Genomic DNA, 112,291 nt, shown 5'->3' with positions numbered 1-112,291 from the left:
CGGCAGGCGCCTTCGGATCCTTCACCCATCGCGCGTGCCAGGTGTAGCCCATGCGGTACAGCACGAACGGCTTGATGCCGTCGTTGAGGATGATGCCGGGTGGCGGCGGAGGGGCAGGGGGCGGCTGCACGGGCAGTGGCGGTTGCGGCGGGGGCAGCACGGACGGGCTTGTCACCGGCGCGGGCGTGCCGATGCCCTTCAATGGCTCGCTGGTGAACAGATGCAGGCCCGCGCGGTCACGCTGGTAGACCTTCCGGAACGCCTGCGGAGTGTCACAGGTCACCAGGCACTGCTGGCCGGGCGGCACATGGATGTCCACCGGTGCAAGATCCACCACTTGGCCGGCCAGCGGATTCTGGTTGGGTGGGAAGACGCCGATCTCCAATGCGATGTTGAGGCCGGCGCCGAGCATCACCTCGATCACGATGTCCTCCACGCCGCCGTGCAGGGCGTCCTGGGCCGGGATCGGAATCCAGGGATTGATCACCACCTGCGTATCCCAGTCGGACCGGCCGAAATCGAACAGCGTCGGTGGCGGCTGGGCCGGGCGTTCAAGCAGTGCGTCCAGTGCGTTGCCGCCCTTGACGTAGAAGAACATCAGCGGCTCGTCAGGCTTCAGGCTGTAGTCGCGCCGTACCTTGCTGGACAGGCTGCGCAGCTGGTCCTTGATGTCCGACAGGGCCTTGACCACGACCGAGCGGACGTCGGGATACGCCTGCGCGTTGTTGATCTGCGCGGTGAGCTGCTTGCTGATGTGGCGCCGGGCCTCGCGCTCGGGCGTGCTCTCTTTCATGGTGGGCCTCGCTGGGCTTGCAGGGGATCACATGGGTTCGCGCTGGACGCTCAGGCGGGTGACAGCAGGGCGGCGATCTCCCGGTACCAGCCGATCTCCTGGCTACCGGGCCTGGCGCCGGCCAGGGCCTCGTCAACCTCCGGTGTTCCTGCGCCCGGAACCTCCACCCTTGCTCCCAGGATGTTGCGCAGTTCGGTCACCGGTACCCGTCCGATGCTCGCCACCTCCCAGTCGGTCACCAGGCAGGACTGGGGGCGCGCAGGGCTGCTGGCACTGGCCTGGACGTTGTTCTCGGCCTCCTGCGCCATCCGCAGAAGCTCCTCGGCCGTGGTGCGGAAGCGAACCAGGGAGAAGCTGCCTCCCCCATCCGGAAACAGCCGGGCACGCAGATCGCATGCGGCGCGTCCCTGCCCAAGCCAGATGCCAAGCTCCTCCTCGAACTCGCGGCGCGCGGCGCGCTCCTTGCGTTCGTTGTTCAGGCGGCCGCCGCCGGGCAGGGCCCATTGCCCCGCCTGGTTCACCAGCGCCGGGGGCAGGGCATCCGACCACGCTCCGACTTCCGCCACCAGGCGTTGTGCCAGTATCAACGCAGAGGCCCAGTTCGGCGCACCCCGGGTGGGTGGCGGCAACGCGATGGAGAGCTCCCGCAAGGTTGCACGCGCAGCGCTGAACGTGGGAGGGGTTCTTGCGTCCTCGCGGAACAGGCTCTGCAGAGCGGCCAGCGTCTCCATGGCGATGTCATCGGTCTGCGGATGCGTGCGTTCGGCGCTTTCAAGCGCCCGGTCCAGTGCGTCCATGGTGCGGGGCAGCGTGCGTTCGCCGCGGTAGGCGACTGACCCTGCGGCGCGCCAGGCGCCGGAAAGCAGCTTCTTCACCAGATCCCAGTCCTGCTCTGTGCCACCGCCGGACGCGTTGCGGATGGCCAGCACAGCGGCCATCGCCTCGGCAGAAAGTACGACCACGGAATTGCTGCCCCACCAGCTGTTGAGCACCCGTTTGCGGACGACCAGATAGTGGGCTCCATCCCAGACTGCGACGTAGACCTGGTTCATGGTGCACCCCTCCGTTCAACCTGCGTGGAGGGGGCTGGGCGCATTGCCGCTGTGCCAGCGATAGTCCGGGAAAGGCATGCCATGTCTCGCTCCTGTGGGCTCGAAAAGTGGGGGCGGCGGCGTTGCCATCGGGGGTGCAGGCCGTGCGTCGCCGCGGATCCACTGTAGGAGCGAGGGGCGAGGGAGGATCGGCGCCAGCCACGATGTATGCGGCGGAACCGACGGAACAGGAGCGCGGGTGCATTGATTTCCCCGCATTGGCGCAGAGCCCGTGGCCGCTCAGGGATCAGCGACTGCCGGCGCCTGCCTCCGGGGCGTGCAGCACGCGCAGCTTCTTCTTGTTGATCTTGCCGACGCTGATCACCTGGCTGTTCCTGAAGCACTACCTGCGTTGAGTGGCAGCCGCTGCAGCGTCAAGCCTGGCGGTCGAGACACCATGCTAGCCTTCTCCTTGGCAGGAGTGCCTGACAGGGGGAAGGCATGGACACACGACGCCGCGTTTCCAGCGTATTGACTGCATCCGGCATGCTCGCACTGGCACTGTCCGCCAATGCGCTCGCGCATCCGGGCGGGCTCGACAAGCAGGGGTGCCACACCAACCGGAAAACGGGTGAGTATCACTGTCATCGAGGCGCTCCAGCGGCACCTCGATACGTCGACACTCCGCGCAGCAGTTTCGCCCCCGCCCCCGCGCGCAGTTCCCGGGTGTTTGCCAACTGCGCGGAGGCCCGCGCCGCCGGGGCGGCGCCGGTACGGCGTGGTGATCCGGGCTATGGCCCGCACCTCGATCGCGACAATGATGGCGTGGGCTGCGAACCCTATCGCGGCCGCAGGTAGGGCATGGCCCGCCTGGCTTCAACTCCCGTTTCCCCACATTCGTCGGCCATCGCCGGGGATCGGTCGCACGATCTCCCCGTATGGCAGGGCCATGCCCTAGGCTGTTGGGATTGAACTGCTGGGATGCAAGCAACCATGAACCGCTGGATTTTCCTGGCATTGGCCACGCTCCCGTTCACTGCCGGTGCCGTGGTCATCCGTGATGATGTGGACGACGCCCGGTATCAGATCGATGCATCGGCCTTCCCCGCGCTGGCCGACATGCCGGGCGAGGGGCACGGCGTCCTGATCGCGCCGCGCTGGGTGCTGACCGCCGCGCATGCCGCGCCGATGGAAGGGAGGGGCGCCACCATCACCATCAATGGGAACGGCTACGGCGTCGAGCGTGTCTTCCTGCACCCCGGCTACCGGAAGATGCCCGAGGCGCTGGGCAAGGAAGCGATGGCAACCGGGAGCGCGTCGAAAATCCACGCGTTCCTGGCAGCATCGGATGACATTGCGTTGATCAGACTTGCCGCACCGGTGAGCGATGTGCCGCCGGCCGCACTCTACCGGGGCGCCGACGAGGTCACGCAGGTCGCCGCCCTGATAGGGAGAGGCGCCACCGGCAATGGTGCGACTGGCCTGATGCCCGGCGGGCCGCATCGTACAACGCTGCGGCGGGCCTGCAACGCGATCACCGGCGGCAACACGCGCTATCTCTGGTACCGGTTTGATCCGCCTCCGCAGGGCCTTCCCCTTGAAGGCGTGCTCGGCAACGGCGACAGCGGCGGCCCGCTGGTGATCGAGAAAGATGGGGCCTGGCAGCTGGTGGGCCTCGGTTCCTGGATCACCGCCGTACCCGAGCATGCGCTGGAAGCGGGTTTCTATGGGCAGGTGGTCTACAACGTGCGCGTGTCTCGCTACATCGACTGGATCGAAAGCATCATCGAGCGTGACGCGTCACTTTAGTTCTTGTTCCCGTAGCCCGGCGGTGCGGAGCAGGCGTAGCGGAAGCAAGCGCGCCTTAACGATTCATGGTCTCGAACAAGCGCACGGTGCGGATCTCAGCCGGTGCGACGGGCGCTCGTATCCTTCCCGACATGAGTCCTCCCTTCGATCTTCCAGAGTTCATGACGGTCACCCGGCCCTCCGGCTGGGTACGGAGCGGCGAGCGCTGGGACCTGTGGTGGAACGGGCGCTCGGTGGCCAACATCGTGCCGCATGCCGAACTTGGCTTCCGGGTCTACCTGGATGCACGCGGGATGTCCCAGACCAAGGTGGTGGCCGCCACGAATGTGCGGCAGGCCAGGCGCTACGCCGAGCGCTGGTGTGCTGCGCGGCTCTGCCCACAGCTGCGGCTGCGCGAGGCAGTGGCACGCCTGGTGGACGTAGCGCCGGAAACAGGCGCTGCGCCGTCGCCCGCGCTTTCGCGGGAACAACGGCAGCAGGCCCGCCGCTTGGCCGAGGCCGGGGCGGGGGAGGTGGTACGGATCAAGCAGGCACTGGCGCCGCGACAGCCCGCGATGAAGACCCGACCGGAAGTGCAGGGGCGGGGTGGAGCCTGGTCGATACCCGGCCAGGCTCCGTCAAACCGACATTCGAACAACAATTCCTCCCCAGCCAGGGTTATGCCGAGAGTTCTTCGCGAACGATCCTCGCTCCTGCGCTGAGTGCGCGCAGCTTGCCCCTGGCCACGTCGCGCGCCAGTGGCGCCATGCCACAGTTGGTGCTCGGGTAGAGCTTGTCGGCGTCCACGAACTGCAGCGCCCTGCGCAGGGTGTTGGCCACGTCCTCCGGGGTTTCCACCGTGGTGGAGGCCACGTCGATGGCACCGACCATCACCTTCTTGCCGCGCACCAGCTCGATCAGGTCGATCGGCACATGGGAGTTGTGGCATTCCAGCGAGATGATGTCGAGGCTGGAGGTCTGCAGCTTCGGGAACGACTCCTCGTACTGGCGCCATTCCGAACCCAGCGTCTGCTTCCAGTCGGTGTTGGCCTTGATGCCGTAGCCGTAGCAGATGTGCACCGCCGTCTCGCACTTCAGCCCTTCGATCGCACGCTCCAGGGCGGCCACGCCCCAGTCGTTCACCTCGTCGAAGAACACATTGAAGGCCGGCTCATCGAACTGGATGATGTCAACGCCGGCGGCCTCCAGTTCCTTCGCTTCCTCATTGAGGATCTTCGCGAACTCCCAGGCCAGCTTTTCGCGGCTCCTGTAGTGCGCGTCGTACAGCGTGTCGATCATCGTCATCGGGCCCGGCAGCGCCCACTTGATCGGCTGCGTGGTCTGGCGGCGCAGGAACTTCGCATCCTCCACGAACACCGGCTTCGGGCGGCTCACCGCGCCAACCACGGTCGGCACGCTGGCGTCGTAGCGGTTGCGGATGCGCACGGTTTCGCGCTTCTCGAAGTCGACGCCGCTGAGATGCTCGATGAAGGTGGTGACGAAATGCTGCCGGGTCTGCTCGCCGTCGCTGACGATATCAATGCCGGCGTGCTGCTGTTCCTGCAGGGACAGGCGAAGGGCGTCCTGCTTGCCTTCAAGCAGCGCTTCGTCCTGCAGCTTCCAGGGTGACCAGAGTGTTTCGGGCTCTGCCAGCCAGGAGGGTTTGGGCAGGCTGCCTGCGGTGGAGGTGGGGAGCAGCGTCTTCGTCGGCATTGTGTCGTGTGTCCTGGGGCGGTTGGTAAATCGATGGATCAGCGGGCGGCCCACTGCTCAAGCACGGCGCGGTACGGCTTGATGAAGTGCTCTTCGGTGAACCTGCCCTGCTTGACCGCCAGCTGGCTGCGCTCTTCGCGGTCGTAGACGATGCGGGTAGAGGAGTAGTCCTGGTGCTTCAGGCTGGGCTGGTAGACCTTGCCGGCCACGGAATTGGCGTTGTAGATCTCCGGGCGGTAGATCTTCTGGAAGGCTTCCATGGTGCTGATGGTGCCGATCAGTTCCAGGTTCGAGTAATCGCCCAGCAGGTCGCCCTGGAAGTAGAACGCCAGCGGCGCGACGCTGCCCGGTGGCATGAAATAGCGCACCTGCAGGCCCATCTTGTCGAAGTACTGGTCGGTGGGGGAGAACTCACCCTGGCGGTATTCCACGCCCAGGATCGGGTGATGGTTCTCGGTGCGGTGGTAGGTCCTGCTGCTGGAAACACTGATGCAGATCACCGGCCCCTTGCTGAAGTTGGCGCGGTAGGCGTCCGAGCGCAGGAAGTGCTGGAACAGCTTGCCGTGCAGGTCGCCAAAGCCCTCCGGAATGCCGAAGGTGTCCTTGCCCTCGTTGCTGGCCGGCAGCACGACGCTGAAGTCGTAGTCGCGCACGTAGGACGAGAAGTTGTTGCCAACGATGCCCTCGCTACGCACGCCGGTCTGCGTATCGACGATGGTCGGCCGCAGCACTTCGATCAACGGGAACGGATCGCTGCCGTCGGCGCCGTCGATGTGCATCTCCACGGTGATGATGTCCAGCTCGACCGCATAGCGGTCCGCATTCGGGTTGTCCCAATGTGCCAGGTCGTTGAAGCGGTTGTTGATCATGCTGATCGTGTTGCGCAGGTTCTCCCGCCGCGACGCGCCACGGGCCAGGTTGGCGAAGTTGGTGGTGATGCGCGTGCCCTCGGCCGGCTGGTAATCCTCGTTGAAGGGGATGCGCGTGATGCTGAAGGTGAAGGTATCGGTCGTCATGGCGGCGTTCCGGGTTGCGGGGTGACATCCAGATGCAGGTCGGCGGCGTCTGGCATTCAAAGCGTTGCGGTGGCCTCTGCGGTAGCGGGAGGCGCGGCGCGATGGGACAGCGCCAGCAGGGGCATCGCCCGCTGCACGGCCAGTCGCGCACGCTGGATCAGTGCGTCGTTGTTCACGCGGCCCTCGGCGAAATCGCGGTCGGTGGCGTAGACGCCCAGGGGCAGGGTGCGGGCCTGGAAGAAGCTGAAGAGCGGGCGCAGCTGGTGGTCGATCACGAGGGCATGGCGCTCGCTGCCGCCGGTGGCGGCCAGCAGGATCGGGGTGTCGACCAGCGCATCCTGGTCGATGAAGTCGAAGAAGTGCTTGAACAGGCCGGTGTAGGAGCCGCGGTAGACCGGCGTGGCCACCACCAGGACGTCGGCCTGTTCAACCGCAACCAGCTGCCGCTCCACGGCCTCGGGCAGCTGCGAGCGCCACAGCGCACCGGCCAGCTGCGGTGCCAGCTCACCGAGTTCGATCAGCTGCTGTTCGCTGTGGATGTCTTCGCCGATCAGGTCCAGTAGATGCTCGGCCAAGGCGGCGGCCCGTGAGGGGCGTTGCAGTCCGCCGGAAACGGCGACGATACGGAGGGGGCGGGTCATCTGTTCGCTATCAGCGGGGAGGGGAGCGCCTTCGGGCATCTGCAGGTGCGCAGCCCTGCAGGCCGGCTGGGTCAGCAGGCTGGCAGGCAACCGAAGGCATGACCCGATCCTAGCCATGCCCTTCCATGACGTAAAATGGTATTACTTCACCAATCCATGAATGAGATTCATCGTCATGTTGGAACGGATCCACCTCAGCATCGTGCAGCAGGTCGAACAGCAGGGCTCGCTCACCGCGGCCGCCGGGGTGCTCAACCTGACCCAGTCGGCGCTCAGCCACAGCATGAAAAAGCTGGAGCAGCAGCTGGGCACCGATGTCTGGCTGCGCGAGGGCCGCAGCCTGCGCCTGACCCAGGCCGGGCAGTACCTGCTGGCGGTCGCCAACCGGGTACTGCCGCAGCTGGACCTGGCCGAGGAGCGGTTGGGCCAGTTCGCGCAGGGCGAGCGCGGCGCGCTGCGCATCGGCATGGAATGCCATCCGTGCTACCAGTGGCTGCTGAAGATCGTCTCTCCCTACCTGGCGGCGTGGCCGGACGTGGATGTGGACGTCAAGCAGAAGTTCCAGTTCGGTGGCATCGGCGCATTGTTCGGTTACGAGATCGACCTGCTGGTCACGCCCGATCCACTGCTGAAGCCGGGCCTGAAGTTCATCCCCGTGTTCGATTACGAGCAGGTGCTGGTAGTGGCCAGCAACCACGCCCTGGCCAAGGTGGACCACGTAAAGCCGCGCCAGCTCGGCCAGGAAGTGCTGATCAGCTACCCGGTGCCGTTCGAGCGCCTGGACATCTACAACCAGTTCCTGCTGCCGGCCGGCATCACCCCGCGGCGCCACAAGGCCATCGAAACCACCGACATCATGATGCAGATGGTGGCCAGCGGCCGCGGCGTGGCTGCCATGCCGCGCTGGCTGGTGGAGGAGTACGCCACGCGCATGGACGTGGTGCCCGTACGGCTGGGCGCCAAGGGCATCCCCAAGCAGATCTACCTGGGTGCGCGCGAGGCCGATACCGGTATCGACTACCTGCAGGCCTTCATCGAACTGGCCCGCAACAGCTCGCCGCTTGCCGGCAATGCACGCGAGGCGCGCTGATGCCGGCCGGTACCTCAGCGCACGCGGAATCCTTCATCAACGCCTTTTCACTGGAAGTCAGCGCGAAGGCCATGCCTGCGCTGCGCGCAGAGGCGGATCGGATCCCGCGCGGTACGGTCATCTCCATTCCCTGGCTGGCCAGCGAGGATGACGACGCCCGCCTGGCCGCCGCACGCACGGTGCGCGCGCTCGGCTTCGAACCGATGCCGCATCTCTCTGCCCGGCGCATCGGGTCGCACGTGGCACTTGAACGCTTCCTGGAGCGCGCGGCCGGCGACGCCGGGGTCGCGCGTTGCCTGCTGATCGCGGGCGACCTGGCCACGCCCGCCGGACCGTTTGCCGATAGCGCTTCGATCATCCAGACCGGTGTTCTGGAGCACTCCGGGATCAAGGTCGTTGGTATCGGGGGGCACCCGGAAGGGCATCCGGTAATGAGCAGTGACGAACGCTGGCAGGCGCTTGAGCGTAAATGCCAGAGCATCGAAGCGCGCGGCATGGCCCCCTTGATCGTCACCCAGTTCGCCTTCGATGCCGATGCCGTGCTGGCTTGGCTGGATGCACTGCGCGCGCGTGGCATCAGCGTCCCGGTGCTGGTCGGCGTGCCGGGCCCGGCCAGCGTCTCTCGCCTGCTGCGCTACGCCGCGATGTGCGGCGTGGGCGCCAGTGCATCGATGCTGGCCCGGTATGGCATCTCGATCGGCCGGCTGCTCGGCACGGCAGGGCCGGAGGTGTTCGTCGATTGCCTGGTGAAGGGGCTGACCCGCGCCCATGGCCAGGTCAGCCCGCATTTCTTCCCGTTCGGCGGTATTGCGCCGTCGCTGGAGTGGGTGGCGCAGTACCGGCGCCACATTTCCATCAGCCAGCGCCGATGATCTGCGTCATGGCACGGATCGCGTTGTCCGGGTGCCGGGTTGATCCAGCGAAGGCGTCGGCCTGGAAAGCCTCCCATTGCAGCCACGCATGCCCAGGTCGAGGCGCTCTGCAATGCCCTGCGGGTTGATATCTCCGGCGCGATTGATCAGCACGACGAGCGTTCTTCGATCGGTGGGACGGTGCCGGAGATACCCGGTAAAGCCTGCGGTCCCGCCGCCATGGCCGACTACCTTTCCGCCATCGGAAACTTCCCAGCCGGCCCCCCAGCCCGCCTTGCTACCATTGGCGAGGAGTGTGTCGCACCACATCCGCTTCAGGGCCGACTCGGGCAACAGTCGATGCTGGTCCAGCGCCACAGCAAAGCGCGCCATGTCGTCGATGCTGGCGAGCAGGCCGCCAGCGGCCCATGCCGAGCCCGGAGCAGTGGGGGGCGGTGCGCGCCAGTGGCCATCCTGGAACAGATGCCCCTGGGCAACACGGCGCCGATCGTCGGCACGACGCGGTCCCGCATCGCGCATGCCCAGCGGCGACAGTATCTCCTCCTGCAGAACCCGCCAGTAGTCCATGCCGGTTGCATGCTCGATGGCCAGGCCGAGCAGGATGTAGTTCGTATTGGAATAGGCGTGCCGCGCACCGGGCGCAAACGCCAGCGGCCGCTCGGCCACCTCTGCGAGCAATTCACGGGGGGCTGGATTCGTCGGCATCAACCGCAGGAAGTTGTCTTCATTCAGATAGTTGGGAATGCCTGAGGTATGGCTCAGCAGCTGCAGCAGCGAAGTGGATGCCCATACGGAAGGCAACCCTTCCACGTACTCGCCGATGGGCGCGGTGACGTCGAGCAGATGCCGCTGCTGGAGCCGGAATATCAGCAGGGCCGTGAACAGCTTGGTGATCGACCCCAGTTCGAACACGGTATGGCGATCAATCGGTGCAGGCCGGGTGTCATTGAGCCGCCCGGTCGTGGACAGCGCGGCAATGCGCCCGTGATCGACCAGAACGGCCGCCATGCCAGGCTGCCGTTCGGCCTGCAGCAATGCGGTCAGCGAACCGCATCCCGCCAACGTCGCCCGGCTCGCCAGCGCCGATGGTGCTGACAGGCCGCAGCCGGTAGCCAGCAGCGCCGCACACAGGCGGCGTCGAACAGGGTCGTGGTACATGCACGTGGCTCGCAGCGGCGTCGTGGTGATGGTAGCGCGGACCGAGGGCCGGCCCGCTCAGGGTGAACCGGGTGAATCCACCCCGACAGCTGCCGGGGACGCGCAGCATGCCGGCCGGTCATCCGCGATGGCTGACAGCTGTCACTGGCTGCAACCCGGGCGGAAGCGAATAGTGAGCGCCAAGGCGAGGACACCTCGCCACCACTCAGCCACCACTCACCAGGGGGACCGCTCATGAACATGCTCCAGCAACTCGCCTCGCAGACGCCGATCTGGGTCTGGCTGCTCCTGGCCTTCCTGGTCACCCGTGGCATTGCCGCCATGAAGCCGGCCCAGACCTCGCTGCAGAAGCTGGCGATCGTGCCCGGCCTGTTTGCCGTCTGGGGTGCGTGGTCGATCAGCCATCGTTTCGGCGCGTCGCTGATCGCCTGGAGCGAGTGGCTGGCCGGCATCGCCACGGGGGCCGCGCTTGCCTGGCTGCTGTTGAGTCGATTGAAGCTGACGCTGGACCGCAGCACCGGCAAGCTCTGGCGCAGCGCGGACTTCAGCCTGCTGCCGCTGCTGCTGGTCACCTTCCTGGTGAAGTACGGCTTCGAGGTCGCATTTGCGGTGTCGCCGACGCTGACCACCAGTGCCGGCTTCAGCGCCGCCTACCTGCTGCTGACCGGCGGGTTCACTGGCGTCTTCGTGGGCAAGTACTGTCGCTACCTGGCCTCGCTGCGGATGGATGCGGCGGGGAAGGGGCTGGAAACCGCAGGTTGATTGACCTGGTAGTGCCGGTCGCTGGAGGCTCCGCAGGTCATCGGCAATCGAGTTTGGCGTTACCATCGGAGCGGCTGTACCTCCCGTGAGAGCCCGGGATGGATGGAACCATCTGAGCAGGAATCGATAGTGGAAGCGATATATCCGGTCGGCGTTGCAGGGGGAATGCGGATCATCTGGTTTGCCTGGGTATCAGGTGACCATGATCGGGTGATGTCCAGCAATGGAAGGCCTGTCTGCGATAGCAGCAAGGAAGGGCTGGAGGGTCAGGTTGCCGCGCGCGGCCGAGTCCTGGACTGGGAAGGAGAGTCCGTCATTGACCTCGACTCGCTGATCTCGTCTGTAGATTCAGGGCGGGAGGTCGACCCCGGCGAGGTCGTGGATGCATGGAATTTCATGACGGACCTCTCCAGGGTGATCGACAGCGCCCCCAATCAGCTGTTTCATGCCGAGTTGATGGAGACCTATGACATCTTCTTTTCGCAGTGCGAGGTCGCTCAATCGCTTGGTCTGAGATCGATTTCCATTGCAAGGCGCGATCTGGATCGAGCCCTTGTTGTCCTGCGCGACGGAAGGCGAATGGTGCAGGGCATCCAGTTGAACATTGAAAGTCCTATGCCGTCGCCAACCGTCGGGGGCACGCATGAGATCCATTGATCTGTGGACAATGAAACGGAACGCCAGGAAGGCTGGGTTGCGGGTGGTTGGCAACTTTCTGATTGTTTCGTACACGCGCGATGTGATCTCCGGGTTTGCCATGGACCCAGCGCCGTCCTCCATCTATGTATGGACCTTCGCACTTCCGGTCTATGACGGCCTGCCACACCTGCATATGTCTCTCGGCCAGAGGGTCGCTTGCCCGGAAGATCCAAAGGACTTTTTCCGCGGCACGCACGAGGCTCACCTCGCAATGCTCGAAGGGGTGAGAACAGCTGCGGACCTTCTGATGTATGTTGAAGAGGCCGGTTTCGAGGGCGATTACTGCCAATGGGTGAAGTACCTGTCCACCATTCGCCTGGGCGATTTCCCGGCCGCAGACGCTGCACTGAAGAATCTGCTCGCACTGCCGGTGTCCAGCGCGATCCGCGGAAGACTGGACAGGATGCTGGAGGCAATCGGGCGAGGTGGCGAATCAGGCGCGCGGCAGCTTCTGCAGGAATGGTCGATGCAGACGGCCCGATTGATGGGTGGCAGCAGCACATTCGCCTGGAGTCAGGACAGCACAAGCGCGTGAACCGTGCGGTTGCTCACGCCTCCCCACGCCACTGGCTCATCAGCATCTGAAGGAATCGCTCTGCGGTGGGCGAGAGCAGGGCACCCCGTCGGCGGACGATGCCGATCGTGCGCGACACCACCGGGTTGCCGATCGCGCGCGTCACCAGGGTGGGGTGATCCCCGTCCGGCGTGGCCATCTTCGGTAGCACCGACACGCCGATGCCGGCCTCGACCATCCCCAGTGACGTCGACAGGTGCGTCACCTCGTAGTGCCAGCTCAACTTGAGGTTCTCGCGCGCCAGCGCGCCGTCCAGCAGCGTGCGGTTACCGCTGGTGCGATGCACGGTGATCAGCTGGTGCTCGGCCAGATCAGCCCATTCCACTTTGCGCTTGCGGGCCAGCGGATGATCGCGCCGGCAGGCGAGGACGAAGGGATCCTCGGCCAGCACGTCGAAGTCGAGATTCGGATCGTTGGCGCCCATGAAGTTGATGCCGAACTCGACTTCACCACGTTCCACTGCCTGCAGACCCTCCGTGGCCGGGATATCCAGAATGCGGAAGCGCACGTTCGGGTGTGCTTCGTGGAAACGCGCCATCACGCTTGGCAGGAAGTAGAACGCCGCCGTCGGCAGGCACGCGATGGTCACGGTGGCGCCGCGGGTGTCTTCGCGGCCGCGCAGCGAGAACAGCGAGCCATCGAATTCCTCCAGCATGCGGCGCACCAGTGGCAGCAGGTTCTCGCCGACAGCGGTGGTACTGACGTTGCGCGTGGTGCGCTCCAGCAGCGGCGAACCCACGGCCTGCTCCAGCTTCTGTATCCGTCGGCTGAGCGCCGGCTGGGAGACGTGCAGGATTTCAGCGGCGCGATGGAAGCTGCGTGTCTCCGATACCAGCAGGAACGCGCGTAGATCCAGGATTTCGCAATTGATGCTCATTGGGTATCAATCATCCAAAAATCAGCAATTCACAGATCAATTAGGGTCATGCCAGTATCGAATCACAGAGGGGTCATTCATCCCCTATACGCATCAATCTAGCACACGTATGTCCAACGATCTGCTCAGCATTCCCTGCGTGCTCATGCGCGGCGGCACCTCCAAGGGCCCGTTCTTCCTGGCCAGCGACCTGCCGGCGGACACCGCCGAACGGGATCGCCTGCTGCTGGAAGTGATGGGCTCGGGCCATCCGTTGCAGATCGACGGCATCGGCGGTGGCAACGCACTGACCAGCAAGGTGGCGATCATCGACCGCTCGAGCCGGGCGGACGCCGACGTGGACTACCTGTTCGCCCAGGTCCGGGTGGAGCAGCAGGTGGTGGATACCTCGCCCAACTGCGGCAACATGCTGGCGGCCGTCGGCCCGTATGCCATCGAGCGTGGGCTGGTGCAGGCGCAGGATCCGCAGACCGAGGTGCGCATCCACAACGTCAACACCGGCAAGCTGATCATCGCCACGGTGGAAACGCCGGGCGGCACTGTGGCCTACCGCGGTGATACGCGCATTGCCGGCGCGCCGGGCTCAGCCGCGCCGGTCAGGCTCTCCTTCCTTGATGCGGCAGGCGCCCGCACCGGCAAGCTGCTGCCCAGCGGGCATGCGCAGGAAACCATCAATGGCGTGCCGGCCAGCCTGGTGGACTGCGCCATGCCGATGATGCTGGTGCGTGCCGAAGACCTGGGCGTGCGCGGTGATGCCTCGCCCGCCGAACTGAACGCGGACGCGGCGTTCATGCGCCGGCTGGAAGCGCTGCGCATCGAGGCGGGCGCCCGCATGGGCATCGCCGACGCCGGCAACAAGGTCATTCCCAAGCCGGTGCTGCTGTCGGCGCCGCAACAGGGCGGCGATCTGCAGGTGCGCTATTTCATGCCGCACCAATGCCACACCGCACTGGCCATCACCGGTGCGGTCGGCCTGGCCACCGCCGCCGTCACGCCGGGCACGCTGGCCCACACTTTGGTCGGATGCCGGTCCGTTCCCGGCAGCATTACCCTCGAACATCCGAGTGGGGCCCTGGAGGTGGGCCTCAGTCGCAGCTCGGGCGATTCGCCGGTGATTGCCAGCGTGGTCCGCACCGCACGCCGCTTGTTCGAGGGGCGCGTGTACGCGACTTCGCCCGCGCCCGCCACGGCCAGTGCCACCCAAGCCCGCCAATGGACGTCAGCGGCATGATCTGAACCCGGACGGGCCTGCGTAGACGCGCATGCCCGCCATTACAACGTAGATGCTTCACTCCTGGGAGGGATGATGTACAAGCAGTTCTTCTTGGCCGCGCTGTGCGCGGCCGGTCTGGCCGCGGCCGGATGCAGCAACAGCGGGCGCAGCGAAGGCGCATCCGCCGGCGGTGGCGACAATGCCCCGGTACGCATCAGCGTCGGCTCCTACAACCTCAACAACCTGCCGTTCTTCATCGCCGACGCCAAGGGGTACTTCAAGGACGTCGGGCTGCAAGTGAAGACCGAGAACTTCGCCCAGGGCGGCTCCAAGGTATTGCAGGCGCTGGTGGCCAATTCCACCGACGTGGCCGTCGGCTTCTACGACCACACCATCCAGATGCAGGCCAAGGGCAAGGACGTGGTGGCCTTCGTACTGCTCTCGCGCAACTCCGGCCTGGTGATGGCCGGCCGCGAGGATGCCACCTTCGATCCGGCGCGCCCGGAGACCATCAAGGGCCAGAAGGTCGGGATCACCGCGCCGGGCTCCTCGTCCGACTTCTTCGTCCGTCACTTCCTCGCCCAGCACGATATTCCGGCCGACAGCATCTCGTTGATCGGCGTCGGCTCGGGCGCCGCAGCGGTGGCCGCGCTGGAGCAGGGCAAGATCGACCTGCTGGTCAACTATGATCCTGCCGCCACCCTGATCACCGAGCGCAAGGTCGGCAGGATCATCCTCGACGCGCGCAGCGACGACGGCGCCCGCCAGGTCTATGGCGGCCTGTACCCGACCTCGGTGATGTACGCCAACCAGAGCTTCCTGGACACGCGACCCGAAGCGGCCGAGAAGATCGCCCGCGCCGAGCAGATGGCCTTGAAGTTCATCGCCGACAACAGTGCTGAAGACATCGTGGCCGCGCTGCCGGACAGCTACGTCTCCGGTGACCGCGCCACCTATGCCCGCGCGGTGGAGAACGCGCGCGCGATCTTCACCCGGGACGGTCACTTCACGCCTGCCGATCTGGAAACACCGCTGAAGGTGCTGCGTGAGTTCAACACGGATGTCGCCAAGGCCGATATCGATCTGTCCCGGACCTATACCAATGCCTTCGTCGAGCGTGCCAACGCTGCGGCGCCGGCTGCCCAACCGTAAGCGGAGGTAAACCATGGCCCTCAATGCCACCGTGCGCCAGTTCAATGGCGCGCCGCAGCTGGAGCCTGCACAGACCATGGTCGCCATCAACAAGGTGACCATGTCCTTCGGCGAATTCACCGCCGTACGCGATGTCGACATCCAGGTGGGTGACGGCGAGTTCCTTGCCATCGTCGGACCCACCGGCTGCGGCAAGAGCACCATCCTCAATTCCGTGGCGGGCCTGCTGAAGCCGTCGTCGGGCCAGGTCAGCATCGATGGCCGTGCCGTCAGCGGCGTGCAGGAGTCGGTCGGCTACCTGTTCCAGCAGGACGCGCTGCTGCCGTGGAAGACCGCGTACCAGAATGTTGAACTCGGCCTGCGCTTCCGTGGTGTGCCCGAGGCCGAACGCAAGGCCAAGGCCAACGCGTGGCTGGCCAAGGTCGGCCTGGCCGGCTTCGAGCATCGCTACCCGCACCAGCTGTCCGGTGGCCAGCGCAAGCGCGTGCAGATGGCCCAGGCGTTGATCGTCGAGCCGAAGGTGATCCTGATGGATGAGCCGTTCTCGGCGCTGGACATCCATACCCGCCACCTCATGCAGAACGAGCTGCTGAGGTTGTGGCAGGAAGACCGGCGCTCGGTGATCCTGATCACCCACGATCTGGAAGAAGCGATCGCCCTGGGCGACCGCGTGGTGGTGCTGTCCTCCGGCCCGGCCAGCCGCGTGGTGCGCAGTTTCGATGTGGATCTGGAACGGCCGAGGAACGTGGCCGAAATCAAGCTGGATGACCGTTTCACCGACCTGTACCGCGACATCTGGGCCTGCCTGCGCGGCGAAGTGGAGAAGAGCTATGCACGCCAAGACTGACAAGTTCATCCAGCTCGCGCTGGTGGTCGCCGTGTTCGGTGGCTGGGAAGGCGGCATCGCGCTGGGCGTGATCGATCCGTTCTTCTTCCCATCGCCAACCGCCATCGTGCAGCAGGCCTGGACCTGGCTGTCCGATACGTCGTTCTATCAGCATGTCTACATCACGCTGACCGAAACCGCGCTGGGCTACATCATCGGCACCGGCCTGGGTGTGGCCGGCGGCGTCTGGCTCGGCCTGAGCCGCCGCTCGGCACGCATCCTCGATCCCTTCATCAAGGGCTTCAACGCGATTCCGCGCGTGGTGCTGGCGCCGATTTTCGTGCTGTGGCTGGGCCTGGGGCTGTGGTCGAAGGTGGCGCTGGCGGTCACGCTGGTGTTCTTCACCACGTTCTTCAATGCCATGCAGGGCGTGCGCGAGGTGAATCCGGTGGTGCTGGCCAATGCCCGCATCCTGGGGGCGAGCCGCAGTGACCTGCTGCGCCATGTCTACTTCCCCGCAGCGGCGAGCTGGATCCTGTCTTCGCTGCGTACTTCGGTCGGCTTTGCCGTGGTCGGTGCGATCATCGGCGAATACCTCGGCGCCTCGGCGGGCCTGGGCTACCTGATCGCGCAGGCAGAAGGCAACTTCAACGCTGTGGGCGTGTTCGCCGGCATCATCATTCTGGCCGCCTTCGTGCTGGTCATCGACGCGCTGCTGGACGTGGTCGAGAACAAGCTGATCACCTGGCGTCCCAACGCCCAGGCACAGGCCACCAGCTGACCCGGACGGGCTGAGCCCGCCTGCCGCGCCGCCGGGCCGATCCGGCGGCGCGCGCTTCCTTCCCCGATCTTCCCCCGCACCACCGCAACGGGCCAGCGCCAGGCCAGGGGGCCGGCTGGCCGGAGAGAGCCCATGAACCATTCCAACGTGCTGCCGCTGGCAGCGCTGTCGGTCGCGCTCGGCCTGCTGTTGGCCAGTGGCCATGCCGACGCACAGTCCACGTCGTCGCTGCCCGCGCCGCTGAGCCAGGCCGAGCTGTCACGCCTGGTGCAGCAGCAGGCACTGCAGACCCAGCAACTGGAAGCACGCCTCCGCGCCGTCGAGGGCGGGCAGGGCAGTGCGAGGGCACCGTCAACGCCGCCCGCGCCTGCGCTGGAAACGCGGGTGGCCGCACTGGAAACCAGCCAGTCCAGGCTGCCGAAGGTCTCCTGGGCCAAGGGTGCACCGGAGTTCAGCAGTGCCGACGGCACGACGGTGTTCCGCCCCCGTGGCCGCCTGTTCGTCGATGCCTCGAGCACCGACGGTTCGGCGGTCGCCGACCGCAACGTTTCGGGTACCGAGATCCGTTCGGTGCGCCTGGGGGCCGAGGGGCGCTACGGCACCCTGGGCTGGGTCGTGGAGGGCGACTTCGCCGACAACGCGGTGGCGTGGAAGTCGGTCTACGCCACGCTGGACCACACGCTGTTCGGCCTGCCGGCCGATCTCACGATCGGCAACCGCTTGAACGATCGCGGTATCGATGGCTCAAGCAGCACCTCCAACACGCCGTTCCAGGAACGCAACGTGGTCGGCACGCTGCTGCTGCCGCAGCGCGGCCTGTTTGGTGTCGGGCTCACCGAGCGGGTGTATGGAAGGGGCTGGCATGCCAGCCTGTCGGTGGCCGGCAACGACCTCAACAACGCCGGCACCGACAACGACAGCCAGACCTGGGCCACCCGCGTCCACTGGAATCCGCTGGACACCGCCGACGCCACGGTGCATCTGGGCGCATGGGCCTTCCACGAGAAGATTCCCGCCGGGGCCAGCGGCGTGGTGCGCAGTTCGGCCATCGCGGGGCATTTCAACGATCTGGTCAGGATCACACCGGGCACGCTGGTGGGCGCCGAGCGCAGCACCGCCTACGGCGCGGAACTGGCCGGCTTCTTCGGCCCGGCGTGGGCAACCGGCGAGTGGGGTACGCGAAGCCTGCGCGGGGCCGATGCCAGCGGGCGCTATGATCGCGACCACGAAGCGTGGGCGATCTCGGCCGGCTGGTTCCTGGCGGGCGCGCTGCCGTCCTACTCGGGCAAGGCCGGCACGTGGGGCAAGGTGAAGGTGGCCGATCCGGTGACGCGCGGCGGCAGCGGTGCCTGGGAGCTGAAGGGCCGCTATGAGGACGTGGACTATGCCGAACTGCCCAGTGGTGGTACCGGTCACGCGTGGACACTGGGCGCGAACTGGTACCTCAACGATTTCAGCCGGGTGATGTTCGAAGCCGTGCGTTGGCAGACCCGCCACCGCAGCGGCAGTGCTGCGGGCAGGGATGAAGGCACCACCTTCAATACCCGTCTGCAGCTGGCCTTCTAGGGCCGGGCCGCCGCCTGCATTCTAGTCACAGCAGCAACAACGCAGCGATGAGTGCAGGCGGCATCACCAGCGCGCCGACGCGCAGGAAGTCGAGCGCGCTGACATGCTCGCCCTCGCGGCGCAGCGCCACCAGCCACAGCATCGTGGCCAGTGAGCCGGTCACCGACAGGTTCGGGCCCAGGTCCACGCCGATCAGCAGTGCGGCACGGGTCTGTGCGGGCAGTTCAGCCATCTGGCCCAGCGAACCGGCGGCCAGGCCGACCGGCAGATTGTTGGCTACGTTGCTCAGCAGTGCAGCGGCGCCACCGGCCAGCCAGCTGGCCTGGTGGGGAGAAGCCTGCGCCATGGCCTGCAGCGCGCTTGCCGCAGTCTGGATGACGCCGGTCTGCGCCACCGCCTCCACCAGCACGAACAGACCGGCCACCAGCGGCAGCACGCCCCAGGCGACATGCCGCAGCAGCGGCAGCGGGCTATGGCGCTGGCGTATCACCACGACCGCCACGCTCAGCGCGCCGGCGCAGAACGTGGCCAGGCCCAGCGGTCCGTTCAGCGCGGACGTCACCAGCAGTACGCTGCCGGTGAACAGCACGCCCAATGCACTCAGTCGGCCACCCTCGGTCAGCGGGCGATGTTCCGGTGCGGCGACCAGCGGCTGCGCGATTTCGCGCCGGTGTACCCAGCGCAGCACCAGGTAGGTGGCACCGATCGCCGCCGCCGACGGCAGCGCGAACTGCGCCAGCCACTGCAGCAGTGGCGGCATGTGCTGGCCGTACACCACCAGGTTGGCCGGGTTGGAGATGGGCAGCACGAAGCTGGCCGCATTGGCAATGAAGGCGCAGACGAACAGGTAGGGCAGGGGATTGGCGCGCGCCGCCTTGCAGGCCGCGTAGACCGCCGGTGTCAGCACCACGGCCGTTGCATCGTTGGACAGGAACACCGTCACCAGCGTGCCGACCAGGAACACCAGGTCGAACAGGCGTCGCCCCGATCCGCCCGCATGCCGCACCGCGTACAACGCCAGCCAATCGAACAGGCCTTCGCGCCGCGCCAGTTCGGCCAGCACCATCATGCCGACCAGGAACAGGTAGACGTCGCGGCCTTCGGCTACCGCGCCCCATGCGGTCTGCAGCGATACCGCGCCCAGCAGCGGCAACAGGGCGGCAGCACCCAGCGCCCACACATACTCGGGGATGCGGAAGGGACGGAACAGCAGGCCGATGGTGGCAACGGCGACCGCTGCCCAGATCACGAGGGGGGAATGGGGGGCAAGCATGGAGTGGGGGCTTCAGCGGCACCGGCAGCGACCCCGGCGCAGGTGCTCCTGGCGCACGCGATCAGCGGATGGGCGGCCGCTGCAATCATCGCAGGTTCCGGGATCGCCGCATCATACCGTGCGCACTGGCATGGCGACTGCTGGGGGGCCGGGCGCGTTGGTGACGAACCCGGCGTCCAGTGCGGATGGGCAATCAAGCGCGGTATGACTTCAGGCACTGCAGTTTGACTACATGTGTAGTCAAACTGCGGGCACACTCACTGGAAGAGAACGCAATGCCAACGTCCTGCTGGTTGTCCTGCGCCCTGGCCCTCGTGATCGGCATCGCGGGGCCCACCCATGCGACGCCGCGTGCCGACGCCCTCGCCACGATCGAGCGCAACGCGCGTGCTTCGCATACCGATGCGGTGCTCGTGATGCACGACCGGGACACGCTGCTTGAGCTGAAGCCCGCCCCAGCGCAGGAATCCGTGCACCTGATGTCGGCAACCAAGTCCGTCGTCGCGCTGGGCATTGCGTTGCTGCTGGACGAAGGAAAGCTGGCTTCGATCGACGTACCGGTCAGCCAGATCTATCCGGAATGGAAACAGGGCAGGAAGAGCCGCATCACCGTGCGCATGCTGCTGGACCACACCTCCGGCCTGCAGAACGTGGCCAACGCGGGCGCCGAACTGGAAGGGGCCCCGGACCTGGTCAAACTGGCACTGGCAGCCGAGCTGAGTGACGACCCGGGCGCCGTGTTTTCCTACAACAACAAGGCCACCAACCTGCTGCCCGGCATTGTCGAGCGCCTGGCGGGCGAGCCGCTGGATGCCTACCTGGATGCCTACCTGGATGCGCGCCTGTTCAAGCCGCTGGGCATTGCCCACCACACCTGGATGAAGGATGAGGCAGGCACTCCGCTGGGAATGGCGGGCCTGTCCCTGCGTGCCGCCGATCTTGCCGCCATCGGGCAACTGTTGCTGGATGGAGGCGTGGCGCCGGATGGCAAACGACTGTTGAGTGAACGGTCAGTGGCATTGATCACTGCTGAAAGTGCCCGTTCGCCTGACGTGGGCCTGTTGTGGTGGCGGATACCAGCTTGGGAACGCTATCAGCTCAAACCCCGGCTGGATGACCTGCTGGCCGGGCACGGCGTTGACGATGACGTGCGCCGCGCCGTGCAGGCCAGCGCGGGGCGCACGTTCGACAGCCGGGGGCAGTTGATCGCATTCCTCACCGAACGGTTGGGTGCGGACGGGCCGCAGCGTTACGCCAGCCAGATCGCCGCGCGCGGCCTGAAGCTCGCCGATCTCTACGACATCACACGGGGACCGGTCGTCGGCTTTGCCGCCAACGGCTACCTGGGCCAATACCTGATGATCGTTCCGGAACAACGCGTCGTCGCAGTGCGCCTGATCCATCGGCGCGAGAGCCACCACGCCCCACAGGACGACTACGCGTCCTTCTTCGCCGATGTCCTGCAATTGGCGCGGGCACTGCAGTAGGTGCTGCCATCATCATGTCCACGCGCTCTGAACAACTTCCTGGAGCCTTCTTCACTGTCGTGCCGCCTAAGGTGGGATGACCCCTTGGCCGCCGGGATACTGAAGCATGTTTGATTACCAGGACTGGACCTTCCACGCCAATGGGCGCACGGTGGTGGCGCGCGTGGCGCTGGACGGCGACGGGGGCGGCACCATCAACCGATACCAGCTGATGCCCGGGCCGGCGCAGTCGGGGCTGTGCATCAAGGTCGCCTCCCAGGACGAGGCCGCGCAGAAACTGGAGGTCGAAGTGATGAAGCTGCTGGGACCGGAGTGGTAGCCCCTGCGTAGCGCCACGGTGAGCGGCTCATCTGCTCCGTCCACGATCACGGCGTTGGCCGCGAAAACGGCGGAGCCGGACGGAACGAGTACGGCGAGCCGACTGCGGCGGCGATGCGCTGGAGAGCGTTCACGGTGCGTTCCTTTCTGGATGACCCGCAGGCGCGGGCATCTTTCCTGCGGCGGGTGAGCGGTGACCGGATGCAGCGGCAGCCCGGTCATCAGTAGCGGGGTGATTCCAGCGCCGCTACGCGCGCTGCCGATTTGCTGCGCTGCATGGTGACAAGCGCGAACCCGGGTGATTACTCTCCGCTGCAACGCGATGGTAGCGCTACCAGTCGGACGGGGATCCAGGGTCCAGGGGCTGCCTTCTTTGCCGCGTGTTTGTCCTGGCAGGCTTGAAAAGCAAGTGTAAGTCGCGGCGTGCTCCAGCAGCCGTGCTGTTCGGTTTGGAATGCGGGCCACGCCCGTGCGTGCCCCTGGGAGGGGGCGGTACATCCATTCGATCGTATGTCAGAGGGGACTTTCATGAGCACTTGCAGTTTCCGTGGCACCCCGGGCCCGAGGTCCGGTTCATGAGCCGCGCGTTGGCGAAGTTCCGGTCCCGGGCCATGTTCACCTTCGTGGGTGGCGCCCTGGTCATCAATCCTGCGTTTGCGCAGGACGCAGCACCGGCGACCGGGCAGCCGCAGAGCCAGCAGCCCACCCAGCTCGATGCAGTGCAGGTCACGGGCATACGCAACAGCCTGAGCCAGGCCATGGACATCAAGCGCGACTCGGCGGGCGTGGTCGACGCGATCAGCGCCGAGGACATCGGCAAGTTCCCCGATACCAATCTTGCCGAGTCGTTGCAGCGCATCACCGGCATCTCCATCGAGCGCCGTGACGGCGAGGGCGCGCAGGTGACCGCGCGTGGCTTTGGTCCGCAGTTCAACATGGTCACGCTCAATGGTCGCCAGATGCCCGGCGCCGATGCATTCGGTGCCTCCGGGCAGGTGGCCATCGGCGGTGTCGACGGCGGCACTCGCGCCTTCAATTTCGCGCAGCTGGCCGCCGAGGCCATCAATGGCATCGAGGTCTACAAGACCAGCCAGGCGCAGGTGCCCAGCGGTGGCATCGGCGCGACGATCAACATCCTGACCTCGCGCCCGCTCGACCACGCCGGCATCGTGGCCAATGCCGGGGCAAAGCTGGTCTCCGACCAGAGCCAGCCGTTCGACAACGACCTGACGCCGGAGCTGTCGGGCATCTTCAGTTACAGCAATCCGGAAAAGACCTTTGGCGTCAGCCTCAGCGCGAGCCAGCAGAAGCGCAAGGGCGGCTCGGTGCAGGCCACGGAGAACTACTGGAACGTGCAGCCCTGGACGGGGTCGATGCCGGGCAACCCGACCGTGGTGAACGCCCCGGCCGTCGGCCAGCTCTATGCGCGGCCCAACGACCTGCGCTACGCGTTCTCCGAATTCGAGCGCGAGCGAGTCAATGGCCAGGCCGTGCTGCAGTTCGCACCGACGGACAGCCTGACCCTGACGATGGATTACACCTACTCGACCAACGAGATCACCGAGAATCGTGGCGAGCAGGGCATGTGGCTGCAGAACAGCAACTACACCAATGTCCAGTTCGACACCTCCGGTGCGGTCGCCACCCCGGTCTACATCCGCGAGATCGCCGGCACCAAGGACTTCGGGCTGGAACAGCAGCGCAGCATGCAGGAGTACAAGCTGGGCTCGCTGGGCTTCAACGCGGTCTGGAATGTCAGCGACCGTTTCAAGCTCAGCTTCGATGCGCACAATTCGAAGAATGAAAGCCGCCCCAATGACCCACTGACCGGCGGCGGCTCCATCTTCATGAGCATTGCCGGCACCAACAACTGCACCCGTGGCCCGCATTGCGGTGGCTCCTGGGTACAGGAGTTGAACTTCAACAATGGCCTGCCGGTCGGCACCCAGGTCTGGTATCCCAGTACTGCCGATGCGATCGCCGGGACCAATGGCGTGGTCAACCCGGGCTTCCAGGAAGGCGAGATCGGCACCCAGGTGCTGCGCGTCAACGCGCAGACCCAGATCAGCAAGATCAAGCAGGCGCGTGTCGACGGCGAATGGAACTTCGACCACGGCCGCTTCCAGTTCGGCGTGGATACGAACAAGTCCACCACCCACCGCATCCAGGCCGCCGAGGCCTATTCGACACTGGGCGACTGGGGCGTGGCCAACGTGGACCGGGATACTGCCGCCGGCCTGATGGACCTGCTGCAGCCGGTCAGCATCGTCGGCCTGTTCGATGACTACAGTGCCAACAGTTGGCCGGCCTGGCGCGGCAATGCCGGGCAGCTCGCGCAATGGGCGTCGCGCGAGTACGGCGTCGGCCTGGGCGTGGATCCGCAACGCGCGGCCGACAACTTCGTGGAAGAGAAGACCAAGGCGGCGTACTTCCAGGTGGAGCTGGACGGGGAGCTGGGCGGCATGCGCACCAATACCCGCCTGGGCGTGCGCTATGAAACCACCGACGTGGTGTCGACCTCGGTCATTGCCGTTCCCGAGTCCATCGAGTGGCAGGCCAACAACGATTTCCGCATCGTGCTGTCCGATGAGCAGCAGCCCTTCACCGAGAAGGCCAGGTACAGCTACATCCTGCCCAACCTTGATTTCAGCATTGACCTCACCGAGGAACTGAAGGGCCGCGTTTCGTTCGGCAAGAGCATCGCCCGCGCGCCGTACGGCAACCTGTATGCAGGGCCCGGTGCCCAGCAGCCGTTCGGCTCGGTGCTGATCGATCCGTCGTCGCGCGCCAGCGGCAATTCGCAGAACCCGAGCCTGAAGCCGCTGGAATCGGACAACCTCGACCTGGGGCTGGAGTGGTACTTCGCCGATGCCAGCTATGTGTCATTGACCTACTGGAACAAGTCGGTCAGCAACTTCATCGGCAACACGGTCGTCCAGGAAAGCCTGTACGGGCTCACCGACCCGACCTCCGGGCCGGATGCGCGGGCGGCGTTGGACTTCCTGACCAGCGGCGCCTGCGTGGCCCAGGTCGGGCCGGCCAATGCCGCCGCCTGCTCGGCCAACGACACCTCGCTGTTCACCGCACTGGCGCTGCTGCGCAACAATCCTGCTGGCCTGGGCGCCTACAACGGCACCGATGCGCAGGTGCTGGCCACCGAAGCGGCCTACGATCTGTATGGGCAGGCCAACGACCCGCTGTACCAGTTCAACGTCAATCGCCCGATCAACCAGAACAAGTCCAAGCTGCATGGCTGGGAACTGGGCGGCCAGTACTTCTTCGGTGACACCGGCTTCGGCGTGCTGGCCAACTACACCGTGGTCAAAGGTGATGTCGGCTACAACAATGGCGGCGATCCGGGTATCGACCAGTTCTCGCTCACCGGCCTGAGCGACACTGCCAACGCCATGCTGATGTACGAGAAGTACGGGTGGTCGGTGCGCCTGGCATGGAACTGGCGCGACCAGTACCTGATCCTGGCCAACCAGGGCTCCAGCCGCAATCCGTACTATGTGGAGCCGTACGAGCAGTGGGATCTCAGCGTCAACTACGCGCTGGATGACCACTGGTCCTTCAGCCTGGAGGCGATCAACCTGACCGGCGAGGATGTGCGGTGGCGCTCGCGCACCTCGCAGATGATCGTCAAGCTGGCCGACCAGAGCCCGCGCTACATGCTGGGCGTCCGTTACAAGTTCTGAGCCTGGTTGCCGATGCGTCCGGCACGGCACCGCTGCCCGCCAGCGGTGCCGTGCCGGGACGGTGTCGCCGCACCTGTCGCGCGCCTGCGCTACCCTGCTGACCAGCCACCCCGCACTGGACTGGATACCCTGATGGCCCGCTATGAAATGCTCAACAACATCGCGCATCGGGACCTGAAGGTCGCCACCGGATTCGGGCCGCAGTTCGGCGATGCGGTGGGCATGGTGCCGGCCTATCCCAGCGAGTTCGCCGAGCTGCAGCGCGAGTATCCGATCTTCCTGCGCCGGGAGGCCGGGACCGGGGCGTGGCAGTCCGTGGCCCTGCTGGGTTTCGAGCAGCACGAGAACCTGTACCTGCAGGACGGACGCTGGAATGCCTCCTACCTGCCCGGCGCGGCCGCAAAAGGGCCGTTCCTGATCGGCTTCCAGGAGCACTACGTGGACGGCCTGCTCACCCAGGACGCGGTGATGCACGTCGACCTGGACCATCCGCGTGTCACCTCCGGCGCCGGTGAGCCGGTGTTCCTGCCGCAGGGTGGAAACACGCCTTACCTGGACCACATCGCCGGCGTGCTGCGCGGCATCCACGAGGGCAGTGCCTTCGCGGCCAGTATGTTCACGATGCTCGACGACTGTGGCCTCATCCAGCCGGTCACGCTTGATGTGCAGCTCGCGCCGCATCACCGCGTGGGCGTGAGCGGATTGCACGGCATCGACCGCGAGCGCCTGGCGGCGCTGGACAGTTCACGCCTGGCGGCGTTGAACCGCGCCGGTTACCTGGAAGGTGCGTACCTGATGCTTGCCTCGCTGCATAACATGCGCCGCCTGATCGCCGAGAAGCAGCGCCGTCTCCGCATCCAGGACGGCAACGCGCAGGCGGTCAGGAACTGACCGGTGCAAGCCTGCCTGCCGATACGGAGCCTGGAAGGCATCGATCCTGCTGCCTTGCCATTGGCCGCCCTGGTGGAGGCCGGTGAGCCGGTCGTACTGCGCGGCATCGCCAGCGGTTGGCCACTGGTCCAGGCCGGACTGGGCGGCGTGCGTGACGCGATGGCGTACCTGTGCAGCGTCGATGCGGGTGCGCCCATCCAGTACTCGTTCGGCGGCGCCGAGATCGCGGGCCGCCCGTTCTACAGCGCGGACTTCACCCGGCTGAACTTCGAAGTGCGGCGCGGTGTACTCGCCCAGGTGCTGGAAGAGATCGCCGCGGCGCTGCATGCGCCGCGGCCGCCAACCTATTACGTGGCCTCGCTGCCGATCACGCGGGCACTGCTGCCGGCATTCGCGCAGGCCAACGATGCCGGGCTGGCGAAGCAGGGCATCGACGCCACCGCCAGCATCTGGATCGGCAACCGGGTGACGGCCTCGTGCCATTTCGACACACCCGACAACCTCGCCTGCTGTGCGGTGGGGCAGCGCGAGTTCACGCTGTTCCCGCCCGCCCAGGTCGACAACCTGTATCCGGGCCCGCTCGATCCCACGCCGGGCGGACAGGTGGTCAGCGTGGTGGACTTCGAGCGCCCCGACTTCGATCGGCATCCACGTTTCCGCGAGGCGCTGGCGCATGCACGCAGCGCGGTACTTGGGCCCGGCGATGCGATCTTCATTCCCAGCATGTGGTGGCACCATGTACGCAGCCTGGAACCGTTCAACGTGCTGGTGAACTACTGGTGGCGAAGCTCGCCGGCCTGGCTGGGGTCGCCGCTGGCGGCGCTGCAGCACGCGATGTGGTCCGTGCGCGACCTGCCAGCGCGTGAGAAGCAGGCCTGGGAAGGGCTCTTCCGTTACTACGTATTCGGCCCCGGCGAGCGCGCCGGTCAGCACCTGCCTGAGACGGCGCGCGGGGATCTGGCACCGTTCGACGAGCAGCGCGCCCGCCGCATGCGCGCGATGCTGCTGGGCAGGCTCAACCGTTGAGAGAGGGCACCGTGTTGGATACCCAGAGCACGCCTGCAGGGCGCATCCGCAAGGTGGTCATTGCCGGTGGCGGTACGGCGGGATGGCTGGCCGGCTGCGCGCTGGCGCATCAGTTCCGTGACCAGCTGCAGATCACGCTGGTCGAGTCCGAGCAGATCGGCACGGTCGGCGTCGGTGAGTCCACCGTGCCGCCGATCCGCACCTTCCATCGCTTCCTGCAGATCGACGAGCAGGAGTTCCTGCGCGCGGTGGCCGGCACCTTCAAGCTGTCGATCTCGTTCGAGAACTGGCGCCTGCCGGGGGATCGCTTCTTCCATCCGTTCGGCACCATCGGCCACGGCACCTGGGCGGCACCCTTCCATCACTTCTGGCTGGACAGCCTGCGCCGCGGCATGCCCTCGGAGCTGGGCGACTTCAGCCTGGAGAGCATCGCATCGCATGGCGACCGCTTCTCGCTGCACACCCAGCCGCAGGCCAGCTATGCGTATCATTTCGATGCCAGCCTGTATGCGCGGTTCCTGCGCCGCAGGGCTGAGGCCCACGGCCTGCGCCGGATCGAAGGCAGGATCGCCCAGGTCAGGCAGCACGTGCACGACGGTTCGGTGCAGGCGCTGGTACTGGACGACGGCCAGGTGATCGAGGGCGATCTGTTCATCGACTGCACCGGCTTCCGTGGCCTGCTGATCGAGCAGACGCTGGGCACCGGCTACGAGGACTGGCACGAATGGCTGCCGTGCGACCGTGCCGTGGCGGTGCAGACCGAAGCGGTGGCGCCGCCGGTGCCCTATACCCGTGCGATCGCCCACGAAGCGGGGTGGCGCTGGCACATCGCGCTGCAGCACCGCGTTGGCTGCGGGCTGGTGTATGACAGCCGCCACCTGTCCGATGACGAGGCCGCAGCGAAGCTGCTGTGCGATGCCGGGGCTCCACCCTTGCGCGATCCATGGAAGGTGCCGTTCCGCAGCGGGCGTCGGCTGAAGGCCTGGAACAGGAACGTGGTGTCGCTCGGGCTGGCCAGCGGCTTCATCGAACCGCTGGAGTCGACCAGCATCCATCTGACGATCAGCGCGGTAGTGCGCCTGATCCAGCTGTTCCCGTTCGACGGCATCAGTGCGTCGCTGGTGAAGCTGTACAACGATGTCAGCCGCCAGGAAATGGAGCACGTGCGCGACTTCATCATCCTGCACTACCACGCAACGCAGCGCACCGAACCGATGTGGAAGGCGTGTCGCGAAATGCGCGTGCCCGAATCGCTGCAGCAGCGGCTGAGCGCGTGGCGCGAGCGTGCACATGCGTGGCAGGACCCCGGCGAGGTTTTCCGCGTGGAATCCTGGACCAGCGTGCTGCTCGGGCAGGGCATCGCGCCGGGTCCCGCCCACCCGCTGGCGCGGGCCGTGAGCGACGCCGATCTGCGCACCCTGTTGAAGGGCATCCAGCAGCCCGTGCAGCAGGCTGCCGCGCAGATGCCGGCGCAGGCGGAGTTCATCGCGCAGTACTGCAGGTCCGGCGTGGACGTGTGGCGTTCGACGGCAGCAAGCGCGTAACAGGGTTTTGCGTTGCAGCACGCTTTTTCCGCTGCAGCTGGTTACAGTGCGGCAACACCGCTGGCGATGACGCGCGCGGTGGCAACGAGGGGGCCGGACACCACGCCCCCTTTTTGAGTCCACGGAATGTTAGCGCTACCTTTTTTTGATCGGAGGCGGTTTCGATGGGTCTGGTTGCAGGGATCGATGCAGGGACGCAGAGCCTGAAGGTGCTGGTCTACGACCCGCGGACGCAGGTGGTGGTGGCCTCGGCCAGCGTGCCGCTCGCGCTGGACAGCGGTGCCGACGGCAGCCGTGAACAGGCGCCTGCCGACTGGGTGTCGGCCCTGCGCGACTGCTTTGCCAGGATCGACCCCTCGCTGCGCGCTCGCATCGTCGCACTGGCGGTATCGGGGCAGCAGCATGGGTTCGTGCCGGTTGATGATGCTGGCGAGGTACTGGCGCCGGCCAAGCTGTGGTGCGACACCAGCACCTCGGCCGAATGCATCCAGATCATGGACGCCGTGGGCGGGTTCCAACGGACCATCGCGCTGGCGGGCAACCCGATCCTGGCCGGCTACACAGCGTCCAAGCTGCCCTGGACCCGGATCCACCGTGCCGACGCCTATGCGCGGCTGGCGACCATCCTGCTGCCACACGACTACCTGAATTTCGTGTTGACCGGGCAGCGGTTCTGCGAGCTTGGCGATGCGTCCGGAACCGGCTGGCTGGACGTGCGCACACGCACCTGGTCGCAGGAACTGCTGCGCGCCACCGATCCTGATCGTGATCTTGCCGCCTGCCTGCCGCCGATCGCAGCACCCGATGCCCTGTTCGATATCGCGCCGAAGGCCGCGGCCGAGTTGGGGCTGCCGGCGGCCGTGAAGATTGCCGTTGGTGGCGGCGACAACATGATGGCGGCAATCGGCACCGGCTGCGTCACGGAAGGGCGGCTGGCGATGAGCCTGGGAACCTCCGGAACGCTGTTTGCGTATTCCGGCTCGCCAATGATCGATCCGGACGGCGCGTGGGCGGCGTTCTGCTCGTCCACCGGTGGCTGGCTGCCGCTGATCTGCACCATGAACTGCACCGTAGCCACCGAACGCGTGGCCAGCGCCTTCGGTTTCAGCACCCGCGACGGCGATGCGCACCTCCACGCGACGCCGCCGGGCGCAGGGGGGCTGGTGATGCTGCCGTTCCTCAATGGCGAACGTACCCCAGACCTGCCGCTCGGCAAGGGCGTGCTGGCTGGCCTGGACATTGCCAATTTCACCCCGGCGCACCTCTACCGCGCCGCCATGGAGGGCGCGACCTACAGCCTGAAGTACGGCTACGACGCCTTCGTCCGCGCGGGCATGCAGTTCGATCGCATCGTGCTCACCGGCGGTGGCAGCAACAGCGCGGCCTGGCGTCAGCTGGTGGCTGATGTGTTCGGCCTGCCGGTGGACGTCCCGGTGCAGGCCGAAGGCGCGGCGTTTGGTGCGGCACTGCAGGCGCTGTGGGCGCTCGCCCGGGCGCAGGGAGACGCCACCTCGATCAGCGACATCACCGCGCGCCACGTCACCGTCGATCCCGCGCTGTCCGCACGGCCGTATCCGGCCCGCAGCGATGCCTATGCACGGGCCTACGCACGCTTCCTCAGCCATCTTGATGCCATCACGCCGCTGCAGCGCGGCTGATGGCTCCTCCACGACACCCCGTACAACGACAGGAGCACGCACCATGAGCACGCAGCCCTTCATCGGCGCCAAGGAGTACTTCCCCGGCGTCGGCCGCATTCCGTTCGAGGGCAAGGGCTCGGACAATCCGCTTGCCTTCAAGGTCTACGATGCAAACCGGGTCATCGGTGGCAAGACCATGCAGGAGCATCTGCGCTTCGCCGTGTGCTACTGGCACACCTTCTGCAATGCCGGGCACGATCCGTTCGGCCCGGGTACCCGGCAGTTCCCGTGGGAGGCAGCCTCGCCACTGGCCACGGCCGAAGCGAAGGTGGACGCGGCGTTCGAGTTCTTCACCAAGCTGGGCGTGCCGTACTGGTGCTTCCACGATATCGACCTGGCGCCGGATGCCGACGACATCGGCCAGTACCAGAAGAACCTCTCGCACATGGTGGCCCTGGCCAAGGCGCGCCAGGAGGCCACCGGCGTCAAGCTGCTGTGGGGCACGGCCAACCTGTTCTCGCACCCGCGTTACATGAACGGCGCATCGACCAACCCCGACTTCGCGGTGGTCGCGCGCGCAGCGGTGCAGGTCAAGGCCGCGCTGGAGGCCACGGTCGAACTCGGCGGCGAGCACTACGTTTTCTGGGGCGGACGCGAAGGTTATGCGTCGTTGGCCAATACCCAGATGAAGCGCGAGATCGAACATTTCGCACGCTTCCTCACCATGGCCCGCGACTACGGCCGCAGCATCGGCCTGAAGGGCAACTTCCTGATCGAGCCCAAGCCGATGGAGCCGATGAAGCACCAGTACGACTTCGACAGTGCCACGGTGGTGGGCTTCCTGAAGGAGCATGGGCTGGACAAGGACTTCAAGCTCAACATCGAAGCCAACCACGCCACGTTGTCCGGGCACACCTTCGAGCACGACCTGCAGGTTGCGTCCGACCATGGCCTGCTCGGCAGCATCGATGCCAACCGCGGCAACGCGCAGAACGGCTGGGACACCGATCAGTTCCCCAGCGATCTGTACGACACGGTGGGTGCGATGCTGGTCGTGCTGCGCCAGGGCGGGCTGGAGGGCGGGTTGAACTTCGATGCCAAAGTGCGCCGTGAGTCGACCGACCTTGAGGATCTGTTCATTGCCCATATCGGCGGCATGGATGCGTTCGCACGCGGGCTGGAGGTTGCCCATGCACTGCTGACCGAGTCGCCCTGGGAGCAATGGCGCAAGGAGCGCTACGCGAGTTTCGACAGCGGCGCCGGCCAGGAGTTCGAGCGTGGCGCGCTCAGCCTGCCGGACCTGGCGGGCCTGGCCGCCCGCCTCGGCGAACCGCACCAGGCCAGCGGCAAGCAGGAGCGTTACGAAAACCTGCTCAACCAGTACCTGCTGCGCTGAGCGCGGCAACGGTGCACTCAAGGGGACGGGAATGAACCAGGCAGCAGGCAGCGGTGAGAACACCCGGCTGATCGTACTGATCAGCGTGGTAGCGACGATTGGCGGTTTTCTGTTCGGCTTCGACAGCGGCGTGATCAACGGCACCCAGGACGGCCTGCACCAGGCGTTCCGGTCCGGTGAATGGATGCAGGGGTTCGAGATCGCGTCGATGCTGCTGGGCTGTGCGGTGGGCGCGTTCAGTGCCGGCCGCCTGGCCGACCGCCTCGGCCGTCGCAACGTGCTGATCCTGTCGGCGGTGATGTTCCTGCTGTCGGCACTCGGTGCCGGGGCGGCGGCCTCGTCGGGCTGGTTCATTGCGGCGCGGGTGGTGGGTGGGTTCGCGGTAGGCGCGGCGAGCGTGATCTCGCCGGCCTACATTGCCGAGGTCGCTCCGGCCCGCTATCGCGGCCGCCTGGCCACGGTGCAGCAGATCGCGATCATCACCGGGCTCACCGCTGCCTTCCTGTCCAACTACCTGCTGGCGGCCGCAGCGGGCGCGTCGACCGAGCCGCTGTGGGCCGGGCAGGCTGCCTGGCGCTGGATGTTCTGGATGCAGGCCGCGCCATCGCTGGTGTTCCTGCTGCTGTTGCTGACCATTCCTGAGAGCCCGCGCTACCTGGTGGTCAAGCGGCGCAAGGACGACGCGCTGCGCGTGCTCACCCGGCTGCTCGGCAACGACAAGGCCCGCGCCACGCTCGAAGAGATCGATGCCTCGCTGTCCAACGACCACCATCGCCCGCGCCTGTCCGATCTGAAGAGCCGGGCGACCGGGCGGATCCGCCCGATTGTGTGGGTCGGCGTCGGGCTGGCCTGCTTCCAGCAGCTGGTCGGCATCAACGTGGTGTTCTATTACGGCGCCGTGCTGTGGCAGGCGGTCGGCTTTTCCGAAAACGACGCGCTGCTGATCAACGTGCTGTCCGGCGCGCTGAGCATCGGTGCCTGCGTGGTCACGGTGCTGCTGATCGACCGGATCGGCCGCAAGCCCCTGCTTTGGTTCGGCTCGGCCGGGATGTCGCTGTCGCTTGCACTGGTGGTGGTCGCGTTTGCAAGTGGTTCACTGGCCGACGGGCATCTGCAGCTACCCGGGCGCATGGGCACGCTGGCGCTGGTGGCGGCCAATGCCTATGTCGTGTTCTTCAACCTGTCGTGGGGGCCGGTGATGTGGGTGATGCTGGGCGAGATGTTCCCGAACCAGATCCGCGGTTCGGCACTGGCGGTCGCCGGCGCAGCGCAATGGACCTCCAACTTCGTGGTGACGGTGACGTTCCCGATGCTGCTGGCCGCGGCCGGGCTGGCGGCCACCTACGGCATCTACCTGGTGGCGGCGATCATCTCGGTGATTTTCGTGGTCCGGCATGTGCACGAGACCAAGGGCAAGGAACTGGAGCAGATGGAAGGATGAGCGCCATGACATCGCAGACCTCCGTATCCCGCAGCGGCATGCTGCTCGCAGTAGTGATGCTGGGATTGCTCGGTTGCCACGGCCAGGACCGGCCCGCCGCCACTGCGGGAACCGCCAGCGCCCCGTGGCCGCAGGTCACCTGGCCACTGGCCGCGGATCCTGCTCTGGAGAAGCGGATCACCGACCTGATGGCCGGCATGACGGTGGAGGAAAAGGTCGGCCAGCTCGTGCAGGGCGACATTGCCAGCCTCACCCCCGATGACGTGCGGCGCTACCGCCTTGGTTCGATCCTGGCCGGTGGCAATTCCGACCCCGGTGGCCGCTACGATGCGTCGCCAGCCGAGTGGCTGGCGCTGGCAGACGCCTTTTACGACGCGTCCATGGACACGTCGAAAGGCGGCAAGGCCATCCCGCTGCTGTTCGGCATCGATGCCGTGCACGGGCAGAGCAACATCATTGGCGCCACGTTGTTCCCGCACAACATCGGGCTGGGCGCCACGCGCAATCCGGAGCTGCTGCGGAAGATCGGTGGCATCACCGCGCTGGAAACCCGCGTCACCGGCATGGAGTGGACGTTCGCGCCGACCGTTGCGGTACCCCAGGATGATCGCTGGGGCCGCAGCTACGAGGGCTACTCGGAATCGCCCGAGGTGGTGGCCAGCTATGCCGGCGCCATGGTGGAGGGATTGCAGGGCAGGGTGGGAACACCGGAGTTCCTCGATGGCCGCCATGTGATCGCCTCGGTGAAGCACTTTCTCGGTGATGGCGGCACCACCGACGGCAAGGACCAGGGCGACACCCGCATCAGTGAGCCGGACCTGGTACGCATCCACGCCGCCGGATACCCGCCGGCCATCGCCGCCGGCGCGCAGACCGCGATGGCATCGTTCAACAGCGTCAACGGTGAAAAGATGCACGGGCACCGGCACTACCTCACCGATGTGCTCAAGGGACGCATGAACTTCGGTGGCTTCGTGGTGGGCGACTGGAATGGTCATGGCCAGGTCAAGGGCTGCACCACCACGGACTGCCCGGCCACGATCAACGCGGGCCTGGACATGGCGATGGCCTCGGACAGCTGGAAAGGCTTCTACGAGACGACGCTGGCTGCGGTGAAGGACGGCCGGATAACGCCGCAGCGCCTGGACGATGCGGTGCGCCGGATCCTGCGGGTCAAGTTCCGCCTGGGGCTGTTCGAGGCCGGCAGGCCGTCCACGCGGGCCGTTGGCGGGCAGTTCGCACTGATCGGCGCGCCGGCACATCGCGCGGTGGCCCGGCAGGCCGTGCGCGAATCGCTGGTCCTGCTGAAGAACCAGAACGGCGTCCTGCCGCTGTCGCCGAAGCAGCGGATCCTCGTGGCCGGCGACGGTGCCAACGATGTCGGCAAGCAGGCCGGGGGCTGGACGCTCAACTGGCAGGGCACCGGCACCACCCGCAAGGACTTCCCCAATGCGGACTCCATCTATGAGGGCATCGCGCACCAGGCCAGGGCGGCCGGTGGTGAAGCCGTGCTTGCCGTTGACGGTCGCTATGCAGTGAAACCCGACGTGGCGGTGGTGGTGTTTGGCGAAGACCCCTATGCCGAGTTCCAGGGAGACCGGCCGACGCTGGCCTACAAGCCCGGCAACGAAACGGATCTGGCGCTGCTCAAGCGGCTCAAGGCCGATGGCATACCGGTCGTCGCGGTCTTCCTGAGCGGGCGGCCGCTCTGGGTGAACCGGGAAATCAATGCCGCCGATGCCTTCGTGGCCGCGTGGCTGCCGGGCTCGGAAGGCGCCGGCATTGCCGATGTACTGCTGCGCGGGAGCGATGGCCGGGTGCAGCACGATTTCAAGAGCAAGCTCAGTTTCAGCTGGCCGCGCACCGCCACCCAGTACGCCAACAACGTCGGCCAGAAGGACTACGATCCGTTGTTTGCGTTCGGCTTCGGCCTGACCTACGCCGACAACGGCGACCTGGCCGCGCTGCCGGAGGCATCGGGTGTGACCGGCAACGAGGGTGCGACCGGCGTGTTCTTCGCGCGCGGTGATGCAGGCCCCGGCATGGCGCTGCGCCTTGAGCAGGGCGCAGGCCAGGGCCTGACCGTGACCCGCGTGCCGGACGCATTGCCCGATGATCGGCTGAAGATCACCGGCGTGGATCATCTGGCGCAGGAGGATGGGCGACGCCTGGCCTGGTCGGGCAAGGGCGAGGCCGTTGCTGCACTGCACTCGCACACGGCGCTGGACCTGCAGCGCGAATCCAACGGTGACCTGATGCTGCTGACCACGCTGCGCGTGGACGCTGCGCCGGAGGGTGAGGCATGGCTGTCGGTCGGTTGCGGCGTGGGCTGCTCGGCACGCATCGCCATCGGGCCGTCGCTGGCGGCGCTTCCACAAGGCCAGTGGAAGCGCGTTGGCGTGCCGCTGAAGTGCCTGGCCAAGGCGGGTGCAAAGCTGGACGCGATCGACCGACCGTGGTCGGTGGTGACGGCCGATGCGATGACGATCTCCGTGTCACGCGTCGCGCTGGGCGCACTGAACGAAGCCGAGGTCGCCCTTGGATGCGGCGCATGATTGCTGCCGGCCTGACCGGCACCCTGCCGCCTACTGCGCAGGCGCAGGCATGAGGGCGGGGCCTTCGCTACCGGCGCGTGGGCGGTGCGGCTACCGAACCGCGTGCGATCAGCCGATACGGCATCACATGTTCGCGCAGCACCGTTGCGTCCCCCGCAGGACGGCGGATGGTGCGCAGCAGGATGTCGATGGCCGCGTTGGCCATCGAGGCGATGGGCTGGTGGATTGTGGTCAGTTCCGGCCACACGGTGGTGGCGGCCGAGGTGTCATCGAAACCCACCACCGACAGGTCGCGTGGCACTTCCAGCCCGCGCCGATGCGCCACGGAGATGGCGGCGGCGCCCATGTCGTCGTTGCTGGCGAAAATCGCGGTCGGTGGCCGGCGCTGGGACAGCAGCTTCTCGGCCGCAGCCAGGCCGGACCGGTAGGTGTAGTCACCGTGCTGGACCAGGCCGGGCTCCACCGCCAGCCCGGCCTCGCGCAGGGCGGTGACGAAGCCGTCGTAGCGGAGCGCACTTGCGCTCAGGTCATCGCGCCCACGGATGAAACCGATGCGGGTGTGTCCCTGCCGGAGCAGGTGATCGGTCATTTCCCTGCCCGCACTGAAATCGTCGATGCGGACGCAGGACAGGGCCTCGCTCAGGCGACCCGATGCGATGGCCACCACCGGAATGCCAGCCTTGACCAGTTCGCTTACGGCGGCCTGCGATTCGCACAGCGGCGGCGGCAGGATCACCCCGTCGACGCGTCCGGCGAGCGCACGCGCCGCCCTGCGTTCGGATTCGGCATCCAGGTTGTCCCAGTAGTCGATGACCAGCTGGATGGCGGAACTGGAGGCGACGCGCAGCAGGCCCACCAGCAGTTCGCGCAGGTAGGCGCCGCTGGGGTTGGTGTAGATCAGCGCAATGCGCGTGTGCTGTGCAGCGGCCAGCGAACTGGCGGCAAGATTGGGCGTATAGCCCAGCTCACGCACGGCGCGCAGCACGCGCTCGCGGGTGACGTCGCGCACCTTGCCCTGGTTGATTACCCGCGACACGGTCATCGGCGAAACGCCGGCAAGGGCCGCAACCTCGTCGATCGTCACGCCTGCGGTTCTGCGGCGAACCGATTTCTTCGGCTTGTCCAATGCACGATCCCTTTGTTCTTGGTGGCGCTGCCGCGCGGGTGCGAAGGACGATGATGCGCTGCCCCGGGCCCGGACGTAGTCTACAAAGGCGCATGTTAACGCCGTTGTTGCGCGCTGTCGGCACGCACCTGTGGGCCCTGCTCGTGCTGCTGGCCTGTGTTGGCGGGGCACGGGCGGAGGATGGCTATGCGCTGTGGATGCGCTACCAGCCGGTTGCCGCAACGGTCGCTGCCGATTACCGGCGGCAACTGGCCGAAGTGGTGGCCCCGGATCGCACGCCAATGCAGCGCGCCACCCGCGACGAGCTTGCGCGCAGCCTCCCTGGATTGCTGGGAGCGTCGCCGCCAATGCGAACGGCAATCAGTACCGAGCGTGCCCTGGTGCTGGGCACGCCGCAATCCTCGACACTCGTCGCCGCGTACGGCAACGAGATCGCCACGTTGGGCGACGAGGGCTTCCTGATCCGCCGGGTCCGGATCGAGGCGCGCGATGTGCTGCTTGTGGCGGCACGCCAGGATGTCGGCGTGCTGTATGGCATGTTCCATCTGCTGCGGCTGATGCAGCGTGGCACCCCACTGCAGGCGCTGGATGTGCATGAGTCGCCGCAGGTCGCACTGCGTGTGCTCAACCATTGGGACAACCTGGATCGTTACGTCGAGCGTGGCTATGCAGGCAGCTCGCTGTGGGACTGGCAGACGTTGCCGCAGTGGCGTGACCCGCGCTACACCGACTACGCCCGTGCCAACGCCTCGCTCGGCATCAACGGCACCGTCCTCAACAACGTCAATGCCAGTGCGCTGAGCCTGTCGCCGGCCTATCTGGCCAAGGCCGCCGCGCTGGCCGACCTGTTCCGGCCCTATGGCATCCGGGTCTACCTGAGCGCGCGCTTCAGTGCGCCGATCGAGCTTGGCGGCCTGGCAACGGCTGATCCGCTGGATCCGGCTGTGCGGCGCTGGTGGCGCGACAAGGTCGATGAGATCCATGCGCGCATTCCGGATTTTGGCGGTTTCCTGGTCAAGGCGAACTCGGAGGGGCAACCCGGCCCGCAGGATTACGGTCGTTCCCATGCCGACGGCGCCAACCTGCTGGCCGAGGCACTGGCGCCCTACAACGGCGTAGTGATGTGGCGCGCCTTCGTGTACTCGCACCAGGTTCCCGAAGATCGCGCCAAGCAGGCGTACAGCGAGTTTGTCGGGCTGGACGGTGCCTTCCGCCCCAACGTGATCGTGCAGGTGAAGAACGGTCCCATCGACTTCCAGCCGCGCGAGCCGTTCCATCCGCTGTTCGGCGCCATGCCACGCACGCCGCTGATGATGGAACTGCAGATCACCAAGGAGTACCTGGGTTTTGCGACGCACCTGGTGTACCTGGGAACGCTTTACGAAGAAGTGCTGCAGGCCGACACCCATGCACGTGGCGAGGGCTCCACGGTCGCCCGCGTGATCGACGGCTCGTTGGAAGGTCATGCACTGACCGGCATCGCCGGCGTTGCGAACATTGGCGTAGACCGCACCTGGAGCGGCTCGCATTTCGACCAGGCCAACTGGTACGCGTTCGGGCGACTGGCATGGAATCCGCAGCAGTCCGCGCGCGGCATTGCCGAGGACTGGGCCGCGCTGACCTTCTCGCCCGACCCGCAGGTGACCGGCCCGATCGTGCGGATGATGATGGACTCGCGCGAGGCGGCAGTGGACTACATGACGCCGCTTGGGTTGCATCACCTCATGGCACGCGGCCATCACTACGGTCCCGGCCCCTGGGTGGACGGCGGCCCGCGTGCGGACTGGACGTCGGTCTACTACCACCGTGCAGACCGCAACGGCATCGGTTTTGACCGCAGCGCAAGCGGAAGCAACGCCGTGGGGCAGTACTTCCCGCCGGTTGCCGGGGTTTATGGCGATCCGGCGCGGGTGCCCGAGTCGCTGCTGCTGTGGTTCCATCACGTGCCGTGGGACCGCCGCATGCGCTCGGGCAGGACGCTGTGGGACGAACTGGTCGGGCGCTATTCGCGGGGTGTGCGCCAGGTGCAGTCGATGCAGGCGACCTGGGCGGGCCTGCGCGATCGGATCGATCCGCAGCGGCACCAGCAGGTGGCGGCGTTCCTGCGGATCCAGCGCGAGGAAGCGCAGTGGTGGCGCGATGCCAGTGTGGCGTACTTCCAGTCAGTCAGCGGCCGACCGCTGCCGGCGGGAGAACGGCCACCGCCACAGCCGTTGTCGTACTACCAGGCGTTGCAGTTTCCTTTCGCACCCGGAGATGGGCGATGAACCGGTTCGGATGGTCCGCGCGCGCGGCGGCGTTGATGGTCCTGGCGTGGCTTGCCGCACCGGTGGCGGCCGGCGAAACGACGGGTTTGCTGCACCCGCTGTTCCAGGACCATGCGGTCCTGCAGCGCGACCGGCCGATCACCGTCTGGGGCCAGGCAAGCCCTGGGCAGGCGGTATCGGCCACCTTCGCGGGCCAGGCGGTGGCCACACAGGCCGATAGGGCAGGCCGCTGGCAGGCCATGTTCCCCGCCATCGCCGCAGGCGGCCCGTACACCCTCGAGGCAACCGCCGGGACCCGGCGTGAGACGGCGCGGGATCTTCTGGTCGGCGACGTCTGGTTGTGCGCGGGGCAGTCGAACATGGAGCTGCCGGTCTGGCGCTCGCTCAACGCAGCCAGCGAGATCGCCTCGGCCACGCTGCCACGGATCCGGCTGTTCAGCGTGCCGAAGGACGCGGCCGTGCAGGCGCAGGAGAGCTTCAAGGGTGACCCTGGATGGACGCGGGCAACGCCCGATTCGGTGCGCGGTTTCTCTGCAGCCTGCTTCTATTTCGCCCGCGAACTGCAGCGCACGGTTACCGTACCGATGGGGCTGATCCAGGCAGCGTGGGGCGGCTCGCGGATCGAGGCCTGGACCAGTACCGATGCACTGCGCGGGCAAGGTGGCATGGACGACGCCCTCGATATTCTCGCGCGCTCTGCCCGTGATCCGCTGGAGGCACGCGCAGCCTGGGGCCGCCACTGGCAGCACTGGTGGGAGACGCGCGAAGGGGCGCTGCCGGGCGACGCACCTTGGCGCGCGGATACCGATGACCGCGCATGGTCGCACGCACCGGCCACACTGGGCGCATGGGAGCGGTGGAACGAGCCCGCGCTTGCCGATTACAACGGCATGGTCTGGTATCGCACGCAGGTGGTGCTGAGCGCTGAACAGGCTGCACGCGGCGCGACCCTGGAGCTGGCATCGGCCGACGAGGTGGACGTGACCTGGGTGAACGGGGTCGCCGTCGGCAGCCAGTACGGCGCCGGCCAGAGGCGCTATCCGTTGCCGAGTGGCCTGTTGAAGGCGGGATCCAACAGCATTGCGGTCAACGTGCTGGACACCTACGGCGAAGGCGGCCTGGCCGGCCCCTCAACGGCATACGGCCTGCAGTTCGACAACGGCGAGCGCGTGGCACTGCAGGGCCTCTGGAAATACCGGGTGGCGGCGGGCCAGCAGGCGCCGCCTTTCGCGCCATGGCAGGCCGCCACCGGGCTGTCGACGCTGTACAACGGGATGATCGCACCGCTCGGGGGCTTCGGGCTGCGCGGCATGCTCTGGTATCAAGGTGAATCGAACACCAGCGATGGTGCGGCGTATGCGATGCGGTTGCGTGCGCTGCGCGAGGACTGGCGGCGGCAGTTCGGTGCGCGCACGCCACTGCTGCTGGTGCAGCTGGCCGGCTACGGCCAGCCGCCGGTTGTGCCCGCCGCCAGCGGTTGGGCGCAGGTGCGTGAGGCGCAGCGGCGCGTCGCCGCCGAGGATGCGCGGAGCGGGCTCGCCATTGCCATCGACATCGGCGACGCCTACGACATCCATCCGCCGAACAAGCAGGAGCTCGGGCGCCGCCTGGCGCGCGTGGCGCGCCACGTGGTGTACGGCAAGCAGGACGTGGCGCCGTCGGGTCCGCGAGCGGTAACGGCCGTGCGGACGCCCGCTGGCGTGGCCATTGCGTTCGAGGATGTCGAAGGCGTGCTCACCGCGACCGGCGCGCTGCGTCCGATTGGTTTTGAACTGTGCGGGACCAGGGGTGATACCCGCCACTGCGACTACGGCGACGCCGAACTGGATGGGCGCCGGATCCTGCTGCGCGGCCCGCTGTCGACGCACGCAACGCATGTCCGCTATTGCTGGGCCGATGGCCCGGTGTGCACGCTACGCGACCGCAGCGGGGCACCGGCAGGCCCGTTCGAACTTCCCATTGCCGAAGCCGAGACGCGACGATGATGACGTTGTCCAAGCAGTCCCCTCCGGTCCGCGACAGGGCCGGCCTGAGGTCGATGGCGCGCCACCTGCTGGCGGCGGCACTCCTGCTGTCGGCCGCAACCAGCCCGGCCAGCGCGCCGCCGGACGCACCGCCGGTGTACTTCGACTGGTTCGAATACCGCGGCCACGACGCGGCCTTCGACACGCCGCTGCCGGTCGGCCACTACCGCAATCCGGTGCTGGCCGGCTTCCATGCCGATCCCAGCATCGTGAGCGCGAACGGCCGGTTCTACCTGGTCAATTCCAGCTTCACCTATTTCCCGGGCATTCCGGTGTTCGAGAGTGCCGACCTGGTTCACTGGAAGCAGATCGGCAACGTGATCGACCGCGCCACGCAGCTGGATTTCGACGGGCTGAGCGTCTCGCGCGGCATCTTCGCGCCCACCATCGAATACCACGATGGGGTCTTCTACGTGGTGACCACGGCCACCGACAGTGGTGGCAACTTCATTGCCACCGCGCGCGACCCGGCCGGTCCGTGGTCCGATCCGCACTGGCTGCCCGGCATCGATGGCATCGATCCATCACTGTTCTTCGATGACGACGGCAAGGTGTACCTGGTCAACAACGATGCACCGCCCGGCCCGCCGCGCTACGACGGGCACCGCGCCATCTGGATGCAGCAGATCGATCTGGCTGCCTTCAAGCCGGTCGGGCCGCGCCGGGTGCTGGTCGACGCGGGCGTGGAGCCGGCGAAGAACCCGATCTGGATCGAAGGACCCCACATCTACAAGCGCCAGGGCTGGTATTACCTGTCCGATGCCGAAGGCGGCACCGGGCCGCAGCACTCCCAGGTGGTGCTGCGCAGCCGCACCGTGTGGGGCCCGTATGACCCCTACGCGGGCAATCCGATCCTGACCCAGCGCGAGCTGCCCGACGACCGACCGCTACCGATCACCAATGCCGGCCATGCCGACCTGGTCGAAGGCCCGGACGGTTCGTGGTGGGCGGTGTTCCTGGCCAGCCGCAACTATCAGACGCGGCACTACAACACCGGGCGCGAGACCTATCTGCTGCCGGTGCGCTGGCAGGACGGCTGGCCACGGATCCTGCCGGCCGACCAGCCCATCCCCTACGTGGTCAAGGCGCCGTCGTGGATGCAGGGCGAGGCATCCCAGGCCCCCTCGACCGGCAACTTCGTCGAGCGCGACAACTTCGATGGACCGAGGCTCGATCGCCAGTGGCTGCGCGTGCGGGTGCCCAAGCACGCCTGGGCCGACCTGGCCACGCGCCCGGGAATGCTGGCCGTGCACCCGCTTGCCGAGGATCTGGACACGCTGCGCAATCCCGCGTTCCTTGGCCGACGCCAGCAGCACCTGCGCTTCGAGGCGAGCGCCGCGATGAGCCGGCCGGGGCCTGGCGTGGCGGCCGGCCTGGCGGCGTTCCAGAGCGAGGCGTACTGGTACTTCCTTGGCGTTCGCAGCCTTCCGGACGAGCGACTTTCGCTCTTCCTGGAAGTTCGTGATGGCGGTGGCAGTACGCGCATCGTGGCGACCCGCGAGGTGCGGGCACCGGATGCGTTGCGCCTGAAGATCGCCGGCAACGAGGGCGACTACGCGTTCTCGTTCGATACCGGCGACGGGCAGGGCTGGCAACTGCTTGCAGGCAAGGTGGATGGCACCGTTCTGAGCACGGACCGGGCAGGCGGCTTCGTAGGCGCACTGCTGGGTCCCTTCGCGCGCGATGAGCGCACCGGGAGAAGCAAATGAGGCTGTCGCTGTCGTCCAACGCCCGTCGCCGCACATTGCGCCGCGGGCTCACTGTGTTCGTTCTGACCTGCATCGCGGCGGCCGCATCCGCAGCCGCGCCGCGGCCCTGGCTGGACGTTTCGGCCAGCTTCGAGCAACGGGCTGCCTCACTCGTCGCGCAGATGACGCTGGATGAGAAAGCCGCGCAGATGCAGAACGCCGCGCCGGCAATCGAACGCCTGGGTGTGCCCGCCTACGACTGGTGGAATGAGGGACTGCATGGCGTGGCACGGGCAGGGCAGGCCACGGTCTTTCCGCAGGCGATCGGCCTGGCCGCGACCTTCGATGTGCCGTTGATGGGGCAGGTGGCCACGACGATCAGCGATGAGGCCCGCGCAAAGCACCACCAGTTCCTCCGCCAAGGCGCGCACGGCCGTTACCAGGGGCTGACCTTCTGGTCGCCGAACGTCAACATCTTCCGCGACCCGCGCTGGGGCCGCGGACAGGAAACCTATGGCGAGGACCCGTACCTCACCGCGCGCATGGGCGTGGCCTTCGTACGTGGCCTGCAGGGCGACGACCCCGTCTACCGCAAGCTGGACGCCACCGCCAAGCATCTGGCCGTGCACAGCGGGCCGGAGGCCGACCGCCATCACTTCGATGCACGGCCCAGCCGGCGCGACCTGTATGACACCTACCTGCCGGCATTCGAGGCGCTGGTCAAGGAGGGCGACGTCGATGCTGTGATGGGCGCCTACAACCGCGTGTACGGCGAGTCCGCCAGTGCCAGCCGTTTCCTGCTGCGCGATGTGCTGCGACGCGACTGGGGCTTCAAGGGCTACGTGGTCTCGGACTGCTGGGCCATCGTCGACATCTGGAAGCACCACCATATCGTGACCACGCGCGAAGCCGCTGCGGCGCTGGCGGTCAGGAATGGCACCGAGCTGGAATGCGGCCAGGAGTACGCCACGCTTCCGTCAGCCGTGCGTCAGGGTTTGATCAGCGAAGCGGAGATCGACGATGCGGTGACCCGTCTGTTCACCGCACGGATGCGCCTGGGCATGTTCGACCCGCCGGAGCGGGTGCGCTGGGCGCGCATTCCGGCCTCGGTGAACCAAGCCCCGGCCCATGATGCGCTGGCGCTCAAGGCCGCGCAGGCGTCGCTGGTGCTGCTGAAGAACGACGGCATCCTGCCGCTGTCACGCGACATCAAGCGCATTGCCGTGGTCGGACCCACTGCCGACGACACCATGGCGCTGCTCGGCAACTACTTCGGCACACCGGCCGCGCCGGTCACGATCCTGCAGGGCATACGCGAGGCGGCCAAGGGCGTCGAGGTTCGCTATGCCCGCGGCGTGGACCTGGTGGAGGGCCGCGACGATCCCGGTGCCACGCCGTTGATCGAGCCGACCTTCCTGCGGCCTTCGGCGGACTCGCCCGAGCGTGGCCTGCGTGGCGAGTACTTCCGCACGCCCGACCTGTCCGGTACGCCGTCCCTGGTGCGTACCGACGCGCAGATCGGCTTCCGCTGGGACCGCGGCTCGCCGACCGACAACCTGCTGGCACGCGGCGAAGCGGCACCGGGGCAGGGGATCCCGAACGACCGCTTCAGCATCCGCTGGAGCGGCCAACTGCTGCCACCCGTGTCCGGCCGCTACCGGCTGGAGGTGGCCGGCGATGATGGCTACCGCCTGTACCTGGACGGCAAGCGCGTGATCGATCACTGGGTGAACACAGATCGCCTGCATGCCGAGGGCATCGAACTGGAGCTGCAGGCCGGGCGTGCCTACGCGCTGACGCTGGAGTACTACGACGACGAGCGCGATGCCGGCGTGCGCCTGGGCTGGCGCATGCCCGGCGCCAAGGCGCCGTTCGATGAAGCGCTCGATGCCGCACGCGAAGCCGATGTGGTGGTGTTCGTCGGTGGCCTTACCGGCGATGTCGAAGGCGAGGAAATGACGGTCAACTATCCAGGCTTTGCCGGTGGCGACCGTACCGACCTGCGGTTGCCCGCGCCGCAGCGCACCCTGCTGGAGGCCCTGCACGCTACCGGCAAGCCGGTGGTGATGGTGCTCACCGGCGGCTCGGCGATCGCCGTGGACTGGGCGCAGTCGCATCTGCCGGCGATCCTGATGAGCTGGTACCCCGGGCAGCGCGGCGGCACCGCCGTCGGCCAGGCGCTGTTCGGCGACGTCAATCCCGCCGGCCGGTTGCCAGTGACGTTCTACAAGGCCGGTGAAGCGTTGCCGGCATTCGACGACTACGCCATGGAGGGCCGCACCTATCGCTACTTCCGCGGCACGCCGCTTTATCCGTTCGGTCACGGCTTGTCGTATACGCGGTTCGACTATGGAACGCTCCGCCTCGATGCAGCCAGGCTCCGGGCCGATGGCCGCCTGGGCGTTGCGGTCGATGTGGCCAACGCAGGCACGCGCAGCGGTGACGAAGTGGTGCAGCTGTACGTGCGGCGCGAGCACGCTGGCAGCGGCGATGCCGTGCAGGAGCTGCGTGGCTTCCAGCGGATCCATCTGGCCCCGGGCGAACACCGCACGGTGACGTTCACCCTGGAGGCAGCGCAGGCCCTGCGCCACTATGACGAAGCGCGCGCCGCGTATGAGGTGCGGCCCGGTGCCTACGAGGTCAGGGTGGGGGCGTCCAGTGCCGATGCACGCGCGCAGGGCAGGTTCACGGTGGTGTCCGCGCATGACTGATCGCTCTCGCCGGCATCGATTTGCCTCCGCCCAGATCCCTTTTCCAGGACGTCCGCTGCATGGCAAGCACTGAACACGCGCTATCGGTACGCGAGAAGCTCGGCTACAGCCTGGGCGATCTCGCCGCCAACCTGATCTTCCAGACCCTGATCACCTACCTGGCGTTCTTCTACACCGACGTCTACCGCCTGCCAGCTGCGACCGCGGCCACGATCATCTTCGTGGTGGGCCTGCTGGGTGCGTTCGTGTTCACGCCGTTGATCGGCATCGCGGCTGACCGGACGTCCACCCGTTGGGGCCGCTTCCGGCCGTGGATCCTGTGGACGGCCATTCCTTTTGGCGTACTGTCCCTGCTGGCGTTCAGCACGCCGGACCTGGGCGAGCGCGGAAAGGTGATCTATGCACTGGCCACCTACGCGCTGCTGGTGTGCGTGTACGCAGCGAACAACCTGCCGTACTCGGCGCTGAGCGGCGTGCTGACCGGCAGCATGGCCCAGCGCAACAGCCTTTCGGCCTACCGCTTCGTGGCGGTGATGATCGCGCAGTTCATCATCCAGGTGCTGCTGATGCCGCTGGTGCTGATCCTGGGTGACGGCGACCGGGTGCGCGGCTTCGAGCAGGTCATGACCGCATTCGCCATCATCGGCACGGCGTTCTTCCTGATCACGTTCGCCACCACCCGCGAACGCATCGTGCCGACGCGTGAACAGACCGGCGGCATAGTGCAGGACCTGTCGGACCTGCTGCACAACCGCCCGTGGCAGGTGATGCTGGCCCTGACCGTGCTGGTGTTCATCAACCTGGCATTGAAAGGCGGTACCTACATCTACTACTTCCAGTACTACATGAGTGAAGCGGCGCTGGCCGGCTTCCTTGAAAACTCGGGGTTCAACGGCCTGGTCAGCGCGTTGAATGCTGCGCTGGCCAGCGCCGGCTTCGCGGCGTTCACCTGGCCGAAGGACGCGGCCACCTCGGCGTTCAGCCTGTTCAACGCGTGCGGCATCCTCTGCATGATCCTGGGTATCGGCGCATCGCGACGGTTGGCGGACCGCTTCGGCAAGCGCGACGTCTTCGGTGGCGCCCTGTTTGTCTCGACCCTGTTCCTGCTTGCCTTCTACCTGTTTCCACCCACGGCGGTGGCGGTGGCGTTCGGCGCCTTCATGCTGCATGGCTTCTGCTACGGCATCACCATCCCGTTGCTGTGGGCGATGATCGCCGACGTCGCGGACTACTCGGAGTGGAAGAACCATCGGCGGGCAACCGCGATCATCTTCTCGGCGATGCTGTGCGGGCTGAAGATCGGCCTCAGCGTGGGCGGCGCGCTGGTCGCCGCGATCCTCGCCCACTACGGCTACCAGGCCGGCCTGGCGCAGCAGCCTGAGGCCGTGGTGCAGGGCATCCGCCTGACCGTAAGCGTCTACTGCTCCCTTCCTTTCCTGCTCGCCGTGGCGCTGCTGGTCTTCTACAGGATCGACAAGCGCACCGAAACCCGCATCGAGCAGGACCTCCACCTGCGTCGCCGTTCCGCCGACGCCTCCGTGTAACTCCAAGATGACGACCATGATCGACCTCTCTGCCGGCGAAGACGGCCAGGCCAGCGAAGCCCGTCTTGCGCAGCTCACCGCGCACGCCATTTCGCAACCGCTGGTGACCCACATCTATACCGCCGACCCTTCGGCGCATGTGTTCGAGGGGCGCCTGTACATCTATCCGTCGCACGACATCGACGGCGGCCAGCCATTCGACGACGAAGGTGGCCACTTCGACATGCAGGATTATCATGTGCTGAAGATGGATACGCCCGACGGCACGGCCGTCGATTGCGGCATGGCGTTGCATGTGCGCGATGTGCCCTGGGCCCGGAAACAGATGTGGGCCCCCGATGCCGCCTGCCGTGATGGCCGCTACTACCTCTACTTCCCGGCCAAGGATGCCGAGGGCCGGTTCCGCATCGGCGTGGCGATCGGTACGCGGCCGGAGGGCCCGTTCGTGCCCCAGCCGGAGCCGATCAAGGGTGCGTACTCGATCGACCCGGCCGTGTTCGAAGACGAGGATGGCAGCCACTACCTGTACTTCGGCGGCATATGGGGCGGGCAGCTGCAGAAGTATCGTGACAACCAGTACAGCGAGGCCCACGAGGAGCCCGAGGGCAGCGCACCGGCGCTGGGCCCGCGCGTGGGCCGCCTGGATGCCGGCATGACCGAGCTGGCCGAACCCACCCGCGAAGTGCAGATCCTGGATGAGCATGGCCAGCCGCTGCGCGCGGACGACCATGCGCGCCGCTTCTTCGAAGGTCCGTGGCTGCACAGGTACCAGGGTCGCTACTACCTGTCGTACTCCACTGGCAACACCCACCAGCTGTGCTACGCCATCGGCGACAGCCCGTATGGACCGTTCACCTACGCTGGCGTGATCCTCACCCCCGTGGTCGGTTGGACCACCCACCACTCCATCTGCCAGTTCGAAGGACAGTGGTACCTGTTCTATCACGATGCACTGATGTCCGGCGGCATCACCCACCTGCGCTCGGCCAAGTGCACGCCGCTGCACATGGAGCCGGACGGAAGCATCCGCACGATCAACCCGTATGGGGCCTGAGCGGATGCTGCCGGTGGATGATGCGCTGGCTCCGCTGCCAGCCGGCGAGCTGCACTGGCTGAGGTGCGGCGAACTGGAGGTTGCGTTCGCCGCAGGGGCGGGCGGGCGCGTGGCGCACCTGCGCTACCAGGGCGTGGAATGGCTGGTGGATGCGCAGCAGGCAGGCCCGGCGGCGATCGCGTGGGGCTGCTACCCGATGGTGCCGTGGGCCGGGCGCATCCGCCGTGGACAGTTCCATTTTGACGGCAGGCCGCATCGGCTGCCGCTCAACTTCGACGGGCATGCCATCCATGGGGTGGGTTTCTCGCGACCCTGGCGGATCGACCGCTTGGACGCGGCGGCAGCCCGGTTGTCGCTGGAGCTGCCGAGCGACGGCTACTGGCCTTTCGGTGGCGCTGCCGTGCTGGACCTGCAGTTGCAGGCTCACAGCCTGCAGATGGACCTCTCGGTCCAGGCCGGCGGCCAGGCGATGCCGGCGGTGCTGGGCTGGCACCCCTGGTTCCGGAAGCCGGAACGACTGCTGTTCAGTCCTCGCTCGATGTATCCGCGGGACAGGGAAGGTATTGCCACGCTGCCCCGCGTGGAGCCCACCACCGGCCCTTGGGATGACTGCTTCATCGCCGACGGTGACGTCACGCTGATACGCGAAGGCCAGCACCTGCGGCTGAGGTCGGACCACGACCACTGGGTGGTCTACGATGGTACGCCGCACGCCACCTGTGTCGAACCGCAGAGCGGCCCGCCAGATGGCTACACCCTGGCACCGCACCGGCTGGAGCCCGGCCAGCGCCTCGCGTTGACATTCGAACTGGCGTGGGCGGCGGACAGCACCTGAAACCCCGGCCAGGGCAGGCGATCACCCGGGTGCCGGGCGGTCGGTACGCCGCCTGGACCGGCCGTGGACCCGGTGCCTGACACGGGCCGCGCCCCAGGACCACCTGACATTTCCTACAGGTTCCAGTCGATCCGCATGCCCGCGATCAGCGCATCCGGCAGGTCGTGCTGGCGTGCGGGCTCATTGAACTGGTCGGGGTGCACGATGTAGTGCAGGTTCGGTGCAACACGAAGCTGCGGGGTGAGCTGGATGCCATAGCTCAGCTCCATCATCACCTGGCTCCCGTGCGGGGTGCCGCTGCCACCGGCGGCGGCGCGGGCGAGGTGCAGGTCTTCCAGCGCGATGCTGCTGTACTTCTGCTGGGTCACGACGAAAGCGATGCTGTCCTGCGGCCGCCGGGCGAACGTGCCTTTCTGCACCAGCCCGGCCTGCAGGAAATGATCCTCGATCAACTGGCCGGAGGTGCCCTTGAGCGCCGCACCGAAAAGGGTCAGGCCGCGGCCGGCACCATCACTGGTGAGTTGCTGCTCGAAGCGGGCGAACGCACCGGAGCGACCGTGACGCGTCGCGTACTCCTGGCCACTGAGCAGCGCGGGAATGCCGTTGGCATCGCGCAGCGGATCGCGATAGGTCGAGTTGTCCTGCCAACCACCGAGTTCGTAGCGGGCTTTCAGTCGTGCCGAAGCAGGGCTGCGCCAGCCGATCGTGTAGGGCACGATCCAGCCGGTGGCCTGGTTCGTATTCCACTTCAGGCCATGCTGGCCATCCTCGGCCTGGCTGGGATCAACCTGGTAGGCGCCGACGCGGACATAGACATCGGGCGTCACCCAGGCCGTGGCATCGGCCATCCAGCTCGATACCGGCCACCAGGTGAAACTGCTGGTGCGGAATACGTAGGTCGGGTTGCCACAGGCCGAGTTGCCCTGGAAGTACTGGCACAGGTCCGAACCCAGGTGGTGGATGTTGGCGACGCTGCGCCCTGCTTCCAGCACCAACCGGTCGTTGAACAACTTCTGTTCGAGGGTCAGGTTGGCCAGGCGCGTGCCCTGGCCGCCGTAGATTTCCTGCACCGAGGTGCTGTTGCCTGTACTGCTGTTGGCGAGATTGGTGCCATGGCGGTTGATGCCGTAGGCCTTGACCGTCGCACCTCGCCAGCCAAACGCCGCGTCCAGGTCCACGTCGGCACCGAACATCAGCTGGCCGGCATAGGCCGTGCCGCTGCGCTTGCCACCGTCGAGCGTGGCGGCCGCTTCGCCGGTGTAGGCGAGCTTCCGAGCGAAGACGTCGCTCGCGTCGGCGGCTGCGGCCAGTGATGGCAGGGCCAGCAGGATCACTGTCGGCAGCAGGCGGCGGGAAGGGGAGGTCATGGGCGGGTTCCTTTTACAGGGTGGGAGCCGTGACCGGCTTCTTGAGCACGCGCAGCGCGACCGCAGTGACGGCCACGCCGGCCACGAGTGCCAGCAGGTAGATGCCAAGGTGGGTGACTGCGTTCGGGATCGGCAGCACGAACACGCCGCCATGCGGCACCTTCAGTTCGACGCCTGCGGCCATCGAAATCGCACCGGCCACGGCAGAACCAAGGATCAGCGCCGGAATGGTGCGCAGCGGATCACGCGCGGCATAGGGGATCGCGCCTTCGGTCACGAAACTGAGGCCAAGCACGCCAGCGGCACCGGCCGTGCCACGCTCCTCAGCAGTGAAGCGGCTACTGAACAGCCATGTCGCCAGTGCGATACCCAGCGGCGGCGTCATGCCGCCGATCATCGTCGCCGCCATCGGCGTGTAGACCTGGCTGGAAATCAATGCGGTAGAGAAGGCGTAGGACGCCTTGTTGACGGGTCCGCCCATGTCCACCGCCATCATGCCGCCCAGCAGCAGGCCAAGCAGGATCGCGCTGCTGCCTTGCATGCCGCGCAGCCAGTCGGTCAGCCAGGCCAGCAGCCCAGCCACCGGCGTACCGATTACATACATCATCAACAGGCCGACCAGCAGCGTGCCCAGCACCGGCAGGATCAGCACCGGCTTGAGGCCTTCCAGGCTGCGCGGCAGGCGCAGCGCACGGTTGATCCAATGCACGCCGTAGCCGGCGATGAAACCGGCCAGGATGCCGCCGATGAAGCCCGCATCCATGTTGACTGCCACCAATCCCCCGATCATGCCCGGGGCGATGCCCGGGCGATCGGCGATGGAGTAGGCGATGTAGCCGGCCAGTGCCGGCACCATCAGCATGAAGCCGGACTTGGCGCCGATCTGGAACAGCGACCAGGCCAGCGTGCCCTTGTGTGCATCGTCGAAGGCATAGATGCCGCCGAGCGCGAACGCCAGTGCGATCAGCAGGCCGCCGGCAGTGACGAACGGCAGCATGAACGACACGCCGGTCATCAGGTGCTTGTAGGGGCCGGTGACCCTGGCCTTCTCGGTGGTGCGACCTGAAGCCACCGTGCCGGTCTGCACGCCAGCCTCGGCCAGCGCCTTGCGGATCAGGTTCTGGCCGTCATTGATCGCCGGCTTGGTGCCGCTCTTGAACAGGCGTTTGCCAGCAAAGCGCGACAGATCGACTTCGCGGTCGGCGGCGATCAGCACCAGGTCGGCGGCAGCGATTTCGCCGTCGCTCAACGCATCCTGCGCGCCGACCGAGCCCTGGGTTTCCACCCGGATCGCGTGGCCCAGTGCCTTGGCCGCCTGCTGCAGGCCTTCGGCCGCCATGAACGTGTGGGCGATGCCGGTCGGGCAGGAGGTGACGGCGACGATGCGCTTGCCCGCGTCATCCCTGGAAGGGAGTGCCGATGCTGCGGCGAGCTGCGCCAGCACGGCGAGCGGGTCGTCCAGCACTTCACCGAGGCCGGCGCGCACGATCTGGGCATTGCCGAAGCGGGCGCTGTCCGCCTCGCCGTCACCCACCAGCAGCAGCTGCGTTGCGGCGGCAGCCTGCGCGTCGGACAGTGCCCCGGTCACGCCCTGATTGCTGCGGATTTCGATCGCCAATTCGACCCTTTGCTGGCGTGCGGCGCGGCGCAGCGCTTCGGCGGCAAGAACGGCCTCGATGCTGCGTTCGCCAGCGGCGATGACTACGGTGGAAGCTTGCATGGCAACTCCTGGAATTCTTCGGGTTCGTCCTTGCAGCAGGGGCCATCGGTGGCCCAAGGCCAGCCGCAGCCCCCTCTGCAGGGGTTTCAATCCAACCGCTCGATCAGTACATCGCCGGTCCACGCGCGCACCTGCGCCGGGTCCAGCCGTCGCGCGTCGCCACTCTCCAGCCGGCTCATCGAGAACGCCGTGGCCAGTCGCGCACAACCGGCCAGGTCGGGGGAGGGCTCCAACAAGGCGGCGGCGATGCCGGCGACCATGGCGTCGCCGGCACCGACCGTACTGCCCTGCGCCAGTCGCGCCGGTCGTGCGACCAGGGCGCCGCCGCGATCAATGAACAGCGCGCCGTCGGCGCCCATCGAGATCGCTACGAGTGCAACTCCGCGTTCGACCAGGGCCCGGCCCGCGGCGCGCAGGGCGCTGCGATCCAGCAGCGGCGTGCCGGCCCAGGCCTCCAGTTCATGGCGGTTGGGCTTGACCGCGTAGGGCAGTGCACCCTGTGCACCACTCAACGCCGCGGCAAGCGCGTCGCCACTGGTATCCAGCAGTACGCGCGCGCCGGCGGCGCGCACCTGCGCCTGCAGTCGGGCCCATGCATCGGCTTGCAGCCCGGACGGAAGGCTGCCGGACAGCACCACCGGCAGCTGCGGCTGGAGCAGTGCGTCGAGTCGGCGCGATACCGCGTCCAGATCGGCGTCGCACAGTGACAGGCCGGGCAGGTTGATGTCGGTGGTCTCGCCGTTGGCATCTTCCACCAGCTTGATGTTGGTGCGGGTACGGCCCGGAATGCGCAGACACGCGTCTGCGATGCCCCGATCGGAAAACAGTGCGCTGAACACGCCGTCGTTGCCATCGCCGAGCACACCCAGCGCAGTGGTCGGCACGCCCCAGTCTGCCAGGCAGGCGGCCACGTTGATGCCTTTGCCGCCGGCGTCGTCGCGGGAACTGCGGGCGCGATGCACGTGACCCGGTTGCAGGTTCGCCAGCCGCACGGTCTGGTCGATTGCCGGGTTCAGGGTAATGGTGACGGCGCGGGAACTCATGCGCGCGCTCCATCGAGGGCACGCACCTGCTCGGCGGTCTCGCAGTCCAGCGCCGTCGCAGCCAGCGTTCGCAGATCGGCCAGCGCGCTGCCACGCAGGCGTGCTTTCACGGCCGGGATGTCGTTCGGGGTCATCGACAGTTCGTCCACGCCCAGGCCGGCCAACAGCAGTGCGCCGAACGGATCGCCGGCCAGCCCGCCACAGACGCCCACCCAGCGCCCATGCAGTCGTGCGCCTTCCACCGTGGCGCGGATCGCGCGCAGCACGGCCGGATGCAGGCTGTCGGCCTCGGCGGCCAGTTCCGGATTCTGGCGGTCGATCGCCAGCACGTACTGGGTCAGGTCGTTGGTACCGATCGAGAAGAAGTCGGCGTGGCGGGCCAGCACATCGCTCTGCGCCGCAGCGGCCGGCACTTCGATCATGATGCCGATCGGTACCCCGGGCGCCTGCAGTGCTGCGCGCTGGCGCTCGCAGATGGCGCGCAGTGCGACCAGCTCGCTCACCGAGGTGATCATCGGGAACATGATGGACAGGCGCGCGCCGTCTTTCGCCGCGCGGTACAGCGCACGCAGCTGCGGTTCCAGCAGGTCCGGCCGGCGCAGCAGCAGGCGCGCGCCGCGCACGCCCAGGAACGGGTTTTCTTCATGCGGCAGCTCCAGGTGCGCCACCTGCTTGTCGCCACCGATATCGAGCGCACGCACGATCAGTGGGCGGCCGCCGAGTGCCTTGGCCATCGCCACATACGTGGTGTACTGCTCATCCTCGCTGGGCGTACTGCCACGTTCAAGGAACAGGAATTCGGTGCGCATCAGGCCGACGCCTTCCGCGCCTTGCTCCAGTGCCAGCGGCACCTGCTCGGGCAGGTTGACGTTGGCGCCGATGTCGATGCGGTGGCCGTCCGGCGTCTGTGCCGGCTGCGCACGTTGCGCCGCTTCACGCTCGCGGATCTGCTGCTGTTCGGCGATCCACGCGCGCGCCGAGGCGAGGTCGGCCTCGGACGGAGACAGGTAGAGCCGCCCGCTGCTGCCGTCGATGATCGCCTCGCGACCGGCGCTGATCGCGAGCAGCTCGCCCCCCCCGGCGACCAGCGCCGGCAGGCCGAGGGTGCGCGAGAGGATGGCGGTGTGCGAGGTCGGCCCGCCCTGCGCGGTGGCCAGGCCAATCACGCGGGTAGTGTCGAGGTTGGCCGTGTCGGACGGCGACAGGTCCGCCGCGATCAGGATGCACGGGTGCGCGGGCAGGTCGGCCAGGCCGCCACCGGCGGCCGACGGATCAAGCTGCGCCAGCACTCGGCGGCCAACGTCACGCAGGTCGGCGGCGCGCCCTGCCAGCACCGGGTTGCCCAGCGCGGCCAGGCCCGAGGCGATGTGTTCGATGGCCTGGTGCCAGGACCATGCGACGCCATGGCCTTCGACCATCAGCTGGCAGGTACGGGTAATCAGGTCGGTGTCGTCCAACAGCGCGGCATGGGCCTTGAAGATGGCGGCGTCCGAGGCGCCAAGCCGGCGCTGGGTGTCATCCTGCAGCGCGGCCAACTGCTGGCGGGTACGTGCGAGCGCGTCCTGCAGACGCGCCCCGCCTTCGCCGAGCGGGGCCGGGCGATCGGCGACCTCGGCCTGCGTGCTGGCCAATACATGCACCGGGCCGATTGCCAGCCCAGGGCTGGCACCGATGCCGACGATGGCAGCCTGTGCCTCGGGCGGATTCCAGCCTGCCACCGGCGTGGCCTTGCGTTGTGCTGCGCGTTCGGCGTCGGCCTTTTCCTGTGCCACCAGGTCCTCCATGACCCTGCGCAGCGCGGTCAGCAGGGCAGGGGCATCCGCCCCCTCGGCAGATACGCTGACGGCATCGCCATGACGCAGGCCAAGTTGCAGCAGCGCGACCAGACTCTTGGCGTCCGCTGCCTGGTCGCCGGCACGCACCTGGGCGCGGGCCGCAAAGCGGCGCGCCGTCTCTGCCCAGCGCGTGGCCGGGCGCGCGTGCAGGCCGCTGGGGTAGGCAATGGTCCAGTCAAAGCGCTCGGCCAGATCGGTGGCCGGTACCTGGGTGGTCGTGATCGCAATGTCGCCGGTCAGCGCGTTGACGATCTCACCCGCATCGGTGGTCGCAAACAGGCGCTGCAGCGTTGCCTCATCCTGGATCAGCCGGGTCAGGCGGCGCAGCAGGGTAATGTGGGTATCGGACTGGGCAGCGATGCCAACCACCAGACGGGTGACCTGCCCCGGATTCCATTCCACGCCTTCCGGCAACTGCAGCACGGCAATGCCATCGCGGCGCACCAGATGGCGGTCCTCGCCAAGCCCGTGCGGGATTGCCACGCCATGGCCGAGGAAGGTGTTGGCCAGCGCTTCGCGCCGTCCCATGCTGGCCTCGTACCCTGGCGCCACGCAGCCGGCCGCGACCAGCATCTGCGCGACCTGGGCGATCGCATCGGTCTTGTCCTGCGCCCGCGCGTCCAGGCGGATCAGTTCCCGGCTGACGGGGGAGGGGAAGGTCTGGGGCGACAAAGGGCGGCTCCGGCAAAAGGATGGCTGGGCATATTGGGAACGTTCCCACCACCTATTTCAATGTGCACTGCACAAAATGCCAATAGCTATTTGGCGTTAGCATTGTCCTGAACAGCCGCCGGGCCATGGCAGGCGCACTTTTCCGGGAACGTTTCCAATGAGTATCAGCATCAATGACGTCGCGCGTGTAGCGGGGGTATCCAAGTCCACCGTGTCGCGGGTGCTCGGGGGCGGCCCGGTCAGCGAAGAGGTTCGCGGCCGGGTCGAGGTGGCGATCCGCCAGACCGGCTATCGGCCGAACCTGCAGGCAAGGCGGCTGCGCTCCCGGCACACCGGCATCATCGGGTTGATCGTTGCGGATATCCGCAACCCGTTCTTCACTGCGCTTATCCGTGCGGTGGAGGAGGTCGCCTATCGCGAAGGCCTGCGCGTCACGCTCTGCAACACCGACGAAGACCCCGAGCGCGAGGCGCTGTACCTGCAGTTGATGCACGAGGAGCGCATCAGTGGACTGATCTTTGCGCCCACACGGACCACGGTGGGGCGGCTGGAACGGCTCACGCTGGACTTCCCGACGGTACTGGTGGACCGCGCCGCGGCCAGCGGGTCGATCGACAGCGTGGTGCTGGACAATCCCGCGGCGATGGGCGCCCTGGTCGAGCATCTCGTCGAGCGTGGCTATCGCCGCATCGGCGGCCTGTTCGGCAGCACCAGCACCACGGCGGCCGAGCGCCGCGACGGCTATCTTGCTGCGATGCGCACGCACGGATTGGAGCCGGATTACCGTGAAGTCGAGCCAACGGCCGAGGCCGCCATCGCAACGGTCGACCAATGGCTGGCCGGCCCTTCGCGTCCCGACGCGCTGGTCACCAGCAACAGCCTGCTGCTCATGGGTGCATTGAAGGCGGCACGCAGCGCCGGTCTCGCCATTCCAAGAGAGCTGGCGCTGGCAGGGTTCGACAACGAGCGCTGGACCGAGCTGGTCGAACCTGGCATTACCGTGGTCGAGCAGCCGGTTGAAGACATGGGGCGCGCTGCGATGTCGCTGTTGCTGGAACGCCTGCGCATGCCGGAGCTGCCCGTGCGCAGGCTGGTGATGACGGGAAGGTGCGTGGTGAGAGGGTCGACGGCTGGGCGATAGTCCGGCACCGGCCTGCGGCAGCCGCCAGATGTTGGCGGGTCATGCGTTGTCTGCTACAAGCCAACTGTACGCAGACACAGTGGAGGATCGCCTTGTCAGAGCCCTATTCAGCACTGCTCCGCCTGAAGATTTCCCACCACGATCTTTCCAGATGGCTGGCAGCGCCCGTGCCTTCATCATCCCGTTGGTCCGACTGGCGAGGCATCTCCGGGCAGTGGCGCATGGAAAACGGTCAATACCTTGCCTCGTGCAGCGACGAGGCGTTGGACCACCTGCTCGCGGATTGCCAGGCGCTGTTGGCCCGCTACCCCGACAATCGCGCCGCATTGAAGGCTTTCCTTGCCTCTGCACAGGCCGGGAATATCCAGATTGCCGCCTATGACCGCACTGCTACGCACTTTGTCGCGGGATCGCTGACGTATTCGGAGAGCCTTTACGATCTCATCGCGTTTCTTGCCGTGGCACGAGGCGCCGCCGACTTCCTGAAGGGGGGCGACGAAGGCGTGGCACTGATCCACGACTATCTCTGGGCCGAGGAAGGTGAGCAGGAGACGGTTGCTGCGATTGGGCTGGCCGGCCCCGGGGAATCCGGATTCCTGTCATCCGCAGACCTGGATGCCGCCACCGAGCCCTTCGAAACATTGGTGGAGGCCATGCTGGAAGCCGAGGACGACCCTGAGTTTCGTCCGCGCAACCAGCTTGATCGGCTTTGACCTCTGCCGCGTTGCGTCCATGAAAGCAACAGCCAGGGCCTCAACATGAAGAGACATCACCAACCCCAGGCGCGCCGCGTCATGCGTCGGCTCCTCGCACTTGGCCTCTGCGCGCTGGCTGGGTCCGCTTTGGCCGGAACAATGCAGCCGGTACGGACCTGGCTTGTCAGCGGCACGGAACTCATTACCCTCCTGCAGGGGAAAGGCGATGACGGGTTCTGCGACGGCGAACAGTGCCGGAGCCTGTCCAGCGCTCGCGCCAGCGGCTATATCCTGGGCGTCGCCGATGCCAGCCGCGGACAGTGGTGCGGGCAGCGCCAGATCCTTCCGCATGAACTGGTCGACCATGTGTCTTCCCATCTCCGGCAACTGCCCCGCGAGCGATTGCAGCAGGATGCGTCGCCACTGGTTGTCGAAGGGCTGCGCACGGTGTTTCCCTGTGGTCGCGGCACACCACGTGGCAACAGTGCCGAGCCCGGCAATGACCAATGAAGCACGCCGCGCCCGCTTGGCGACGATGCGGACGTCCTACACCCTCGCGACACGGTGCATTCACGGCCACCGACATTCGCGCTCGCCACACTGCATGTTCCTTCCACAGCACGAGGTGCCCCATGGCTACCTGTGATGTCTGCGGCAACAACTACGACAAGAGCTTTACCCTGCAGCAGGGCGGGCGCAGCGGCACGTTCGATTCGTTCGAGTGCGCGATCCACGCATTCGCACCCCGCTGCGCACACTGCAAATGCGCCGTCATTGGGCATGGCGTTGAAGGAAATGGCCAGATCTTCTGCTGTGCACATTGCGCCGGTCATGCCGGCGTACAGGGTATATCCGACCGGGCCTGAGCTGCCTTCAGCGCCCTCCTGCTTCCTGCCCAGAGACAAGCGAAGAAAGCCGCGCGATCCGGGCTGCACCCGAATCAGCCAGCAGCGCCAGTGCGCGCCGCTTCTGGGATGGCAGCCCCGCCACGACCTCCGGTGCCAGCACGACGTCGAACTCTCTGGCGTTGGCATCCAGCGCGGTGGCCAGAACGCACGAATCGGCCGTCATGCCACTCAGGCACAGGCGGCGCACGCCCAATTTGGCCAGCAGAATCGGCAAGGGACTGGCCAGGAACGCCGAGTGCTTGGGCTTGAGCACGAAGTAATGACCGGGCAAGGGCGAGAGAAGGCTGGCAATTCGTCCCGCCGGACCGCCGTCGCGCCGGCACTGTTCCACCTGCTGGCGGAAATCGCGCTTCCAATCCGAGAAATTGTCATTGGCGTAGATGACCGGCCACCCGCGTTCGTCGAAGTGATCCCTCAGGCGCCGGATCTGCCGGGCCGCCCGCTCTGCCGCGGGCGCCAGCTCCTGCGCGCCCGGGAAATCGAAACGGCTGAACATGTCGATGATCAGCAAGGCCGTCGACGGATCATCTGCCATGGTTCAATCTCCTGTCTGGGTATGCGGCGCCTGGACCGGCTTGGACTGCGGCGAATCTTTCTGGCGCAGGAAGATCGTCAGCACCACCAGAGACAGCACGGCCAGGAACTCGCTTTGCCAGTTCTGCATGGATTCGAACCAGAATGTGCTGCTGGCGAGGTGCTCCACAAAGCCTGGCGGCGGCAATCCCTTCAACTGCTGTTCGGCCTCCTCGGCGCGCCAGCTTCCCAATGCATGCAGCGTAAAGCTGAACAGGAACAACAGCCCGAACGCAATCGCCAGCGAATGACCGTAAAGAACCTTCCACAGGCCACCGCGCCTGACCGGCCAGGGCGTGCGGCCGGGTTCGATGCGATTCTGTTCCTGCGCGGGGTCCAGCGGCCGCGATTCGGCCGAACCGCGCTGGCGCAGGCTGACCGTCAGCAGAACGTACATCCCCATCTGCAGGAATTCGCTCTCCCAGTTCTCGAACGTAGCGCTGACGAAGTGCCCGGTAGCCAGGTAGTGCGAGAAATCGATCGGCATGCGTCCGTGCTCGACCAGTTCCTGGTTGTGCACGTGATGCCCCGCAACTGCCTGCCCCACAATGAACACCAACGTGAGCGCAAGCAGCACCAGCGAGAGACCGTTGCGTTTCCACATGCAAGACCTCGTTGAGGCTGCTCCAAAGACCGTCCATGAAGCTTGCGCCGACAAAGAGCCATGCCTCGTGATTGCTGCGCATCCGGAATGTGAGGCGGACTCAACGCTTCCCCGTCGGATCGGGATCAGGGCGCTCGTAGTCCTCCGGTACCGCCTTGGGGCCATCGCCGTCGTCGGGCATGTCGTGCTCCTTCCATCTGGCTCGATCATTGCGCCGTTTGTCCGGCGTGTGCGCCTTTGACTGATCGTCCACATCCGTCGTTGGATTGAAGGGCAGTTTGTCGTTCATGGGCAGCTCCTGCGGCGAGAGAGTGAAGCCTGCGCCGCGCCGGGTTAACGCCACGACGCTGCAGAATGAACGCCGCGCACACCGGGATGTCACTGCAGCCGGATGGCGGCCTTGCGATGCTGAAGGCCCGAGCTCCTGGAGCAGCACGATGCAGGCATTGACCTATCACGGCCGCAGGGATGTGCGCGTCGAGACTGTGCCCGACCCGGTACTGGCGGCGGATGACGATCTGATACTGCGGGTGACCGCCACCGCCATCTGCGGTTCAGACCTGCACCTCTACCGCGGCAAGATTCCTGATCTGCACGATGGCGATGTACTGGGCCACGAATTCATGGGCGTGGTGGAAGAGGTCGGCAGCGGCGTGACCCAGGTGAAGCCGGGCGATCGCGTGGTGATTCCCTTCGTGATCGCCTGTGGCGAGTGTTTCCACTGCAGGCTGGCCGAATATGCCGCATGCGAGACCACCAATCCTGGCAAGGGCGCGGCGCTGAACCAGAAAGGGCTGCTGCCTCCAGCTGCTTTGTTCGGATACAGCCATCTGTATGGCGGCGTAGCCGGTGGCCAAGCCGAATTCGTACGCGTGCCGAAGGCCAACGTGGGCCCGTTGCGCATTCCGGAAGGCGTGGCCGATGAGCAGGTGCTGTTCCTGTCTGACATTCTCCCGACCGGCTATCAGGCCGCGCTGAACGCGGGTGTGAAGCCCGGCTCGACGGTGGCCATCTTCGGCGCCGGTCCGGTTGGGCTGATGAGCGCGGCCTGTTGCCGACTGCTGGGAGCAGAGACCATCTTCATGGTCGACCACCTCCGTTACCGTCTGGACTATGCACGCCGTGCTTACGGCGTGACCCCCATCGACTTCAAGGAGATAGAAGACCCGGCCGATTACATCCTTGCCCAGACCAGTGGGCGGGGCGTAGACGCCTGCATCGAGGCCGTAGGCTTCGAGGCCGAGGGCAGTGCGCTGGAGTCAGCGTTGACCGCTGTAAAGCTGGAAGGCAGCAGTGGCGTGGCGATACGGCAATGCATCGCGGCAACGCGCCGTGGCGGCGTGGTCAGCATTCCAGGCGTCTATGCCGGCTTCATCCATGGTTTTCTGCTGGGTGATGCGTTCGACAAAGGTCTGACATTCAAGATGGGCCAGACCCATGTGCAGGGACTGATGCCGGAACTGCTCGACGCAATCATGGAAGGAAAGCTGGATCCGGGTGACATCATCTCGCACCGGATGCGCCTGGCCGACGCTGCGCAGGGCTACGCGATATTCGATGCCAAGGATGACGACTGCCGCAAGATCGTGTTGACACCCTGAGCATGTTGCCATGAGCGCGATTGCCGCCGGTGTCTACGCACTGTGGCTGGCTGCCGGCTGGCTGGACTTCCATTTTCACCGGCGGACCGACCTTCCACACACCTCTGCGATGCGCGAAAGCCTGTTGCATGGGGTGCAGTTGCTGCTGATCGGAAGCGGGGTGCTCGCATGGCTCCTGCTGGAAAACACGCTGTCGCTCGTCACGTTTCTGGCACTTCTGGTCCTCGCGCACGCAATCGCCGGCTACTTCGACACCGTCAGCGCGGACGGCAGACGACGCATCAGCCCGGCAGAGCAGCATGTGCACAGCGTGCTCGATGCCGCGCCGTGGGTCCTGCTGGGCTGGGTGGGCTGGCAGGTCCACCCCCGGTGGTCGCTCGAAGTGAAGCCTGCAGCACCGGGCGTCTGGTGGCTGGTCCTGCTGCCGGCGCTGGGCGTGGTCGTGCTGCCATGGTTGTGGGAGCTGCTGCAGTGCCTGCGCGCACGACGGCAGCGCGGGCAAGCGAGCGCGTGAGGATCATCGCGCAGAGAATTCATGCGCCGGCTACGCCTCCCAGACAGTGATGTGACCGCTTGCCGCCTACGTTCGACATGTCTCTCCATTTCAGGCTCCTTCATGCAGCATGTGACGTCGCCATCCCCGCTGGAGGGCCGCGCTCGCGAGGTAGTGGTCCAGCGGCCCGACCTGCCATTCCCCGGAAGCGGCCGCACGCTGCGGCGGTGGCAGGCGCTGGCGGCATGGGGGGCGGAAGACCTGTGCCTGGCCAAAGTGCTTGAGGCGCACTACGACGCCCAGGCGATCATCGCCGAACTGAACGCGCCCGCCCTGGCTGAAGGCCAGCTACTGGCGGTCTGGGCCGCGGAAGGTCCAGCCAACACACTCCGCTTCGATGCCCACGGCCAGCTCCATGGTGACAAGCCCTGGTGTTCCGGCAGCGCGTGGGTGGATGCGGCATTGGTAACCGTCCGCAACGCGCAGGGCGTGTGGCTGTGCCAGGTCGCGGCGAAACACTGGCGCACGCTTGCAGATGAGCCCTGGCCGGCCGTTGGCATGGCCGGCGTTCCGTCCACCACGGTGCGGTTCGACGGCGCACCGATGGCGCTTCTGGGAACGCGCGATGAGTACCTGCAGCGACCGGGTTTCTGGCACGGCGGTGCGGGCATCGCGGCAGTCTGGTTCGGCGCGGCGGCCGCCTTGGCCGAGCGCATGCGGCCAGCCTGCACCGAGGGAAATCGCGCGCGATTACTGGGTGAAGTGGACCTCGCCTTGGGCCCGGCGGCGGCGCTGCTTCGCGAAGTGGCGGCACGCATCGACGCCGCGCCGGAATCGGCGCACCGCGAAGAGGTCGTGCGCCTGCGCTGCGTGGTCGAGCGCGCGGCGACGCGTGTCCTGGATCTGGCGGGGCGCGCACTGGGCCCGGCGCCGATGTGCCTGGAAGATGCCCACGCCCGTCGCTGCGCGGACCTGACCGTGTTCCTTCGGCAGAACCACGCAGATCGCGATTGGGAATGGCTGGGCGGCCAGCGGGCGAGCCAGGAGGCGACATGGGCGCTGTAGCCAGGACACCCCTGCAGGGGGAAGGAACGCAGGAGCAGGCATGGCTGCGCTGCGATTGGCTGTGGCAGCGGCCGGCAACATCGGCCAATACCCTCTGCGCCGGCCATGATCGCGTCGTGGTGGTCGCACCCCATCCAGACGACGAGATCCTCGGCTGTGGTGGACTGCTCCGTCACGCTGCGGAGCAGGGCATGGAGGTACGCGTCGTCGCCGTGACCGATGGCGAAGCGTGCTATCCGGACGAGCACTGGTGGACGCCAGAACGCCTGCGCTCGGCGCGACGCGCCGAGCTTGCCGCAGCGCTGGGCGAACTCGGTATCCGCCCTGGATCCGCGTTTCATCTCGGCATCGCCGACGGCGCGGTCAGTGCGCACGAACAGGGCCTGGAAGACTGGCTGCAGCAGCACCTCCAGCCGAGCGACCTGGTCCTGGCACCCTGGCGCTTTGATGGGCATCCCGATCATGAAGCCGCAGGGCGTGCTGCCTGCAGGGCGGTGCGGGCAGTGGGCTGCCGACGCCTGGAGTACCCGGTGTGGGGCTGGCACTGGCTTGACCCCGCCTGCGCACATATGGCGTGGGAGGTTCCCAGGCTGATCGACATTTCAGCAGTGGCCGCCGCAAAACGAAACGCCATCGCGCACTTCCGGACCCAGACCGGCGAGGTGCCGGAACTGAACAGCCCGCCGGTGCTGCCCGCACATGTACTGACCCGATTCTTCCGGAACTACGAGGTATTCCTGGCATGAGCGCGCAACCGTACTTCGATGAACTGCATGAGCAGGAGGATCCCTTCGGCTATCGCAGCCGGTGGTATGAAGAACGCAAGCGTGCGCTGCTGCTGGCCAGCCTGAGCCAGCGCCAGTTCACTCGGGGCTGGGAGCTGGGATGCTCCAACGGCGTGCTGACCGAGGCCTTGGCCGCCCGCTGCGAGCGCCTGCTGGCCACCGACATCAGCCCACGCGCAGCGTTCCGGGCCCGCCGCAATCTGGCCCACCTGCCGCATGTGCAGGTCCATTGCGCCAGCCATCCCGAGCAATGGCCGCCGGGCCGCTTCGACCTGATCGTCTGCGGGGAAATGGGCTACTACCTGGGTGCAGCAGCGCTGCACGAGCTGCGCGCCGGCATCGATTCGGCCCTTCGCGACGACGGACTGCTGGTCGCCTGCCATTGGTTGCCTTCGTTCCAGGGGCGCGCAAGTCGCACCGACGTCGTGCATCGGTGCCTTGGCCAAGGCCTGCACGAAGCCTTCCACTATCGTGATGCGGACTTCGTGCTGCAGGGCTGGACGCGAAGCGCACTATCGCTGGCCCGCAACGAGGGCCTGCGATGATCGGCATCCTGGTTCCGGCCCATGACGAGGCAGCCAGCGTGGAGCGCTGCCTGCAATCGATCCGAAGGGCAGCCCTGCATCCCGAGCTGCACGGCGAAGCAGTGCAGGTGGTGGTTGCACTGGACAGCTGCTCGGATGCCACCGCGTCCATCTGCCAGCAGCAGCGGGTCGATACGGTGCGCCTGGAAGCACGCTGCGTCGGCGTTGCCAGGGCAGCGGCCGCCGCTGAGCTGCTCGGACGCGGTGCGAGATGGCTGGCGAGCACCGATGCCGACAGCGAGGTACCTCCCGAATGGCTGGTTGCCCAGCTTGAGGGCCGGTGCGACGCCTTCTGCGGACTGGTGGACATAGCAACCACCTCCAGGACGGAGAAGCGCCTGCGACGCGCGTTCCAGAAACGGCAGCAGTGGGGCGACGATCATGGGCGCATCCACGGTGCCAATTTCGGCGTCTCCGCCCAGGCCTATCTGGCGGCAGGGGGATTTGCTCCCCTGCGCTGTGGAGAGGATGTTGCACTGGTGAGGAGGCTGCAATGCCTCGGCGCTGACGTAAGGTGGGCCGGCGCTCCCATCGTCATGACCAGTGCCCGCCTGGTGGGACGCGCGACCGGAGGGTTCTCGGCCTACCTGGCCGGAATGGAGGGTGCGCGCCCCGCCACGGCGGCAGATCGGCGGATGGCGGTACCTGGAAGCGCCTCGGAAACCACGCTGAATTGGGCATGATGTGATGTTTTCCCGGCTGGCGTTTACGGTTTCGCCACGATGCCCGTCCTAGAGTGAAGCGCTGGAAGAGCAGGAGTGGCACCATGCCGAATCGAGCCATCGCCTACGTCAGCGAGGCCGTCAGTGGATTCTCGCCGGAACGTCTGAAAGCGCTGATGGACGATGCCGCGCGCTTCAATCGGGGCGCAGGGGTGACCGGGGTGCTGCTGTTCGACGGCGAACGCTTCCTGCAGTACATGGAGGGCCCTGCCGATGGACTGGATGTGGCCTTCTCCCGTGTCACCGGCGCCAGCAGTCACATCCACCTGATCGAACTTGCGCGGGGGCGTGTCGGCCAGCGGCGGCTGCCGTTCTGGCCCATGCGTTGCCTGTCCGTCACTGCAGATGAGCTGCGCGAGATCGCCTGTGCCGACTGGACCAGCTTCATCCAGCGGGCAGCGACCGGACAGGCCGATGCCACGGCGATGGACAAGCTGCTGCTGATTGTCGAGCCCTACGCAAAGGCCGCCTGAGCCGGAAACCTGTTACTGCAGTGTGCCGCAGGGGAGAGGATGGAGCGAGGCAGGTTGTGAACCGCCTCATTTGGCTCTACGGCAAGGGCAGCATCATGGAAGGGCAGGACACTTCCTGCGTCAGAAGGAATCAACGTGCCCCTCCGCGCAATCGCTTACGCAAGTGAGGCGATACCGGGGCTTTCCATGGACCCTGTGGACGACCTCGCCAGGGCCGCTGCCCGCTTCAACTTCGAAGCAGGCGTGACGGGTGTGCTTCTTTACGATGGGCACCGCTTTCTCCAGTACATCGAGGGACCGGAAGACAGCATCAACGTGGTGTACAGCCGTATCCGCGGTGCCCGCAGCCATTGCGAACTGCTTGAGCTGGGCCGGGGCAGGGTGTCCGGCCGGTTCTTTCCCTATTGGTCGATGCGGCTGCTCTGGACCGACCCTGCCGACATCCGCAGCGTCGCTCGTGGCAACTGGAGCGGGCTCTCCCGCGGTGGTGCGCTGCGCCAGCTGGGGCAGGTGGTAGCCCCACACCTGGCGTAATCCCGGCGTCTGCCGCTCAATGCGTGGCAGGGGGCGCGCAGGCGTCTCCCACGACCTGCTGGACGGCTTCCTGCAACTGGTCGATGTGGAACGGCTTGGCCACGAAGGTTGCGCGGCGGTGGCGCAGCGGCACCAGCTGGTCATAGACCGCAGAGACGAACAGGTAGGGAATGCCGAGTTCCGCCAGTCGATCGGCCACCGGGAACACCACGCCATCGCGGAGCTCCACATCCAGAACCGCGCCATCGAAACGTTGCGTATCCAGCAGCCCCAGCGCATCGAACACGCTGTAGGCGTGGGTCACCCGGCCGCCGCCGTCTTCCAGCGCCTGTTCCATCAGTGCAGCCAGGTCGAGCTGGTCTTCAACCAGCAGCAGGTTGCACCTGCGCTGGTCCATTTCCGATTGCATGCGCGCATGCCTGTGTTGCCTTGGGAACTGCAGTGTGTGCTGTATTGCATCAACGGCGCGCGTGGGCCGTGTCAGCCCAGCGCGAAGCCGCCCCGCGCAGGTGCTCCATGCCGTCGATGCGGCGTGGAAGGCGGTGCGCCTTTTTTGACGGCGCGTTGGCGGCGGCCATGGATACTGCCGCCGTCCCCCAGCACTGGAGCCATGACCATGCCTCGATCCGCCACCGACCCCACCGCCCCCTGCGCATTGCGCGTGGAGTGCATGTCCCTGGATTGCGGCGGCGCTGCGATCGTCGTGGAGCTGGATCGCACCCCCGAACGGGCATGGATGAAGTCGCTCAAGCGCGCCCTGCAGGAGGATGACGTGCTGGAGGGTGCCCAGGCCAAGTTCGATGGCCGCTTTGTCTACGTCGTGGGCGTGGAAGGGGGCGCGCACCGTGCGCAGCACCGGGTGATCCAGGCGTTGAAGGCGTCCGCAGGCGCGCGCGCACCCGCAGCAAGCCCCCGTCGCGACGCCGGCAGCGCTGTAGTGTCCGGCGCGATGCCCGCCTGAGTTCGCGGCAGGCGTTGCCACGCAACAGCGGATGTTATGACCGCATCAGCGCCAGGTGCAGCGCGCACGCCCGCCGGCTCACGCCGGCCGACGGGGCAGTGATTGCTGCCTCGCCACCATGGTCTCCGGAGGCATGTCGCCCCACTACCGGAGACCATGATGGCAGACCAGAACACCGTCCGCAGCGAGCGCCTGCTGAAATGGCTGCAGGATGCCTACGCCATGGAGCAGGAGGCGGAGACCATGATGAAGGCCATGGCTTCGCGCATCCAGAACTATCCCCATCTTGCCGCACGCATCGGCCAGCACGTACTGGAGACGCAGCAGCAGGCCGCCTCCCTGCGCGAGTGCATTGAAGCGCTCGGCGGAAGCGTGCCCACCGCCAAGGGGCTGTTCGCGAGCATGACCGCAGCGATCCACGCTGCCGGCAACACCCTGATGGAGGACGAGGTCGTCAAGAGCATCGGCATCTCCTTTGGCTTCGAGAACACCGAGATCGCCACCTACCGGGCGCTGGTGATCGCGGCCGAGCGGGCCGCTGCGCCGGATATCGCGGCCGTGTGCGGCCAGATCCTGCAGGAAGAGATCGCCATGGCGCGCTGGCTGGAAGAGCACCAGGACAGCCTGGTCGGCGCCTTCCTCAATCGTGACGAAACGCCTGGCGCCCAAGCCAAGCGTTGATCCCGGTCCCGCCTGCCATACACAGGAGACAGTCCCATGTTCTTCCACCACAGGAAGCTGATGTACACCGTGCGCGTGCGCGAATCCAACCCGCAGCTTGCCAGCCTCATGCTGGAACAGTTTGGCGGCCCCCAAGGCGAACTGGCGGCTGCAATGCGTTACTTCACCCAGGGACTCGGTGAATGCGATCCGGGCCGCAAGGACCTGCTGATGGACATTGCCACCGAAGAGATCAGCCACCTGGAGATCATCGGCACCATCATCGCCATGCTCAACCGCGGCCCGAAGGCCATCCAGTCCGAGGGTCTTGCCGAAGCCGAGGACATGCGGCTGCTGGGCCAGAACAGCACCAGCCATACCGAACAGATCCTGTATGGGGGCGGCCCGGCGCTGGTCAATTCCAGCGGGGTGCCGTGGACGGCGGCCTACGTCGATTCGATCGGGGAGCCCACCGCCGACCTGCGCTCGAACATCGCCGCCGAAGCCCGCGCCAAGCTGGTCTACGAACGACTGATCACGGTGACCGATGATCCAGGCATCAAGGACGCACTGCGCTTCCTGATGACGCGCGAAATCGCCCACCAGAAGTCCTTCGAAAAGGCATTGCACAGCATCCAGCCCAACTTCCCACCGGGCAAGCAGCCGGGTGACCCCGCCTTTACCGACCTGTACATGGACATGTCGCAGGGCGACGGCGCCGATGACCTGCTGGGCAGCTGGAACAGCGGCGAGCTGTGGGAGCGGGTCAGCGACCGCGAGGCTCAGGCCGCTGTGGACGGCGGTGACGGCAGCGCCACGGTGGGCCTGGACCCACGCGAGCAGGCGGCGGTGCAGGCCATGACCCTGCGAACGCTTTCCGATCCCGAAGCACGGCCGACAACCGGTGCCGAACTGGGCGCCGGGCCGGGCGCCGGTGCGCTCGACCTGCCGCCACGGGAGCCTTGACGCGGGACAGGCCGGGGCGGGCCTCCGCCCCACGTTTCGCGTGAAAAAAAGTGGGCGGACACGCTGTCCGCCCACATGGGGTGCAACCGGTCAGTCTCGATCAACGCTGCTGGCCACCGCGGTTGTTGTTGCCGCCACGTTCCTGCTGTTGCTGCCGAGCGCCCTGGTTGCCACCCTGGTTGCCGCCGCCATGGCTGTTCTGGCCGCCTTCGCGGCCGATGTCGGCCATGTGCTGGCGATCCTGGCTCACCGCTTCGCCGCCCTTGCGACCGGCTTCGCGCGCTTCTTCAGAGCTGAATTCATGGGCGTTGCCCGACTCATGCGCGGCGCGGCCGCCCTTGGCGCCGATCTCGCGCTGCTTGTCTTCGTCCATCGAAGCGAAGCCGCGGTTGCTGCTGCCCTGGTTCTGGTTCTGGTTGGCCATGGAAAGTCTCCTTGGAGTGAGCCGCCCGATTGGCGGCAGCGACCATCTTCCAGATCCGCCGCTAGACGGCGGTGGCACCACCGCCAACGTGATGTCATGCGCAGGCACGCGCTTCCTCATGCATTCTCCACGAAAGCAAATCCATCGGCGGAAGACACGGCATGCCGGTCGTGGTGCTCGAGCCGGGTGTCAACGCAGCGCGGCGTTGGCACGTACAGGTTCAACGCCGCCTCCACGCCGGTGTCACCGCGCGTTTGATCCGCACCGCTAAGGTAGAGCCATCTGCAACAACCCGGTGCTGTCATGCCTCTTCGTGCCATTGCATATGTAAGTGAAGCCACCCGAAACCTGACTGCAGAACGGCTGCAGCAGCTTGTCGCGGACGCGATGCTGTTCAACGAGTCGGTTGATGTGACCGGCGTCCTCCTGTTCGACGGCACGCGCTTCCTGCAATACCTCGAAGGCCCGGAGTCCGGTGTCAGCGCGGCGTACACCCGCATCCTGGCGGCCGGCAGCCACAACGGTCTGGTCGAACTCAACCGGGGCAGGGTGGGGCGGCGGCAGTTCCCGCACTGGCGCATGCACAGCGTGCGCGTGGATGAGCTGGCGCTGGGAAAGATCGCGATCTCCGACTGGACCGGCTTCGTGCGCAGCGCCTCCGCGCTCGCTCCTGGCACCAGTGCGCTTGATCGACTGCAATCGGTGGCGCAGGCGCCGCCAGGCGCCGGCGATGGCCGGTTGCTGGAGCCGGACGGACCGGTAGCACGATGAGCGCAGCCGACGCCCCGGGCACGCCAGGACATGTACGGATCGGCTGCGCAGGCTGGTCGCTGTCGCGCGCGGCGCAGGCGGCGTTCGGCGCAGGCGACAGCGTACTGCAGCGCTATGCCACCCGCCTGCCGATGGTCGAGATCAATTCCTCGTTCTACCGCCCCCACCAGGCGGCGACCTACGCCCGGTGGGCGGCGAGCGTGCCCGCGGGTTTCCGCTTCGCGGTGAAACTGCCGCGCGTGATCAGCCATGAACGCCGGCTGCGCGACGCGATGCAGCCGCTGGCGCTGTTCCTTGATGGCGTGATCGCGCTGGGGGACAGGCTGGGGCCGCTGCTGCTCCAGCTGCCGCCCAGCCTGGCGTATGAGCCGGCAACCGTAAAGGCATTCCTGCACGGACTGCGCGCACGCACCTCGGTTGATGTCGCCTGCGAACCGCGCCACCCCAGTTGGTTCACTGCGGACGTCGATACGCTGCTGAGCGACCATGGCATCGCACGGGTCGCGGCTGACCCGGCCCGGGTACCGGCAGCAGCTGTCCCGGGCGGTGACCGCACGTGGAGCTACTGGCGCTGGCACGGGCAGCCGCAGATCTATCGCAGCCCCTACAGCGAACAGGCGCTGGCAGGGCTGGCCCAGCACCTGCAGCGTGAAGCCGCTGCGCAGCGCCGCGCCTGGTGCGTACTGGACAACACCGCGCTGGGCCACGCGACCGGCAACGCCCTGCACCTGCAGGCACTGCTGCAGGAGAACGCGCATGCCTGAGGGCCCGTCCATTGTCCTGCTGCGCGAAGCCGCCAGCCGCTTCAAAGGTCACGTCGTGCGCGGCGTCTCCGGCAACAGCCGCATCGATCTGTCACCGCTGCAGGGACGCAGGGTCAAGGCGGTTCGCAGCTGGGGCAAGCACTTCCTGCTGGAGTTCAGCCACCACACGCTGCGCATCCATCTGATGATGTTCGGCAGCTGGCGCATCGACGAACGGAAGCCAGCTCCTGCACGGGTGTCGCTGGCGTTCGACAACGGGGAACTGAATTTCTACGCGTGTTCCGTCCGGCTGATCGACCAGCCGTTGGACGACGTCTACGACTGGCGGGCGGACGTGATGAACGACGCCTGGGATCCAAAACTGGCCCGGCGCAAGGTGAAGGCACTGCCGGACACCCTGGTCTGTGATGCGCTTCTGGACCAGACGATCTTCGCGGGCGTCGGCAATATCATCAAGAATGAGGTGCTGTTCCGCATCCGCGTGCATCCGGCCACGCGACTGGGCGATCTGCCACCGCGCAAGCTCACCGCCCTGATCAACCAGGCCCGTGCCTACAGCTTCGACTTCCTGGAATGGAAACGGCGCTTCGAATTGAAGAAGCACTGGCAGGTGCATACGCGAAAGGTGTGCCCGCTCTGCGGTGGCCCCATCAGCAAGCTGTACATGGGTACGACGCGGCGACGCACGTTCTTCTGCCCAAACGATCAGGTGCTCTACCCACCCTGAGGCCGCCTTCCATGGCGGCCGAGGGGCATGCGATTCGACTCAGGCGGCCTGCGTGGCCTTGGCATTGCCGCCGCCCTTGGCCAGCAGGGTCAGCTTCTCATCGGTCGCCTTTTCTTCCTCCAGCGTCTCCAGCAGCAACGGCAGGGCATCCTTGTAGCCCAGCTGCTTGGCCAGCGCGGCGATGGTGCCGTAGGAGGCAATTTCGTAATGCTCGACCTTCTGCGCGCCACCGATCAGGGCAGCGTCGCGCACCGGCCCCTTGTCGATGCTGTCGATCACCTCCTTGCCTTCCTCGACCAGGCCTTCCATCGCCGCGCACTTGATGCGCTTCAGGCGGATGCCGAGCACCTCGACCACCTGGTCGATGCGTTCGATCTGCCCCTGGGTTTCTTCCAGGTGCGTTTCGAACGCTGCGGCCAGATCCGGATTCTCGGCCGCACGGGCCAGGCGCGGAAGCGCCTTGGTCAGCTGCTTCTCGGCGCTGTAGATGTCCGAGAGCTCGTGGATGAACAGATCTTCCGCCGTCTTGATAGCCATGCTGGGCTCCGCTGTGAATGGAGTGCCCAGAGTAGGTCCCGTCCGGTTGCGATCAGGCGGGGAAGGAGTGAAGGCGGCATGTGAATTCCCACGCGGACCCTGCGCGCTGCCTTCACGAAGCAGCGTCTTTCGCGCATCGGCAGGACGCCGTGCCGGCGGCCTTCGCCATGGCTTCACAGTGGCATCGCTCCGTGCCCATGGAATGGCCGGTACGGTCAGTTCACCCCCGATCACGCTGGAGACTCCCATGAGCGATGACAAGAACAACGCCGGCAGCCCGGACCGGGACCGCATCAACGTCAATGAGGATTACGAACTGCGGTACTGGACCACGACGCTGGGCGTGTCCGCCGACGAACTTCGCGCGGCCGTCGCGGCAGTCGGGCCCACGGCGGTTGCTGTCCGGAAGCACCTGGGCAAATAGCGCGGAGCTGGCCATGTCCCTGGTCGAGTATCGCCGCAAGCGTCGTTTTGACCAGACCAAGGAGCCCGAGCCGGGCAAGGCGCTGCCGAAAGGCCAGCGCGCCATTTTCGTGGTGCAGCTGCATCATGCCAGCCGCAGGCACTATGACTTCCGCCTGCAGGTTGGCGATGCGCTGAAGAGCTGGGCCGTGCCCAAAGGCCCCAGTTACGACCCGAAGGTCAAGCGCATGGCGGTGGAAGTGGAAGACCACCCGGTGGACTACGCGGCGTTCGAGGGTGATATTCCCAAGGGCCAGTACGGCGGCGGCCATGTCGCCCAGTTTGACCACGGTGTATGGGCCACGCAGGGCGATCCGGAAGCCCAGCTCGCCAAGGGCCATCTGCGCTTCGAGCTGTTCGGTACCAAGTTGAAAGGCGGCTGGCATCTGGTCCGGTCGGGAAAGCCCGCGCGCCAGCCACAGTGGCTGCTGTTCAAGGACGACGACGAATTTGCCAGCGATATCGAGGCAGACGATCTGCTGGGGGACGTCGCTGAAGCGCCACCGGAGGATCTGAAGCGTGCCGGCGCTGGCAAGGCCGCGAAGAAGCGGCTGACGGCGGTACCTGCCAGACGCGCCCGGCGAAAGAACTGGGCGAAGAAGGCCCTGGCGCTCAGCAAGGCGAAAAGGGCGGCAGCGCCGTCCGGGCCGTTTGAGCCGCAGTTGGCCAAGCTGGGCGAAGCGCCGCCCCAGGGCGGGCAGTGGGTGCATGAGATCAAATGGGACGGGTACCGCATCCTTGCTACGGTGGCTGAGGGCAACGTGCAGCTGTGGTCACGGAACGCGCTGGAATGGACCGCCAAACTTCCCGAGATACGTGATGCGATCGCGGCCCTGGGCCTGACTTCGGCGGCACTGGACGGCGAGCTGATCGCCGGCGCCGGCACCAAGGAGGACTTCAACCTGCTGCAGGCCACGCTTTCCGGCGAGAAGCAAGGCGTCCTGACGTATGCGCTGTTCGATCTGCTGCATCTTGATGGCGTGGATGTCGCCGATGCGCCCCTGCTTGAGCGCAAGACCCTGCTGCAATCGGTGCTGGAGGGGCAGGGCAGCCCATTGGCATTCAGTTCGCATGTACAGGGGGATGCCGACCAGGCCTATCGTCTGGCCGGTGAGCAGCACTTCGAGGGCATCATCTCCAAGCGCGCCGATCGTAGCTACCACAGCGGCCGCAGCGAGGACTGGCGCAAGACCAAGCAGCTGGCCAGCGACGAGTTCGCGGTGGTGGGCTACACCGCACCCAAAGGCAGCCGCACCGGCTTTGGTTCGCTGCTGCTGGCCCGGCCAGACGCAACGCATGGCTGGCTCTACGCAGGCCGCGTCGGGTCCGGGTTCTCGGATGAACTGATTGGCGACATCAGCAAGCGCATCAAGGGCGGCGGCGGCCGCAAGCCGACCGCGTACGTGCCCACGCAGGACACCGATCTGCGCGCCGCGACCTGGTTCGAACCGCGTTTCGTGGTGGAGGTTTTCTACCGCGGAATCGGTGGGCAGCAACTGCTGCGCCAGGCGTCGCTGAAGGCGGTGCGGGCGGACAAGGATATCGCCGACCTCGCCGATTCCGATCGCGCCGGAGCAGCCCCGGCCTCGGCGCGGTCGCAAGCGCCCGCGCGGCGTGGGCGCCGGGTGGAAAGGGCGCCGGCAACGGATCGTGCGCCCCCCGTGCTGTCGTCCCCGGGCAAGATCCTGTTTCCCGGCGACGGCTACACCAAGCAGGACGTGTGGGATTACTACACAGCAGTGATGGAGCACCTCCTGCCCGAGGTGGTGGATCGTCCGCTGTCGATCATCCGCTGCCCCAGTGGCACCGCAAAACCCTGCTTCTTCCAGAAACACCATACGGCCGGGCTGGCGCTGGTCGATTCGGTAAGGCTGAAGGAGGAAAGCGGCATCAACGCCCATTACCTGGTGGTGCGGGACGCAGCCAGCCTGCTTGAACTGGTGCAGTTCAACGCGTTGGAGTTCCACCCTTGGGGCAGCCACGCCGAGGCGCCCGACAGGGCCGACCGGGTGGTGTTCGATCTGGATCCCGGACCGGATGTGCCCTTTGCCGAAGTCAAGAAAGCGGCAACCGATATCCGGAAACTGCTGGCGCAGCTGGAGCTGGAATCGTTCCTGCGAGTCTCCGGCGGCAAGGGCCTGCACGTGGTCGTGCCGCTCAACCCAGGGTGCGATTGGGACCTGACCAAGCGTTTTGCGAAGGGTTTCGCCGATGCATTGGCACAGTCCGAACCGCAGCGGTTCCTGGCAACCGCCACCAAGAGCCTGCGCAACAAGCGGATCTTCGTCGACTATCTGCGCAATGGGCGCGGTGCAACGGCGGTCGCGTCCTATTCGTTGCGCGCCCGGCCGGGCGCGCCGGTGGCACTGCCGATCGCCTGGGGTGATCTGGCGAAACTCAAGCGCGCCGACGCCTTCACGATCAAGGACGTGCCCGCAAAGCTCAGACGTCGCCGCAAGGACCCTTGGGCCGGCATCGCGAAAGTGAAGCAGAATCTCGCCCGATGGGCCCAGGCAGACCCGTAGGCCAGGCCCGTGCTGCGTACCGTCTGTCAGCCCGAACCCAACTGATTCGCAGAATACACAGGGCCGGAACATATCGTCGGCGCGGTTGGCCTATGCTTGCGGTACGGAATCTGGGGGGATTCGCTACAGGAGCAGCCAATGCCGATCAGGGCAGTCGCATACATAAGTGAGGCGGGCCCGGCCGTTGCCGGTGACCCGTTGGGCCTGCGCAGCGGGAAGCTGGACGACCTGGTCGATGATGCCGCCCGCTTCAACCGGAATGCCGGCGTTACCGGCGTACTGCTGTTCGATGGCGCCCGGTTCCTGCAGTACATGGAGGGGCCCGAAGATGGCTTGAACGTGGCGTACTCGCGGGTACTCGGTGCTGCAAGCCACACGGGACTGATCGAGCTGCAGCGCGGCAGGGTAGGCAACCGGCGTCTCCCGTTCTGGCCGATGCGCTGGCTGCCGACGCAACCCGAGCAGTTGAAGAGTCTTGCCCGCGCGGACTGGTCAGGGTTCGCCCAGCGGACCGGTGACGATGTGCCAACCGAGACGGCCATGGATGTCCTGGCCAGGTTGGTGGAACCCTATGCCGTCGCGGCGTGATCGATCGGCCTAGCGGCCCCCATAGCGCGCCGCCCAGGGGATCTCGCCGCTGCACGAATCGAGGTGCCCGGTGCGCATCACGCAGTACAGGCGGGCATCCGGGTCCGCACTGGCAGCAATGTAGTCCAGCGCCTCGGCGAGCATGCGGATGAACTGCGGCTCGGGATAGAACGCCGCCCAGGTCGGCAGCATTTCCTCCAGTTGCGCGATCATCAGGTCGATTTCCAGATGCGTGCTCACTGCCTGGCCCTCCATGCAGCCACGTTAGCAACCACGCTGCAAGCAGAGGGTCGCGGTTTGCACAGGCGACGCAGGCATCGTGTCCATGCGGCACTCACCCCGTCTTGATCCTCACCGCGGCACTGCCACGCACGTGAGCATTTCCTGCACGGGCACGCCACCGTCGTTTCACCCGGCAGGGCGTATCAGGGAAGGCTCTCCGATGAACCTGCAAGGATCCTTTTCATGGCCGACCCGTCCCCGCGCGCCAGCTTATGGTCAGCTGATTCCGATCCGCACGGCTTCCGCCCTCTCGCCGGGGCCACGCGCGCGGACGTGCTCGTGGTCGGTGCAGGCATGACCGGCCTGTTGACCGCCGCCCGCTTGGCCGACAGCGGCCTGGATGTGGTGGTGGTGGATGCCGGCCCCATCGGCGGACGCAATACGGTGATGTCAACCGGCAATCTTTACGCTCCCGTGTCCCGGCTGGCAGACCTGATCGCGCGTTGGGGCGGTGACACGGCACGTCGTGTCGTGCAGTGGCGGCAACACGCGCTGCGTTCCATCGAAACACTGGTCCACCGCTACGATCTGCACTGTGGCTTCGAGCGCGTGGCCATGCAGTACGGCGTGCAGGAGCGTTCGCGCGAGGCCACGGCGCAGTTCGAACGCGAGCTCCAGGCCTACCAACGCGTTGGCCTGCAATGCGAGCACCGCCAATCCGGGCTGCCGTTCGCCTTGGGCCACGCTTTCCGCGTTCCCGACCAGGCGCAGCTGCATCCGGCGGCGTTCTGCAGGGAACTGGCCCGTCATCTGGTGGGCCGCGTGCGCATCCACGACTGGACCCGGATCACCCGCATCGAGGCTTCAGCCGGAGTGGCGACGGCCCCTGGTGCCCGCATCCATGCCAGGCGCTTTGTGCTGGCCACCCACTCGCCAGCAGGATTCAACCTGGTGCAGGCCGAGATGGAGGTGTACCGCGAATACGGCGTAGCGGTACCGGTGGCCAATCCGCCAGCGGCAGGCATTCACTGGATCGCCGACCGGCACCGCTCGCTGCGCGGGGTGCATGGCGCTGATGGCCGCGACTGGCTGGTGCTGGTCGGGGAGACACATCGCACTGGCGAAACCCCGGCGATGGATCCGGCCCAGCATCTGGTCGCCGACGCGCGTCGCAACTTCAGCGTGCAGGGCGAGCCGCTGTGCTGGTCCGCGCAGCAGTTCCGGGCCGCGGATCAGCTGCCCTACATCGGCAGCAGCGCGCACGACAATGTATGGGTCGCTACCGGCTATGGGCCGGACGGATTGACCTGGGCGGGCGTGGCCGCGCGCGCGATCACGGAGGGAATCACGGGAACGACCAGCGAGATCGAGCAGCTGCTCAGCCCCATGCGCTTTACTCCGCTGCGCTCGGCTGCAGGCTGGGCCCGCACCAACGCCACGGTTGCGCGGCACATGGTGGGCGATCGCCTTGGAACCGCGTCGTCGCGCGCTCCCAGCGAGCTGGGCCGCGGGTGCGGTGCGCTGCTGGACGTGGGCGGAGAGCGCACCGCGATCTACCGCGATGATGATGGCCAGCTGCACGCAATGTCGGCGCTGTGCCCGCACCTCAAGTGCGTCGTCCAATGGAATTTCCATGAACGCACATGGGACTGCCCGTGCCACGGCAGCCGCTTTTCCGCCACCGGGGCCCTGCTGGAGGGCCCCGCCAGGCAGGGCCTCACACCGGCATCGCTGTAGGCCGCCGCCGCAAAGGTGACCTCAGGCTTAGGCGGTTGCATCCGCTTCGCAGGGCATGCAGCGCTCCTTCTTGGACTTGATGTCCGCCGCGGTCTTCGCCAGTGCCTCGTAGCGCTGGCGTATCTCTTCAAGATGGGCCGGCTCCATCGATTCCAGGTTCAGCAGCTCCTGGTTGGCGTCCTTGCTGACCCGGATCAGCTCGTCCAGCTTGATGTGCAGCGCAGCGGTGTCAGCGTTCTGGGTATGCTGGATCAGGAATACCATCAGGAACGTCACGATGGTGGTGCCGGTGTTCACCACCAGCTGCCAGGTGTCATTGAAGTGGAAGGCCGGGCCGCTGGCGGCCCAGGCGATGATCACCCCCAGTGCCGCGACGAATGCCCCAAGACTGCCGGACAACCGCGCCGTGGCCGCCGCGACGCGTGCAAAGCCGCGCCGGATCACTGCTCACCTCCGCCGGCCTCCTCATCCGTCCGGCGGTCTGGCAGTTTGACCCGCTCACCCAGGCGCGCGGCCTGCTCGTCGGGCGTCGGGGCTGCGACGAAGGGCGAGATCGGGTCACTGGCCGGGAACGTCTCCTGCAACGCCTCTTCATGATTGCGATGGTTATGCAGCTTGGCCTGAAGCGGGCTGACCGGATCGGTGCGCTGTGCTTCCGGGTCCGGGTGGGGCAGGTCTTTCTGATCGCGTTGCATGGTGAATCTCCAGGTTGGGTCCCACTGCCGTAGTGGCGGGCCCAGCATAGGAGCCGCACTGTGAGCGGCTGCATCAAGGGTGCGGCAACGTGGCGTCAAGCCTTCAGCCAATGCAGGTTAACAATCAGGCGCGTGGCGCGGTTGGCGTCGGTCACCTGTGTTCCGACGCTGCACACAATCACACATCCCCTCACTCCATTCACCCTGCAGCAGCGACAATAGCCGCCCGTGTGCGCATGCATGTATTCCACTCATTGGCAGCAGGATCGCGAAGATGTCCACCCCCCCCTTTGGCGAGTCGTCATGCGCTGCCGCGGCCAGCGGCTGCATCGAGGTCCGCGGCGCACGCGAGCACAACCTGAAGAACGTCGACGTCTCCATTCCACGCAATGCGCTGGTGGTGTTCTCCGGGGTATCGGGTTCGGGCAAATCCTCGCTGGCGTTCGGCACGGTCTTCGCCGAGGCCCAGCGGCGCTACTTCGAATCCGTCGCACCGTATGCGCGCCGCCTGATCGACCAGGCGGGCGTGCCCGACGTGGATGCCATCGACGGCCTGCCGCCGGCGGTGGCCCTGCAGCAGCAGCGCGGTGCCAGCAACGCACGTTCATCGGTGGGCAGCGTGACCACGCTGTCCAGCCTGGTACGCATGATGTATTCGCGTGCAGGCGCGTACCCGGCCCACCAGCCCATGCTGTACGCCGAGGACTTCTCGCCCAATACGCCGCAGGGGGCCTGCAGCACCTGCCATGGGCTGGGCCACGTCTACGAAGTGACCGAAGCGCTGATGGTGCCGGACCCGTCGCTGAGCATCCGCGAGCGCGCCATCGCCTCCTGGCCGCCGGCCTGGCATGGCCAGAACCTGCGCGACATCCTGGTCACCCTGGGCTACGACATCGACGTGCCGTGGAAGAAGCTGCCGAAGAAGGACCGGGAGTGGATCCTGTTCACCGAGGACACGCCGACCGTGCCCGTCTATGCCGGCTTCACGCCTGCCGAGACGCGTGCCGCACTCAAGCGCAAGCTGGAGCCCAGTTACATGGGCACCTACACCGGCGCCCGCCGCTACGTGCTGCACACCTTCGCCAACACTCAGAGCGCGCTGATGCGCAAGCGTGTCTCGCGCTACATGGAAGGCAAGCTGTGCCCCGCCTGCCAGGGCAAGCGACTGAAGCCCGAAGCGCTTTCGGTCACCTTTGCCGGTGTGGACATCGGTGAATTCATGCGGCTGCCGCTGGATCAACTGGCCGGGCTGCTCGAGCCCATCGCGCAGGGTGACTTCAGTGCACACAGCCACGGCGCACGCACCCGCAGGAGTGCGACGCCCCGCGATCGCGCCAAGCGGGCAGCCACTGGCCGTGCGACCCACGAAGGCGCGCCCGATGTGCGGCTGACCTCGGCCCTGTCGGAGGAAAAACGCCTGGCCGCGCAGCGACTGGCGGGTGGGGTCATGGCGCGGGTACGGCAGCTGCGCGAGCTGGGCCTGGGGTATCTCTCGCTGGATCGCGCCACGCCCACGCTGTCGGCCGGCGAACTGCAGCGCCTGCGGCTGGCCACACAGCTCAGCTCGTTGCTGTTTGGTGTGCTGTACGTGCTCGATGAGCCCTCGGCCGGCCTGCATCCGGCCGACAGCCAGGCGCTGTACGACGCGCTGGACCGGCTGCGCGATGGCGGCAACTCGGTGTTCGTCGTTGAACACGATCTGGAGCTGATGCGACGTGCACAGTGGCTGGTGGACGTGGGACCGCAAGCGGGCGAGCACGGCGGGCGCGTTCTCTACAGTGGCGAGCCCGACGGCCTGCGCCGCATCGAGGACTCGCGCACCGCGCGGTACCTGTTCGACCAGGTGCCTGCGCCTGCCAGCCGGCAACGCAGCGCCGACCGCTGGCTGGAGCTGAAGGGCATCCACCGCCACAACCTGCAGGGCGTGGACGCGCAGCTGCCGCTGGGAGTGCTGACCGCAGTGACCGGCATTTCCGGATCGGGCAAGTCCAGCCTGATGGCGCAGGCGCTGCCCGAGCTGATGCTGCTGCACCTGGGGCACGAGCCCGTGGACGACAGCGCCGACAGTACGCCCGAGGACGGGCCAACCGTGATCGAAGCGACGCGGGGCCAGCTTGCCGGAGCCGTGGATGCCATCCAGCGCGTGGTGCAGGTGGACCAGAAACCGATCGGCCGCACGCCACGCTCCAACCTGGCCACCTATACCGGCCTGTTCGATCACGTCCGCAAGCTGTTCGCCGCGACCCCCGACGCGCGACGCCGCCGCTTCGATGCAGGTCGCTTCTCGTTCAACGTGGCCAAGGGCCGGTGCGAGACCTGCGAAGGCGAGGGTTTCGTCAGCGTCGAACTGCTGTTCATGCCCAGTGTCTATGCGCCATGCCCCGCCTGCCATGGCGCCCGCTACAACGAGGCCACGCTGAAGGTGTTGTGGAACGGCCGCAACATTGCCGAGGTCCTGCAGATGACGGTCGACCAGGCACAGGCATTTTTCGCCGGTGAAGAAGCCATCGCGCGGCCGCTGCAGCTGCTGCAGGAGATCGGCCTGGGCTATCTCAGGCTCGGCCAGCCGGCCACGGAGCTTTCAGGGGGCGAGGCGCAGCGCATCAAGCTGGCGACCGAGCTGCAGCGCAGCCAACGCGGCCGCACGCTCTATGTACTGGACGAACCCACCACCGGCCTGCATGCGTTGGACGCAGACAGGCTGCTGGTGCAGTTGCAGCGGCTGGTGGACGCGGGAAACACCGTGGTGATGATCGAGCACGACATGCGTTCTGTCGCACAGGCCGACTGGGTGATTGACGTCGGCCCGGGCGCAGGCGGCGCAGGTGGAACCATCGTGGCGAAGGGTACGCCACGCCAGGTGGCCCGCGCCAAGGACAGCAGGACGGCGCCGTTCCTTGCCAGGGAACTGGCGCTGTAGCGACGTCATCCCCGGCTATCGCACTCCACCACGCCGGGCAGCTGCACGCCGTTCGCCGATCAGGCGCCGCTCACATAGCGTGGCGCCGGCTGCGCGAGCGAAAGGCCCGGTGCCATCGCCTTGCGTGCGTGCTCGAAGGCGTCCCACTCAGCGATGTCCGGAAGCGCGGGAATGGTCACAAGTTCACCCTGCGCCAGCCCGGCCAGGGACGCGTCCACCATGTCTTCGGCGCTCATCACGATGCCCTGTGGCAGGTGCTCCACCGGCAGGCCGGAAAGGTGCCAGAAGTCGGTTGCGGTGGCGCCCGGCAGGACGACCTGGACACGCACGCCCTTGTCGGCCAGCTCATGGTGGAGCGACTGCGAGAACGCCAGCACGAACGCCTTGCTTCCCGCGTAGACCCCGTTGAGCAGCTCCGGTGCCAGCGCGACGATGGAGGCGATGTTGATGATCGTGCCCCGGCCACGTGCCACAAACACCGGCGCTGCAGCATAGGCCAGGCGCATCGCGGCGTTCACGTTGAGCGTGATCATGCGCTCCATCTCGCCGATGTCCGACTGCAGCAGGGGCGCCGTAGCGCCGATGCCGGCATTGTTGACCAGCACCTGGATATCCGCTCGGCCTTGAATGACCTTTTCAACTTCGGCACGCCCGTCGGGGATGGTCAGGTCCGCGGCGATGATGTCCACCGTGCGGCCGGTGCTGCGGGCCAGCGCCTCGGCCAGTTGGCGCAGGCGGTCGGCGCGTCGCGCGACCAGGATCAGGTCATGGCCGGCGTGGGCCAGGCGATCGGCATAGATCGCCCCGATGCCGGACGATGCGCCAGTGATGAGTGCGGTGCCGTGATGGGTAGGGTCGTTCACAGAGGTCAGTCCGAACCGGCGAACGTCGCCGGGGTCAGGGGAAATCTAGGTCGGCTTGTACGTGTCGTAAATGTCGTATATACCTCGTTTACGGCCACCCCTGAAAAACCGTCATGCCCAGTGTTGGATTTGTCCTGCCCGCCGGATTCCAGACCATGGCGATCGCCGCGGCGTCCGCCTTCGAACTGGCCAATGCCACCGAAGGCGCGCGCCTTTACGATCTGCACATGCTGTCCGAACAGGGCGGGCTGGTGCCCAGCTCGCTTGGCATGGCCATGCAGACAGCGCCGCTTGCGCAGCAGCCGCTGGATACCATGATCGTGGCCGGCCTGCTGGAGCCAGCCCCGTCCAGCGGCGCGCTGATCGATCCGATCCGTCACGCGGCCGCACGCACGCGCAGGACCGCGTCGGTGTGCACCGGCGCGTTCCTTCTCGGCGAAGCGGGGTTGCTGGACGGGCGCCGCGCCACTACGCACTGGTTCCACGCACGTGCGCTCAGGCAGCGCTTTCCCGCCGCGCAGGTGGAGGAAGACCGCATCTTCATCACCGATGGCCCGATCTGGACCTCCGCCGGCATGAGCGCGGGGCTGGACCTGGCGCTTGGCATGATCGAGCAGGACTTCGGTGCGGATCTGTGCAGGGCGGTGGCCCGGAAGCTGGTGATCTACCATCGGCGCGGAGGCGGGCAGTCCCAGCATTCGGTGCTGCTCGAGCTGGATGCCCGGTCTGATCGCATCCAGAACGCGCTGACCTTTGCACGCCGCAATCTGCGCGCCACCTTGTCGGTTGAAGAACTGGCGCAGGCCGCGCATCTGAGCACCCGCCAGTTCAGTCGCGCGTTCCGCGAGGAAACCGGGCAATCCCCCGCCAAGGCAGTGGAGGGCCTGCGGGTGGAGGCCGCTCGCGTGTTGATCGAGCAGAGCCGCTACACGATGGATGAAGTGGCGACTGAAACGGGCTTCGGTGATACCGAACGCATGCGACGTGCCTTCCTGCGCGCCTTCGGCCAGCCCCCGCAATCGCTGCGGCGCAACGCACGGGGCGGGGCGGACTGAGTGTTCGTGGCTGGATTCATGGGATGATGCACCACTGCGCCCGACTGCCACTACATGCACACACTGACCGATCCCCACCTGCTGAATGACATCGCTGAGATCGGCCGTATTGAAGCAGTGCCGCGCATCCTTGAAACCGTCGCCCATATCACAGGCTCAAGATTCACCGCGATTGCCCGGGTGACAGAAACCACGTGGACCGCCTGCGCCACCCTGGACACCCTGGGGTTCGGGCTCGTTCCGGGCGGGCAGCTGGTCCTCGAAACCACCCTCTGTGACGAGATCAGGCAGTCATCGACCTCCGTGGTGTTCGCGCACGCCAGTGCACATCCGCTGTATTCCAAACACCATACGCCCAGGATCTATGGGCTGGAGAGTTACGCCTCCGTGCCGATCCATCGGCCGGATGGCAGTTTCTTCGGCACCCTGTGTGCCATTGATTCGTCGCCGGGCAACTTCGATGAGGCGCATGTCCAACGATCCATGGAGCTGCTTGCCGACCTCGTTGGCAACTACCTCGACAAAGAGGATCAGCTGCTGGAGGCAGAGACAGCCCTTTCAACGGCACAGCGTGTTTCCGATCTGCGCGATCAGTTCATCGCGGTGCTGGGCCATGACCTCCGCAGCCCGCTGCAGGCCATCAGCGTGGCCGCCGATTCACTGGAACGTGAGGCAACTTCCGAGCGCCAGCAGCGGATGCTCGCGCACATCGCCGCCGGCGTCACCCGGATGGATGGCCTCATCGGTGATGTGCTTGATTTCGCCAGGGGGCGGCTGGGAGGAGGCATTCCGGTCTCGCTCCAGGAAAGCCACACCTTGCAGGCGGCGCTTGAACAGGTTGCAGAAGAAGTGGCGATCGCTACCGGTCGGCAGGACATCAACGTCCAGATGCGGATCGAAGGTGGCGTGGTCTGCGACACCGGCAGGCTGTCGCAGCTGCTGGCCAACCTGCTGACCAACGCAGCCCAGCACGGCGAGCGCTCCGCCCCAGTCACGCTGAGGGTTCAGGCCGCATCCCATCGCCTCACGCTGGATGTGCATAACGCCGGCTGCATTGCGCCTGAGCGGCTGGGGACGATTTTCAGCCCGTTTTCGCGTGAGCAGGGCGAGCTGCCCAGGCCAGGGCTCGGCCTGGGCATCTACATTGCATCGGAAATTGCCAAGTCCCACGGCGGCACACTGGACGTGCAGTCGAGTGAGAGCGACGGCACCGTGTTCACATTCCAGATGCCGACCGCGGCGCGTCCATGAAGGTGGGCGCCAGGCAACAGAAGGGCTCCGGCACCGCGCCGGAGCCCTGGCCACTCACTTTTCCTGCAGGAACGTCAGCAGATCCTGATTGACCTTGTCCTTGTGGGTGTCGGTCAGGCCATGCGGCGCACCCGGGTAGACAATCAGCCTGGCGCCCTTGATCAGTTTCGCTGACTGGCGGCCAGAGATATCGATCGGCACGATCTGGTCGTCGTCACCGTGGATCACCAGGGTGGGGACATCGAACTTCTTCAGGTCGGCGCGGAAATCGGTGGCCGAGAACGCGGCGATCGAATCGTAGGTGTTCTTGTGGCCGCCCTGCATGCCCTGCGCCCACCACGCATCGATCAGCCCCTGCGACACCTTCGCACCGGGGCGATTGAAGCCATAGAACGGGCCCGACGGAATGTCCCGGTACAGCTGCGCGCGGTTATCCATCTGTGCCTTGCGGATGCCATCGAACACTTCGATCGGCAGGCCGTTGGGGTTGTCGGCGGTCTTCAGCATGAACGGCGGCACCGAGCTGATCAGCACGGCCTTCTTGACCCGGCCGGTGCCATGCCGGCCGATGTAGCGCGCCACTTCGCCACCACCGGTGGAGAAGCCCACCAGGGTCACATCGTGCAGGTCCAGTGTGTTGATCACCGTGGCCAGGTCATCGGCGTAGTGATCCATGTCGTTGCCGTCCCACGGCTGGCTGGAGCGCCCGTGGCCGCGACGGTCATGCGCGATGACGCGGTAGCCATGGTTGGCCAGGAAGATCATCTGCGACTCCCAGCTGTCCGAATTCAACGGCCAGCCATGGCTGAAGGTCACGACCGGGCCGTCCTTCGGGCCCCAGTCCTTGTAGTACAGCTGCACGCCGTCGGCGGTGGTGATGTAGCTGGCAGTGCGCGCGATGGCGGTGACCGGAGCCGGCTTGGCCGGTTCGGCGGCCTGCGCGGACAGGCCGGCCTGGACCGAGAGGGCGAGGGCGGCAACGGCCAGGGTACGGGCGAAGGTGTTCATGCGGAAACTCTCATGGGTGGGTGGTGAGACGTACTTTGCGCCTGCAATCAGGCGTCCGGGTGATGAAGTGTCCGGATTTCTTGATAGATCGTCTTGCATGGATGTGCGCACACCAATCGCTCGCGATCGCCTGTTGACAGAGTAGAACGCTCGTTCTACCTTGCAGCCATGAGCAAGCTCACCACCGACCAGAAGATCCTGGCCACGGCCGAGGCCCTGATCTACCAGAACGGGATCCACGCCACCGGCATGGACCTGCTGGTGAAGACCTCGGGCGTGGCGCGGAAGAGCATCTACCGCCACTTCGAGAACAAGGACGACGTGGCCGCCGCTGCATTGAAGGCGCGCGACGTGCGCTGGCTCGCCTGGTTCCGGGATGAGTGCGAGAAGGCGGACAGCCCGGAAGCACGCATCCTCGGCATGTTCACCGTGCTCAAGAACTGGTTCCAGTCCGAGGGCTATCGCGGTTGCGCCTTCATCAATACCGCAGGGGAGGTCGGCGACCCTGCCAATCCGATCCGGGAAATCGCGCGGAATCACAAGCAGAAGCTGCTCGATTACACGCGGGAACTTACCGAACAACTGGATGTGGAGCAGCCGGCGGACCTGGCCCGTCAGCTGCTGATCCTGATGGAAGGCGCCATCACCCTGTCGCGTGTGATGGGTGATTACAGCGCCGCAGACACCGCGAAGGATGTCGCGAAGCTGTTGTTGGAACAGGCCAAGCGTTAGCGCCTGGGTACGCCAGATCCTTTGAAGCAACCCGTATATCCATTTCGATTGGAGGTCTCCCCGTGTCCGCAGAACAGCCCCGTCCGCCACTTCCTCCGTTCACCCTTGAATCGGCCATGCAGAAGGTGCGTCTTGCCGAGGATGGCTGGAATTCCCGCGATGCCGACAAGGTGTCGCTTGCCTATTCGCTCGACACCCAGTGGCGTAACCGTGCCGAATTCACCAACGGCCGGGAGGAAGCCCGGCAGTTCCTGGCACGCAAATGGAACAAGGAACTCGAGTACCGCCTGATCAAGGAGCTCTGGGCCTTTACCGAAAACCGCATTGCGGTCCGCTATGCCTACGAATGGCACGACGACTCCGGCAACTGGTTCCGTTCCTATGGCAACGAAAACTGGGAATTCGGCGAGGATGGCCTGATGCAGCGCCGCTTCTCGTGCATCAACGACCTGCCGATCAAGGAAAGCGACCGCAGGTTCCATTGGCCGTTGGGGCGTCGCCCGGACGATCATCCGGGGTTGTCGGAACTGGGTATGTGATTCCCGCTGAGGCGCCTTCCGAAGCGCGCTCAGGCACGATGGGGCGGCCGGCATCTGCGCCGGCCGGGGCAGGGGCGCAATGGACATGCAGGCAAGGGGCGGAGTCGATCCGCCGGCAACGACCGATTCGCAGGAACTGACATTCCACTGGCTCTATCAGCGGGTGCAGGGTTTGGTTGAGCACAGCATCTATCCGAAGGCGGGCAGGGTGGAGACGTGGGCGTTTCGCATCGGCATGGGTGCGGCGATCGTCGGCATTCTCACTGGCCAGCTTCCGGATCGATGGCTGCCTGTCGGCGCAGTGCTGCAGGTGGTTGTTGCCTGCCTGGCAATCGAAATTGGAGGGTTCATTGCCGGGGGCGTCCTGGCCGCCCGCAGGGGCATTCGCCAGTTCAGCCAGCCTCGGCTCTCGCACGCGCGGGAGATGGATGGCGATTTCGCGCACTGGCAAGCGGTGGTGACCGAGCTTCGCGGATTTCCGCGCGTCCAGCGCGAGCGGCGCCTCAAGTACGTCAGTCACCTGCGCACAAACATGATTGAGCGCATGGGCATGATGTATGGCGGGCTGCAGCGGCTTGGACCATTCCCGCTGTTGATTGCCCTCTACCTGCAGTTCCGCGGATGGAAATGGGGCGACTGGGCGGGCGCTTTCGATGTTGGATTGCTAGGCGCACTGCTTATCTTCGCCATGGTGCTGCTGCACCTGCTGGGCTGGATGCTGATCGGCCTTCGCACCAGGCTGGATACCTACGTGGCATTGTTAGAGGGCTCTATCCACGAGCCCGAACCCTCGAAGCCAGCGCCGTGAGGGATAAACAGAACTGTGAGCCATCCAGTGAAGCATACGCATGGCTCAAGAGTGCCGCGCTGAAGAGTAAAAGTCGCGGTTGCCTGCATTGGTCGGATCGTACATGTCGCCGACTTCACAGGCCTGTACCCCGCAGATGGGCATAGTGCCTCTTGGGTAGTGTGAGCGCGTCCATCCAGCCACGGGATTTTCCCGAACGCCAGGAGGTCACTGTGCCAAGTTGTGATGAAGGAATGAAGTTGACGCGTCGCCAGGTGATCGCCGGCGGCGTCACGACCGTGGCAATGTCCGCCGCACCGGGGGCGTCATCGCTCGCCGCCGAACTGGCGACGCCCCCGCCGCCCAGGCCGCCGGTCATCAGCACGGTGGCGTTGACCGTCAACGGCAAGCGGCGGGAGCTTGAGCTCGACACGCGGACTACGCTGCTCGATGCCCTGCGCGAACATCTGAAGCTGACCGGGACCAAGAAGGGCTGCGACCACGGTCAATGCGGTGCCTGTACCGTGCTGGTCAACGGTGAGCGCATCAATGCCTGCCTCAGCCTGGCGGTGCAGCACCAGGGCGATGCCATCACCACCATCGAAGGGCTCGGAACCCCCGATGACCTGCATCCGATGCAGGCCGCCTTCATCAAGCATGACGGCTACCAGTGCGGGTACTGCACGCCGGGGCAGATCTGCTCGGCGGTGGCGGTACTGGACGAGATCAAGCGGGGTCTCCCCAGCCATGTGCAGGCAGACGTCAGCGCACGGCCCCGGGCCACCAACATGGAGATGCGCGAACGCATGAGCGGCAACCTCTGCCGCTGCGGAGCCTATTCCAATATTGCCGAGGCGATGGAAGAGGTTGCAGGCTTGACCCCTGGGAGGCGCGCATGAGGGCCTTCAGTTACGAACGCGCCAAATCCCCGGCCGAGGCCGCCAAGGCCGTCGCCGGTATCGAGGGCGCGAAGTTCCTGGCCGGAGGGACCAACCTGCTCGACCTGATGAAGCTGGAGGTCGAGACGCCAGCGCACCTGGTCGATGTGCAGGACATCGGCCTGGACAGGATCGAACCCACCGACGAGGGCGGCCTGCGCATCGGCACGCTGGTCACCAATACCGCGCTGGCCTCGCATGAGCGCGTGCGCCGCGACTACGCGGTGCTGACCCGCGCGATCGTGGCAGGCGCCTCCGGGCAGCTGCGCAACAAAGCCACCACCGGCGGCAACCTGCTGCAGCGCACGCGCTGCCCGTATTTCTACGACCCCCATCTGCCCTGCAACAAGCGCCTGCCCGGGTCGGGCTGCGGCGCACTCGAGGGGTTCTCCCGGCAGATGGGCGTGATCGGCACCTCGGACAGCTGCATCGCGACCTATCCGGGCGACATGGCGGTGGCGCTGCGGGTGCTGGACGCCTCGATCCAGACCGTCAGCGGTGACGGCAGTACGCGCAGCATCCCGATTGCCGATTTCCATCGTTCCCCCGGCGACAGGCCGCAGCAGGACAACGTGCTGCAGCGCGGTGAGCTGATCACCCACGTCACGCTGCCGGAGCCGCTGGGCGGTCGGCACGTGTACCACAAGGTACGTGACCGCGCGTCCTATGCGTTCGCACTGGTGTCGGTCGCTGCGGTCGTGCAGCGAGACGGTTCGGCGCGGTTCGCCTTCGGTGGAGTTGCGCCGAAGCCGTGGCGCGTCGAGGCAGCCGAACCGCTGCTGCGCGACGGCGTAAAGGCCGCGACCCGGCAGGTGTTCGCCGGCGCCCGTCCGACGCCGGAGAACGCGTTCAAGATCGCGCTCGCCGAGCGCACCCTCGCGGCCGTGCTGGTGGAAGGAGAGCGCTGATGCCCCTTGAATTCAACGCCCCCGCCGGCGACAACCTGTTCGACAAGGCCAAGGTCGTCGGCAAGTCGACGCCGCGCATCGACGGTCCACGCAAGACCACCGGGACCGCCCCCTATGCCTACGAGCGCCACGACGTGGCGCCGAACCAGGCCTACGGCTACATCGTCGGTGCGGGCATCGGCAAGGGGCGCATCATTTCGATGGATGCCTCCCGCGCACGTGCCGCGCCCGGCGTACTGGCGGTCATCACCGCACCGGAAACCAAGCCGGTCGGCAAATCGAACTGGAACAACGCGCCGCTGTTCGGCGGACCCGAAGTGGCCCACTACCACCAGGCCATCGCCTGCGTGGTGGCAGAGACCTTCGAGCAAGCCCGCGCCGCCGCCGCGCTGATCCGCACCCGCTACGAGCGCAGCAAGGGCCGCTTCGATTTCCCGGCCCTGGCACCGACCGCGCCGCTGGCAAAGGGGCGTGACGGCAAGCCCGACCGGCAGGCGCTGGGCGATTTCGACACCGCCTACGCGAGCGCCGCGGTCAAGCTCGACGAGACTTATCACACCTCCGACGAAAGTCATTCGATGATGGAGCCGCACGCCACCATCGCCGCCTGGGAGGGTGACACGCTCACGCTGTGGACGGCGAACCAGATGATCGACTGGGCCAGGCAGGGCATGGCGGCGATCCTCGGCATCGATCCTGCCAAGGTGCGCGTGGACTCGCCCTATATCGGCGGCGGCTTCGGCGGCAAGCTGTTCATCCGCGCCGACGCGGTGCTGGCCGCGTTGGCGGCCAAGCAGGTCGGGCGACCGGTGAAGATCGCGCTGCAACGCCCGTTGATGCCCAACAACACCACGCACCGGCACGCCACCCTCCAGCGCGTGCGGATCGGCTGCGGAAAGGATGGCCGGATCTCCGCCATCGCCCATGAGAACTGGTCGGGCAACATCAACGGCGAGGATGGCGAAAACGGCACCCTGCAGACGCCCAAGCTCTATGCAGGCGCCAACCGCCTGGTGGCCAACTACATCGCCACGCTCGACATGCCCGAAGGCAATGCGATGCGCGCACCGGGTGAAGCACCGGGCCACATGGCGCTGGAAGTGGCGATGGACGAAATGGCCGAGAAGCTGGGCCTCGATCCGATCGCGTTCCGCATCCTCAACGAGCCCGAGGTCGTGCCCGGCGATCCGTCCAAGAAATTCTCCGACCGCAACCTGGTGCGCTGCCTGCGCGAAGGCGCGGAGCGCTTCAACTGGAACAAGCGCAACGCTCGGCCGGCGCAGGTCAGGGAAGGGCATTGGCTGGTCGGCATGGGCGTGTCCGCGGGCTATCGCGGCGCACCGACGATGAAGTCGGCGGCGCGGGTCCGGCTTGACGGCCAGGGCGGGGTGGTTGTCGAGACCGACATGACCGACATCGGCACCGGCTCCTACACGATCATCGCGCAGACGGCAGCCGAGACCATGGGCGTGCCGCTGGACCAGGTCCAGGTCACCCTCGGTGACTCCCGTCATCCCGCCTCCGCCGGTTCCGGCGGCCAGTGGGGCGCGGCAAGCTCCACCGCGGGCGTGTACGCGGCGTGCGTCAGCCTGCGCCGCAAGGTGGGCGAGAAACTCGGCTTCGACGGCGACACCGCAGACTTCGCCAATGGCCGCATCCAGGCGGATGGGCGGACCATCACGCTGGCGGAGGCGGGAACCCTGTCGGCGGAGGACGGCATTGCCTTCGGCGACTTCAAGCAAGGCTACGACGTCGGCACCTATGCAGGACATTTCTGCGAGGTCGCCGTGCATGCCTACACTGGAGAGACGCGCATTCGCCGCATGCTCGCCGTATGCGATGGCGGCCGCATCCTCAATCCGCTGTCAGCACGCAGCCAGGTCATCGGCGGGATGGTGATGGGTGCGGGCGCGACCCTGATGGAGGAGCTGGTGGTCGACAAACGGCTTGGTTTGTTCATCAACCACGACCTGGCCGGCTACGAGGTTCCCGTGCACGCCGACATTCCGTACCAGGAGGTGGTCTTCCTCGACACGCTGGATCCGGTGATCTCGCCGATGAAGGCCAAGGGTGTGGGTGAACTGGGCATCTGCGGGGTTGGCGCCGCGATCGCCAATGCGATCTACAACGCAACCGGCGTGCGCGTGCGCAGCTATCCCATCACCCTGGACAAGCTGTTGCCCGGCTTGCCCGACGTAGGCTGACGGTGCGCATGGACCGACCCGTAGCCTCGCCCACTCTGGAGGTCTCCGCCGCAGGCGGAGGGGAACCCGGCGATCTTGCCGAGGACCTGTCCGCAGCGCCGGGCTTCCTCGCCGAAGGCAGCCCGCGCGGCGTACTCGAGACGGCCTTGACGCGCGTGCGCGCGGGGGAGCATGCCGTGCTCGTGCTGGTGCTGGAAACCGATGGCTCCACCTACGCCGGTGCCGGCGACATGGTGCTGTTCTGCAACGGCAGCCAGGTCGGCTGGCTGAGCGGCGGATGCCTGGAGCCCGAGCTCGCGCGACGCGCGGAGCAGGTGAGCGCGGCAGGGCGGGTCGACTGGATCGAGATCGACACCCGCAGTGACGACGACCTGTTGAGCGGGTCCGCGCTCGGCTGCCGCGGCCGGCTTCGGATTGCGCTGCTGCCGTTGCGTGCCATGTCCGGCATCGACAACGTCATCGAGGTCTGGCTCCGCGAGGGCGTGTCACTCCAGCGCGACCTTCGCACGTCGGGGCAGGTCGTTTTCCGTGCCGGCCATCGCGAGCAGGCGTGGCAGCTGCATCCGATGGAGGGTACACAGCCCTTTGGCGAGGGCGCGTGGCGTTTGCCGTTGCCCCGGCTTCCGCGGGCCCTGGTGTTGGGGGGCGGTCCCGAAACGCCCTTCCTGGTTCCGCTGCTGCGCGGCCTGGGGTGGCGGGTCAGCGTGGCCGAACGGCGAGCGCGCTGGGCCCTAGCCGGGCAGTGCGCGGATACGCATCTTCAGACCAGCCCGGCCGAGGCCCTTCATGGCGACCGGTGCGACGCGGCACTGGTGATGCATCACGATTTCGAACTGGACCGGGAGACGCTGGTGGCCCTGGCTGATACCAACGTCGCGTTCATTGGACTGCTGGGTCCGCGGCGAAGGCGCGAGGACCTGTTCAAGCTGCTGACACCGGATCAGCGCCACCGGCTTTCCCCGAGACTTCGATCACCGGTCGGCCTGAACATCGGCGGCCGAGGGCCGGAGGCGATTTCGCTCAGCATCGCCGCGCAGCTGCAGCAATGGCGAAGCGCGCACGGCAGGTGACTGACGCGCATGCGGTCATCGTGCTTGCTGCCGGCGGGAGCACCCGACTTGGCCAGCCCAAGCAGCTTCTCACCCGGCAGGGCGAGACCCTGGTACATCGCATGGTGCGGTTGGCGCGGGAGCTCGCGCCAGCACAAGTACTGGTCGTGGTGGGCGCGAACGCACAGGCCGTGACATCCAGCATTGCCGGGCTGGATGCCACTCCGGTAGCCAACCACCACTGGGAGCGTGGCCTGGCGAGCAGTCTGCAGGTTGCCGGCGCACACCTGCTGCCCACGGTGACCGCGGTGATGGTCCTGGCATGCGACCAGCCCGCAATCGAGCGCTCGCATCTGCAGGCGCTGCTTTCGGGTGCCCGCGCCGCAGCGTCAACGTGCGCGGGCACCCGCCACGGAAATGCGCTTGGCGTTCCCGCAGTCGTGCCGCGCGCTTGGTTCACCGCTGTCGGTGCAGCCGGTGACCGCGGCTTCGGAGCGCGCCTGCGGCAACTTCCTGTCGATACGGTGCATGTCCTGCAGGCGCCGGAACTGGCCCTGGATATCGATACTCCAGAAGATCTTGCGCGTGCGCGCGATGCGGGCTGGATCGATGCCGGGAGGTGACCCGCATGGTCACTGGGCCAATGCCTGTCGCGCAGGTGACTAGTGCGGGCCACATCGCGCGCCCTCAGGCACCTCGCCCCCGAACATCTGCAGCACCCGATCCGACAGAACAGGTTCCGGCACGTCAGCCAGCACCTGCTCCAGATAGCCCACCGGCTCCAACTGCCATTGAAGCAACGTACCAAGCTGCACAATGGCGGGCGCCCGCTGCTCCGCGTCCAGTGAGACCCGCAACAGCAGATGGTGCGAGCGCCCCTCCAGCCACAACACGGGTATGCCTCGGCAAAGAACCTGGAACTCGGCATCTCGGTGCCGCTCGACGAACTGGAAGCCCTGTCGTGGCCGAGAGTCCACGAACTGCATCGCCTGGCGGCGCAGTTGTGAGAATCGATCGTCGTTGATGTTTTGGAACGCGACAGGCGAGGGCGCCGGCGTCGCCGGCCACTGCGCCTGTGCCGCAACCACCACCACAAGACAGAGCGCGTTGGCCGCCCAGCGGCACCACGCCACTCACCCCTCCGGATGCAGGCGCGTACTGGCGTGTGCGGTAAGGCCGATGCCAGCCATGATCAGGCCCTCCATGACGCGAGGGCCGACGTACTGCTCCAGCTCACCGTTCTCGCGGGCACGCTGCGCGGCCAGCAGGATCTCCAGCACCACCCGAAGACCCGCCAGCGAGCAGTCGGTATCCGCCAAGGCGATGCGCCGGCCCGGCATCTGATGGCGCTCAGGCCAGGGCTGGCCATCGGAGGCGGCGCCGGCGCCGATGCTGTGCAGCAGGGCGATGAGGGTGTTCGGGTCCAACGCGGGGCCGTTGGCGGGCGCATCGTGGATCGGGTGCGGGGCAGGGGAGTGGGGCTGGGTCATGGCGGGGCTCCTTGCGTGCATGCAGAAGCCGCCACCGATAAAGGTGGCGGACGATGCGTGGTTCGAAACCCGGTGTTCGCTAAACCGGCAGGCACAAGGCCTCCACGCACCGCCCGCCATAGCCGGCCGACGGATTGCCAGCCGGCACCACACAGGGTGATGCCGGCTGGCAAGCGTTTACTTCAGCGAACTACCGGGGTTTCGAATCCCGGCCACCCGTTTCCGGTGGCACGCAAAGGAATACGCCCGGTTGTGCGCGATGCCAATGCAGTAAGGCCGATGCCGTCACCACTTTCAACATTTTCAGAATCCTTGCATATGGCGCAACGGGCCTGGAGCCTTGCGCCGCAAGGCTGTTGTCGATGTCGGCGGTGCACGCCTGACGAGTGTCGGCATCCGTCCGGCGAGGCCGTGAACGAGGCGGATGCGACAGGGTTGCCAAAGGCCGCCAGGCGTCAGTAGCCCTTCAACGCGACCTTGGTCCGCTCCAGCCATGCGGCATTGTGGCTGCGTGCGTGACGCGACCAGTGCTGGGCATCATCGATGATGCTGGCGAACAGGCTGCGGGCCTGCTCGCGATCGTCGGGTTGCGGCTGCGCCATCAGCCATTCGGCGTACAGGCAGCGGGCGGCGGCATCGTTTCCGCATTCCACGGCTCGCTCGAACGCGGCACGGGTGCCGGGCGCTTGGGCAGCCGCCAGTGCCTGCGCGTAAAGCAGGGTCTGTTCCGACTTGCGGCGCACATCCGGATGGCGGGCAAATAAGCCGTCCAGCGTCTCCGCCGCACGCGCGGGCTGCCCGGAATCGAGGCGGGCACGCGCCAGGCCGGTCAGAATGTAGGGATCGTCGCCCAGCGGCGAGCTGGCTGCCTGCTCAAGCAGGGTTCTGGCTTCCTCCGCCTGGCCAGCATCCAGCAGTGCCATGCCCAGGCGAACCCGATTCTGCACGGTGGGCGTACGCGCCAGTTCGGCACGCGCGTTGCGCAGGTCCTGGCCCGGGTCCATGAGCTGCTTGGCGGAGCGGATTGCCTGCCGCGCGCCGCGCGAGTTGCGGACTTCCGGGAAGTAGATCGCCAGGAAGTAGACGACGCTGCCGAGCAAAGGGAACGAGAAGAGCAGGATGAGCCAGTAGAGGCTCTGGCCCGAGCGGATGGCGTGCACCGCGAAGTAGATGGCCGCCAGTACGTGGAGTCCGATTCCGACATAGGGCATGTGTGCCGCCTCGTCCTTGTGAGGGGTGGAACTATAGTGGGGGAGGGGTGGGGCGCCAATGGGCGGGGTGATCGAGCGTGACGCGTCACGTTAATGGGGTGGGTTCTGCAGGACGGAGCGCTGCATGCCACTATGTGGCGGGGCTGCATTGATGGAAGGGGATACATGGAACGTACGCAGAAGACGCTAACGATGGCTGATGTTGCTGGATGGGGTTCGGCGCTCGTCACCTTTGGATTGATTCAAGGCGCCTTCTACCTGAAGGCGTATTGGGGCCACTTCGGCCTGGATCCCTTTCAGTTTGTTGCGGTGAGTGAGCTTGCGCTGGCAGGGCTTGCGGGGATCGGCATGGTGTTGTTCTTCATACTGATTGCGCTGCTGCTTGGAGGGTGGGTCGAGGGGAAGGTGACAACGACGCCGTCCCAAGCCAATCTGCTGATGTGGCTGATCCTGACTCTTTGTCTTGTTGGAATGGGTGCCTTGTTTTGGTGGTCCAATGCCTGGCCCGTTTTGATAGGTGTGGCGCTGACGGGCATATGTGCAATGGCAGTACGCCTGTCCCCAGTGTTGCCGGCCGCCGTGAAGAACTCGCCGTGGCTGGTCTATGCGCTCGTGGTGATTGTCTATGTCCCGATCTCGTCAAACTGGCTTGGCTTCGAACGCGCCAAGGCGATTACTTCTGGCAGCAGCAAGCACACGGTCAATGTGACCATTGATGAGAGGGTGCAAGGTCGCCTGGGTTTGGTGGGGCGCTTGGGGGACAGCTATGTGTTTTGGCAGCCGGAGCAGAAGGCTGCAGTTCTTGTGCCAGTGGACAACGTGAGTAGGCTGGAGATTGCGCAAAGACCCGTTTTGCCTGCCAAGCCAGTCCAGTCGCGATAAGGGTTGTTTATCATGGCTAGGAGGCAAGGTGAAGCCAAGAGCCGACTACCCATCTCAGCCTGATGGTGGGTTAAATGATTGCCCGGCCAGCTTTGGCGGATACCGTCATAACGATCGCAGTTAACGGCGACTATCAGTCCCATGCTGCAGAAGAAGTCGACGTAGCGAACAATGGTGTAGTCTGAGGCTAAGGGCTCCCGACTATGGAAGGTCCGCTACCAGTCCAGTGCTCCTCCGGAATTCACGGAGTCAGGGGCTTGCGGCTCTGCAACACCGTGCTTACCGTGCGGTACCCAAGCCATCCCGAACACGAACAGGATTTACCCAGGACTCTGAAAGGGGAAAGTAATGCGATACTCTGACGACTACTTGAGGGAATCTATTCCTCGAGAAGATCCGCCGGGAGCACTTGTTCCAGCGGTGGTTCGTGAGGAAATCGCCGGCTGGATTGAACGCGACGAGATAACGGATCGCAGGCTTGTTTCACGCAGCACGAAATGGACCTATGCCCTTATCAACGAACTGCGGCTGTTTCAGTTCCGCATCCTCAATCCGTACGGCCCGATCTTGCAGCTGTTCCATCCGAACTTGCCACCGCCGAGGTTTATGATTGGCCTGTTCGACGGAGTAGTCGAACGAAACGGGTTCGGGTTCATCGCCCACGTACCAGCGGGCAGCGACTGGCACCTTCATGGCGAGATCGCCTCCTGGCTTGAGTTCCCGAGGCTGAATGCACGTTTTCCGCTGATCATTAGGGAAGTCAGATACGATGAGCATGGCCCCGATCATCCATGCAATGCGACTGCTGCATCATGGGCGAGGTGCAATAGGACCAATCGCTGGGGGATTATTACTGCCGGCCACGCTGCCCCAAGCGCTCGACTCGGATGCCGCGTTTCACTGGAAAGCGGGAGCTACGGCGTTCTCGTCCGGTCCTACCACCCACCAATCGACGCCGCCTTCATTCAGACATCGCCACCCAAAGAGCATGTATCCAAGCTTCCCATTCGTCGATTCCCCGCGTCGGGGCAGCCGGTAATAGCTGAACTCAAAACAGGCCAGCAGTCACGCATTGTCGTGCATGTCGACTCATTCATGCAGGTAGTAAATACTCGGCAATACCCGGTGCAGCTGTTCTTGGATCAGCCATTCCAGCATGGCGACTCGGGGGCACTCATCCGAACGTCCATGCATGAGGCTGTCGGTCTCTACCTCGGAAGCGTGACATCTCCCGCGGTACCGACCGCCAGCGCCGGGCGCGTACTGAACTTCGAGCAGGCAGCTCTTGCTCTGAAAGTGACTCCATACTTGTGAGAGAAAAATGACGAAAAAAGACAAAGAAAGCCTGGATATAGCGATCTTCGTCCCCGGCGATACTGCTGATACTACGCAGCAAGAAAAGGATCCGGCCGCAATAAATCATGGCTTTGAGTGGTTTAGTACGAGCCGCGTGGAGCGGGTCAATGCAACAATCATGAGTCAGTGGGAAGGGACGATCAATCGGCTGATGGAGATGAGCGCCCTGATCGGCTCCAAAGCGAAGGATTGGACGGTCGATGAGATCGAGGTCGGTTTCACATTGAGCGCGAAGGGAGAGTTATTGTTTATCGCCGAGGCGGGTGCCGAAGCAAGTATTACCGTAACGTTGAAGCGTAAGGCACCCAATGGCTAGACGGCTTTTTTGACGAGCAGCGAACGAAGACCTGTTAGGCCCTCCCGCCCACATTCCGGACATGTCGAATCCCGCCGGCACCTGATGCGCAAATGCAAGCCGGACCCAAAGCAGGGCATCGTCGGTACGCAGGTTCAACAGCAGGACTCGGTGCGGGAATTGCCACTGTGGAGATTGCGCGTCCATGACGGCTTCGCTCAGAGCGCAGAGGCACCCCGGGCCTGTACCCACCCGGTGCCGTTCGAGGTGGGCAGCGACAACCAGAGAGCAACGATCATGGAGATAGCCACCTCCGCGGACTGAGGAGAACGCCTGGCGAGAGGTGCGATTAGGAAGATTTATCGGGGGTAGCGCGGAGCCGCAGCCGACCCAAAGCCGTCATTCGGGCAGGAGCATTTTGGGCGCTATGAGTGCCGATGATGGAGCGACGTGCTAGTGACTTGGCGCTTGTCCAAGTCCAGAGTAATGGTCAATTCTTCTGACAGGTCCATCCACGGGCGCATTCCCACCTACCATCTTTTGCTTGGTCAGTGCATCAACGAGGAGACGCCTGCCGGCGTCTCCTTCAAAACGTTCGATCATTCGCATACAGTTCCCCATCCTTAATTTCGTCATCTCGCGCTGCTGGCAGCGGAACAGAGGTTGAAACGAAGGCATCAGGCAGTTACAACCAGCCCCGCTTGAGCCCGGCCATTACTTTGCGATCTGGAGTGAAGATCGCACGCCGAGCTTCTCGATGGTCTTCTTGATCTGCGTAACAGCGGGCCCCAGAGCCGACGAAAGCGGTTGGTCCTCGGTGTTGTCATCGTATGAGATCGGCGTAATGCCCTTGAAGTCCGTGGGGACCTTGATGTCATTGCCCCGTGGAACCAAAAGCAGCGTCCGATGCCGACCAATGCTCGACATGAAGAAGCCAAGTTCGAAGATGACATTATCTCGGGGTGCGGCCTGCTGGCGATGTCGAGCCCTGACGATATCGTCTGCGCTCGCGATAGCGATGCAAAAGTCCGAGGAGCTTACCTGCTCCTCGAGCGCTTCGATCGGATAGGCGCCGACGGGAAATATTTCATCGTCGCTCCATCGAATAACGACGCAGTTTGCATACTGCAAAGCCAACTGGATCTCATCTGCAATCGTCAGTGCCTCGACAGAGCTGACGATGAAGACTCTAGGTCGCGCATTGGCTCTATTTACGTAGCGATTTCGCTGTTCAATGCGCCTGGCGAGATCGGATGCGATGAGTCGCCATGAAATTGGATGCTCGTCCAGCGCAGCGACGAAGGAGGCTTCATCCACCTTGAGCGCTACGCAGGATTCCTCGGCACAGAGCGTGGCGGAACGAGAAATGGTAGGGTTGAGCGCCGACATCTCCCCCACCGTATCGCCCGCCTCGCGTGTGTGATGACGGACGCCATTTACAATGATTCGGAGCTTTCCGGTCAGGACAAAGTAGACGTCGCGATCGGTCTGACCTTGTTCGATAAGGTTCTTACCCGGCGGACACTCCACTAGCGTTCCGGCCTCAACAATTTTGGACGCAAGCTCACGATTCCCCTGAATGATGCGCTGAGCCAGCAGCGCGTCAACCAGCGTGCCTGTCTTTTCAAACCGTTCCTTCATGACTGTGCTCTGCCGTTGGTTATGGATCTACTCTGAGGGTCGAGACGGGCAAGGACCATGGCAGTCGGCGACTGGCGCGCGGCCGTACTTCATTAAAGCCCTTATTATTGGTACTTCCATCACCCGCGAGCAAGGCGACTGGGGAAGGAAGCCTATCTGGGCGAAATTCTGTCGCCGACAAGTCGAGGCCACGAAAGAGCCGCCTACGCGCGATCAAGAGCACCGCGAACGGCGTGTTAACCGCTGGGTCCATGACGATCTCCTGCATAGACAGTACGTCCTTTACGCTCGGGACTGCGTCGACGTTTGGATGTGAGTGCCATTCACCAAGATAGTTGAATCTCGCGTAGTCATGGTCCGTTCGATGGAAGAAGTCCGCCAGAAAGGCCTGATGCTCCGCCGGGTCACGTTCGAAAAAGACACTGGAGCCACCGCTGTGCTGCACAGAAAGGCCAGCAATCAGAAATTCGTCTCCACCCAAGCGTTCTGCAACAAGCACACCGCCAATTTCTCGTCCACGGGCCGTCTTCAGCTCCCGCTCTAGCTTCTCTATGACAAAAGCAGGAATACGGATCCTCATGTGAACTCGGTGGGCCCGGCCAGGACCCGCTGCAAGAAGGAAATCTCCTCGCCAAGTTCCTTCTCGGTCAGCACAGTCTCAGCGACGGCTGGAGGTGGCTCGGGCAAAGCGATGGGATGGGTCTCAAAGGGCTGGGCGAACAGGGCGCAGGGCGATAGGCCCATGACGTAGATCGACCACGGGAAATATGATGGATCTCTCCCCAAAAGCGCATCGATGGCCATGCGCGCCGTATTGGCTGCAATCGTCGTCACGTCGGCGTCGTCCGCCACCATGGGCGCCTCATCGCCTGTTTCATAGTTTTCGACCTGAAGTTCCGAGGCGACGCCTCTGTCCGCAAACCAATTCTCAATCGCACGACGCATCAGGGGCATCGGAGGCTCAATGCCCGGGCGATGCCGTGCGACTAGACCGCCCACGCCGCCCCCAAAAACCTCTGCCCATACTAACGGGATATTGGTGGCCTGAGTGAACCCTGAAAGGATGTTGCCCGCAGCTGGATTCGCCGTCGCGTCCATGATGAGATCGCACTCTGCCAGTCGCGACAGAATGGTCTCGGAGGAACGGCTGGACTCCTGGCCCGCCAATTGTTGGGTGCGCACACGCACTTCGGCGCCGGGCCGTACGCGGCGAATGCGATTGGCAAGAGCCATTACTTTGTGTTGGCCGACCTCACGCCAGTCCAGATCGTGGCGCACCAGGTTATCTGCGCCAAGGATGTCGTCATCCACGAGATCGAACTTCTTGACGCCGGCGCGAGCAAGCATGGTCGCAATCTTGCTGCCCATCGAGCCGCATCCAAGAACGGCGACGCGCTTGTCCGCCAGAAGGCGATGCTCGTCGCTAAGGCGCGCCGCAACGGGCGCAGCGCGTATGACGGAGACCGGGGCGGCATGGTCGTCGAACGCGTGATACGCATGAATGGCGTCGTCCTTCAGGACAATCAGAAGCTGGTCGGCCGCCTGCCATCCCAGGGGCTCGGAACCCGCAGTAAAATCGGCGTAAGAGGCTGTGGATGGAAGGGATTCATGAGCCATCAGACGCCTCACATAAACACGCGCTTTCCATGTTTCAGATCCCAGCATCGACGGCACATCGGGATCCATCCAGGGGTCTTCGCCAGGAAGACCGAGTCCGGTAATGAAGCGAACTACGTTGTCCTCAGTCAGATAGAGGACTGACGAGCCTCGAACACCCGCGCCAGGAAGCAACTGACTCAGGCGTTCCTCAAGGGCACGCGTAAGCGGAAGGCGACTGAATGCGGCGCGAAGGCGCTGGCCTTCCGTGGTCCGATGTGCTGACGCTACGCGCGCATGCTCGTTCGGAGCGGGGTTCTCGCCCTGCAGCAGGCGATAGGCGCTCTCCACCATCTGCCACCCCATGAGCTCCGGTGACCAGTTGTCGGGGCGATACTCCAGGCACAGATCGCCGCCATCCCCGAATTGATGGATCGACCACCGCCCTTGTCCGTCACGCGGCCGTATTGAGGGAGGGGAGTGGGGGAAGGTTTCTGGAAACCGAAGAACGGCCTGATAGACCTGGTGTCCAATGTCTATGTCGCAGTCCACCACCATGCATCCCGCATCAAATCGACAGGGACCCAGGTTCAGCCAATCGGTCCGGTTGGCCAATTCGACCAGCGCTTCACGCTCACGACGGAAGCGCGCCTGATCAGCCAGAAACCAGAGACTAAGCGAAGCCATTGGGTTTGGCCGGTCCGCTCGGCGAATTACGGAAGGCATACGGATCGGCTGCAGACGTCGCCGGCTGCAGCAGAGCGCCGGCAGCCGCGGCTGCCTTGGCCACACGCGCGGTCTTGTCATCCTTCGCGGCCAGTTCGTCGACCGCCGTCGCGTAGTCAAGGCCTTTGCGTTTGCGCGTCGATCCGAAGATCGTCTGCACCGCTTTCGAGCCCTTGTCGTGGGCGACCTGGCCAATCGCAGTCTCAGCGCCGCTGCAGCGACCTTGCTCCGCTTCGGCGACCAGCGTGCCGCGGCTGACCGAGCAGCGAATGAGATCCCCCTTCATGCCCAGACGGGTTGCGGTCATCGGGCCATATTCGAAGCCCACCTGCAGGCCGAGGCTCGAGGCATCCGTGCCCGCTTCATTCAACTTGGCCAGCGCCAAGTCGAAACTGCTGCGCATGCCGCCTGCGCACAGGACCATCGTGCTGATCGTGCGCTCGACGTCGGTTGTCTGTGCCGTGCCTTCGACCAAGAGACCGTGAATGCAGTCGCCAATGAAGCGGACTTTGCGACCCTTGAAGTCCTCGTGCAGCACGGCATCCAACTCGCTACGGAGAACGCGCAGCGCACGGACGACGTGCTTGGCTTTCTCGTCATCGGCGATGTTGGTACCTACGTACTTGGTGAATCCATCGATGTCGCCATAGACGGTAGCGGCGTCCTGTCGGCGGGAGTTCTTGACCGAGAGCGTTTCCAGGTCAAGATCGGCAAACGGAGGGGTGTGTCCACTGAACTCGAACTTGCCAATCGGATTGGCATCAAGGTCGGCCTTCCAGTCCTTGACCACACCGTCGACGGTGCTTGAGAGCTGGGCGATCGCTTGGCTGTTGGCGATCTCCTCAGTCGTGAGGGCCGTTGCGTCCTCATTGGCGGCGGCAGCCAAGCCGATGGCATTGCGCGCCTTGTTGGTCAAATAGATGCCCGTGGCCGACCCACCACCTGAACGCTTTGCCGCGTGATTGGCGGGCTCACCCAGGAACAAGGGCTCACGGTGGCCGCGGCGCCCGTTGTTGACGGCAAGCGCCTGGCCCGTGTCGATACCGACGCGTACCGCTGCCGCAGGATGGTCGGCATCCTCGCCGGTCTTGGCGAGCACGTCGATCATCAACTGGCCGATGGCGATGGCGCGATGGATGCGTTTGGCCTCGTCGTCGTAGGGCTTCGTCACGACTGAGTGCAGGCGCTGGTTGTGGAAGTCGATCAGCAGAGCCCCCTCGTTGTTGAGGATGCGCTCGACCGCACGATAGTGGAGATTCAAAAAGCGCAGGACGCGGCGATGGCAGGTTTCGCCTTCCACCTGCGTGACGTGCAGCATGTCCTTCAAATTGAGGATGTCCGCATACAGGTGTACGCCGTCGACCCGGTAGGCCACATTCTTGGCTAGGCGGTGTAAGTCGGTGTCGCGCACATAATTCTTGATCTGGAAGTCCTTCAACGCGACTTCGTCGATCTTTTGTTGAATGCGCTTGGCGGCGCGATCCTTGTTCCACGTCCGGGTACTCATGGCCGCACCTCCGACGTGGCCAAATGGTGGGCTTGCAGTGATTCCGGACCGACGTGCCTACACATAGATGGAGCTCCTTGGCTCAAGTTTGTTGGCAACGGTGTTCCCTGTCCGTCGCAAGACACGCGACGGGCGTTTTACGTGCGGTTTGCCCCCCGGGGGGCGCCCACATGACCGTCCACGTTCATGTTTATGATTTGTGACGGATGCGCGCATTTCAAGCCCCCCCCCATCGACGGACTTGGACAGACGTCTGCTCTCGTAGGAACTGCAAGAATCGGTAGGGTCCGGCTTTTGTCCGTTATCGCTGCACCTGGGGTCACCGCAGCGACAGAATCCAGCGCCTCCACAGGACGAAGACGTCGATCGCTGACCTCTTATTCCCCTGAATGCGTGCGTCCAAAATGCTCAAACACGGCGAGCTCGACCGCCGTCCCTTGAGCACCAAACCAGCCCAGCAGTTTCTTCAGTTCGGCGCGGCCGTCGGGGGCGAGCACCAGCTGATTGATCATCGCGCGCACGCCGAGCCGGTTGCGGTATTTGCGCCATATCGCAGCCGGGTCCCAGGATAGGCTGAAACCGTCAAAGCCCACGCTCATCGACGATTGATCGAGCCCCGCGCTGGCCAGGGAGTCGTCGACCCCGCGCGCGATCCCCACCAGCGTGCGCTCGTAAGTGGAGATCGGGGCGCCACTAGGGTTGTTGACGTGCTGCTGGTACAGTCCGAGCCAGTCACGCACTGGCCGGAAGCGGTCGCGGAGCGCCACGGCACCGGCAATCAAGGCCGCGGGGCTGTCCACCTCACGGATCACCTGTAACGGGATCGGGTCGAGCATCAACCGAAGGGACATCAGCGATTCATTGCGCGTCTCACGCCGCTGCAGCTTGGTCCGGCTGGTACGCACCATGTCGAGGGTGCGATCGGCGGCGCTGGCGTCAGGTAGTGCGACGCCGGCGATCTGGTAAAAGCGGCGCCGTGCCGGGTGCGGCGTGTAGGGCACGTCGAACTTGACCGCGCGCGCCAGCATGCCAGCGCCGCCCCACAAGATCTGCGACTCCAGTGGGTGCGAGCTGAACCCGTGCTCACGGTAGACGGTCGTGTACTGCGCGTGGAGCTCGCGAAGCGGCGCCGTAAACGCCAGACGCTCGACAAACGCATCGCGCACCGCCCCTAGTTCTGGATCCCGCGACTGGAAGTCGTAGCCGCGCAGGGCCCCCTGGCGGGTGGCGGGAGCAAATACATGGCCGGCGCGCTGCCACGTGTCCATGTGAGCGGCCTCGACCAGGATCTGGTCGCGCAGGACCAAGTCAGTGAGCAGGTCGAACAGGCACTCCAGTGCGATGGCCGCCGCGGGCGCCGACGTCAGTCGCGGAGCGCCGTCAGACCTGACCTGCAGCAGCTGACACTGATCGCGGTCGAGTCCGTCGGTGAGCAGCTCCGCCACAATCTGCAGCGACCAGTTGTCGGCGATAACCGCTTGTCCCATGCGTCAATACCGGGCTGAGGTGTTTCGGTATCGTAACCAGAATCAGCCCGGTATCTGCTGCCCAGGCTTTCGATCATTCCACGACGCTCGAACGAAGGTCCACGGCGATCACTGATGCGGCTTTAGCCATCTTCCAATAGGCGAGCGGCAGGATTCGCGGATGCGCTGCCGGTCTGGAAGTATCCAACCACACTGGACACCGACCGGTGCTCGGTCAGTTGCATGATCGCCGGCAGCGCCACGCCTTGGCGGCTGGCCTCGGTCACGAATCCCGACCGCAGACTATGCCCGCCGAAATCCCCCTCCAGCCCGGCCAATCGCGCCCGCCGCTGCACGATCTCGCCGACCGCGGCCGGGGACAGGGCAGGGCCGACGCGCTGCTTCCAGAGCCGTCGGAAGATCGCCCCTTCGGTGATCCCGGCTGCGTCCAGCCAGTCCTGCAGGGCGAGGGCGGCCCGATCAAGCACCGGCTTGTCCGGGGTCGAGGTGGCCGTAACCCCGGCCTGCTGGGTCTTGCTGTGCTCCAGCCGGTAGATATAGCCCGCCTCGCCAATCCGGCGCAGGTCACACAGGTCGGCAGCGGCGATCTCGCTGCGCCGGCGGCCGCCACTAGCGAACCCGAAGCAGAGTAGGGCGCGATCCCGAATTCCTTCCAGGCTGTCGTCGCAGGTGGCCAACATGGCCTCCAGCTCGGCCAGGGTGATCGCAGTCTTCTTGCGTGGGCGCTCGCCGCGTTTAACCGCGGCCCGCGCCGCGCGGCTGAGCACGGTGCGAATTGCCGGCTGCTCGCAGGGATTGGCCACGTGCTTGAGCCGGTGCGCAGTGGACAGCACGGCAACGCGATGGCGCACGGTCGCCAAGGTCCACGGGCCGACCTTGGCTTTGAGGCCAGCTGCCACCAAGCCCTGGTCGACGGCTGGTGGAAGTTCCTAGGCCAATTCGCCGTCGGTCGAGCGGCGCTGTACGTGATCGACTACGAACTGGAGCACGATGGCTTCGGGTACCGGCAAGGCCAACTCAATGCCATAGCGCGCCGCGTGCCAGCCGGCCCAGTAGCGCAGGGAGCTGGTGTAGCTGCGGGTCGTGTTCTCGGCTGCGGCTTCGGCCAGCAACTCGCGGACCGCATCGGCAGCCTGTTGGGCCAGCTGTTCGGGCAATGCTAGTTAGGTGACCGTCGCTGCAAGTGCGGGAATTGCTGAAATATCTTTCATACTATGTAATGTACGCTACGTTTAGCCTATTATACCCACGATAATCATCACTTATCGCGAGTACGTTATCAGCAGAGTAGGGTGCCAGTACAGGAGACTTCGCATGGCCCGCGGCATCACCGAAACTGACGTCCATACCGCCGCCGATGAGTTGGTCGCCAAGGGCGAACGCCCAACCGTAGAGCGGATCCGGGCTCACCTGGGGACAGGCTCGCCGAACACGGTGACCCGCTGGCTGGAAACATGGTGGAACCGACTTGGCACGCGTCTGCAGCCAGCGCGCCCGGACCTGGAAGATGCGCCAGCGGTGTTGGTAGAACTCGCCGGGCAATGGTGGGAGTTGGCGCTGAAGCATGCCCAGGAGGCCGCCCGTCGAGAGCTTGCATCGTCCGAGCGGGCCCTAGCTTCCGAGCGTGATGTGCTGGAGGCCAGTTCCCGACTTGCGGCTGAAGAGCTGGCGCAAATGCGTGCAGAGCGTGACGTTGCAATCACCGGGGAGAGAATTGCAACGACCCAAGCTTCAGAGCTACAGCACCTGGTCGACCAGCTTCAGCTACAGATCTCTGAACTTGCAGAGCAGCGCGACCTCGAGCGTCGAAGAGCCGACCGAACCGAGACAGCGAGACAGCAACTCGACGTCCGGCTTCACGAGGCCCTAGAGACGGCGAAATCTGAGCGGGAGGACTGGACCGAGTACGTCAGATCTGTCGAGAATCGAGCGCTCAGCGATGTGGATCGAGCCCGCCAGGAGGTGAAGGAACTCCAGGTGCAGCAAAGCAAGGCATCCGAACAACACAGGGCCCTTGAGAAGCAGCTGCGCCAAGACATCCAGGCCGCCCAATCAGCGGCCGCCACGGCCAGTCAGTCTGCCGATATCCAGCGCGGCAAATGTGACGCGCTTGAGGGGCAACTTTCAGAGCTTCGAAATTTGCCAGCGCAGCTGGAAGTGGCGCTCAAGCGATCCAAAGAAGTTCGTCCGCCCGGGGCTCGCAGACGCCCAAAACAATAGCGCTGTGCCGCCTTCCAGGGCACACGAAAGAACGGGCCGGCTTCATTTGCGCCGGAGGCCAGTCCGCTGACTCCGCGCAAGTCGCGTTCTGCGAGCTAGCCAGGCAGCCCAACAGACGAATGAGACCGCAAATCCGACGATTACCATGGCAACCAGCATGATCTCTCGATCAGTGTCGTTCATTGAGGGAGTCTCGGAAGTTGAGCCTTAGCGTCTATGCCATGGTACCTGACGCTTCGGAGTGCAAGTGCGGGCGCGATGGCTGCATCTGAAGTTCTTTCGAAAGAATCCTTAGCTTGAACCCGCCCAAGCGCGGGCAGCATGGCTGCATCTTGGCTTGAAGCAGTCGGCATGCCAAGCCGGAATAGGATCGTAGGATGATGAGCAAAGGCTCATGTTCTAAAGGCGCTGTGTTCGAACACGTAACACTTTTACCTGGCGCTTGGTAACAGATTTACCTGCTTCGTCAGCAGGCAAGAGCCGAGCCAGAGGCCCAGCCATTGCCACGCGGAGGAGACGAACGCCGCAACAGCCCGATACAGCATTTCGCATAATGTATATTATGTTCTAGCCAGACTGGCCCGGGCGACCGCCGCCCGGGCCCAACCCGCGCTGCAGGCTCCCCCTTCAAATGGCCGCCCCAACACCGGCAGAACCGCGCCCCACAGGCCGAGCCTTTCTCACCCCGTATCCAAACGCCCTCGTGTAGGCTCGGCGCACCACTTAAGGACGGGTTTGGCGATGCGCCTGGCTGATTTTATCGAACAGAATGCGCGGGAAATCCTCGACGACGCGGTGGCATTCGCCGAAACGCAGGCACCCGATACCGTCGAGTTCAGCGCAAAGCAACTTCGGAATCATCTTCCCCAGATTCTTCAGGCGGTCATAGACGATCTCAGATCGCCGCAGACAGACTCCCAGCAGCTCGCAAAGTCCCACGGGCTTGCACCGTTGAAACCCGGTCCCGAGTCCGCCGCGTCCTATCATGGCCGAACCCGCGCCATCGCCGGCTTTGGCCTCAACCAGATGGTGGCTGAGTATCGAGCGCTTCGGGCTTCGGTACTTCGGCGATGGGCATCCGACCAGCGGCTGGTCACTTCATCGATCGATGACATCCTTCGTTTCAATGAGGCCATCGACCAGGCGGTGGCCGAATCCCTTGCTCAGTTCTCTGCCGAGGTCGAATCCTGGCGGCAGATCTTCCTCGCGGCGCTCGGGCATGATCTCCGAGGCCCCTTGGCAGCGATCATCTTCTCGGCAGACACCCTGGCCAGTGGGCTGCAGGACCCAGCTTTGGCCAAGCAGGCCGAGCGGATCATCAACGGCAGCATGCGCATGAAAAAGCTGCTGGACGACCTGCTGGCTTACAGCCGCAGCAAGCTGGGCGATGGGATGGCCATTCATCCGGTGGACTGCGATCTTGCCCAATCGCTTGGCGAGGAAGTCGAATTGCTCCGCGCTGCCCTGCCCCACGTCCCTATCACGTATGAGGTTGAAGGCGATGCCCGCGGTTGCTTCGATGCCTCTTCGTTGCGCGAGGCGGTTCACAACCTCACGACCAACGCCGCAAAGTACGGCGAACACGGCACCGATGTGCGGATCAGCCTTGAGGGCCTCGCCGACCAGATCCTGATCACGGTGAGCAACACGGGGGCCGAACTGTCGGACGAAGTGTTCAACAGCCTGTTTGATCCCTTGCGCCGAGGCTCGCTCAACGCGTCACAGGGAGAACACGCGAGCCTTGGCCTCGGCCTGTTCCTGGTGCGGGAAATCTGCCACGCGCACCGCGGCACTGTCCATGGAAGATGGCGTGATGGCCGCACCTCATTCGTCATCACGCTCCCGAAGAATGCTGATTGAGGCGACCGCCCTTGCGACGGCACTACAGGAACCTGTGCATCACGAAAACATCGACCAACCCGCGCTGGCCATGCCGGAAGGCCTCTGGCAGCGTCCCAACCACCGCAAACCCCAGCTTCCGGTACAGCGCCACCGCCGGGCCGTTGGTGCTGACCACGTAATTGAACTGCATGGCCAGGAACCCTTCCGCCCTCGCCCGCTCCAGGCTGTGTTCCACCAGGGCTCGGCCCACGCCCCGCCCCTGTGTCGCGGCGTCGACCACATACGTGGCGCTGGCCACATGCGCCCCAAGGTCAGGGAAATTCGGGCCCATCTTGTACATGCCCACAACCCGGCCCTCCAGCACAGCTACATGAGGTGCCTGGGCCTGGAACCAATGCGCGCGAAACGTCTCGACAGCGAAAGAGCCAGCAAAGGGCAGCGCATCCTGCGTCGCAATAGCTTGCTCGAACATGCCCCACATCACGTCGAAATCGCCTGCACGGGCGGGCCGGATATCCATGCGACTCCTGCAGATCTGTGGTGGTGACCAGGCCGGACACTACCAGAATCCAACGCCTGCTCCGTAGCTGCTTCACGCGCCACCGCCATCGGCTCGGCAATAGTTCCAGATATTCCGGCCTTCAGAGCAGTAGATGCCCCCTGTTTCCGCGCACATCCCGCACCGGCTTCGACGGTGGCGTGTTCCTGCCTGCGTCCTGCTGGGCATCTACCTGCTGTACCTGCTGGCCGGCAACATCTTCCTCAACACACCGCTGTTTGACCAGGTCACCAACCGCAAGCCGCACAAGTTCGTGATGACCACTGGGCCGGCCATTACCGTGCTGCCAGGCCATGTCATCGCCTGGAACGTGCACATGCGCGGCCATGTGAACCACACGGTCTACGTGCTGCACGCCGACCGCGCCAGCGCTCGTCTGGCGGTACTGCCCCTGTTCCAGCGCGAGGTGCGGGTGCCCCGGCTGCAGGCCACCGGGGTTTCGGCCGAGATCAGCCGCGTGGAAGAGGCCATCCCGCCACCGCCGCGCAGCGACCGCGGCTGGACCCTGCGCTTCGATGCCATCCACAGCGACAGTATCCGCAGCGCACGTTTCGGCAAGCTGCTGATCATCGGCCAGGGCCAGGGCACGGTGGGCTTCCTCAAGCAGCTGCGCGGCGGGCCGTCGGAACTGTTCGAATCCGAGGTTGCATTCAGCGATGCGGACACCAGTTTTGACGGCGTGCAGCTGTTGGGCGACATGGATCTCACCGCGCGCTTCAGCTATCCGCGCCATTATCGGGACCAGGCGCCCGGCCTGGCCAAGTTGAAGCTGCTGCATGCCCAGCTCGAGGTCGATGCCCGCAGCCAGGGCCTGCGCATGGACACCAATGCCACAACGCCGAAGATCTCCAGCGCACCAGTGCCCGGACGGCTGCAGGCCGCACTCCACCTGATCGATGGCCAACTGCAGCCCGGCGACCACGCGCTGTGGCAGGTGCCGCTCTACCTGGGCGACGGCGCCCCCGATCGCGGCATGCTGGCGCTGCAACTCAATGTGGCCAAGGACCTGCGCCTGCAGGCCCGCTTGCCGCAAAAGTCCGGTTCAGGCAGCGAGGTGGATGCCGATCTGCATATCAGTGGCCGGGACATTCCCTTCCAACAGCCCGCACTGCTGCTGGAACGCAGCTCTGGCACAGTGCGCGGCGAATGGACGTTCACCTCGCTCAACTGGATCCCTGCCCTGTTCGTGCGCAAGCCGTGGCTGCAGCTGGATGGCGGCGGCACGCTGAAGGCGGACCTGCGCCTTCGCAACGGCGAGCTGACCGAAGGCAGCACCGTGGACATTCCTGCAGCCGAAGCCGTGGCCGAGGTGGCGGGTGTGCGCTTGGCGGGCACGGCCAGCGCCCACGGCGAACTGAAGGCCGGCACGCCCAGCCAGGCGCGGCTGGCCGTCCGGTTGCCCCGCTTCACCGCGCGGCCAAGCGATGCCAAGCACGTGCGCCTGTTCGACGGCCGGGATCTGGCCCTGGACCTGACCGGCGATGGCCGCCTGCAGGAACTGCGCAAAGGCGTCCGCGCGCAGCTGCGCTTCAGTGAAGCCACCATCCCTGATCTGACCGCCTACAACCGTTACCTGGGCTCGCCCCAGGTGCGACTGCTCCGTGGCACCGGCACCGTGAGTGGTGATGCGACCCTCGATACCGACGGGCGCGTCGGCCATGGCACGGCCCGGCTGTTGGGGCGCAACGCCAGTGCAAAGGTGGCAGGGCTGGACATGGGCGGCGATATCGACGTGAACGCAACACTGCGCCGGGGAGACTTCAACCAGCGTCATTTCGATCTGTCCGGCACCACGGTCGAGCTGCGCAACGTGCAGGTGGCGGGCACGCAGGGCTCGACGGCATGGAAAGGCCGCGTGGACTTCAGGCGTGGGCGCATCGATGCGCAGTCGCCGTTCCAGGTGGATGCCACCACGGACCTCGATCTCAGCGATGCGCGACCGTTGCTGGCGCTGTTCGCAGAGCGCACCGACTACCCGCGCTGGACCTTGTCCCTGCTGGATTCCGGACAGGTACAGGCGCAGGCGACGCTGCGCTGGCGCCCTGGCCATCTGGTCATCGATGGCCTGCAGGCCGAGAACGACCGCCTGTCGGTGCGCGCGCGGCTGGATCTGCTGGAACAGCGCAAGCGCGGTGATCTCTATCTACGGTGGGGGCTGCTGGGTGCGGGCATCGAGCTGGACGGCGACCAGCGCCAATGGCATCTGGCCAAGGCACGCGAGTGGTTTGACCAGCAGCCTTCGCTGCTGCCAGCGGGCCAGGGCACGGGTGCTGCAGGCTCGTCGCCCTGAAGGCAACCGTCTGCATCCATTTGCGGCCCCGGTGCGTATACACCGACGCCCCAATTGACGAGTTGCACGCAATGAACAAGCGCACACAGGCCTATGGCCTTCTGGGATGGGTGGCGATCACCTTCGCCGCCGCCGCACTGGGCGCGTGGGCCTCGACGTCCGCCGCCAGCTTCTATGCCACCCTCGTCCTGCCTGCATGGGCGCCGCCTGCCGGTGTGTTTGGCCCGGCATGGACCCTGCTGTACGCCATGATGGCGATTGCGGCGTGGCTGGTCTGGCGGGAGCGCGGCTGGCGCGGCGCGCGGCCTGCGCTGTGGCTCTATCTGGTGCAGCTGGCCATCAATGCACTGTGGAGCTGGCTGTTCTTCGGCTGGAAGCTGGGCGCCCTCGCCTTCGCCGACATCCTGGTGCTGGTGGCGCTGGTGTGCGCGACGATGCTCGCGTTCGTGCGCGTCCGCAAGATGGCAGCCGTACTGCTGCTGCCCTATCTGGCCTGGATTTGCTTCGCCTCGGCGCTCAACTTCGCAGTCTGGCGAGCCAACCCCGGGCTACTGTGACAGCGCGCCGCATCACTTACGCCTGGGCCACGACCTGTGGGCGCCAGTTCCTCAACAGCGCCGGCTTGAACGCCTGCTGCCCGCAGCCGGTGGGGCAACGCACCACACGCGCCGACGAATGGCTGACCAGGCCTTGTCCTTCTTCGGCCTTGAACACCGTCTCGCAGGACAGGCAACGGGCCACCAGCGAATACAGGTGCAGCAACCGGCCACTGGCGGGGTCCTGCAGGGCATCCACATCCAGCAGTTCGAACTGGCAACTGTCAGCCAGCATGCGGTACGGCGTAGAAGGCAGGGTCTGCAGGTTCACGGGCGTGGTATCCGACGGAAGTCGAGCCACCCTAGGGCAGCCGCTGTCGAGCCGGCGTGCAGCGCAGATGCACTGGCCGCGAAGCCGGCAGAGACGCCTGCCGCATGCGCATCGCTGCTTGTATGAAGAATTCAGTTTCAGATG

At 65.8% G+C, this 112,291-nt stretch carries 104 protein-coding genes and 1 pseudogene (1 of these 105 only partly in view); 70 read left to right on the top strand and 35 right to left on the bottom strand.

The window, feature by feature from the left end; genetic code table 11:
• A protein-coding gene (locus QP609_RS11060) for a hypothetical protein (protein WP_197621693.1) crosses the window boundary here: on the bottom strand, positions 1-793 show its 5' portion. 1,055 nt of this gene lie to the left of the window's left edge; only the first 793 of its 1,848 coding nucleotides appear in the window; the start codon lies at positions 791-793; its stop codon lies beyond the left edge, outside the window.
• Between the two features lie 50 nt (positions 794-843).
• Complete coding sequence (locus QP609_RS11055; protein WP_289213768.1) at positions 844-1,845, bottom strand: NUDIX hydrolase; 1,002 nt, start codon at positions 1,843-1,845, stop codon at positions 844-846.
• A gap of 480 nt (positions 1,846-2,325) precedes the next feature.
• Between QP609_RS11055 and QP609_RS11050 the strand changes: the two genes are divergently transcribed.
• The 3 genes from QP609_RS11050 (at position 2,326) to QP609_RS11040 (ending at position 4,334) form a co-directional block, all read left to right on the top strand.
• A complete protein-coding gene (locus tag QP609_RS11050) occupies positions 2,326-2,682 on the top strand; it encodes an excalibur calcium-binding domain-containing protein (RefSeq protein WP_111206845.1) in 357 nt (118 codons plus the stop codon).
• Between the two features lie 135 nt (positions 2,683-2,817).
• The gene (locus QP609_RS11045) at positions 2,818-3,633 is read left to right on the top strand and encodes a trypsin-like serine protease (protein ID WP_197621694.1); all 816 of its coding nucleotides are present in this window, start codon (positions 2,818-2,820) and stop codon (positions 3,631-3,633) included.
• Positions 3,634-3,698: 65 nt separating this feature from the next.
• Positions 3,699-4,334 carry a hypothetical protein gene (locus QP609_RS11040; protein ID WP_197621695.1) on the top strand — a complete coding sequence of 212 codons (636 nt, stop codon included), beginning with the start codon at positions 3,699-3,701 and terminating at the stop codon, positions 4,332-4,334.
• Here the strand turns inward: QP609_RS11040 and QP609_RS11035 are convergent.
• The 3 genes from QP609_RS11035 to msuE are packed head-to-tail and all read right to left on the bottom strand — an operon-like array spanning position 4,291 to position 6,982.
• Positions 4,291-5,325, bottom strand: coding sequence for a methionine synthase (locus QP609_RS11035; RefSeq protein WP_014647229.1), 1,035 nt, complete (start codon positions 5,323-5,325; stop codon positions 4,291-4,293). The two genes, QP609_RS11040 and QP609_RS11035, sit on opposite strands and share 44 nt — an antisense overlap.
• 38 nt (positions 5,326-5,363) lie before the next feature.
• Positions 5,364-6,341 carry a DUF1852 domain-containing protein gene (locus tag QP609_RS11030; RefSeq protein WP_126412268.1) on the bottom strand — a complete coding sequence of 326 codons (978 nt, stop codon included), beginning with the start codon at positions 6,339-6,341 and terminating at the stop codon, positions 5,364-5,366.
• A gap of 56 nt (positions 6,342-6,397) precedes the next feature.
• Positions 6,398-6,982, bottom strand: a complete 585-nt coding sequence (gene msuE, locus QP609_RS11025) for an FMN reductase (protein ID WP_049439650.1) — start codon at positions 6,980-6,982, stop codon at positions 6,398-6,400.
• A 175-nt stretch (positions 6,983-7,157) separates the two neighbouring features.
• On the opposite strand from msuE, the gene QP609_RS11020 reads away from it, so the two are divergent.
• On the top strand, positions 7,158-8,072 hold the full coding sequence (locus tag QP609_RS11020; RefSeq protein ID WP_014647226.1) for a LysR family transcriptional regulator: 915 nt from the start codon (positions 7,158-7,160) through the stop codon (positions 8,070-8,072).
• Positions 8,072-8,944 carry a methylenetetrahydrofolate reductase gene (locus QP609_RS11015; RefSeq protein ID WP_197621696.1) on the top strand — a complete coding sequence of 291 codons (873 nt, stop codon included), beginning with the start codon at positions 8,072-8,074 and terminating at the stop codon, positions 8,942-8,944. The genes QP609_RS11020 and QP609_RS11015 overlap by 1 nt, the downstream gene beginning before the upstream one ends.
• 6 nt (positions 8,945-8,950) lie before the next feature.
• On the opposite strand, the gene QP609_RS11010 is transcribed toward QP609_RS11015, so the two are convergent.
• Positions 8,951-10,102: a serine hydrolase domain-containing protein gene (locus tag QP609_RS11010; RefSeq protein WP_197621697.1), complete on the bottom strand. Its 1,152-nt coding sequence runs from the start codon at positions 10,100-10,102 to the stop codon at positions 8,951-8,953.
• Positions 10,103-10,336: 234 nt separating this feature from the next.
• On the opposite strand from QP609_RS11010, the gene QP609_RS11005 reads away from it, so the two are divergent.
• From QP609_RS11005 to QP609_RS10995, 3 genes are all read left to right on the top strand, one after another.
• The gene (locus QP609_RS11005) at positions 10,337-10,864 is read left to right on the top strand and encodes a DUF6622 family protein (protein WP_014647223.1); all 528 of its coding nucleotides are present in this window, start codon (positions 10,337-10,339) and stop codon (positions 10,862-10,864) included.
• A gap of 165 nt (positions 10,865-11,029) precedes the next feature.
• Entirely contained in the window at positions 11,030-11,521 is a 492-nt protein-coding gene (locus tag QP609_RS11000) for a hypothetical protein (protein ID WP_289213767.1), read from the top strand.
• A 10-nt stretch (positions 11,522-11,531) separates the two neighbouring features.
• Entirely contained in the window at positions 11,532-12,098 is a 567-nt protein-coding gene (locus tag QP609_RS10995; protein ID WP_032958916.1) for a hypothetical protein, read from the top strand.
• Positions 12,099-12,111: 13 nt separating this feature from the next.
• Here QP609_RS10995 and QP609_RS10990 read toward each other — a convergent pair whose 3' ends face one another.
• The gene (locus tag QP609_RS10990; RefSeq protein WP_197621699.1) at positions 12,112-13,014 is read right to left on the bottom strand and encodes a LysR family transcriptional regulator; all 903 of its coding nucleotides are present in this window, start codon (positions 13,012-13,014) and stop codon (positions 12,112-12,114) included.
• 109 nt (positions 13,015-13,123) lie between these two features.
• Between QP609_RS10990 and QP609_RS10985 the strand changes: the two genes are divergently transcribed.
• The 5 genes from QP609_RS10985 to QP609_RS10965 all read left to right on the top strand — a co-directional run bounded on the left by QP609_RS10985 (position 13,124) and on the right by QP609_RS10965 (position 18,552).
• Complete coding sequence (locus QP609_RS10985) at positions 13,124-14,245, top strand: 4-oxalomesaconate tautomerase (RefSeq protein WP_014647220.1); 1,122 nt, start codon at positions 13,124-13,126, stop codon at positions 14,243-14,245.
• Positions 14,246-14,320: 75 nt separating this feature from the next.
• Positions 14,321-15,379, top strand: coding sequence for an ABC transporter substrate-binding protein (locus tag QP609_RS10980; protein WP_041864185.1), 1,059 nt, complete (start codon positions 14,321-14,323; stop codon positions 15,377-15,379).
• A 13-nt stretch (positions 15,380-15,392) separates the two neighbouring features.
• Positions 15,393-16,226, top strand: coding sequence for an ABC transporter ATP-binding protein (locus tag QP609_RS10975; RefSeq protein ID WP_014647218.1), 834 nt, complete (start codon positions 15,393-15,395; stop codon positions 16,224-16,226).
• Positions 16,210-16,986, top strand: coding sequence for an ABC transporter permease (locus QP609_RS10970; protein WP_005409726.1), 777 nt, complete (start codon positions 16,210-16,212; stop codon positions 16,984-16,986). Before QP609_RS10975 ends, QP609_RS10970 begins: the two co-directional genes overlap by 17 nt.
• Positions 16,987-17,118: 132 nt before the next feature.
• On the top strand, positions 17,119-18,552 hold the full coding sequence (locus tag QP609_RS10965) for a porin (protein WP_289213766.1): 1,434 nt from the start codon (positions 17,119-17,121) through the stop codon (positions 18,550-18,552).
• 25 nt (positions 18,553-18,577) lie between these two features.
• On the opposite strand, the gene QP609_RS10960 is transcribed toward QP609_RS10965, so the two are convergent.
• The gene (locus QP609_RS10960) at positions 18,578-19,825 is read right to left on the bottom strand and encodes an arsenic transporter (protein WP_041863460.1); all 1,248 of its coding nucleotides are present in this window, start codon (positions 19,823-19,825) and stop codon (positions 18,578-18,580) included.
• Positions 19,826-20,118: 293 nt separating this feature from the next.
• Between QP609_RS10960 and QP609_RS10955 the strand changes: the two genes are divergently transcribed.
• From QP609_RS10955 to QP609_RS10910, 10 genes are all read left to right on the top strand, one after another.
• A complete protein-coding gene (locus QP609_RS10955; protein WP_289214016.1) occupies positions 20,119-21,312 on the top strand; it encodes a serine hydrolase domain-containing protein in 1,194 nt (397 codons plus the stop codon).
• A gap of 106 nt (positions 21,313-21,418) precedes the next feature.
• Entirely contained in the window at positions 21,419-21,631 is a 213-nt protein-coding gene (locus tag QP609_RS10950; RefSeq protein WP_032957243.1) for a hypothetical protein, read from the top strand.
• Positions 21,632-22,205: 574 nt separating this feature from the next.
• Entirely contained in the window at positions 22,206-25,328 is a 3,123-nt protein-coding gene (locus QP609_RS10945) for a TonB-dependent receptor (protein WP_197621829.1), read from the top strand.
• A 132-nt stretch (positions 25,329-25,460) separates the two neighbouring features.
• Positions 25,461-26,219, top strand: a complete 759-nt coding sequence (locus tag QP609_RS10940) for a SapC family protein (RefSeq protein WP_197620833.1) — start codon at positions 25,461-25,463, stop codon at positions 26,217-26,219.
• A 3-nt stretch (positions 26,220-26,222) separates the two neighbouring features.
• Complete coding sequence (locus tag QP609_RS10935; protein ID WP_197620834.1) at positions 26,223-27,245, top strand: cupin-like domain-containing protein; 1,023 nt, start codon at positions 26,223-26,225, stop codon at positions 27,243-27,245.
• A gap of 11 nt (positions 27,246-27,256) precedes the next feature.
• Positions 27,257-28,789 carry a tryptophan halogenase family protein gene (locus tag QP609_RS10930; RefSeq protein ID WP_197620835.1) on the top strand — a complete coding sequence of 511 codons (1,533 nt, stop codon included), beginning with the start codon at positions 27,257-27,259 and terminating at the stop codon, positions 28,787-28,789.
• A gap of 164 nt (positions 28,790-28,953) precedes the next feature.
• Entirely contained in the window at positions 28,954-30,447 is a 1,494-nt protein-coding gene (xylB, locus tag QP609_RS10925; protein WP_197620836.1) for a xylulokinase, read from the top strand.
• A 43-nt stretch (positions 30,448-30,490) separates the two neighbouring features.
• Positions 30,491-31,825 carry a xylose isomerase gene (xylA, locus tag QP609_RS10920; protein ID WP_111205716.1) on the top strand — a complete coding sequence of 445 codons (1,335 nt, stop codon included), beginning with the start codon at positions 30,491-30,493 and terminating at the stop codon, positions 31,823-31,825.
• A 31-nt stretch (positions 31,826-31,856) separates the two neighbouring features.
• Positions 31,857-33,266 carry a sugar porter family MFS transporter gene (locus tag QP609_RS10915; protein WP_046430740.1) on the top strand — a complete coding sequence of 470 codons (1,410 nt, stop codon included), beginning with the start codon at positions 31,857-31,859 and terminating at the stop codon, positions 33,264-33,266.
• Positions 33,263-35,821 (top strand): exo 1,3/1,4-beta-D-glucan glucohydrolase, encoded by a 2,559-nt coding sequence (locus QP609_RS10910; protein ID WP_289213765.1) that lies wholly within the window; start codon positions 33,263-33,265, stop codon positions 35,819-35,821. The genes QP609_RS10915 and QP609_RS10910 overlap by 4 nt, the downstream gene beginning before the upstream one ends.
• 67 nt (positions 35,822-35,888) lie before the next feature.
• On the opposite strand, the gene QP609_RS10905 is transcribed toward QP609_RS10910, so the two are convergent.
• On the bottom strand, positions 35,889-36,947 hold the full coding sequence (locus QP609_RS10905) for a LacI family DNA-binding transcriptional regulator (RefSeq protein ID WP_172601392.1): 1,059 nt from the start codon (positions 36,945-36,947) through the stop codon (positions 35,889-35,891).
• A gap of 107 nt (positions 36,948-37,054) precedes the next feature.
• Here QP609_RS10905 and QP609_RS10900 point away from each other — a divergent pair, with 107 nt between their 5' ends.
• The 7 genes from QP609_RS10900 to QP609_RS10870 are packed head-to-tail and all read left to right on the top strand — an operon-like array spanning position 37,055 to position 49,070.
• A complete protein-coding gene (locus QP609_RS10900) occupies positions 37,055-39,214 on the top strand; it encodes an alpha-glucuronidase family glycosyl hydrolase (protein WP_289214015.1) in 2,160 nt (719 codons plus the stop codon).
• Entirely contained in the window at positions 39,211-41,199 is a 1,989-nt protein-coding gene (locus QP609_RS10895; RefSeq protein WP_197620839.1) for a sialate O-acetylesterase, read from the top strand. Before QP609_RS10900 ends, QP609_RS10895 begins: the two co-directional genes overlap by 4 nt.
• Positions 41,200-41,252: 53 nt before the next feature.
• On the top strand, positions 41,253-42,947 hold the full coding sequence (locus tag QP609_RS10890; RefSeq protein WP_014647202.1) for a glycoside hydrolase family 43 protein: 1,695 nt from the start codon (positions 41,253-41,255) through the stop codon (positions 42,945-42,947).
• Positions 42,944-45,637 carry a glycoside hydrolase family 3 protein gene (locus QP609_RS10885; protein ID WP_289213764.1) on the top strand — a complete coding sequence of 898 codons (2,694 nt, stop codon included), beginning with the start codon at positions 42,944-42,946 and terminating at the stop codon, positions 45,635-45,637. Before QP609_RS10890 ends, QP609_RS10885 begins: the two co-directional genes overlap by 4 nt.
• 59 nt (positions 45,638-45,696) lie before the next feature.
• A complete protein-coding gene (locus tag QP609_RS10880) occupies positions 45,697-47,181 on the top strand; it encodes an MFS transporter (RefSeq protein WP_014647200.1) in 1,485 nt (494 codons plus the stop codon).
• Between the two features lie 16 nt (positions 47,182-47,197).
• Positions 47,198-48,235 (top strand): glycoside hydrolase family 43 protein, encoded by a 1,038-nt coding sequence (locus tag QP609_RS10875; protein ID WP_197620840.1) that lies wholly within the window; start codon positions 47,198-47,200, stop codon positions 48,233-48,235.
• A gap of 4 nt (positions 48,236-48,239) precedes the next feature.
• Positions 48,240-49,070, top strand: coding sequence for an aldose 1-epimerase (locus QP609_RS10870; protein ID WP_014647198.1), 831 nt, complete (start codon positions 48,240-48,242; stop codon positions 49,068-49,070).
• Between the two features lie 113 nt (positions 49,071-49,183).
• Here QP609_RS10870 and QP609_RS10865 read toward each other — a convergent pair whose 3' ends face one another.
• The 4 genes from QP609_RS10865 to ptsP form a co-directional block, all read right to left on the bottom strand.
• A complete protein-coding gene (locus QP609_RS10865) occupies positions 49,184-50,437 on the bottom strand; it encodes a carbohydrate porin (protein ID WP_197620841.1) in 1,254 nt (417 codons plus the stop codon).
• Between the two features lie 13 nt (positions 50,438-50,450).
• Positions 50,451-52,157 carry a fructose-specific PTS transporter subunit EIIC gene (locus tag QP609_RS10860; RefSeq protein ID WP_169411928.1) on the bottom strand — a complete coding sequence of 569 codons (1,707 nt, stop codon included), beginning with the start codon at positions 52,155-52,157 and terminating at the stop codon, positions 50,451-50,453.
• Positions 52,158-52,243: 86 nt separating this feature from the next.
• Positions 52,244-53,200, bottom strand: coding sequence for a 1-phosphofructokinase family hexose kinase (locus QP609_RS10855; RefSeq protein ID WP_197620842.1), 957 nt, complete (start codon positions 53,198-53,200; stop codon positions 52,244-52,246).
• On the bottom strand, positions 53,197-55,707 hold the full coding sequence (gene ptsP, locus QP609_RS10850) for a phosphoenolpyruvate--protein phosphotransferase (protein WP_289213763.1): 2,511 nt from the start codon (positions 55,705-55,707) through the stop codon (positions 53,197-53,199). Before ptsP ends, QP609_RS10855 begins: the two co-directional genes overlap by 4 nt.
• A 157-nt stretch (positions 55,708-55,864) precedes the next feature.
• Here ptsP and QP609_RS10845 point away from each other — a divergent pair, with 157 nt between their 5' ends.
• The 4 genes from QP609_RS10845 (at position 55,865) to QP609_RS20890 (ending at position 58,409) form a co-directional block, all read left to right on the top strand.
• Positions 55,865-56,848 (top strand): LacI family DNA-binding transcriptional regulator, encoded by a 984-nt coding sequence (locus QP609_RS10845; protein ID WP_197620844.1) that lies wholly within the window; start codon positions 55,865-55,867, stop codon positions 56,846-56,848.
• A 92-nt stretch (positions 56,849-56,940) separates the two neighbouring features.
• Positions 56,941-57,561, top strand: a complete 621-nt coding sequence (locus tag QP609_RS10840; RefSeq protein WP_227863764.1) for a hypothetical protein — start codon at positions 56,941-56,943, stop codon at positions 57,559-57,561.
• Positions 57,562-57,642: 81 nt separating this feature from the next.
• On the top strand, positions 57,643-58,053 hold the full coding sequence (locus QP609_RS10835; RefSeq protein ID WP_197620845.1) for a Rap1a/Tai family immunity protein: 411 nt from the start codon (positions 57,643-57,645) through the stop codon (positions 58,051-58,053).
• A gap of 122 nt (positions 58,054-58,175) precedes the next feature.
• On the top strand, positions 58,176-58,409 hold the full coding sequence (locus tag QP609_RS20890) for a hypothetical protein (RefSeq protein ID WP_142234742.1): 234 nt from the start codon (positions 58,176-58,178) through the stop codon (positions 58,407-58,409).
• A 7-nt stretch (positions 58,410-58,416) separates the two neighbouring features.
• Here QP609_RS20890 and QP609_RS10830 read toward each other — a convergent pair whose 3' ends face one another.
• From QP609_RS10830 to QP609_RS10820, 3 genes are all read right to left on the bottom strand, one after another.
• Positions 58,417-58,986 (bottom strand): cysteine hydrolase, encoded by a 570-nt coding sequence (locus QP609_RS10830; RefSeq protein ID WP_197620846.1) that lies wholly within the window; start codon positions 58,984-58,986, stop codon positions 58,417-58,419.
• A 3-nt stretch (positions 58,987-58,989) separates the two neighbouring features.
• On the bottom strand, positions 58,990-59,628 hold the full coding sequence (locus tag QP609_RS10825; protein ID WP_197620847.1) for a DUF6766 family protein: 639 nt from the start codon (positions 59,626-59,628) through the stop codon (positions 58,990-58,992).
• Between the two features lie 100 nt (positions 59,629-59,728).
• Positions 59,729-59,917: a hypothetical protein gene (locus QP609_RS10820; RefSeq protein ID WP_014647187.1), complete on the bottom strand. Its 189-nt coding sequence runs from the start codon at positions 59,915-59,917 to the stop codon at positions 59,729-59,731.
• A gap of 148 nt (positions 59,918-60,065) precedes the next feature.
• Between QP609_RS10820 and QP609_RS10815 the strand changes: the two genes are divergently transcribed.
• From QP609_RS10815 to QP609_RS10780, 8 genes are all read left to right on the top strand, one after another.
• A complete protein-coding gene (locus QP609_RS10815; protein ID WP_075076914.1) occupies positions 60,066-61,229 on the top strand; it encodes a zinc-dependent alcohol dehydrogenase in 1,164 nt (387 codons plus the stop codon).
• Between the two features lie 10 nt (positions 61,230-61,239).
• Positions 61,240-61,743 carry a hypothetical protein gene (locus tag QP609_RS10810; RefSeq protein WP_014647185.1) on the top strand — a complete coding sequence of 168 codons (504 nt, stop codon included), beginning with the start codon at positions 61,240-61,242 and terminating at the stop codon, positions 61,741-61,743.
• Positions 61,744-61,845: 102 nt separating this feature from the next.
• Positions 61,846-62,787 carry an acyl-CoA dehydrogenase gene (locus tag QP609_RS10805; protein WP_197620848.1) on the top strand — a complete coding sequence of 314 codons (942 nt, stop codon included), beginning with the start codon at positions 61,846-61,848 and terminating at the stop codon, positions 62,785-62,787.
• Positions 62,775-63,533 (top strand): PIG-L family deacetylase, encoded by a 759-nt coding sequence (locus tag QP609_RS10800; RefSeq protein WP_197620849.1) that lies wholly within the window; start codon positions 62,775-62,777, stop codon positions 63,531-63,533. The genes QP609_RS10805 and QP609_RS10800 overlap by 13 nt, the downstream gene beginning before the upstream one ends.
• Complete coding sequence (locus tag QP609_RS10795; protein ID WP_197620850.1) at positions 63,530-64,117, top strand: SAM-dependent methyltransferase; 588 nt, start codon at positions 63,530-63,532, stop codon at positions 64,115-64,117. The genes QP609_RS10800 and QP609_RS10795 overlap by 4 nt, the downstream gene beginning before the upstream one ends.
• Positions 64,114-64,839 (top strand): glycosyltransferase, encoded by a 726-nt coding sequence (locus tag QP609_RS10790; RefSeq protein ID WP_164076887.1) that lies wholly within the window; start codon positions 64,114-64,116, stop codon positions 64,837-64,839. Before QP609_RS10795 ends, QP609_RS10790 begins: the two co-directional genes overlap by 4 nt.
• An 83-nt stretch (positions 64,840-64,922) precedes the next feature.
• Entirely contained in the window at positions 64,923-65,351 is a 429-nt protein-coding gene (locus QP609_RS10785) for a BLUF domain-containing protein (protein ID WP_049439716.1), read from the top strand.
• A gap of 186 nt (positions 65,352-65,537) precedes the next feature.
• Positions 65,538-65,885 (top strand): BLUF domain-containing protein, encoded by a 348-nt coding sequence (locus tag QP609_RS10780; RefSeq protein ID WP_289213762.1) that lies wholly within the window; start codon positions 65,538-65,540, stop codon positions 65,883-65,885.
• Between the two features lie 16 nt (positions 65,886-65,901).
• Here QP609_RS10780 and QP609_RS10775 read toward each other — a convergent pair whose 3' ends face one another.
• A complete protein-coding gene (locus QP609_RS10775; protein ID WP_229653767.1) occupies positions 65,902-66,282 on the bottom strand; it encodes a response regulator in 381 nt (126 codons plus the stop codon).
• A gap of 219 nt (positions 66,283-66,501) precedes the next feature.
• Here QP609_RS10775 and QP609_RS10770 point away from each other — a divergent pair, with 219 nt between their 5' ends.
• From QP609_RS10770 to QP609_RS10760, 3 genes are all read left to right on the top strand, one after another.
• Entirely contained in the window at positions 66,502-66,846 is a 345-nt protein-coding gene (locus tag QP609_RS10770; protein WP_100450505.1) for a hypothetical protein, read from the top strand.
• 159 nt (positions 66,847-67,005) lie between these two features.
• Positions 67,006-67,527, top strand: coding sequence for a ferritin-like domain-containing protein (locus tag QP609_RS10765; protein ID WP_046430683.1), 522 nt, complete (start codon positions 67,006-67,008; stop codon positions 67,525-67,527).
• 36 nt (positions 67,528-67,563) lie between these two features.
• A complete protein-coding gene (locus QP609_RS10760; RefSeq protein WP_046430681.1) occupies positions 67,564-68,472 on the top strand; it encodes a manganese catalase family protein in 909 nt (302 codons plus the stop codon).
• Between the two features lie 100 nt (positions 68,473-68,572).
• Here the strand turns inward: QP609_RS10760 and QP609_RS10755 are convergent, their stop codons facing one another.
• A complete protein-coding gene (locus tag QP609_RS10755; protein ID WP_197620852.1) occupies positions 68,573-68,896 on the bottom strand; it encodes a KGG domain-containing protein in 324 nt (107 codons plus the stop codon).
• A gap of 303 nt (positions 68,897-69,199) precedes the next feature.
• On the opposite strand from QP609_RS10755, the gene QP609_RS10750 reads away from it, so the two are divergent.
• Genes QP609_RS10750 through QP609_RS10740 form a run of 3 tightly spaced genes read left to right on the top strand, consistent with a single transcriptional unit; the run spans position 69,200 to position 71,158 of the window.
• Entirely contained in the window at positions 69,200-69,667 is a 468-nt protein-coding gene (locus QP609_RS10750; RefSeq protein ID WP_014647173.1) for a BLUF domain-containing protein, read from the top strand.
• Positions 69,664-70,431 (top strand): DUF72 domain-containing protein, encoded by a 768-nt coding sequence (locus tag QP609_RS10745; protein WP_134808866.1) that lies wholly within the window; start codon positions 69,664-69,666, stop codon positions 70,429-70,431. Before QP609_RS10750 ends, QP609_RS10745 begins: the two co-directional genes overlap by 4 nt.
• A complete protein-coding gene (locus tag QP609_RS10740) occupies positions 70,424-71,158 on the top strand; it encodes a DNA-formamidopyrimidine glycosylase family protein (protein WP_197620853.1) in 735 nt (244 codons plus the stop codon). The genes QP609_RS10745 and QP609_RS10740 overlap by 8 nt, the downstream gene beginning before the upstream one ends.
• 39 nt (positions 71,159-71,197) lie before the next feature.
• Here QP609_RS10740 and QP609_RS10735 read toward each other — a convergent pair whose 3' ends face one another.
• Positions 71,198-71,695 (bottom strand): ferritin-like domain-containing protein, encoded by a 498-nt coding sequence (locus QP609_RS10735; protein ID WP_014647170.1) that lies wholly within the window; start codon positions 71,693-71,695, stop codon positions 71,198-71,200.
• A 247-nt stretch (positions 71,696-71,942) separates the two neighbouring features.
• Between QP609_RS10735 and QP609_RS10730 the strand changes: the two genes are divergently transcribed.
• The 3 genes from QP609_RS10730 to QP609_RS10720 all read left to right on the top strand — a co-directional run bounded on the left by QP609_RS10730 (position 71,943) and on the right by QP609_RS10720 (position 75,270).
• Positions 71,943-72,119, top strand: a complete 177-nt coding sequence (locus tag QP609_RS10730) for a DUF3606 domain-containing protein (RefSeq protein ID WP_014647169.1) — start codon at positions 71,943-71,945, stop codon at positions 72,117-72,119.
• 13 nt (positions 72,120-72,132) lie between these two features.
• The gene (ligD, locus tag QP609_RS10725; RefSeq protein ID WP_197620854.1) at positions 72,133-74,682 is read left to right on the top strand and encodes a DNA ligase D; all 2,550 of its coding nucleotides are present in this window, start codon (positions 72,133-72,135) and stop codon (positions 74,680-74,682) included.
• 138 nt (positions 74,683-74,820) lie between these two features.
• Positions 74,821-75,270, top strand: coding sequence for a BLUF domain-containing protein (locus tag QP609_RS10720; RefSeq protein WP_197620855.1), 450 nt, complete (start codon positions 74,821-74,823; stop codon positions 75,268-75,270).
• Between the two features lie 9 nt (positions 75,271-75,279).
• On the opposite strand, the gene QP609_RS10715 is transcribed toward QP609_RS10720, so the two are convergent.
• Positions 75,280-75,510: a hypothetical protein gene (locus tag QP609_RS10715; RefSeq protein ID WP_014647166.1), complete on the bottom strand. Its 231-nt coding sequence runs from the start codon at positions 75,508-75,510 to the stop codon at positions 75,280-75,282.
• A 225-nt stretch (positions 75,511-75,735) separates the two neighbouring features.
• Between QP609_RS10715 and QP609_RS10710 the strand changes: the two genes are divergently transcribed.
• Entirely contained in the window at positions 75,736-77,229 is a 1,494-nt protein-coding gene (locus tag QP609_RS10710; RefSeq protein WP_197620856.1) for an FAD-dependent oxidoreductase, read from the top strand.
• A 27-nt stretch (positions 77,230-77,256) separates the two neighbouring features.
• Here the strand turns inward: QP609_RS10710 and QP609_RS10705 are convergent, their stop codons facing one another.
• Entirely contained in the window at positions 77,257-77,673 is a 417-nt protein-coding gene (locus QP609_RS10705; RefSeq protein WP_053494309.1) for a low affinity iron permease family protein, read from the bottom strand.
• Positions 77,670-77,924, bottom strand: coding sequence for a hypothetical protein (locus tag QP609_RS10700; RefSeq protein WP_049407341.1), 255 nt, complete (start codon positions 77,922-77,924; stop codon positions 77,670-77,672). Before QP609_RS10700 ends, QP609_RS10705 begins: the two co-directional genes overlap by 4 nt.
• A gap of 274 nt (positions 77,925-78,198) precedes the next feature.
• Here QP609_RS10700 and QP609_RS10695 point away from each other — a divergent pair, with 274 nt between their 5' ends.
• Entirely contained in the window at positions 78,199-80,844 is a 2,646-nt protein-coding gene (locus QP609_RS10695; protein WP_197620857.1) for an excinuclease ABC subunit UvrA, read from the top strand.
• A 59-nt stretch (positions 80,845-80,903) separates the two neighbouring features.
• On the opposite strand, the gene QP609_RS10690 is transcribed toward QP609_RS10695, so the two are convergent.
• Entirely contained in the window at positions 80,904-81,707 is an 804-nt protein-coding gene (locus tag QP609_RS10690; protein ID WP_197604594.1) for an SDR family oxidoreductase, read from the bottom strand.
• Between the two features lie 155 nt (positions 81,708-81,862).
• On the opposite strand from QP609_RS10690, the gene QP609_RS10685 reads away from it, so the two are divergent.
• Together QP609_RS10685 and QP609_RS10680 are read left to right on the top strand one after the other, a co-directional pair.
• Positions 81,863-82,762 (top strand): GlxA family transcriptional regulator, encoded by a 900-nt coding sequence (locus tag QP609_RS10685; protein ID WP_229653766.1) that lies wholly within the window; start codon positions 81,863-81,865, stop codon positions 82,760-82,762.
• A 54-nt stretch (positions 82,763-82,816) separates the two neighbouring features.
• The gene (locus QP609_RS10680) at positions 82,817-84,013 is read left to right on the top strand and encodes a GAF domain-containing sensor histidine kinase (protein ID WP_134808863.1); all 1,197 of its coding nucleotides are present in this window, start codon (positions 82,817-82,819) and stop codon (positions 84,011-84,013) included.
• 54 nt (positions 84,014-84,067) lie between these two features.
• On the opposite strand, the gene QP609_RS10675 is transcribed toward QP609_RS10680, so the two are convergent.
• Positions 84,068-85,021 (bottom strand): alpha/beta hydrolase, encoded by a 954-nt coding sequence (locus tag QP609_RS10675; protein WP_049407332.1) that lies wholly within the window; start codon positions 85,019-85,021, stop codon positions 84,068-84,070.
• Positions 85,022-85,189: 168 nt separating this feature from the next.
• Between QP609_RS10675 and QP609_RS10670 the strand changes: the two genes are divergently transcribed.
• The 8 genes from QP609_RS10670 (at position 85,190) to QP609_RS10635 (ending at position 92,801) form a co-directional block, all read left to right on the top strand.
• Positions 85,190-85,753: a TetR family transcriptional regulator gene (locus QP609_RS10670; RefSeq protein ID WP_197620858.1), complete on the top strand. Its 564-nt coding sequence runs from the start codon at positions 85,190-85,192 to the stop codon at positions 85,751-85,753.
• A gap of 116 nt (positions 85,754-85,869) precedes the next feature.
• Positions 85,870-86,292: a nuclear transport factor 2 family protein gene (locus QP609_RS10665; protein WP_289213761.1), complete on the top strand. Its 423-nt coding sequence runs from the start codon at positions 85,870-85,872 to the stop codon at positions 86,290-86,292.
• 79 nt (positions 86,293-86,371) lie between these two features.
• Complete coding sequence (locus tag QP609_RS10660; protein ID WP_197620860.1) at positions 86,372-87,100, top strand: hypothetical protein; 729 nt, start codon at positions 86,372-86,374, stop codon at positions 87,098-87,100.
• A gap of 233 nt (positions 87,101-87,333) precedes the next feature.
• Positions 87,334-87,978 carry an aldehyde dehydrogenase iron-sulfur subunit PaoA gene (gene paoA, locus QP609_RS10655; RefSeq protein WP_197620861.1) on the top strand — a complete coding sequence of 215 codons (645 nt, stop codon included), beginning with the start codon at positions 87,334-87,336 and terminating at the stop codon, positions 87,976-87,978.
• On the top strand, positions 87,975-88,925 hold the full coding sequence (locus tag QP609_RS10650; RefSeq protein ID WP_197620862.1) for a xanthine dehydrogenase family protein subunit M: 951 nt from the start codon (positions 87,975-87,977) through the stop codon (positions 88,923-88,925). Before paoA ends, QP609_RS10650 begins: the two co-directional genes overlap by 4 nt.
• Entirely contained in the window at positions 88,925-91,129 is a 2,205-nt protein-coding gene (gene paoC / locus QP609_RS10645) for an aldehyde oxidoreductase molybdenum-binding subunit PaoC (protein WP_197620863.1), read from the top strand. Before QP609_RS10650 ends, paoC begins: the two co-directional genes overlap by 1 nt.
• Positions 91,130-91,137: 8 nt before the next feature.
• Complete coding sequence (locus QP609_RS10640) at positions 91,138-92,199, top strand: XdhC/CoxI family protein (protein WP_197620864.1); 1,062 nt, start codon at positions 91,138-91,140, stop codon at positions 92,197-92,199.
• Positions 92,175-92,801: a nucleotidyltransferase family protein gene (locus QP609_RS10635; protein WP_197620865.1), complete on the top strand. Its 627-nt coding sequence runs from the start codon at positions 92,175-92,177 to the stop codon at positions 92,799-92,801. Before QP609_RS10640 ends, QP609_RS10635 begins: the two co-directional genes overlap by 25 nt.
• A 39-nt stretch (positions 92,802-92,840) precedes the next feature.
• On the opposite strand, the gene QP609_RS10630 is transcribed toward QP609_RS10635, so the two are convergent.
• The 3 genes from QP609_RS10630 to QP609_RS10620 all read right to left on the bottom strand — a co-directional run bounded on the left by QP609_RS10630 (position 92,841) and on the right by QP609_RS10620 (position 94,879).
• Positions 92,841-93,311 carry a hypothetical protein gene (locus QP609_RS10630; protein WP_197620866.1) on the bottom strand — a complete coding sequence of 157 codons (471 nt, stop codon included), beginning with the start codon at positions 93,309-93,311 and terminating at the stop codon, positions 92,841-92,843.
• On the bottom strand, positions 93,312-93,668 hold the full coding sequence (locus QP609_RS10625; protein WP_053496619.1) for a hypothetical protein: 357 nt from the start codon (positions 93,666-93,668) through the stop codon (positions 93,312-93,314). It abuts the gene before it with no gap.
• A gap of 455 nt (positions 93,669-94,123) precedes the next feature.
• Entirely contained in the window at positions 94,124-94,879 is a 756-nt protein-coding gene (locus QP609_RS10620; protein WP_197620867.1) for a tetratricopeptide repeat protein, read from the bottom strand.
• Between the two features lie 165 nt (positions 94,880-95,044).
• Between QP609_RS10620 and QP609_RS10615 the strand changes: the two genes are divergently transcribed.
• The 3 genes from QP609_RS10615 to QP609_RS10605 all read left to right on the top strand — a co-directional run bounded on the left by QP609_RS10615 (position 95,045) and on the right by QP609_RS10605 (position 97,433).
• Complete coding sequence (locus QP609_RS10615) at positions 95,045-95,761, top strand: hypothetical protein (RefSeq protein WP_197620868.1); 717 nt, start codon at positions 95,045-95,047, stop codon at positions 95,759-95,761.
• A 348-nt stretch (positions 95,762-96,109) separates the two neighbouring features.
• The gene (locus QP609_RS10610; RefSeq protein WP_197620869.1) at positions 96,110-97,075 is read left to right on the top strand and encodes a hypothetical protein; all 966 of its coding nucleotides are present in this window, start codon (positions 96,110-96,112) and stop codon (positions 97,073-97,075) included.
• A 7-nt stretch (positions 97,076-97,082) separates the two neighbouring features.
• Entirely contained in the window at positions 97,083-97,433 is a 351-nt protein-coding gene (locus tag QP609_RS10605) for a hypothetical protein (RefSeq protein ID WP_197620870.1), read from the top strand.
• Between the two features lie 693 nt (positions 97,434-98,126).
• Here QP609_RS10605 and QP609_RS10600 read toward each other — a convergent pair.
• The 6 genes and pseudogenes from QP609_RS10600 to QP609_RS10575 form a co-directional block, all read right to left on the bottom strand.
• Entirely contained in the window at positions 98,127-99,053 is a 927-nt protein-coding gene (locus QP609_RS10600; RefSeq protein ID WP_142234714.1) for a TIR domain-containing protein, read from the bottom strand.
• A 19-nt stretch (positions 99,054-99,072) separates the two neighbouring features.
• Positions 99,073-99,633, bottom strand: coding sequence for a Mov34/MPN/PAD-1 family protein (locus QP609_RS10595; protein WP_197620871.1), 561 nt, complete (start codon positions 99,631-99,633; stop codon positions 99,073-99,075).
• Entirely contained in the window at positions 99,630-101,336 is a 1,707-nt protein-coding gene (locus tag QP609_RS10590) for a ThiF family adenylyltransferase (RefSeq protein ID WP_185741878.1), read from the bottom strand. Before QP609_RS10590 ends, QP609_RS10595 begins: the two co-directional genes overlap by 4 nt.
• Positions 101,323-102,882 carry an adenylate/guanylate cyclase domain-containing protein gene (locus QP609_RS10585; protein ID WP_197620872.1) on the bottom strand — a complete coding sequence of 520 codons (1,560 nt, stop codon included), beginning with the start codon at positions 102,880-102,882 and terminating at the stop codon, positions 101,323-101,325. The genes QP609_RS10590 and QP609_RS10585 overlap by 14 nt, the downstream gene beginning before the upstream one ends.
• 377 nt (positions 102,883-103,259) lie before the next feature.
• The gene (locus QP609_RS10580; RefSeq protein WP_197620873.1) at positions 103,260-104,369 is read right to left on the bottom strand and encodes a hypothetical protein; all 1,110 of its coding nucleotides are present in this window, start codon (positions 104,367-104,369) and stop codon (positions 103,260-103,262) included.
• Between the two features lie 122 nt (positions 104,370-104,491).
• Positions 104,492-105,526: pseudogene (locus QP609_RS10575) on the bottom strand (site-specific integrase).
• 157 nt (positions 105,527-105,683) lie between these two features.
• On the opposite strand from QP609_RS10575, the gene QP609_RS10570 reads away from it, so the two are divergent.
• Together QP609_RS10570 and QP609_RS10565 are read left to right on the top strand one after the other, a co-directional pair.
• Positions 105,684-106,589 carry a DNA-binding protein gene (locus QP609_RS10570; RefSeq protein WP_197620874.1) on the top strand — a complete coding sequence of 302 codons (906 nt, stop codon included), beginning with the start codon at positions 105,684-105,686 and terminating at the stop codon, positions 106,587-106,589.
• 741 nt (positions 106,590-107,330) lie between these two features.
• Positions 107,331-108,449 (top strand): sensor histidine kinase, encoded by a 1,119-nt coding sequence (locus QP609_RS10565; protein ID WP_197620882.1) that lies wholly within the window; start codon positions 107,331-107,333, stop codon positions 108,447-108,449.
• Between the two features lie 22 nt (positions 108,450-108,471).
• Here the strand turns inward: QP609_RS10565 and QP609_RS10560 are convergent, their stop codons facing one another.
• Positions 108,472-108,951 carry a GNAT family N-acetyltransferase gene (locus QP609_RS10560; protein ID WP_169411059.1) on the bottom strand — a complete coding sequence of 160 codons (480 nt, stop codon included), beginning with the start codon at positions 108,949-108,951 and terminating at the stop codon, positions 108,472-108,474.
• A gap of 133 nt (positions 108,952-109,084) precedes the next feature.
• Between QP609_RS10560 and QP609_RS10555 the strand changes: the two genes are divergently transcribed.
• On the top strand, positions 109,085-111,280 hold the full coding sequence (locus QP609_RS10555) for a hypothetical protein (RefSeq protein WP_197620883.1): 2,196 nt from the start codon (positions 109,085-109,087) through the stop codon (positions 111,278-111,280).
• A 71-nt stretch (positions 111,281-111,351) separates the two neighbouring features.
• On the top strand, positions 111,352-111,837 hold the full coding sequence (locus QP609_RS10550; protein WP_169411055.1) for a TspO/MBR family protein: 486 nt from the start codon (positions 111,352-111,354) through the stop codon (positions 111,835-111,837).
• A gap of 16 nt (positions 111,838-111,853) precedes the next feature.
• On the opposite strand, the gene QP609_RS10545 is transcribed toward QP609_RS10550, so the two are convergent.
• On the bottom strand, positions 111,854-112,147 hold the full coding sequence (locus tag QP609_RS10545; RefSeq protein WP_014647137.1) for a hypothetical protein: 294 nt from the start codon (positions 112,145-112,147) through the stop codon (positions 111,854-111,856).
• Positions 112,148-112,291 lie beyond the last annotated feature (144 nt).

The organism is Stenotrophomonas sp. 8(2023), from assembly GCF_030345295.1.
GTDB lineage: Bacteria > Pseudomonadota > Gammaproteobacteria > Xanthomonadales > Xanthomonadaceae > Stenotrophomonas > Stenotrophomonas muris.
The sequence above is the reverse complement of the archived record's forward strand: the minus strand, read 5'-3'. Positions and strand labels throughout refer to the sequence as shown.

What these genes read in the sequence shown, in the direction of transcription:
- QP609_RS10685 (WP_229653766.1), top strand. Translation starts at nt 81,863, where the DNA reads ATGGCGATCGCCGCGGCGTCCGCCTTCGAACTGGCCAATGCCACCGAA.
- paoA (WP_197620861.1), top strand. Translation starts at nt 87,334, where the DNA reads ATGAAGTTGACGCGTCGCCAGGTGATCGCCGGCGGCGTCACGACCGTG.
- QP609_RS10945 (WP_197621829.1), top strand. Translation starts at nt 22,206, where the DNA reads ATGAGCCGCGCGTTGGCGAAGTTCCGGTCCCGGGCCATGTTCACCTTC.
- QP609_RS10750 (WP_014647173.1), top strand. Translation starts at nt 69,200, where the DNA reads ATGCCTCTTCGTGCCATTGCATATGTAAGTGAAGCCACCCGAAACCTG.
- QP609_RS10805 (WP_197620848.1), top strand. Translation starts at nt 61,846, where the DNA reads ATGCAGCATGTGACGTCGCCATCCCCGCTGGAGGGCCGCGCTCGCGAG.
- QP609_RS11030 (WP_126412268.1), bottom strand. Translation starts at nt 6,341, where the DNA reads ATGACGACCGATACCTTCACCTTCAGCATCACGCGCATCCCCTTCAAC.
- QP609_RS10825 (WP_197620847.1), bottom strand. Translation starts at nt 59,628, where the DNA reads ATGTGGAAACGCAACGGTCTCTCGCTGGTGCTGCTTGCGCTCACGTTG.
- QP609_RS10875 (WP_197620840.1), top strand. Translation starts at nt 47,198, where the DNA reads ATGATCGACCTCTCTGCCGGCGAAGACGGCCAGGCCAGCGAAGCCCGT.
- QP609_RS10995 (WP_032958916.1), top strand. Translation starts at nt 11,532, where the DNA reads ATGAAACGGAACGCCAGGAAGGCTGGGTTGCGGGTGGTTGGCAACTTT.
- QP609_RS10600 (WP_142234714.1), bottom strand. Translation starts at nt 99,053, where the DNA reads ATGAAGGAACGGTTTGAAAAGACAGGCACGCTGGTTGACGCGCTGCTG.
- QP609_RS10585 (WP_197620872.1), bottom strand. Translation starts at nt 102,882, where the DNA reads ATGAGTACCCGGACGTGGAACAAGGATCGCGCCGCCAAGCGCATTCAA.
- QP609_RS10785 (WP_049439716.1), top strand. Translation starts at nt 64,923, where the DNA reads ATGCCGAATCGAGCCATCGCCTACGTCAGCGAGGCCGTCAGTGGATTC.
- QP609_RS10625 (WP_053496619.1), bottom strand. Translation starts at nt 93,668, where the DNA reads ATGACCCAGCCCCACTCCCCTGCCCCGCACCCGATCCACGATGCGCCC.
- QP609_RS10700 (WP_049407341.1), bottom strand. Translation starts at nt 77,924, where the DNA reads ATGCAACGCGATCAGAAAGACCTGCCCCACCCGGACCCGGAAGCACAG.
- QP609_RS10635 (WP_197620865.1), top strand. Translation starts at nt 92,175, where the DNA reads ATGGCGAAGCGCGCACGGCAGGTGACTGACGCGCATGCGGTCATCGTG.
- xylA (WP_111205716.1), top strand. Translation starts at nt 30,491, where the DNA reads ATGAGCACGCAGCCCTTCATCGGCGCCAAGGAGTACTTCCCCGGCGTC.
- QP609_RS11015 (WP_197621696.1), top strand. Translation starts at nt 8,072, where the DNA reads ATGCCGGCCGGTACCTCAGCGCACGCGGAATCCTTCATCAACGCCTTT.
- QP609_RS10965 (WP_289213766.1), top strand. Translation starts at nt 17,119, where the DNA reads ATGAACCATTCCAACGTGCTGCCGCTGGCAGCGCTGTCGGTCGCGCTC.
- QP609_RS10720 (WP_197620855.1), top strand. Translation starts at nt 74,821, where the DNA reads ATGCCGATCAGGGCAGTCGCATACATAAGTGAGGCGGGCCCGGCCGTT.
- QP609_RS11000 (WP_289213767.1), top strand. Translation starts at nt 11,030, where the DNA reads ATGCGGATCATCTGGTTTGCCTGGGTATCAGGTGACCATGATCGGGTG.
- QP609_RS11040 (WP_197621695.1), top strand. Translation starts at nt 3,699, where the DNA reads ATGGTCTCGAACAAGCGCACGGTGCGGATCTCAGCCGGTGCGACGGGC.
- paoC (WP_197620863.1), top strand. Translation starts at nt 88,925, where the DNA reads ATGCCCCTTGAATTCAACGCCCCCGCCGGCGACAACCTGTTCGACAAG.
- QP609_RS10800 (WP_197620849.1), top strand. Translation starts at nt 62,775, where the DNA reads ATGGGCGCTGTAGCCAGGACACCCCTGCAGGGGGAAGGAACGCAGGAG.
- QP609_RS10590 (WP_185741878.1), bottom strand. Translation starts at nt 101,336, where the DNA reads ATGGCTTCGCTTAGTCTCTGGTTTCTGGCTGATCAGGCGCGCTTCCGT.
- QP609_RS11020 (WP_014647226.1), top strand. Translation starts at nt 7,158, where the DNA reads ATGTTGGAACGGATCCACCTCAGCATCGTGCAGCAGGTCGAACAGCAG.
- QP609_RS10760 (WP_046430681.1), top strand. Translation starts at nt 67,564, where the DNA reads ATGTTCTTCCACCACAGGAAGCTGATGTACACCGTGCGCGTGCGCGAA.
- QP609_RS10710 (WP_197620856.1), top strand. Translation starts at nt 75,736, where the DNA reads ATGGCCGACCCGTCCCCGCGCGCCAGCTTATGGTCAGCTGATTCCGAT.
- QP609_RS10775 (WP_229653767.1), bottom strand. Translation starts at nt 66,282, where the DNA reads ATGGACCAGCGCAGGTGCAACCTGCTGCTGGTTGAAGACCAGCTCGAC.
- QP609_RS10940 (WP_197620833.1), top strand. Translation starts at nt 25,461, where the DNA reads ATGGCCCGCTATGAAATGCTCAACAACATCGCGCATCGGGACCTGAAG.
- QP609_RS10695 (WP_197620857.1), top strand. Translation starts at nt 78,199, where the DNA reads ATGTCCACCCCCCCCTTTGGCGAGTCGTCATGCGCTGCCGCGGCCAGC.
- QP609_RS10835 (WP_197620845.1), top strand. Translation starts at nt 57,643, where the DNA reads ATGCGTCGGCTCCTCGCACTTGGCCTCTGCGCGCTGGCTGGGTCCGCT.
- QP609_RS10550 (WP_169411055.1), top strand. Translation starts at nt 111,352, where the DNA reads ATGAACAAGCGCACACAGGCCTATGGCCTTCTGGGATGGGTGGCGATC.
- QP609_RS10870 (WP_014647198.1), top strand. Translation starts at nt 48,240, where the DNA reads ATGCTGCCGGTGGATGATGCGCTGGCTCCGCTGCCAGCCGGCGAGCTG.
- QP609_RS10570 (WP_197620874.1), top strand. Translation starts at nt 105,684, where the DNA reads ATGGCCCGCGGCATCACCGAAACTGACGTCCATACCGCCGCCGATGAG.
- QP609_RS10970 (WP_005409726.1), top strand. Translation starts at nt 16,210, where the DNA reads ATGCACGCCAAGACTGACAAGTTCATCCAGCTCGCGCTGGTGGTCGCC.
- QP609_RS10580 (WP_197620873.1), bottom strand. Translation starts at nt 104,369, where the DNA reads ATGGGACAAGCGGTTATCGCCGACAACTGGTCGCTGCAGATTGTGGCG.
- QP609_RS10745 (WP_134808866.1), top strand. Translation starts at nt 69,664, where the DNA reads ATGAGCGCAGCCGACGCCCCGGGCACGCCAGGACATGTACGGATCGGC.
- QP609_RS11010 (WP_197621697.1), bottom strand. Translation starts at nt 10,102, where the DNA reads ATGTACCACGACCCTGTTCGACGCCGCCTGTGTGCGGCGCTGCTGGCT.
- QP609_RS10860 (WP_169411928.1), bottom strand. Translation starts at nt 52,157, where the DNA reads ATGCAAGCTTCCACCGTAGTCATCGCCGCTGGCGAACGCAGCATCGAG.
- QP609_RS10950 (WP_032957243.1), top strand. Translation starts at nt 21,419, where the DNA reads ATGTTTGATTACCAGGACTGGACCTTCCACGCCAATGGGCGCACGGTG.
- QP609_RS10910 (WP_289213765.1), top strand. Translation starts at nt 33,263, where the DNA reads ATGAGCGCCATGACATCGCAGACCTCCGTATCCCGCAGCGGCATGCTG.
- QP609_RS10605 (WP_197620870.1), top strand. Translation starts at nt 97,083, where the DNA reads ATGACGAAAAAAGACAAAGAAAGCCTGGATATAGCGATCTTCGTCCCC.
- QP609_RS10765 (WP_046430683.1), top strand. Translation starts at nt 67,006, where the DNA reads ATGGCAGACCAGAACACCGTCCGCAGCGAGCGCCTGCTGAAATGGCTG.
- QP609_RS10640 (WP_197620864.1), top strand. Translation starts at nt 91,138, where the DNA reads ATGGACCGACCCGTAGCCTCGCCCACTCTGGAGGTCTCCGCCGCAGGC.
- QP609_RS10975 (WP_014647218.1), top strand. Translation starts at nt 15,393, where the DNA reads ATGGCCCTCAATGCCACCGTGCGCCAGTTCAATGGCGCGCCGCAGCTG.
- QP609_RS10675 (WP_049407332.1), bottom strand. Translation starts at nt 85,021, where the DNA reads ATGAACACCTTCGCCCGTACCCTGGCCGTTGCCGCCCTCGCCCTCTCG.
- QP609_RS10565 (WP_197620882.1), top strand. Translation starts at nt 107,331, where the DNA reads ATGCGCCTGGCTGATTTTATCGAACAGAATGCGCGGGAAATCCTCGAC.
- QP609_RS11045 (WP_197621694.1), top strand. Translation starts at nt 2,818, where the DNA reads ATGAACCGCTGGATTTTCCTGGCATTGGCCACGCTCCCGTTCACTGCC.
- QP609_RS10770 (WP_100450505.1), top strand. Translation starts at nt 66,502, where the DNA reads ATGCCTCGATCCGCCACCGACCCCACCGCCCCCTGCGCATTGCGCGTG.
- QP609_RS10660 (WP_197620860.1), top strand. Translation starts at nt 86,372, where the DNA reads ATGGACATGCAGGCAAGGGGCGGAGTCGATCCGCCGGCAACGACCGAT.
- QP609_RS10845 (WP_197620844.1), top strand. Translation starts at nt 55,865, where the DNA reads ATGAGTATCAGCATCAATGACGTCGCGCGTGTAGCGGGGGTATCCAAG.
- QP609_RS10650 (WP_197620862.1), top strand. Translation starts at nt 87,975, where the DNA reads ATGAGGGCCTTCAGTTACGAACGCGCCAAATCCCCGGCCGAGGCCGCC.
- QP609_RS10990 (WP_197621699.1), bottom strand. Translation starts at nt 13,014, where the DNA reads ATGAGCATCAATTGCGAAATCCTGGATCTACGCGCGTTCCTGCTGGTA.
- QP609_RS10865 (WP_197620841.1), bottom strand. Translation starts at nt 50,437, where the DNA reads ATGACCTCCCCTTCCCGCCGCCTGCTGCCGACAGTGATCCTGCTGGCC.
- QP609_RS20890 (WP_142234742.1), top strand. Translation starts at nt 58,176, where the DNA reads ATGGCTACCTGTGATGTCTGCGGCAACAACTACGACAAGAGCTTTACC.
- msuE (WP_049439650.1), bottom strand. Translation starts at nt 6,982, where the DNA reads ATGACCCGCCCCCTCCGTATCGTCGCCGTTTCCGGCGGACTGCAACGC.
- QP609_RS11005 (WP_014647223.1), top strand. Translation starts at nt 10,337, where the DNA reads ATGAACATGCTCCAGCAACTCGCCTCGCAGACGCCGATCTGGGTCTGG.
- QP609_RS10960 (WP_041863460.1), bottom strand. Translation starts at nt 19,825, where the DNA reads ATGCTTGCCCCCCATTCCCCCCTCGTGATCTGGGCAGCGGTCGCCGTT.
- QP609_RS10830 (WP_197620846.1), bottom strand. Translation starts at nt 58,986, where the DNA reads ATGGCAGATGATCCGTCGACGGCCTTGCTGATCATCGACATGTTCAGC.
- ligD (WP_197620854.1), top strand. Translation starts at nt 72,133, where the DNA reads ATGTCCCTGGTCGAGTATCGCCGCAAGCGTCGTTTTGACCAGACCAAG.
- QP609_RS10795 (WP_197620850.1), top strand. Translation starts at nt 63,530, where the DNA reads ATGAGCGCGCAACCGTACTTCGATGAACTGCATGAGCAGGAGGATCCC.
- QP609_RS10890 (WP_014647202.1), top strand. Translation starts at nt 41,253, where the DNA reads ATGGCGCGCCACCTGCTGGCGGCGGCACTCCTGCTGTCGGCCGCAACC.
- QP609_RS10915 (WP_046430740.1), top strand. Translation starts at nt 31,857, where the DNA reads ATGAACCAGGCAGCAGGCAGCGGTGAGAACACCCGGCTGATCGTACTG.
- QP609_RS10810 (WP_014647185.1), top strand. Translation starts at nt 61,240, where the DNA reads ATGAGCGCGATTGCCGCCGGTGTCTACGCACTGTGGCTGGCTGCCGGC.
- QP609_RS10735 (WP_014647170.1), bottom strand. Translation starts at nt 71,695, where the DNA reads ATGGCTATCAAGACGGCGGAAGATCTGTTCATCCACGAGCTCTCGGAC.
- QP609_RS10595 (WP_197620871.1), bottom strand. Translation starts at nt 99,633, where the DNA reads ATGAGGATCCGTATTCCTGCTTTTGTCATAGAGAAGCTAGAGCGGGAG.
- QP609_RS10740 (WP_197620853.1), top strand. Translation starts at nt 70,424, where the DNA reads ATGCCTGAGGGCCCGTCCATTGTCCTGCTGCGCGAAGCCGCCAGCCGC.
- QP609_RS10665 (WP_289213761.1), top strand. Translation starts at nt 85,870, where the DNA reads ATGCAGAAGGTGCGTCTTGCCGAGGATGGCTGGAATTCCCGCGATGCC.
- QP609_RS10895 (WP_197620839.1), top strand. Translation starts at nt 39,211, where the DNA reads ATGAACCGGTTCGGATGGTCCGCGCGCGCGGCGGCGTTGATGGTCCTG.
- QP609_RS10620 (WP_197620867.1), bottom strand. Translation starts at nt 94,879, where the DNA reads ATGCCCTATGTCGGAATCGGACTCCACGTACTGGCGGCCATCTACTTC.
- QP609_RS10755 (WP_197620852.1), bottom strand. Translation starts at nt 68,896, where the DNA reads ATGGCCAACCAGAACCAGAACCAGGGCAGCAGCAACCGCGGCTTCGCT.
- QP609_RS10615 (WP_197620868.1), top strand. Translation starts at nt 95,045, where the DNA reads ATGGAACGTACGCAGAAGACGCTAACGATGGCTGATGTTGCTGGATGG.
- QP609_RS11055 (WP_289213768.1), bottom strand. Translation starts at nt 1,845, where the DNA reads ATGAACCAGGTCTACGTCGCAGTCTGGGATGGAGCCCACTATCTGGTC.
- QP609_RS10880 (WP_014647200.1), top strand. Translation starts at nt 45,697, where the DNA reads ATGGCAAGCACTGAACACGCGCTATCGGTACGCGAGAAGCTCGGCTAC.
- QP609_RS10985 (WP_014647220.1), top strand. Translation starts at nt 13,124, where the DNA reads ATGTCCAACGATCTGCTCAGCATTCCCTGCGTGCTCATGCGCGGCGGC.
- QP609_RS10780 (WP_289213762.1), top strand. Translation starts at nt 65,538, where the DNA reads ATGGACCCTGTGGACGACCTCGCCAGGGCCGCTGCCCGCTTCAACTTC.
- QP609_RS10560 (WP_169411059.1), bottom strand. Translation starts at nt 108,951, where the DNA reads ATGGATATCCGGCCCGCCCGTGCAGGCGATTTCGACGTGATGTGGGGC.
- QP609_RS11050 (WP_111206845.1), top strand. Translation starts at nt 2,326, where the DNA reads ATGGACACACGACGCCGCGTTTCCAGCGTATTGACTGCATCCGGCATG.
- QP609_RS10555 (WP_197620883.1), top strand. Translation starts at nt 109,085, where the DNA reads ATGCCCCCTGTTTCCGCGCACATCCCGCACCGGCTTCGACGGTGGCGT.
- QP609_RS10855 (WP_197620842.1), bottom strand. Translation starts at nt 53,200, where the DNA reads ATGAGTTCCCGCGCCGTCACCATTACCCTGAACCCGGCAATCGACCAG.
- QP609_RS10820 (WP_014647187.1), bottom strand. Translation starts at nt 59,917, where the DNA reads ATGAACGACAAACTGCCCTTCAATCCAACGACGGATGTGGACGATCAG.
- QP609_RS10670 (WP_197620858.1), top strand. Translation starts at nt 85,190, where the DNA reads ATGAGCAAGCTCACCACCGACCAGAAGATCCTGGCCACGGCCGAGGCC.
- QP609_RS10680 (WP_134808863.1), top strand. Translation starts at nt 82,817, where the DNA reads ATGCACACACTGACCGATCCCCACCTGCTGAATGACATCGCTGAGATC.
- QP609_RS10980 (WP_041864185.1), top strand. Translation starts at nt 14,321, where the DNA reads ATGTACAAGCAGTTCTTCTTGGCCGCGCTGTGCGCGGCCGGTCTGGCC.
- xylB (WP_197620836.1), top strand. Translation starts at nt 28,954, where the DNA reads ATGGGTCTGGTTGCAGGGATCGATGCAGGGACGCAGAGCCTGAAGGTG.
- QP609_RS10815 (WP_075076914.1), top strand. Translation starts at nt 60,066, where the DNA reads ATGCAGGCATTGACCTATCACGGCCGCAGGGATGTGCGCGTCGAGACT.
- QP609_RS10610 (WP_197620869.1), top strand. Translation starts at nt 96,110, where the DNA reads ATGCGATACTCTGACGACTACTTGAGGGAATCTATTCCTCGAGAAGAT.
- QP609_RS11035 (WP_014647229.1), bottom strand. Translation starts at nt 5,325, where the DNA reads ATGCCGACGAAGACGCTGCTCCCCACCTCCACCGCAGGCAGCCTGCCC.
- QP609_RS10885 (WP_289213764.1), top strand. Translation starts at nt 42,944, where the DNA reads ATGAGGCTGTCGCTGTCGTCCAACGCCCGTCGCCGCACATTGCGCCGC.
- QP609_RS10730 (WP_014647169.1), top strand. Translation starts at nt 71,943, where the DNA reads ATGAGCGATGACAAGAACAACGCCGGCAGCCCGGACCGGGACCGCATC.
- QP609_RS10790 (WP_164076887.1), top strand. Translation starts at nt 64,114, where the DNA reads ATGATCGGCATCCTGGTTCCGGCCCATGACGAGGCAGCCAGCGTGGAG.